At 40.0% G+C, this 115,343-nt stretch carries 84 protein-coding genes and 1 tRNA gene (1 of these 85 cut by a window edge); 40 read left to right on the forward strand and 45 right to left on the reverse strand.

The window, feature by feature from the left end; genetic code table 11:
- Positions 1-93: 93 nt before the first annotated feature.
- Positions 94-1,188 carry an SIR2 family protein gene (locus H3V00_RS05070; RefSeq protein ID WP_198206896.1) on the forward strand — a complete coding sequence of 365 codons (1,095 nt, stop codon included), beginning with the start codon at positions 94-96 and terminating at the stop codon, positions 1,186-1,188.
- 31 nt (positions 1,189-1,219) lie between these two features.
- On the opposite strand, the gene rimL is transcribed toward H3V00_RS05070, so the two are convergent.
- The gene (gene rimL, locus H3V00_RS05075) at positions 1,220-1,771 is read right to left on the reverse strand and encodes a 50S ribosomal protein L7/L12-serine acetyltransferase (protein ID WP_086309040.1); all 552 of its coding nucleotides are present in this window, start codon (positions 1,769-1,771) and stop codon (positions 1,220-1,222) included.
- Between the two features lie 138 nt (positions 1,772-1,909).
- On the opposite strand from rimL, the gene H3V00_RS05080 reads away from it, so the two are divergent.
- Entirely contained in the window at positions 1,910-2,068 is a 159-nt protein-coding gene (locus H3V00_RS05080; RefSeq protein WP_174833757.1) for a hypothetical protein, read from the forward strand.
- A 134-nt stretch (positions 2,069-2,202) separates the two neighbouring features.
- Here the strand turns inward: H3V00_RS05080 and H3V00_RS05085 are convergent, their stop codons facing one another.
- The 6 genes from H3V00_RS05085 to H3V00_RS05110 form a co-directional block, all read right to left on the reverse strand.
- A complete protein-coding gene (locus tag H3V00_RS05085) occupies positions 2,203-6,033 on the reverse strand; it encodes a DUF3683 domain-containing protein (protein WP_198206895.1) in 3,831 nt (1,276 codons plus the stop codon).
- Between the two features lie 295 nt (positions 6,034-6,328).
- Positions 6,329-7,015, reverse strand: a complete 687-nt coding sequence (locus tag H3V00_RS05090; protein ID WP_198206894.1) for a GNA1162 family protein — start codon at positions 7,013-7,015, stop codon at positions 6,329-6,331.
- Positions 7,015-7,371, reverse strand: coding sequence for a DUF4810 domain-containing protein (locus H3V00_RS05095; protein WP_037390975.1), 357 nt, complete (start codon positions 7,369-7,371; stop codon positions 7,015-7,017). Before H3V00_RS05095 ends, H3V00_RS05090 begins: the two co-directional genes overlap by 1 nt.
- 32 nt (positions 7,372-7,403) lie before the next feature.
- The gene (locus tag H3V00_RS05100; protein WP_198206893.1) at positions 7,404-8,066 is read right to left on the reverse strand and encodes a CsgG/HfaB family protein; all 663 of its coding nucleotides are present in this window, start codon (positions 8,064-8,066) and stop codon (positions 7,404-7,406) included.
- Positions 8,067-8,179: 113 nt separating this feature from the next.
- Positions 8,180-8,926 carry a pseudouridine synthase gene (locus H3V00_RS05105; RefSeq protein ID WP_198206892.1) on the reverse strand — a complete coding sequence of 249 codons (747 nt, stop codon included), beginning with the start codon at positions 8,924-8,926 and terminating at the stop codon, positions 8,180-8,182.
- On the reverse strand, positions 8,923-10,080 hold the full coding sequence (locus H3V00_RS05110) for a class I SAM-dependent RNA methyltransferase (protein ID WP_198206891.1): 1,158 nt from the start codon (positions 10,078-10,080) through the stop codon (positions 8,923-8,925). The genes H3V00_RS05105 and H3V00_RS05110 overlap by 4 nt, the downstream gene beginning before the upstream one ends.
- 202 nt (positions 10,081-10,282) lie before the next feature.
- On the opposite strand from H3V00_RS05110, the gene H3V00_RS05115 reads away from it, so the two are divergent.
- Positions 10,283-10,567, forward strand: coding sequence for a YciI family protein (locus H3V00_RS05115; RefSeq protein ID WP_037391720.1), 285 nt, complete (start codon positions 10,283-10,285; stop codon positions 10,565-10,567).
- A gap of 121 nt (positions 10,568-10,688) precedes the next feature.
- On the opposite strand, the gene H3V00_RS05120 is transcribed toward H3V00_RS05115, so the two are convergent.
- Positions 10,689-11,747 carry a bifunctional transcriptional activator/DNA repair enzyme AdaA gene (locus H3V00_RS05120; RefSeq protein ID WP_198206890.1) on the reverse strand — a complete coding sequence of 353 codons (1,059 nt, stop codon included), beginning with the start codon at positions 11,745-11,747 and terminating at the stop codon, positions 10,689-10,691.
- Positions 11,748-12,082: 335 nt separating this feature from the next.
- Between H3V00_RS05120 and H3V00_RS05125 the strand changes: the two genes are divergently transcribed.
- From H3V00_RS05125 to H3V00_RS05155, 7 genes are all read left to right on the forward strand, one after another.
- Positions 12,083-15,208 (forward strand): SEL1-like repeat protein, encoded by a 3,126-nt coding sequence (locus H3V00_RS05125; RefSeq protein ID WP_198231792.1) that lies wholly within the window; start codon positions 12,083-12,085, stop codon positions 15,206-15,208.
- A 340-nt stretch (positions 15,209-15,548) separates the two neighbouring features.
- Entirely contained in the window at positions 15,549-17,612 is a 2,064-nt protein-coding gene (locus H3V00_RS05130; RefSeq protein WP_198231793.1) for an SEL1-like repeat protein, read from the forward strand.
- Positions 17,613-17,779: 167 nt separating this feature from the next.
- Complete coding sequence (locus H3V00_RS05135; protein WP_198206888.1) at positions 17,780-18,979, forward strand: tetratricopeptide repeat protein; 1,200 nt, start codon at positions 17,780-17,782, stop codon at positions 18,977-18,979.
- A gap of 167 nt (positions 18,980-19,146) precedes the next feature.
- On the forward strand, positions 19,147-20,541 hold the full coding sequence (locus H3V00_RS05140) for a tetratricopeptide repeat protein (RefSeq protein WP_198206887.1): 1,395 nt from the start codon (positions 19,147-19,149) through the stop codon (positions 20,539-20,541).
- A gap of 270 nt (positions 20,542-20,811) precedes the next feature.
- Positions 20,812-21,885, forward strand: a complete 1,074-nt coding sequence (gene mutY / locus H3V00_RS05145; RefSeq protein ID WP_198206886.1) for an A/G-specific adenine glycosylase — start codon at positions 20,812-20,814, stop codon at positions 21,883-21,885.
- A 439-nt stretch (positions 21,886-22,324) separates the two neighbouring features.
- Positions 22,325-25,015, forward strand: a complete 2,691-nt coding sequence (mgtA, locus tag H3V00_RS05150; protein ID WP_232335928.1) for a magnesium-translocating P-type ATPase — start codon at positions 22,325-22,327, stop codon at positions 25,013-25,015.
- Between the two features lie 222 nt (positions 25,016-25,237).
- Positions 25,238-25,480, forward strand: coding sequence for a helix-hairpin-helix domain-containing protein (locus tag H3V00_RS05155; RefSeq protein ID WP_100125874.1), 243 nt, complete (start codon positions 25,238-25,240; stop codon positions 25,478-25,480).
- A 101-nt stretch (positions 25,481-25,581) separates the two neighbouring features.
- Here H3V00_RS05155 and H3V00_RS05160 read toward each other — a convergent pair whose 3' ends face one another.
- From H3V00_RS05160 to H3V00_RS05195, 8 genes are all read right to left on the reverse strand, one after another.
- Positions 25,582-26,850 carry a glycerate kinase gene (locus H3V00_RS05160; RefSeq protein ID WP_198206884.1) on the reverse strand — a complete coding sequence of 423 codons (1,269 nt, stop codon included), beginning with the start codon at positions 26,848-26,850 and terminating at the stop codon, positions 25,582-25,584.
- Positions 26,851-26,881: 31 nt separating this feature from the next.
- Complete coding sequence (locus H3V00_RS05165) at positions 26,882-27,739, reverse strand: LysR family transcriptional regulator (RefSeq protein WP_041880306.1); 858 nt, start codon at positions 27,737-27,739, stop codon at positions 26,882-26,884.
- Between the two features lie 571 nt (positions 27,740-28,310).
- Positions 28,311-28,763: a hypothetical protein gene (locus H3V00_RS05170; RefSeq protein ID WP_084547915.1), complete on the reverse strand. Its 453-nt coding sequence runs from the start codon at positions 28,761-28,763 to the stop codon at positions 28,311-28,313.
- Between the two features lie 582 nt (positions 28,764-29,345).
- Entirely contained in the window at positions 29,346-29,813 is a 468-nt protein-coding gene (locus H3V00_RS05175) for a DUF3592 domain-containing protein (RefSeq protein ID WP_198206883.1), read from the reverse strand.
- Between the two features lie 150 nt (positions 29,814-29,963).
- Positions 29,964-30,161: a hypothetical protein gene (locus tag H3V00_RS05180; protein ID WP_198206882.1), complete on the reverse strand. Its 198-nt coding sequence runs from the start codon at positions 30,159-30,161 to the stop codon at positions 29,964-29,966.
- 154 nt (positions 30,162-30,315) lie between these two features.
- The gene (locus H3V00_RS05185) at positions 30,316-30,765 is read right to left on the reverse strand and encodes a DUF3592 domain-containing protein (protein WP_198206881.1); all 450 of its coding nucleotides are present in this window, start codon (positions 30,763-30,765) and stop codon (positions 30,316-30,318) included.
- A gap of 149 nt (positions 30,766-30,914) precedes the next feature.
- Positions 30,915-34,808: a translocation/assembly module TamB domain-containing protein gene (locus H3V00_RS05190; protein ID WP_198206880.1), complete on the reverse strand. Its 3,894-nt coding sequence runs from the start codon at positions 34,806-34,808 to the stop codon at positions 30,915-30,917.
- On the reverse strand, positions 34,808-36,646 hold the full coding sequence (locus H3V00_RS05195) for an autotransporter assembly complex family protein (protein ID WP_370570099.1): 1,839 nt from the start codon (positions 36,644-36,646) through the stop codon (positions 34,808-34,810). The genes H3V00_RS05190 and H3V00_RS05195 overlap by 1 nt, the downstream gene beginning before the upstream one ends.
- Positions 36,647-36,984: 338 nt before the next feature.
- Here H3V00_RS05195 and kdsA point away from each other — a divergent pair, with 338 nt between their 5' ends.
- Positions 36,985-37,824 (forward strand): 3-deoxy-8-phosphooctulonate synthase, encoded by an 840-nt coding sequence (kdsA, locus tag H3V00_RS05200; protein WP_110414514.1) that lies wholly within the window; start codon positions 36,985-36,987, stop codon positions 37,822-37,824.
- A gap of 81 nt (positions 37,825-37,905) precedes the next feature.
- Here kdsA and H3V00_RS05205 read toward each other — a convergent pair whose 3' ends face one another.
- A complete protein-coding gene (locus H3V00_RS05205; RefSeq protein ID WP_198206879.1) occupies positions 37,906-38,472 on the reverse strand; it encodes an adenine phosphoribosyltransferase in 567 nt (188 codons plus the stop codon).
- Positions 38,473-38,667: 195 nt separating this feature from the next.
- On the opposite strand from H3V00_RS05205, the gene H3V00_RS05210 reads away from it, so the two are divergent.
- The gene (locus H3V00_RS05210) at positions 38,668-40,878 is read left to right on the forward strand and encodes a bifunctional (p)ppGpp synthetase/guanosine-3',5'-bis(diphosphate) 3'-pyrophosphohydrolase (protein ID WP_198206878.1); all 2,211 of its coding nucleotides are present in this window, start codon (positions 38,668-38,670) and stop codon (positions 40,876-40,878) included.
- 129 nt (positions 40,879-41,007) lie between these two features.
- Here H3V00_RS05210 and H3V00_RS05215 read toward each other — a convergent pair whose 3' ends face one another.
- A complete protein-coding gene (locus H3V00_RS05215) occupies positions 41,008-41,784 on the reverse strand; it encodes an N-acetylmuramoyl-L-alanine amidase (protein ID WP_198206877.1) in 777 nt (258 codons plus the stop codon).
- Positions 41,785-42,223: 439 nt separating this feature from the next.
- Between H3V00_RS05215 and H3V00_RS05220 the strand changes: the two genes are divergently transcribed.
- Positions 42,224-44,131, forward strand: a complete 1,908-nt coding sequence (locus H3V00_RS05220; protein WP_025331074.1) for a phosphoethanolamine transferase — start codon at positions 42,224-42,226, stop codon at positions 44,129-44,131.
- A gap of 1,892 nt (positions 44,132-46,023) precedes the next feature.
- Positions 46,024-46,197: a hypothetical protein gene (locus H3V00_RS11425; protein ID WP_198206876.1), complete on the forward strand. Its 174-nt coding sequence runs from the start codon at positions 46,024-46,026 to the stop codon at positions 46,195-46,197.
- A gap of 467 nt (positions 46,198-46,664) precedes the next feature.
- On the opposite strand, the gene uvrC is transcribed toward H3V00_RS11425, so the two are convergent.
- Positions 46,665-48,527, reverse strand: coding sequence for an excinuclease ABC subunit UvrC (uvrC, locus tag H3V00_RS05225; protein WP_198206875.1), 1,863 nt, complete (start codon positions 48,525-48,527; stop codon positions 46,665-46,667).
- A 104-nt stretch (positions 48,528-48,631) separates the two neighbouring features.
- Positions 48,632-49,078, reverse strand: coding sequence for a DUF4124 domain-containing protein (locus tag H3V00_RS05230; RefSeq protein WP_198206874.1), 447 nt, complete (start codon positions 49,076-49,078; stop codon positions 48,632-48,634).
- Positions 49,079-49,260: 182 nt separating this feature from the next.
- Between H3V00_RS05230 and guaB the strand changes: the two genes are divergently transcribed.
- From guaB to carB, 4 genes are all read left to right on the forward strand, one after another.
- Positions 49,261-50,721, forward strand: a complete 1,461-nt coding sequence (guaB, locus tag H3V00_RS05235) for an IMP dehydrogenase (RefSeq protein WP_198186235.1) — start codon at positions 49,261-49,263, stop codon at positions 50,719-50,721.
- 308 nt (positions 50,722-51,029) lie between these two features.
- Complete coding sequence (carA, locus tag H3V00_RS05240; protein WP_198206873.1) at positions 51,030-52,163, forward strand: glutamine-hydrolyzing carbamoyl-phosphate synthase small subunit; 1,134 nt, start codon at positions 51,030-51,032, stop codon at positions 52,161-52,163.
- 57 nt (positions 52,164-52,220) lie between these two features.
- A complete protein-coding gene (leuE, locus tag H3V00_RS05245; protein ID WP_198206872.1) occupies positions 52,221-52,901 on the forward strand; it encodes a leucine efflux protein LeuE in 681 nt (226 codons plus the stop codon).
- A gap of 73 nt (positions 52,902-52,974) precedes the next feature.
- Positions 52,975-56,196 (forward strand): carbamoyl-phosphate synthase large subunit, encoded by a 3,222-nt coding sequence (gene carB / locus H3V00_RS05250; protein WP_198206871.1) that lies wholly within the window; start codon positions 52,975-52,977, stop codon positions 56,194-56,196.
- Between the two features lie 142 nt (positions 56,197-56,338).
- Here the strand turns inward: carB and H3V00_RS05255 are convergent, their stop codons facing one another.
- On the reverse strand, positions 56,339-57,070 hold the full coding sequence (locus tag H3V00_RS05255) for a hypothetical protein (RefSeq protein ID WP_198206870.1): 732 nt from the start codon (positions 57,068-57,070) through the stop codon (positions 56,339-56,341).
- Between the two features lie 197 nt (positions 57,071-57,267).
- Complete coding sequence (locus tag H3V00_RS05260) at positions 57,268-57,987, reverse strand: hypothetical protein (RefSeq protein ID WP_198206869.1); 720 nt, start codon at positions 57,985-57,987, stop codon at positions 57,268-57,270.
- Between the two features lie 379 nt (positions 57,988-58,366).
- Here H3V00_RS05260 and H3V00_RS05265 point away from each other — a divergent pair, with 379 nt between their 5' ends.
- From H3V00_RS05265 to H3V00_RS05280, 4 genes are all read left to right on the forward strand, one after another.
- Positions 58,367-59,119, forward strand: coding sequence for a Nif3-like dinuclear metal center hexameric protein (locus tag H3V00_RS05265; RefSeq protein WP_198206868.1), 753 nt, complete (start codon positions 58,367-58,369; stop codon positions 59,117-59,119).
- Between the two features lie 158 nt (positions 59,120-59,277).
- The gene (locus tag H3V00_RS05270) at positions 59,278-59,883 is read left to right on the forward strand and encodes a glutathione S-transferase N-terminal domain-containing protein (protein WP_025331062.1); all 606 of its coding nucleotides are present in this window, start codon (positions 59,278-59,280) and stop codon (positions 59,881-59,883) included.
- 24 nt (positions 59,884-59,907) lie between these two features.
- Complete coding sequence (locus tag H3V00_RS05275) at positions 59,908-60,357, forward strand: ClpXP protease specificity-enhancing factor (protein ID WP_198206867.1); 450 nt, start codon at positions 59,908-59,910, stop codon at positions 60,355-60,357.
- 510 nt (positions 60,358-60,867) lie between these two features.
- Complete coding sequence (locus tag H3V00_RS05280; RefSeq protein ID WP_025331060.1) at positions 60,868-61,155, forward strand: hypothetical protein; 288 nt, start codon at positions 60,868-60,870, stop codon at positions 61,153-61,155.
- Between the two features lie 118 nt (positions 61,156-61,273).
- Here the strand turns inward: H3V00_RS05280 and H3V00_RS05285 are convergent, their stop codons facing one another.
- A complete protein-coding gene (locus H3V00_RS05285) occupies positions 61,274-61,873 on the reverse strand; it encodes a DUF2238 domain-containing protein (RefSeq protein ID WP_198206866.1) in 600 nt (199 codons plus the stop codon).
- Between the two features lie 435 nt (positions 61,874-62,308).
- On the opposite strand from H3V00_RS05285, the gene ahpC reads away from it, so the two are divergent.
- Both ahpC and ahpF read left to right on the forward strand, forming a co-directional pair.
- The gene (ahpC, locus tag H3V00_RS05290; RefSeq protein WP_084564464.1) at positions 62,309-62,875 is read left to right on the forward strand and encodes an alkyl hydroperoxide reductase subunit C; all 567 of its coding nucleotides are present in this window, start codon (positions 62,309-62,311) and stop codon (positions 62,873-62,875) included.
- A gap of 158 nt (positions 62,876-63,033) precedes the next feature.
- Positions 63,034-64,602 carry an alkyl hydroperoxide reductase subunit F gene (gene ahpF, locus H3V00_RS05295; protein ID WP_198206865.1) on the forward strand — a complete coding sequence of 523 codons (1,569 nt, stop codon included), beginning with the start codon at positions 63,034-63,036 and terminating at the stop codon, positions 64,600-64,602.
- A gap of 266 nt (positions 64,603-64,868) precedes the next feature.
- On the opposite strand, the gene cueO is transcribed toward ahpF, so the two are convergent.
- The 10 genes from cueO to gmk form a co-directional block, all read right to left on the reverse strand.
- Entirely contained in the window at positions 64,869-66,419 is a 1,551-nt protein-coding gene (gene cueO / locus H3V00_RS05300; RefSeq protein WP_198206864.1) for a multicopper oxidase CueO, read from the reverse strand.
- Between the two features lie 171 nt (positions 66,420-66,590).
- On the reverse strand, positions 66,591-72,503 hold the full coding sequence (locus H3V00_RS05305; RefSeq protein ID WP_198206863.1) for an autotransporter outer membrane beta-barrel domain-containing protein: 5,913 nt from the start codon (positions 72,501-72,503) through the stop codon (positions 66,591-66,593).
- A gap of 968 nt (positions 72,504-73,471) precedes the next feature.
- Positions 73,472-73,547 (reverse strand) — tRNA-Ile (locus H3V00_RS05310).
- Between the two features lie 101 nt (positions 73,548-73,648).
- Positions 73,649-75,604: an RNA polymerase sigma factor RpoD gene (gene rpoD / locus H3V00_RS05315; RefSeq protein ID WP_198206862.1), complete on the reverse strand. Its 1,956-nt coding sequence runs from the start codon at positions 75,602-75,604 to the stop codon at positions 73,649-73,651.
- Between the two features lie 60 nt (positions 75,605-75,664).
- Complete coding sequence (gene dnaG, locus H3V00_RS05320; RefSeq protein WP_025331053.1) at positions 75,665-77,449, reverse strand: DNA primase; 1,785 nt, start codon at positions 77,447-77,449, stop codon at positions 75,665-75,667.
- An 82-nt stretch (positions 77,450-77,531) separates the two neighbouring features.
- A complete protein-coding gene (locus H3V00_RS05325) occupies positions 77,532-77,975 on the reverse strand; it encodes a GatB/YqeY domain-containing protein (protein WP_198206861.1) in 444 nt (147 codons plus the stop codon).
- Between the two features lie 173 nt (positions 77,976-78,148).
- Complete coding sequence (gene rpsU, locus H3V00_RS05330; protein WP_025331051.1) at positions 78,149-78,361, reverse strand: 30S ribosomal protein S21; 213 nt, start codon at positions 78,359-78,361, stop codon at positions 78,149-78,151.
- Between the two features lie 276 nt (positions 78,362-78,637).
- Entirely contained in the window at positions 78,638-81,166 is a 2,529-nt protein-coding gene (locus H3V00_RS05335; protein WP_198206860.1) for a bifunctional (p)ppGpp synthetase/guanosine-3',5'-bis(diphosphate) 3'-pyrophosphohydrolase, read from the reverse strand.
- Positions 81,167-81,181: 15 nt separating this feature from the next.
- Complete coding sequence (gene rpoZ, locus H3V00_RS05340; RefSeq protein ID WP_025331049.1) at positions 81,182-81,385, reverse strand: DNA-directed RNA polymerase subunit omega; 204 nt, start codon at positions 81,383-81,385, stop codon at positions 81,182-81,184.
- A 50-nt stretch (positions 81,386-81,435) separates the two neighbouring features.
- Positions 81,436-82,047: a guanylate kinase gene (gene gmk, locus H3V00_RS05345; RefSeq protein ID WP_198206859.1), complete on the reverse strand. Its 612-nt coding sequence runs from the start codon at positions 82,045-82,047 to the stop codon at positions 81,436-81,438.
- A 157-nt stretch (positions 82,048-82,204) separates the two neighbouring features.
- On the opposite strand from gmk, the gene H3V00_RS05350 reads away from it, so the two are divergent.
- The 3 genes from H3V00_RS05350 (at position 82,205) to H3V00_RS05360 (ending at position 85,123) form a co-directional block, all read left to right on the forward strand.
- Positions 82,205-83,830 carry a CTP synthase gene (locus tag H3V00_RS05350; RefSeq protein WP_198206858.1) on the forward strand — a complete coding sequence of 542 codons (1,626 nt, stop codon included), beginning with the start codon at positions 82,205-82,207 and terminating at the stop codon, positions 83,828-83,830.
- Positions 83,831-83,977: 147 nt separating this feature from the next.
- Positions 83,978-84,475: a DUF3465 domain-containing protein gene (locus tag H3V00_RS05355; RefSeq protein ID WP_025331046.1), complete on the forward strand. Its 498-nt coding sequence runs from the start codon at positions 83,978-83,980 to the stop codon at positions 84,473-84,475.
- A gap of 72 nt (positions 84,476-84,547) precedes the next feature.
- Positions 84,548-85,123, forward strand: coding sequence for an HdeD family acid-resistance protein (locus tag H3V00_RS05360; RefSeq protein ID WP_025331045.1), 576 nt, complete (start codon positions 84,548-84,550; stop codon positions 85,121-85,123).
- 98 nt (positions 85,124-85,221) lie between these two features.
- Here H3V00_RS05360 and H3V00_RS05365 read toward each other — a convergent pair whose 3' ends face one another.
- From H3V00_RS05365 to pilM, 9 genes are all read right to left on the reverse strand, one after another.
- Positions 85,222-86,415 (reverse strand): amino acid aminotransferase, encoded by a 1,194-nt coding sequence (locus H3V00_RS05365; protein WP_198206857.1) that lies wholly within the window; start codon positions 86,413-86,415, stop codon positions 85,222-85,224.
- Positions 86,416-86,523: 108 nt separating this feature from the next.
- Positions 86,524-87,231 (reverse strand): tRNA (guanosine(46)-N7)-methyltransferase TrmB, encoded by a 708-nt coding sequence (gene trmB, locus H3V00_RS05370; RefSeq protein ID WP_198206856.1) that lies wholly within the window; start codon positions 87,229-87,231, stop codon positions 86,524-86,526.
- A gap of 61 nt (positions 87,232-87,292) precedes the next feature.
- A complete protein-coding gene (aroB, locus tag H3V00_RS05375; protein ID WP_198206855.1) occupies positions 87,293-88,375 on the reverse strand; it encodes a 3-dehydroquinate synthase in 1,083 nt (360 codons plus the stop codon).
- 6 nt (positions 88,376-88,381) lie between these two features.
- Entirely contained in the window at positions 88,382-88,933 is a 552-nt protein-coding gene (locus H3V00_RS05380) for a shikimate kinase (protein ID WP_025331041.1), read from the reverse strand.
- A 239-nt stretch (positions 88,934-89,172) separates the two neighbouring features.
- Positions 89,173-91,356, reverse strand: a complete 2,184-nt coding sequence (pilQ, locus tag H3V00_RS05385) for a type IV pilus secretin PilQ (protein ID WP_198206854.1) — start codon at positions 91,354-91,356, stop codon at positions 89,173-89,175.
- Positions 91,357-91,392: 36 nt separating this feature from the next.
- Entirely contained in the window at positions 91,393-91,932 is a 540-nt protein-coding gene (locus tag H3V00_RS05390) for a pilus assembly protein PilP (protein WP_110414359.1), read from the reverse strand.
- A gap of 51 nt (positions 91,933-91,983) precedes the next feature.
- A complete protein-coding gene (locus H3V00_RS05395; protein ID WP_025331038.1) occupies positions 91,984-92,634 on the reverse strand; it encodes a type 4a pilus biogenesis protein PilO in 651 nt (216 codons plus the stop codon).
- 14 nt (positions 92,635-92,648) lie between these two features.
- Positions 92,649-93,296: a PilN domain-containing protein gene (locus tag H3V00_RS05400; RefSeq protein ID WP_025331037.1), complete on the reverse strand. Its 648-nt coding sequence runs from the start codon at positions 93,294-93,296 to the stop codon at positions 92,649-92,651.
- A 1-nt stretch (position 93,297) separates the two neighbouring features.
- Complete coding sequence (pilM, locus tag H3V00_RS05405; protein ID WP_157785022.1) at positions 93,298-94,344, reverse strand: type IV pilus biogenesis protein PilM; 1,047 nt, start codon at positions 94,342-94,344, stop codon at positions 93,298-93,300.
- Between the two features lie 180 nt (positions 94,345-94,524).
- Here pilM and H3V00_RS05410 point away from each other — a divergent pair, with 180 nt between their 5' ends.
- The 13 genes from H3V00_RS05410 to H3V00_RS05470 all read left to right on the forward strand — a co-directional run bounded on the left by H3V00_RS05410 (position 94,525) and on the right by H3V00_RS05470 (position 112,450).
- Positions 94,525-96,873: a penicillin-binding protein 1A gene (locus H3V00_RS05410; RefSeq protein ID WP_025331035.1), complete on the forward strand. Its 2,349-nt coding sequence runs from the start codon at positions 94,525-94,527 to the stop codon at positions 96,871-96,873.
- Positions 96,874-97,211: 338 nt separating this feature from the next.
- Positions 97,212-98,138 carry a polyphosphate kinase 2 gene (gene ppk2 / locus H3V00_RS05415; protein WP_198206853.1) on the forward strand — a complete coding sequence of 309 codons (927 nt, stop codon included), beginning with the start codon at positions 97,212-97,214 and terminating at the stop codon, positions 98,136-98,138.
- 160 nt (positions 98,139-98,298) lie between these two features.
- A complete protein-coding gene (locus H3V00_RS05420) occupies positions 98,299-99,558 on the forward strand; it encodes a glutamate-5-semialdehyde dehydrogenase (protein ID WP_280522348.1) in 1,260 nt (419 codons plus the stop codon).
- Positions 99,559-99,779: 221 nt separating this feature from the next.
- The gene (htpX, locus tag H3V00_RS05425) at positions 99,780-100,634 is read left to right on the forward strand and encodes a protease HtpX (protein WP_096766095.1); all 855 of its coding nucleotides are present in this window, start codon (positions 99,780-99,782) and stop codon (positions 100,632-100,634) included.
- 346 nt (positions 100,635-100,980) lie between these two features.
- On the forward strand, positions 100,981-102,168 hold the full coding sequence (locus H3V00_RS05430; RefSeq protein ID WP_100125901.1) for an acetylornithine/succinyldiaminopimelate transaminase: 1,188 nt from the start codon (positions 100,981-100,983) through the stop codon (positions 102,166-102,168).
- 11 nt (positions 102,169-102,179) lie between these two features.
- Positions 102,180-102,896, forward strand: a complete 717-nt coding sequence (locus H3V00_RS05435) for an NAD-dependent deacylase (RefSeq protein ID WP_100125975.1) — start codon at positions 102,180-102,182, stop codon at positions 102,894-102,896.
- 78 nt (positions 102,897-102,974) lie between these two features.
- Positions 102,975-103,907, forward strand: coding sequence for a hydroxymethylbilane synthase (hemC, locus tag H3V00_RS05440; RefSeq protein ID WP_100125902.1), 933 nt, complete (start codon positions 102,975-102,977; stop codon positions 103,905-103,907).
- On the forward strand, positions 103,904-104,632 hold the full coding sequence (locus tag H3V00_RS05445; protein ID WP_198206852.1) for a uroporphyrinogen-III synthase: 729 nt from the start codon (positions 103,904-103,906) through the stop codon (positions 104,630-104,632). The genes hemC and H3V00_RS05445 overlap by 4 nt, the downstream gene beginning before the upstream one ends.
- Before the next feature lie 56 nt (positions 104,633-104,688).
- Positions 104,689-106,068 carry a uroporphyrinogen-III C-methyltransferase gene (locus tag H3V00_RS05450; RefSeq protein ID WP_232335926.1) on the forward strand — a complete coding sequence of 460 codons (1,380 nt, stop codon included), beginning with the start codon at positions 104,689-104,691 and terminating at the stop codon, positions 106,066-106,068.
- On the forward strand, positions 106,065-107,267 hold the full coding sequence (locus H3V00_RS05455; protein ID WP_198206851.1) for a heme biosynthesis HemY N-terminal domain-containing protein: 1,203 nt from the start codon (positions 106,065-106,067) through the stop codon (positions 107,265-107,267). Before H3V00_RS05450 ends, H3V00_RS05455 begins: the two co-directional genes overlap by 4 nt.
- Positions 107,268-107,327: 60 nt before the next feature.
- The gene (gene hemE / locus H3V00_RS05460) at positions 107,328-108,392 is read left to right on the forward strand and encodes a uroporphyrinogen decarboxylase (protein ID WP_198206850.1); all 1,065 of its coding nucleotides are present in this window, start codon (positions 107,328-107,330) and stop codon (positions 108,390-108,392) included.
- Between the two features lie 202 nt (positions 108,393-108,594).
- Complete coding sequence (gene cls / locus H3V00_RS05465) at positions 108,595-110,088, forward strand: cardiolipin synthase (protein WP_198206849.1); 1,494 nt, start codon at positions 108,595-108,597, stop codon at positions 110,086-110,088.
- Positions 110,089-110,353: 265 nt separating this feature from the next.
- Entirely contained in the window at positions 110,354-112,450 is a 2,097-nt protein-coding gene (locus H3V00_RS05470) for a TonB-dependent receptor (protein WP_198206848.1), read from the forward strand.
- Between the two features lie 76 nt (positions 112,451-112,526).
- Here the strand turns inward: H3V00_RS05470 and H3V00_RS05475 are convergent, their stop codons facing one another.
- From H3V00_RS05475 to H3V00_RS05485, 3 genes are all read right to left on the reverse strand, one after another.
- Complete coding sequence (locus H3V00_RS05475) at positions 112,527-113,642, reverse strand: Tim44 domain-containing protein (protein WP_198206847.1); 1,116 nt, start codon at positions 113,640-113,642, stop codon at positions 112,527-112,529.
- Positions 113,643-114,140: 498 nt separating this feature from the next.
- Positions 114,141-114,782, reverse strand: coding sequence for a trimeric intracellular cation channel family protein (locus tag H3V00_RS05480; protein WP_025331022.1), 642 nt, complete (start codon positions 114,780-114,782; stop codon positions 114,141-114,143).
- Position 114,783: 1 nt separating this feature from the next.
- On the reverse strand, positions 114,784-115,343 hold the 3' portion of the coding sequence (locus H3V00_RS05485; protein WP_198206846.1) for a 16S rRNA pseudouridine(516) synthase. 139 nt of this gene lie beyond the right edge of the window; the window shows 560 of its 699 coding nt (coding positions 140-699); its start codon lies beyond the right edge, outside the window; the stop codon is at positions 114,784-114,786.

Here is a 115,343-nt window from a genome sequence, read left to right on the forward strand (position 1 = left end):
CTATTTTGCTGAACTAGCAGTAAATTCACTTAACAGAAAATGTCCAACATGGTTTCTCAATGTATTAATTGATTTCTCAGGGGGAAGCAGACTATGACTAAAACAGAAATAACCAAAATAACAGAAATAACTGATTATCCCTTAATTCAAAAGCTGGCACAGGCATTGTGGCAGAGTGAAGATTATGGTCATGGGGTAGCCATTATGGTTGGGGCGGGCTTTAGCCGCAGTGCAGCTACAACACAGGATATCAATAAGAAAATGCCAGTTTGGGCAAATTTGGCTGAAAAAATTGTTCAAGAACTTGGAGAGGAGGAGCATACAGATGCTTTACGTCTGGCACAGATATATCAGGATTACTTTGGTAAGCAGACGCTATATGATTTATTGAAAAATGAAATTGATGATGAGATATGGCAGCCGGCAGAGCTTTATCAGCAGTTATTAACCTTACCCTGGACTGAAGTATTAACCACAAACTGGGATACATTGCTGGAGCGTGCGGCTAGAGATATACATGAACCTATCTATGATATTGTCAATAAACAGGAGGATTTAGCCTGTTGTTATTCTCCCCGGATTGTAAAATTACATGGCACAATTAATCTCAGTAGCGATTTGATTTTTACCCAGGAAGATTACCGTCATTATCCGCAGAAATACGGCATTTTTGTTAATTTTGTCCGGCAGGTGTTTTTAGAAAACGAATTATGTCTGATAGGCTTTTCTGGAGATGATCCGAATTTTCTCCAATGGATAGGCTGGGTAAGGGATAATCTTCAAAGCAATGCACGACGTATTTATCTGGTAGGAGCATTGAATTTATCTTTTGCTAAACGGAAGTATCTGGAAAGTTTAAATGTAGCTCCTATTGATTTATCTGAGCTTGTTGCCGATATCGATGATAGAGATTTAAAACATAAAACGGCAATTGAATTGTTTTTAACACAACTGTCAAACTTAGAGGTAAAGAAAGTCTGGGATTGGTTTCCTAAACAATTCGATGAAATTATTAAGCTTTATTCACGTAACCAAGGAGAAATAAAATTAGATGAAGCTCTTTCCGCTTTAAGAAAGGATAGAGAATCATATCCAGAATGGATTATTTGTCCTAATTTTTTAAGATTAAGTTTAATAGTACAAATATATAGATTCTGGTTTTTAATCCCTGATATTTATAGACAATGAGTAATCATTTTGTTACAGCTTGGTGAAAATTTTAAATATATGTTGAAATTAGACCATAAATATTTTGATCATGATAAATTCCATTTAAGTATTCAGCCTGTTTTAGAGTTCCTTCATAACTAAAACCGCATCGTTTAGCAACCGCATTACTTTTAGGATTATCCACTGAGCATTTAATAACAAATCGTTTAATTATTTTTTGTGATGCATAGTAATGAGTAAGTGCTTGAATTGCTTGTGTCATAACACCTTTACCTTCTGCTTGGCTATTGAGCCAATAACCAATATAGGCTGTCTTATTGTTTTTATCTATTCGATTGAAAGACAGTAAGCCGACAGGGTTATTATTTAGTAAAATTACATAAGTTTTGGTAATATCTTTTTGATGCTCGACTGAACAATTATCTAAAAAATTTGATGTGTCTGCTTCATTATTAACAAACTTAGGCCAAGCCATAAATTGACTAAAACTATCACGATTAACATCAATAATATTGTATAACTTAGTTGAGTATTGTCGATCTGATGGCACTAAATGAATATGTTCATTGACAAAGATACTTTGTTGATTGGTATTTGTCATTAATTATTCCTTTAAGAGAGTATAACCAATTCTGAGTTAATATAAATTGAAGTATATGTTAGAAACAAGTTACTTTATGAATTAGTGTGGAGATATGGAATAATTTTTTATTATGATATTCGTAAAAATATTCAAACCATGTTACTGGAAATATGTGACCCTGCTATGGATATTCTGAATCGAAGCCAGCAACCGATTACAGAGTTACAAAATATTCTGGAAGAAGCTAAAAATGATGCATTGCCAGAGGTACGTTTTGCCGAAACTGATGAATTTTATAAATTACGAATAAATTAATCTGCTAAACCATATTAATTAAAGTGCCAATGAATAAAATATTTAAATTTTAGTGCTTTATTTTCAGCTATAGAAATCAGACTTAATAAAAAAGGTTGCTATTTAGTAAAGTAGCAACCTTTTTTTAATCCTATTTACAGTAACACCCGCTCAATCCCTCCGTTACTGGCTTTCTGCACAAATTCATCCTGCCAGTTTTCGCCCAGTATATGTTTGGCCATTTCAATCACTACATAATCGGCCTTGATATTTGCATCATCAGTATAGCGACTCAAGCCTTGCAGGCAGGCGGGGCAGCTGGTAAGGATTTTTACCGGTTCGCCCTTAGGCAGCTTGGCTTTGCCTTTTTCGATTTCTTCCTGTTTGCGGAAGCGTACCTGTGTGGCGATATCCGGCCGGCTGACGGCAAACATGCCGGATTCACCGCAGCAGCGGTCTGACAGAGGTACGTTCTGCCCCATCAGCTCATTCACAACTTTTATCGGCTGTGTGGTTTTAATCGGGGTATGGCAGGGGTCGTGATACAGGTATTGCCGGCCTTTTACGCCGTTCAGTTTCAGGCCTTTTTCCAGCAGGTATTCATGAATATCGAGTATGCGGCAGCCGGGGAAAATTTTATCGAAGTGATAATCTTTGAGCTGGTCGTAACAGGTTCCGCAGCTTACAACTACGGTTTTGATATCCAGATAGTTCAGGGTATTGGCTACACGATGGAACAGTACGCGGTTGTCCATGGTGATTTTATCGCCTTTGTCTTTATTACCGTCGGCAGTTTGCGGGTAGCCGCAGCACAGATAGCCCGGCGGTAAGACGGTTTGGACGCCCACATGCCAGAGCATGGCCTGAGTAGCGAGACCTATCTGGCTGAACAGTCGCTCGGAGCCGCAGCCGGGAAAGTAGAAAACAGCTTCGGCTTCATCGCTGATCTGCGGATTGCGGATAATCGGTACGGTGGTGCTGTCTTCGATATTCAGCAGGGCACGGGCTGTTTTAATCGGTACGTGGCGCGGTAAAGGGCGGTTGATAAAATGTATTACCTGTTCGCGGATTTCCGGCTTGGCGGTGGTGGCACGCGGTGCGGTTTTCTGGCGCTTCAGCCAGCCAAGGCTAAAGTGCTTACCCATTTCATAGCCCCAGTTTTGCAGTCTGAAGCCGGCCTTAACGACGCCTGTACGCAGGGCTTTGATGGTTCTGGGGTCGGTGGCGTTAAGAAAGGCCATGCCCATGTAGACGGTGGGATTGAATTTCTTTTTACCGGCTTTGCGCAGGTAGTTGCGCATGGCTACGGTGACGTCGCCAAAGTCGATTTTTACCGGACAGGGTTTTATGCAGCGGTGGCACACGGTACAGTGATCGGCCACGCTGTTCAGTTCATCAAAATGTTTCAGGGAAACGCCGCGGCGGGTTTGCTCTTCGTACAGGAAGGCTTCGGTAAGCAGACCGACACCCAGAATTTTATTGCGCGGTGAGTACAGCAGGTTAGCGCGCGGTACATGGGTACTGCACACGGGTTTACATTTGCCGCAGCGCAGACAGTCTTTGATGGAGTGGGCAATTTTACCCAGCTCGGACTGTTCCATAATCAGGGATTCTACGCCCAGCAACTCAAAAGAGGGAGTATAGGCTTTGTCGAGGTTGGCACCGGGCATCAGTTTGCCGCGGTTAAAATGGCCGTGCGGGTCTACCTGCTGTTTGTAATCCCAGTAGGGCTGCATTTCTGCCTGTGTCAGGTAGTCGATTTTGGTAATGCCGATGCCGTGTTCACCGGAAATAACGCCATTAAGGCTGCGCGCCAGTGCCATGATGCGGTCTACGGCATGATGGGCAGTTTGCAGCATGTCGTAATCGTCGGAATTAACCGGTATGTTGGTATGGACATTGCCGTCACCGGCATGCATATGCAGGGCAACGAAGACACGGCCGCGGATGATATGGCGGTGAATTTCGTCGAGTTTTTCCAGTATCAGGGTATCGGTTTTGCCGCTGAATATTTCGGCCAGTGGCTGCATGATGTCGCGTTTAATGGATACGCGCAGATGAAAATCACGCATGGCGATAAAGCAGCTCTGGTCGCCAGCCGGTTCGTTGTCTTCAAGTTTTTGCGGAAACTGCTGCAGATAGTCGGCCAGTGGTGTGTCGAGATGGTTGAGCAGCCATGTCCAGCGGGTCTGAATGCCGGTGATGTAATCAAGGGCATGCTGTTTGCGAAAGCCGAGCAGCTCGGCGCTGGAAAGGTCGGTATCGAGTTTATCTACCGGCAATTTGGTTTGCAGATATTCGATGATGGCAGCGCACAGGGCAAGTTTGTTCTGAATCGACAGCTCAATGTTGATGCGTTCGATACCGTCGGAATAGCTGCCAAGCTGTTCAAGAGGGATAACAACGTCTTCATTGATTTTAAACGCATTGGTATGGCGGGCGATGGCGGCCGTACGTGAGCGGTCGAGCCAGAAAGTTTTGCGTGCTTCAGGGGTAACGGCGATAAAGCCTTCGCCGCAGCGGGCGTTGGCCAGCCGCACGATATGAGCTGCTGCTGCCTGTACTTCATTTTCATCATCTGAAACGATGTCGGCCAGTAATACCATTTTCGGGCGGCCTTTGCCAGCTGCTTTGGTGGCGTAGCCTACGGCGCGCACGTAGCGCCAGTCGAGATGCTCCAGTCCCGCCAGTTTGACGGTTTTATGGTTAAGCATGTAGTTGCGCACTTCGACGATAGACGGGGTGGCATTGGCTACGGTGCCGAAAAACTCCATACAGATGGTACGGGTGTATTTAGGCATGCGATGCAAAACGAAAGCAGCAGAGGTGATGATGCCATCCGTGCCTTCTTTCTGCACACCCGGTACGCCGGCAAGGAATTTATCGGTGACGTCTTTACCCAGACCCACTTTGCGGAAACGCTGCCCGGGTACTTCGAGACGCTCGGTTTTAAGGATGCTGTAGCCGTCGTTATCAAGGGTATGTATGTCAAATATGGCGGTGGTTTCGTCGTGGATTTTGCCGAAATTATGGCGTACACGTTCTATTTTCAGCCATTGCCCCTGAGGGTTGACCATTTTCCACCACGCCAGATTATCCAGAGTGGTGCCCCACAATACGGCTTTTTTACCGCCGGCATTCATGGCTACGTTGCCGCCGATACAGCAGGCATCGGCAGATGTCGGGTCTACGGCAAAAACCCAGCCGGCAGCACTGGCCGCTTCTTCTACACGGCGGGTAACTACTCCGGCACCGCAGGTAATTACCGGATAAGTGCCTTCCAGCCCGGGCAGTTGCTGTAAGGCAACCGGGCTGTACTGGTCGAGTTTTTCGGTATTGATTACGGCGCTCATGGCGTCCATCGGAATAGCACCACCGGTATAGCCGGTACCGCCGCCGCGCGGAATGATGGTGAGCTCCAGCTCAATTAAAGCGCGTACAAGCGGTGCAACTTCTTTTTCGTGATCCGGGTTGATAACTACAAAAGGGTATTCAACACGCCAGTCGGTAGCATCGGTAACGTGGCTGACGCGCGCCAGCCCGTCGAACATAATGTTGTCTTTGTGGGTGATTTTACGCAGGCGGTTGAATACCTGTTCGCGTTTGCTGCGGGTTTTGCCAAAGCTGCTGTCAAAATCGCTGATGGCCTGCTCTGTGCTTTTTATCAGCTGCCCGACCATCTGGTTGTTGTCGCGCCGTTTCTGAATTTCGCTGAGGCGGTGGCGCATTTCTTTAACCAGCGCCTGCTGGCGATGCTGGTGTTCGAGCAGGTCGTCAATCAGGTAAGGATTGCGGATAACTGCCCAGATATCTCCGAGTATTTCAAACAGCATTCGTGCTGAGCGGCCGGTTCGTCTTTGCTCGCGCAGCTGTTGCAATAAATCCCATGAATGGCTGCCGAGCAGACGTATGACTATTTCTCTGTCGGAATAAGAGGTGTAGTTATAGGGGATTTCGCGTATACGCTGACTGGCTTGTGTGCTCATTAAACGTGTTCCGTTCCGCTCTGCTGGCGTTAAATTGGTAAGGCTGTAAATTGGTTATTTTAACTGTTTACTTTACTTTTCGCAGTTTTGTCTGATAACAATTTAGGTGAAAACAGTGGTAATGGCAATGGAAAAATCTGCTGGTTTGATGGTATTTTGTTTCATGTACCCGTTTTTAAAGGTGCATTTTATTATTTGGCCGGATGCTTTCCGGCTTTTGGGTACTTACAGTTTAAATGCAGAATGATTGATTGGCATGTAAGTCTGTAAAGATGCTTTTATTGAGAGAGGTAAGTTAATTTACAGATTCAACGGGGATAACCGGTTTTTTATATCCGGGATTGTAAGGTCCGAAGACTATGCCATTAGTTTCCTCAGCTGACAGTAAACCGGTATCTACTGCACCGGCAACGATATAAGCTTTATCGGAGACTTTATTTGAAATCTGTGTAATCACGGCATTGACTATCAGTGAAAAAATATCATTGTTGCTATTATTACTGGAATCTATGGTGATATTTTTTTCTCCGCTCCAGATAATCGAACCGTTTTTAGCATCTATCAGTTTGGCTTCTACGGTAACTGTGGTAACGCTGCTGATTACTTTGTATTTTGTGCCATAGTCTTTTATGTTTAAGTACAGGATGGCATCAGGATTGTAAATCTGTCTGATTTTATTTATGTCTATTGCCTGAATTTCAGCTCCATCATTCAGGCCATTGTCTTTAAATGTTTCATTAACCAGAGCTACAGGAAAAACATAATAACCTGATTCAGCTAATGGTTGTGTTGTCTGAGCCAATACAGCATATGGTGCTTTTGTATCAACTGAGGAGCTGGTGGGCAGTAATACCAGAATAGAATGCGGATCACTTTGCCGGAATTTGCTGTAATCATGCGGCTGCGGCTGGTAATGAGAGGTGGTACAGGCGTAAAGTAAAGTAGTAACCGCCAGAGAAAGCAGTAATTTGAAAAAGCGCATTATGATTTATCTTTGTCAATATTTTTTAACAGGAAGTTCATATAAGTTGCTGATTCGGGAAAAGCGGCTTTTTCTTTTTCAAACTGAGCTTTAGCACCGGCGCGGTTGCCGGCCTGTGCATACAGCATCCCCAGATGTGCATGGGCTCCCGGTGCCGGCTTACTGTGATGATTGGCGGCATCAATAAAATATTTTTCCATACCGGCAATCTGTTCTTCCAGTGAGGTTTTACCGTCCAGTGCCTGATATTGCAGTTTGTGATAATCACCCCAGTAGTAAAGTGTGGCAGACTGACTCTGATGAGCGCATACAGCCAGTATCAGGGTCGCGATGGCGGTTGTTATTATTTTTTTCATTTCGGATTTGATGTGTGCAGAAAGGTTTTATGTTAAGGTTGAGGATTCCATTGTCCTGATTCAATGCCATTAACCAGATTGTTTACTGCTTCTCGAATGGCTAAATCAAGCACTTTTCCGTTAAGGGTTCCGTCATAGCTGGCATAGCCGCCGGTACCGAGTATTTCGCGTGTGGAAAGTTTGAATTCTCCGGCACCCTGACTTGAATAAACGATTTCTGCTGTTTGCACATCAATGATGTTAAGGGTAACTTTGGCATAGGCTACCTGAGTTTTTCCCTGACCAAGAATGCCGAATAATTGTTCATCACCTATAGTTTTACGTCCGAATTCTGAAATATCACCAGTTACAATGTAGCGCGCGCCCTTGAGCTTTTGTTGCATACCATTGATATTGGCTTCATTACGGATTTCATCCAGATTAGTACGATCCAGAACAATAAAACGACCTGTTTGCTGTAAATCAGTCATCAGAATGGTTTTCGCCTGACTGGTAAGCTGATTATTGCTGTTGCTGAAAATACCGCCGCCCAGATTACCACGGCTGTCAAACTTCCCTACAGCCAGCTGAGTTTTTATGCCGTTGTATGCTTGCTGATAAGTGGTTACTTTGGGAGTGTTGATTACTTGTGATGTTTCTGTTGCACAAGCGGATAGCAGGCTGGCACTCAGCAGGGTAAGATAAATTTTTTTCATATTGAGCTGCATATATTATTTCTTCAGCTTGTATCTGGGAAAATATTGATGTTAAAAGATATTATTAGTATTTTCAATTAAATATAATTTATATCCGTTCAGGATACAGAGTATCAGAATTTTTCCTGCGGGCTTAAATAACGCCATTGCCCCGGTGGCAGGGCACCCAGTTTGATTTTACCCATGCGTACCCGTTTCAGACCGGTTACACGTAAGCCTACCAGTTCACACATGCGCCTGATTTGGCGTTTTTTACCTTGTTTAAGTATAAAGCGCAGCTGATCCTGATTTTGCCAGCTGACTTTAGCCGGCCGCAGTTTTTCACCGTCAAGACTTAATCCGTGGTTCAGCAGCGCCAGACCGCTTTCACTCAGTTTGCCGGTTACGCGTACGAGATACTCTTTTTCGATACCACTGTGTTCACCGATCAGCTGTTTGGCAATACGCCCGTCCTGAGTAAGTACCAGCAAGCCTACTGAATCGATATCCAGACGGCCGGCCGGCGCCAGATGGCGTGTATGCTCCGGCTGAAACTGAATCCGGCTTTTGTCTTCCTGCCAGTGGTTGGCTTCGGTAATCAGCTCAACGGCCGCACGATAACCTTTTTCCGGTTGCGCGCTGACAAAGCCTACTGGTTTATTCAGTAGAATGGTAACGCGTTCGGCTTGCTGACGGTGCGCCTGCCGGTCGAGGTCGATGCGATCACTATTAAAAACTTTTTGTCCAAGTACGGCAGTTTTACCATTAACTTTTACCCAGCCCTTTTCAATATAGTTGTCTGCTTCACGGCGTGAGCATAAACCCAGTTGCGCCATGCGCTTTGACAGACGCTGAGCTTCGTTTTGTTCTGTAGTTGTCATGCTATATGCTCTTTTTGTCGATTAGAACCGGCTACCATATCCAGCAGGAACAGGCGGCAATCCAGATTACCGTTAAACAATGGGATTTTACGTTTTGGCGACAGACGCATCAGTTTGGGCATATCACGGTCGGCGCTGAACATACCGATCAGCCAGCCGGCAAAATGTTGTTTCAGCCAGCTGCCTAATTGGGGATATAAAGCATGTAAAAGCTGAATTTCAGAAAGGCGGACACCATAAGGCGGATTGCTTATCATGATGCCGTTTTTTCCGTTCGGACGGGTATCCAGAGCATCAGTTACCTGCCATTGAATATATTGCTCCATACCGGCATAGCGGGCGTTGTCCTGAGCCAGTCTGATTAGCCTGCTATCAATATCTGCTCCGAAAATCGGTGCAGATGGTTGGTGTATGGCTGCCTGAGCAGCGCGACGCAGCTGCTGCCATAAATTATCATTATAATTATTCAGCTTTTCAAAACCGAAAGCACGTTCTAGCCCGGGTGCTGTGCCGGTGGCAATCAGTGCGGCTTCAATGGCAAGGGTACCACTGCCGCAAAAAGGATCCATGAAGGGCTGGCTGCCGTTATAGCCGGCCAGTAACAGTAAACCGGCTGCCAGATTTTCACGTAATGGTGCTTCACCGGTGTCACTGCGGTAGCCTCGTTTAAATAAGGCTTCACCACTGCTGTCCAGATAAACAGATATTTCGTTTTTCTCAATAAAGACATGAATGCGGATATCCGGACGAAATTTTTCTATACTGGGGCGGCGGCCGGTTTTATCACGAAATACATCGCAGATAGCATCTTTTACTTTGAGGGCAGCAAAATTAAGGCTGTTGATTTGTGCCTGTTTGCCTTCAATATGAATTTTGAAATTTTTATCTATGTCAAACCATTCAGGCCAGCAGATTTTCCGGGCCAGTTGATAAATTTCGTTTTCGTTGCGAAAGTGGCCGGTAGTCAGACGGATAAGTACCCGGCTGGCTACACGGCTGTGCAGATTAATTTTGTATACGCTGGCTAAATCACCTGTAAGTGCGATACCGCCGTCACGATTATGAATCTGCTCACAGCCCAGGGTAACCAGTTCCTGATTTAATATGGTTTCCAGCCCGCGCGGACAGCTTACGAAAAGAGAATATGAATTCATGCAGTACTTTATTTAAAGAAGATAGGACATGCTAAATTGGTTTGCGCATGTATAAATAGTATGATTGTAATATTGAAGTTTATGTGCTGACTATTGTTTATGTTTTCGGGTTTGCAAATTTGAGTGATTAAGCGTGAAGATAACCTTAAGATGAAAAGGGACAAGAAGTCTGTATATGTCTAATTAATCGGGGATAAATACCATGTTTATTTTTAAGCTGCATTATTTGAAGTCGATAGAAGAAGTAGAAAAATATTTGCCTGCTCATCTGAATTATTTGCAGGAACACTATGATAGTGGTGATTTTATTGCTTCCGGCCGGCAGGTACCGCGCATCGGCGGAGTTATTCTGTGCCGGGCGGCCAGTAAAGAATCGGCGCAGTCTATTATGGTTAAAGATCCGTTTTACATTCATCAGATTGCCGAATATGAACTGATTGAATTTATACCAACAAAATATGCATCAGGTTTTGAAGCGTTTATTTAAAAAACATTTTCAGAATGATGTTTACTTGTTTTTTGTGTTACAGGCAGATAAACGGTAAATCATCATTATACTGACGCTCAAATAGTATTACTGGTTTTATTAACCTGATGTGTAAACAATTTTATGATTTAAGATTACTTTTTTCATGGTCAATCAGCCATTTTTTACGTTCCAGCCCACCGCCGTAGCCGGTTAATTTACCATTGGAGCCAATTACTCTGTGACAGGGGATAATAATAGCAATACGATTGAAACCATTGGCATTGGCTACAGCTCGGACTGCCTGAGGATTATGCATTTTTTCTGCCTGTTGTTTATAGGTAGTGAGTTCTCCGTAGGGGATCTGTTTGAGACAATTCCAGACAGCCTGTTGAAAATCAGTGCCGGGAGTATGTAGTGGAATAGAAAAATATTTTCGTTTTCCTTCAAAATATTCCTTAATTTGAATTCTGGTCTGAATGATATGTTCATTTTCACCAAAAATAATTGTGGCATTCAGTAATTGCTGTAATTGTTTAAACTCTGTTTCTAACATCCGCCGGTCGACAAATTCCAGCAAACAGACTCCCTGTTGCGTGGTGCAGACAAACATTGGACCTATAGGCGTGGTCAGCCGGTTAATAAGTATGATATTGTTGTTTAAATGGCTGGATGGTGAGTTTTTAGCAATTTTTTTATAGATATAGCCAAAGCCGCTTAATGATCCATAACCATTATCGAAAGCGACATCTATTATTTTTTTACCGGTTTTCAATTCCTGATATGCCTGATTAATCCGGTACATTCTCTGATATGCCTGAAAAGTAATTCCATAATTTTTTTTAAACCAGCGGCGAACAATTTCCGGACTGATTTCATGTTCTCTTAATACGGAATCAGAAATTTTTATCTTCGGATTCTGAGTAATCATTTTTATGGCATTAATAATCTGTTCGGGTGCCTCATTGGCATTTTCAGTCGGACGGCAAATTTTACATGGGCGGTAACCTGCATTCAGAGCTTCTTTGACTGTATAAAAAAATTCTGTGTTTTCTAATTTAGGCTTTTTTGCTCTGCATGTTGCGATACAAAATATTGAGGTGGTTTTCACACCTGCATAAAAAATACCAACATAACTTTGATCTTTTGTGAGTAAGGCCTGATAGTATTTTTTGATTTCATTTATCTCTGTAACTGGCATTTAAAATATACTTTCCTGTATTTTGTGAACACTGTAAACCAATTCATCTGCCTGCAATGGTGTAGTTAAATTACTTTTTTTGCATAATTTCATTAGGCTTATTTAAAGTTAAAAGATTATGTAATTAGGTTCTGGAATGAGCATAGCTAAATTTGCTCCGATGTAGTTTCTGTTGATGTAGCAGTAAATAAAAAGATATTAAAAATTAATGCTGACAATAACAACCGAAAAATGGATAACTATTTTTATAATTTGAATTATTAGATTGTATGATTTAATCTCTTTGTAATTTAAAATAAAAATATTGTGAAAATAATATAAATCGGTTTTGCAAAATGAGTAATGAAAAGATGGAAACAAAAAAATCAGATAAGTTTTTAAGTACTCTGGAAGCAGCTCAAAAAGGAGATGCGGATGCACAATTTGCTCTGGGTCTTATGTATGAGGATGGAAAAGGAACAGAGCAAAATTATGTAGCTGCCTATAAATACTATAAACTTGCTGCAGACCAGGGAAATATTGATGCACAAGTCAATTTAGGTCTTTTATATGCGTATGGTAATGGCGTAGAACAGAATTATGAAAAGGCAGCTGAATATTATGCAGCTGCAGCTGCGAAGGGAGATGCTATTGCCCAGTATAATTTAGGTCTATTGTATGAAAATGGTGATGGTGTAGAAAAGAATTATGCAAAAGCATTTGAATGTTATGCAGCTGCGGCTAAGCAGGGAGATGCTATTGCTCAGTATAACTTAGGTGATTTGTATTATTTCGGTAAAGGTACAGAACAGAATTACACTAAAAGCTTTGAATATTTTCAGTTAGCTGCGCAACAAGGTAATAGTGATGCACAATTTTCTCTTGGTCTTATGTATGAGGATGGAAAAGGAACGGAGCAAAATTATACAGAGGCATATAAATACTATAAGCTGGCTGCCGAACAGGGAAATATCGATGCACAAGTCAATTTAGGTAATTTATATTGCTTTGGAAAAGGAGTAGAGCAAAATTACACTAAAAGCTTTGAATACTATCAGTTAGCCGCGCAACAGGAAGATGCTACTGCTCAGCGTTATTTAGGTAATTTATATTACTTTGGAAAAGGAGTAGAACAAAATTACACTAAAAGCTTTGAATATTATAAATTAGCCGCGCAACAAGGTGATAGTGAAGCACTATACACTTTAGGATATATTTATGACGTTGGAGAGGTAATTGCTCAGGATTATGCAGAGGCACATAAATATTTTAAGCAGGCTGCCCGGCTCGGAAATATTAGTGCACTATTGAGTTTAGGTATTCTATATGAATATGGTCAAGGTGTAGAGCAGAATTATGAAAAGGCAGCAGAGTATTATTCAGCTGCAGCTGCACAGGGAGATGCTGCTGCCCAATTTAATTTGGGTGTATGCTATGAAAAGGGCGAGGGTGTAGATCAGAGCTATGAAAAGGCAGTTGAATATTATTCAGCTGCAGCTGAACAGGGAGATGCTGCTGCCCAATGTAATTTAGGTAGATTGTATGAAAATGGTGATGGTGTTGAGCAGAATTATGAAAAGGCGGTTGAGTATTATTTGGCTGCAGCTGCACAGGGAAATGCTGCTGCCCAATTTAATTTGGGTGTATGCTATGAAACGGTCGATAGTGTAGAGCAGAATTATGAAAAGGCAGCAGAGTATTATTCAGCTGCTGCAGCACAGGGACATGCAAATGCTCAGTGTAATTTAGGTGTATTGTATGAAAATGGCGAGGGTGTAGATCAGAGCTGTGAAAAGGCATTTGAATATTATTCAGCTGCAGCTGAACTGGGACATGCTGCTGCCCAGTGTAATTTAGGTAGATTGTATGAAAATGGCGAGGGTGTAGAGCAGAATTATGAAAAGGCGGTTGAATATTATGCAGCTGCAGCTGAACAGGGATATGCTAATGCCCAGTGTAATTTAGGTATATTGTATGAAAATGGTGATGGTGTAGAGCAGAATTATGAAAAGGCAGCAGAGTATTATTCAGCTGCAGCTGAACAGGGACATGCAAATGCTCAGTGTAATTTAGGTGTATTGTATGAAACGGGCGATGGTGTAGATCAGAGCTGTGAAAAGGCGGTTGAATATTATTCGGCTGCAGCTGAACAGGGAGATGCTGTTGCCCAGTGTAATTTAGGTAGATTATATGAAAATGGTTATGGTGTAGAGCAGAATTATGAAAAAGCGGCTGAGTATTATAAATTAGCTGCGCAACAGGGGGATAGTAATGCCCAATTTAATTTAGGTTTATACTATGAAAAGGGCGATGGTGTAGATCAGAGCTATGAAAGGGCGGCAGAATATTATTCAGCTGCAGCAGCACAGGGACATGCTGCTGCCCAATGTAATTTAGGATTTTTATATCACAACGGCGATGGTGTAGAGCAGAATTATGAAAAGGCAGCAGAGTATTATTCGGCCGCAGCAGAACAGGGAGATGCTGCTGCCCAGTGTAATTTAGGTATATTGTATGAAGATGGTTATGGTGTAGAACAGAATTATGAAAAGGCAGCAGAGTATTATTCAGCTTCAGCTGAACAGGGATGTGCTGCTGGTCAGAGTAATTTAGGCATATTGTATAAAGATGGCTATGGTGTAGAGCAGAATTATGAAAAGGCAGCAGAGTATTATTCAGCTGCAGCAGCACAGGGATATGCTTCTGCCCAATATAATTTAGGCATATTGTATGAAGATGGCTATGGTGGAGAGCAGAATTATGAAAAGGCAGCAGAGTATTATTCAGCTGCAGCAGCACAGGGAAATGCAAATGCTCAGTGTAATTTAGGTGTATTGTATGAAAATGGCGATGGTGTAGAGCAGAATTATGAAAAGGCAGCAGAGTATTATTTAGCAGCTGCTACACAGGGACATGCTGTTGCCCAGAGTAATTTAGGTAATTTATATTGCTATGGTAGAGGTGTAGAAAAAAATTACAACAAAAGTTTTGAATATCATCAGTTAGCTGCGCAACAAGACTATAGTGAATCACAATATCAACTAGGTTTGATGTATTGTAAAGATCTTGGAGTAAAACTGAGTAAGATTAATGCTTATAAATATTATTTACAAGCATCTACGCAAAAGCATGTTAATGCCGAGAATGAACTGGGATGCATGTATGCTGAAGGTAAGGGAATAAAACAAAATTTTAAAATAGCAAGGGATTATTTTTATTCAGCCGCCAGAAAAGGACATAGAGGAGCACTAAATAAGTTAGGACTTATGTTTCTCTCAGGAAATGGTGTACGGCAGAATTATATGAAAGCAGTATATTACTTTTGTTTGGCAGCAAAACGGGGTGAAACAGAGGCATGGCACAATTTAGGAATAATGTATGCCGATGGTCAGGGTGTGAAAAAAAATAAACGCTTTGGCCAGCAACTGATCAAAAGAAGCGCTGTATACAAAAAAACGGGGACACGTAGATTTTATCAGTGATTAATCTAAAACTGATGGAAGAAATAAAGCGTAGTATTCAGGCTGAATAAACATTACTGTATTAAAGTATGATTGAAAAATTAAATAGAATTAATTCGATGATTAATGATATTTAAAAAAAGTCTGAAATCCGATATTTTAAAAGCAGATTTTTTATATTCACTGTTTATACTCAATACAAATATTAAGAATATTAAGAATATTAAGAATGATTGCTAATGATATACAAAATGATGACTATTTTTGTTATTGGTATCAGCATTTAGGTTTATCTGTATTTTATAAATACAATAAATTGAGAATATTTTAAAAGCAACCTTGTAAAAGGAATAATAAGTATATGGAAACAAAAAAATCAGATAAATTTTTAAGTACTCTGGAAGCGGCTCAAAAAGGAGATGCGGATGCCCAATTTAACCTGGGTGCTATGTATGAGAACGGAGAAGAAACAGAGCAAAATTATGCAGAGGCATATAAATACTATAGGCTGGCTGCTGAACAGGGAAACATTGGAGCACAAGTCAATTTAGGTTTATTTTATAGCGAGGGTTATGGAGTAGAGCAGAATTATGAAAAGGCAGCTGAATATTATGCAGCTGCAGCTGCACAGGGAGATGCTATTGCTCAGTATAATTTAGGTCTATTGTATGAAAATGGTGATGGTGTAGAACAGGATTATGCAAAAGCATTTGAATGTTATGCAGCTGCGGCTAAGCAGGGAGATGCTATTGCTCAGTATAACTTAGGTGATTTGTATTATTTCGGTAAAGGCACAGAACAGAATTACACTAAAAGCTTTGAGTATTGTCAGTTGGCTGCGCAACAGGGTGACAGTGATGCTCAATTTACTCTGGGTATCATGTATGAGAAAGGTAAGGGAACAGAGCAAAATTATGCAGAAGCATATAAATACTATAAGCTGGCTGCCAAGCAGGGAAATAGTGATGCACAAGTTAATTTAGGTATTTTATATGAAAACGGTGATGGTGTAGAACAGAATTATGCAAAAGCATTTGAGTGTTATCAGGCTGCCGCTGAGCAAGGAAATCCTATCGCTCAATATTATGCAGGTAGTATGTATTATTATGGTAAAGGTGTAGAACAAAGCTTCATTAAAAGTCTTGAATATTATAAGCCAGCTGCGGAACAGGGAAATAGTGATGCCCAATTTACTCTGGGTATCATGTATGAGAAGGGTAAGGGAACAGAGCAAAATTATGCAGAAGCATATAAATACTTTAAGCTGGCTGCTGAACAAGGAAATATTAGGGCACAAATCAATTTAGGCACTTTGTATTATGAGGGTAAGGGTGTAGAACAGAATTATGCAAAAGCAATTAAGTATTATCGATTAGCTGTGCAACAAGGTGATAGTGATGTGCAATTTCATCTGGGTAATATGTACAGAGATGGAGAGGGGACAGCACAAGATTATACTGAAGCATATAAATACTATAGACTGGCTGCTGAACAGGGAAATATTGATGCACAAATTAATTTAGGTATTTTATATAAGTATGGTTTTGGTGTAGAACAGGATTATGCAAAAGCATTTGAGTATATTGCAGCAGCTGCTGAGCATGGAAATGCCACTGGACAGTGTAATTTAGGTGATTTGTATTATTTCGGTAAAGGTGTAGAACAGAATTACATTAAAAGTATTAAATATTATAAATTAGCTGCGCAACAGGGTAATAGCGATGCCCAAAATAAACTGGGTGTTATATATGAATGTGGACGGGGAATAGAACAAGATTTTGCAGAAGCATACAAATATTATAAGTTTGCAGCAGAACAGGGAAATATTGATGCACAAGTTAATTTAGGTGATTTGTATTATTTCGGTAAAGGTAGAGAACAGAATTACGCTAAAAGCTTTGAATATTTTCAGTTAGCTGCGCAACAAGGCAATAGCGATGCACAATTTTCTCTGGGTCTTATGTATGCAAAAGGAGAAGGAAAGGAGCAAAATTATACAGAGGCATGTAAATATTATAAGCTGGCTGCGGAACAGGGAAATAGTGATGCACAAATTAATTTAGGTATTTTATATGAAAACGGTAATGGTGTAGAAAAGAATTATAAAAAAGCATTTAGGTATTATCTGGCTGCCGCTGAGCAAGGAAATCCTATCGCTCAATATTATGCAGGTAGTATGTACTATTATGGTAGAGGTGTAGAACAAAGCTATATTAAAAGTATTGAATATTATAAGCTAGCTGCGGAACAGGGAGATAGTGATGCACAATTTTCTCTTGGTCTTATGTATGAGGATGGAGAAGGAACGGAGCAAAATTATACAAAGGCATATAAATACTATAAGCTGGCAGCAGAACAAGGACACTCTGGAGCTCAGCATAATCTGGAGCTTATGCAAGAAAATGGTTTTGGAATAAAGAAATAAAAGTATTTTCAGAAAATTTATAAAAAAGTAGTACAAAAATCTTTGATGATGTCTGAATGCTACATAACTTTTTTATTATTGATCTCTATGATTGAGGTTATTTATATTTGCAGATAAAAATATTCTGAAAAAGTTTAAAAGCTTACTGTAAAAGGAATAATAAGAAGATGGAAACTAAAAAATCAGATAAATTTTTAAGTACTCTGGAAGCGGCTCGAAAGGGGAATGCGGATGCACAATTTGCTCTGGGTGTTATGTATGAGGATGGAGAAGGAACAGAGCAAAATTATGTAGAAGCATATAAATACTATAGATTGGCTGCCGAACAGGGAAATATCGATGCACAATTCAATTTAGGTTTATTGTATAGCGAGGGCTATGGCGTAGAGCAGAATTATGAAAAGGCAGCTGAATATTATGCGGCTGCAGCTGCACAGGGGGATGCTTCCGCTCAATGTAATCTGGGTATATTGTATAGTGATGGTTATGGTATAGAGCAGAATTATGAAAAGGCAGCTAAGTATTATTCAGCTGCAGCTGCACAGGGAAATGCAAATGCTCAGAGTAATTTAGGTATATTGTATGAAGATGGTTATGGTGTAGAGCAGAATTATGAAAAGGCAGCTGAGTATTATTTGGCTGCAGCTGCACAGGGAGTTGATATTGCCCAAAGTAAATTAGGATTTTTATATTACAACGGCTATGGTGTAGAGCAAAATTATGAAAAGGCGGTTGAGTATTATTCAGCTGCAGCTGCGCAAGGAGATGTTACTGCCCAGTATAACTTAGCTAATTTATATTACTATGGAAAAGGCGTAGAACAAAATTATACTAAAAGTATTGAATACTATCAGTTAGCAGCGCAACAGGGTAATAGTAAGGCACAATTTACTTTAGGATATATTTATAAAACTGGTGAAGGTGTTGCTCAGGATTATGCGGAGGCATATAAATATTATAAGCTGGCTGCAGAACAGGGAAATAGTGATGCACAAATTAATTTAGGTATTTTATATGAAAACGGTGATGGTGTAGAACAGAATTATGCAAAAGCATTTGAGTATTATCTGGCTGCCGCTGAGCAAGGGAATCCTATTGCTCAATATTATGCGGGTAGTATGTATTATTATGGTAAAGGTGTAGAACAAAGCTTCATTAAAAGTCTTGAATATTATAAGCCAGCTGCGGAACAAGGAAATAGTGATGCACAATTTGCTCTGGGTTTTATGTATATAAATGGTGAAGGAGCAGAGCAAAATTATGCAGAGGCATATGAGTACTTTAATCTGGCGGCAGAACAAGGACACTCTGGAGCTCAGCATAATCTGGAGCTTATGCAAGAAAATGGTTTTGGAATAAAGAAATAGAAGTATTTTCAGAAAATTTATAAAAGAAGTAGTACAAAAATTTTTGATGATGTCTGAATGCTACATAACTTTTTTATTATTGATCTCTGTGATTGAGGTTATTTATATTTGCAGATAAAAATATTCTGAAAAATTTAAAAGCTTACTGTAAAAGGGATAATAAGAAGATGGAAACAAAAAGTTCAGATAATTTTTTATGTGTTCTGGAAGCGGCAAAAAAAGGAGATGTTAATGCCCAATTTACTATTGGATTAATGTATTACAAGGGTGCAGGCGTTGAGCAGAATTATATTAATGCTTTTAACTATTTTAAGTTAGCATCTGAACAAGGTGATAGTGGTGCTCAATATAATTTAGGCGTGATGTATTACTATGGAGAAGGAGTAAAACAGGATTTTACAAAGGCATTTTATTATTGCCGGTTATCTGCTGAACAAGGGAATGAAGATGCTTTGCTCAGTCTGGCAAACATGTATGAAAAAGGTAATAGTCTTCAGCAGGATTATGATAAAGCTATATATTATTATCAGCTAGCCTCTGATAGAGGAAATATAAATGCACAGTTTCATTTAGGATATGTTTACTATAATGGTATAGGGGTAGAACAAAATTTTGCGCAGGCATTTAAGTATTATCAACTGGCTGCTAAACAAGGACATGCCGATGCTCTGACTAATCTGGGTATGATGTATAGCGAAGGTTCAGGCGTCAAACAGAATCACAAGCAAGCCTTAAAGTATTTTCATCTTGCAGCATTAAAGAACAGTCCGGAATCACTATTTAATCTTGGTGCATATTACAGATATGGCTATGGTGGTATTGAACAAAATAATACCGAAGCTATTAAATATTATAAATTAGCGGCTGATCAGGGTAATGCAATTGCACAATATAATCTGGGTGTAATTTATGAGTTTGGTCAGATTGTCCCGGCTGATTATTCTAAATCAGTTAAATATTATAAACTGGCAGCCAAAAAAGGGTATTCTTACGCTATCTATAATTTAGGGCTGATGTTGTTTAATGGTAAGGGTATTGAACAAGATTATCAGAGAGCTGCTCAGTGTTATCGTCTTGCTGCTAAAAAGGGATTGGCAGCTGCACAATATAATATGGGATTAATGTATTTCAAAGGTACAGAGATAGAACAGAATTATGAAGAGGCTGTCAAATATTTTCAATTAGCGGCAGATCAGGGAAAAATTGGTGCTCAGGCTCATTTGGGGTATTTGTATCGTGAGGGAGAGGGTGTTAAACAAGATTATATAAAATCATTAAAATACTACCAATTGGCTGCCGACCAGGGAGATTCGTTCTCACAAAATAGCTTAGCTAATATGTATGAGAATGGTGAAGGAGTGAAACAGGACTTTGCAAAAGCAGCCAAATATTATCAGCTGGCGGCTAAACAGGAAAATGCAGATGCTCAGTATAATCTGGCCTATATGTTTTTGAATGGTACCGGTGTCAAACAAAATAAACGGATAGCTAAAGAATTATTCGGTAAGAGCTGTAAAAATGGTAATCAGGAAGCATGTGAAATATACAATCAATTGAAATAAAACCATATTGGTTATCATGGATATTATTTTTTCATTTTAAAACTATGAATGCTGAAATTTTTTAACAGTAGATTTTAATAAGTAGTCACTGTTATTTAAATTTTATATCATGAAATTTAATACTATTGATAATATTTCTCTGTTTATGATTATGAAATAATTTTGCTTTTCTAAAGCAGATTCTTGTTTTATGTCTATAATCACCCATATTAGTTTATTACCTGAATTATTCAGGCTGATCATGAATTTTTTATGTTAAATTAGGGTGTTATGAATAAACAAGCAGTGCAGGAGGCGGAGTTTGCTCCTCGCCTGGTAGTTTGGCAGCGTCAGCATGGCCGGCATGGTCTGCCATGGCAGTGTCGTGAACCATATAAGGTATGGTTATCGGAAATTATGTTGCAGCAAACGCAGGTGTCCACGGTACTTGATTATTATCCGCGCTTTCTGACTGCATTTCCTGATGTCCGGGTACTGGCGGCGGCTGATGAAGATGAAGTGCTGGGTTTGTGGCAAGGGCTGGGCTACTACAGTCGTGCACGCAATTTGCATAAGGCTGCCATGCAAGTTATATCTGAATTTTCAGGAAATTTTCCACACAGTCGTGTGGAATTACAATCTTTATGTGGTGTAGGTCGTAGTACGGCAGCAGCGATTGCTGCATTTTGCTTTGATGCACGCGAAACCATTCTGGATGGTAATGTAAAGCGGGTATTGTGCCGGGTTTTTGCTCTGGACGGTGATATTGCGAATAAAACTTTTGAAGATCAGCTCTGGCGCAAAGCAGAAGCTTTGCTGCCACTTAATGCAGCAGATATGCCGGCTTATATTCAGGGGTTGATGGATTTGGGAGCAACGGTATGTAAGCGCAGTAAGCCAATATGCTGTTCATGTCCGATGAACGATCTGTGTCAGGCATATGCCCAGAACCGTATTGCTGAATTACCGCGTAAGAAAAAAGCTGTAAGTGTAAAAAATTTATCGTTATATTGGCTGGTTTTACATAACTGCGATGGTGCGATATTTTTACATAAACGTCCTGCCAAAGGAATATGGGGTGGTTTATGGTGTGTACCATGTGCAGACAGTCTGGATGATTTGTATAAACTTGCTGCAAAGTTTGGTTGTACTGCTGAAGATTTAACTGAAGGTATTGAATTCAGTCATCGTTTAACTCATCGTCAATTGTATATTCTGCCTTTTGTTGCCCAGATAAATACCGGGCAGGATGCTGCATCTTGTGCAATAACTGGTGAATGGGTATCAGCCAATAATCTGAATGCATATGGTATCCCTAAACCGTTATATGATTATCTGAACGTAAAACAGAGCAGTCTTTTTTAATTTGATTATTATGTTAATAGCATATTTTTAACCGCTATTTTGCTGCGTATATTTATTTTTAAATTTGTCTGTTTTATGTGCGTATTATTGTTATTAATATTATATATTGTGAATAATATTGTTTTTTGTTTTGTATAGCGTAAATATAATTGACGCTGACATCACAAATATGTATAAACGCTATCTTGCTGAAATATTGCTGTCTTTCAGATGTTCTAGTTATTCAGACAGAATAAAGAAGGGAAGGCTGTTATTTCAGTAAGGTGTGCTTAATTCTTTGTATTAAGTATCTGATTATTTAACCGGGAATAAAACAATGGAAGAAGATTCGAGTCGACCGTTTATTTTATTAAAACAACAACTGCAACAAGGCCGTTGATGTTTCTTGGTTAACAGTATCTGCCGACCGGGAAACATCATGGTCGGTGAGGTACTGTTTATGAAAAAATTCAAAAAAATCATTTCTCAACCAGTAGTAATCAAGGCTGTGCTGGAGTCCCGCAATAGTCTTGACCGTACGCTGTCTAATTTACAGACCAGTTTAAATGGTCTGACTGAGCAGGATGTTAAAGAAAGACTGATCAGTTTTGGCAATAATGATGTAGTGCACGATAAAGCACCATCAGTCTGGCTGCAATTATTACTAGCCTTTAAAAATCCGTTTATTTTTGTTTTACTGGCGCTGGCTTTGGTAAGCTTTTTCACTGATTATCTGATTCCTTTGCATAATGGCGAAGAAACCAGTGTGAGCGGTATTACAATAATTCTGGTAATGGTTCTGCTCAGTGGTGTACTCAGTTTCTGGCAGGAATATCGTTCCAATAAGGCTGCACAGGCGCTGAAATCCATGATCAGCACCACTGCTACAGTAGTGCGCCGCAGTCATAGAGATATCAATGCAGAACAGCTTGAAGTACCGATTAAAGAAGTAGTACCGGGAGATATTATTTTGTTATCTGCCGGCGATATGGTACCGGCTGATGTGCGTCTGATTGAATCACGTGATTTGTTTATCAGTCAGGCCGTACTGACCGGTGAGTCTATTCCGGTAGAGAAATCTGATACTCTTGGCATGAATAGCTCGCTAGCTATTGAAGAGCAGCCATTATCAGCTGATCCGCTGGATGCAGAAAACATCTGCTTTATGGGTACTAATATTGTCAGTGGTACGGCTAAAGCTGTGGTTGTGGCAACAGGAAATGATACCTATTTTGGCTCTCTGGCCAAATCCATTGTCGGTACACGCAGCCAGACTGCGTTTGATCGCGGTGTAAACAGTGTAAGCCATCTGCTGATTCGTTTTATGCTGGTTCTGGTACCGGTGGTGTTGCTGATTAATGGCTTCACTAAGGGAGACTGGGGTGATGCTGCCCTGTTTGCACTTGCTGTTGCTGTCGGGCTGACTCCTGAGATGCTGCCCATGATTGTCAGTGCCAATCTGGCTAAAGGTGCTATGGCCATGGCACGGCGTAAGGTAGTGGTAAAACGCCTGAGTGCTATTCAGAATTTCGGTTCAATGGATATTTTATGTACAGATAAAACCGGTACATTAACTCAGGATAAAATTATTCTTGAGCATTACACGAATATTCATGGCAATAATGATAGTGAAGTTTTGCAACTGGCCTGGTTAAACAGTTCCTATCAGAGCGGTATGAAAAATCTGATGGATAAAGCCATTGTGCGTTTTGCACAGGAGCCTGAAAACAGGGCGGGTATCAGCGATGGTGGTTATCATAAAATTGATGAATTACCGTTTGATTTTATTCGCCGGCGTTTATCTGTGGTTTTACAGGATGAAGAACAGCGCCATGTGCTGATTTGTAAGGGCGCAGTGGAAGAAATGCTGTCTATTTCCAGCCGTGTTTATGAGCACGGAGAATATTTGCCATTAGATGCAGCGCGGCGGGAACAATTGCTGGCTTTAGCTGAAAGCTATAATAAGGAAGGCTTTCGGGTACTGGCGATTGGTAAAAAATACATTACTGCTGAAGCACAGAAAGCACAATATGCAGTTGCTGATGAAACTGAGCTTACTCTGTTCGGCTTTCTGACATTTCTTGATCCGCCGAAAGACAGTGCTGCACAGGCTATTGCTGCGCTGAGTGAAAATGGTGTGGCCGTTAAGGTTTTAACTGGTGATAATGCGATTGTTACCCGTAAGATTTGTTATGAAGTAGGAATTGAAGCCGGACAGCCTTTACTAGGTAGTGAAATTGAGGCTCTAAGTGATGAGGAACTGAAACCTCTGCTGGAAAAACACACTGTATTTGCTAAACTTACACCATTACAGAAATCACGCATTATTCGTCTGCTTCAGGAAAACGGACATACAGTCGGTTTTCTTGGTGACGGTATCAATGATGCTCCGGCTCTGCGCGATGCCGATGTCGGTATTTCTGTGGATACGGCTACTGATATTGCCAAAGAATCGGCTGATATTATTCTGCTGGAAAAAAGTCTGATGGTATTGGAAGAGGGCGTAATCAAAGGACGTGAAACTTTTGGCAATATTATTAAATATCTGAATATGACTGCCAGCTCTAATTTTGGCAATGTGTTTTCTGTATTGTTTGCCAGTGCGTTCCTGCCATTTCTGCCTATGCTGGCTATTCAGTTACTGATTCAGAATCTTCTGTATGATTTTTCTCAGCTATCACTGCCATGGGATAAAATGGATGAGGAATTTTTGCGTAAACCGCGTAAATGGGATGTATCCAATATCAGCCGTTTTATGCTGTTTATCGGTCCTATTTCCTCTATATTTGATATCAGTACTTTTGCGCTGATGTGGTTTGTGTTCCATGCTAATGCGCCAGAAGTGCAGAATCTGTTTCATTCCGGCTGGTTTGTAGAAGGTTTATTGTCACAGACTCTGGTAGTACATATGCTGCGTACCCGCAGAATACCGTTTGTACAAAGTACTGCTGCTTTACCGGTATTGCTGATGACAGGGTTAATTATGGCTATTGGTATTTATATTCCGTTTTCGCCGATTAGCAGCTGGATCGGGCTGGTAACGCTGCCATGGCAATATTTCCCCTGGCTGGTACTGACACTGGGTTGTTACTGTATTGTGACTCAGATAGTGAAACGCTGGTATATTCGCCGTTTCGGACAATGGTTCTGAATATTATGTAAAAAAGCGAGTTGAGTACTCGCTTTTTTCAGGTCTGAATCAGACAGGGACAAGCTAAATACTGATTTTATTGCCTGAATACTTTTATCAAAATGAGTATTAAGAACTGACTGTTTTAAGATTGAATCTGATTATTTTTCAGTTTGCTTTATGACTGATATTTATAGTATTTTAAATCATATTGAAGTTATTATATTCATAAAAGGGAAATAAATGGCATTTACTGAAACTGAAAAAGCGGCTTTGCTTACTGTAAAAGGGGTAGGAGAAAAGGTAATTATGCGTCTGGAGCAGATGGGTATTGATTCATTGGATAAGCTTGCCCTTGCAAACCCGCAGGATATCACTGAGCAGGCAGCCAGTCTGGTTGGCAGCAGCTGCTGGAAAAATAGTCCGCAAGCCAAAGCAGCTGTCACTATGGCAGTAGATTTTGCGCGCGGAAAAATTCAGAAATGAGTAAATCTGTATAGTTTAGAGCAATTAACTACTGTATGTCTGATAAAAATATATTATTTATTAACAACAATTTATCAGGTTAGTTTTTACTATTATTTAATTTACAGCACTAAGATCGCACGAAAGTCATTGATATTGGTTAATGTCGGGGTTGTCACCAGTAGTTGTCCGGTTGTGCTAAAAAAATCATATGCATTATGATTATTCAGCATGTCTTGTGCTGATATTCCGGCCTGTTCAGCACGGAGTAATGTATCAGGTGTTAGCCATGCTCCGGCATTATCTTCGCTGCCATCAATACCATCCGTATCGGCTGCCAGTGCATAAATATTGTTTGCTCCATTCAGAGCAATAGCCAGTGCTAGTAAAAATTCAGTGTTACGACCGCCGCGTCCTTGTTGCCGGTTCAGGGTAACAGTGGTTTCTCCACCGCTGAGAATCAGCAAAGGTTTACTGCGCTGATGCCGGTTTTGCTGAAACAGAGCGATTCCGGCCATCACCTGAGCCACTTCCCGTGCTTCGCCACCTATACGGTCTCCCAGATACAGTACTTCAATTTCCTGATTGATTGCCCAATTTTGCACGGCAGTAAATACCTGATCAGGGTTAATAATTATGTGAGCACTGCTGTTTGGAAGATTTTTAGGTGTTTCTGCATCAGCTTTGTTTAAATAGGCGATAACACTTGCGGGAAGGTCGATTTGGTATTGATTTACGATATGTTTAATATCAGCCAGCGTGGTAGGGTCGGGCACACCTGCGCCAGAGCCTATGGTACTGATATCATCACCAACTACATCTGAAATAGCCAGGGTGGTGATATGTGCTGGTGCTGCTGCGGCAGCCAGTCGACCGCCTTTGATGCGGGAAAGATGTTTCCGCAGTGTATTCATGGCGTCTATGGGAACACCATTACTAAGTAACTGGCGGTTAATATATTGCTTATCAGCCAGTGTGATGCTGCTAACAGGCAGTGTGGTCAGAGCGGAAGCACCGCCGGAAACGAGATAATATACCTGATCGTGCGGATTTAGTCCGCTAACAGCATTAAGTAAGGCCTGAGCAGCAGCCTGTCCGGCAGTGTCCGGCAGGGGATGACTGGCTTCGAGTACTTTGATGTGCTTTGTAGGGGTAGTGTGTCCGTAGCGGGTAACAACGACACCGGATAATGGCGGATAGTCTTGTGGCCAGATTCTTTCCCATTCAGCCGCCATGGCAGCAGCAGCTTTGCCTGCACCGACAACTATCACTCGTCCGCATGGATTGGTCTGTGGTAACCAGTTACTCATTTTATTCACCGGACTGGCTTCTTCGATAGTATAGCGAAATAATTGCTGTAAAAAGCTGATGGCATTATCGTGGCTGAGCATACTGTTCTCCCCTTAGATTTTTTACTGGATTTTAGCGGTTTTTAGCAGTTTCAAATTTTTCTGCCAGAAAATCAATAAAACTACGCACTTTAGCGCTGAGAAATTCACGATTCATATAGGCTGCATACAGTGTATGGCTTTCCGGACAAGCGATGTGTTCGATGATTTCTAAACGTTTTTGTTGTATATCTTCTCTCACCATCCATTCAGGCAAGTATGCCAGTCCCATATGATTAAGCGCCATCTTGTGTATTAGCAGAGCACTGTTACTGGTACAGGCAGGAATAAGCGGTAAATCAAGATGAACGTATTGTGGTAACAGACCATAATGCTGTTTCAGGTCTGCTACAGTATGTGGCATGCCGTATTTTTGCAGATATTTCGGGCTGGCTACCCATAAAAAATCAATGCGGGTAATGGGTTTAACAATGAGATTGGGTTCAGGGTTATTGGTGACACGTAAAGCAAGATCGATACCCTCTGCAACCAGATCGGTACGCCGGCTGTCCAGGTTGATGGATAAACTTACCTCCGGAAATTGCTGCCGGTATTCTGATAGAATTTCACCAAACTGGCGTGAAGCACACCAGTTAGGAGCGGTAATTTTAAGTAAGCCCTGCGGTTTGACCGTACCAGCCTGTGCAACACGTTTGGCTTCGGTAAGTGTATCCAGTGCTTCTACACAGCGATGATAGTATTCCTGTCCGGCTTCGGTAAGGCTGATGCGACGGCTGGTACGGTTGAGTAGTTTAGCCTGAATGTTTTTTTCCAGATGATGCAGGTGTTTACTGGCCATCGCAGTAGAAATATCCATAAATTCAGCTGCTTTAGTGAAGCTGCCTAACTCTACTACGTAACGGAAAACCCACATGCTTTGTAATGTGTCCATTCTGTTTCTTTTAAGGAAATAATTATTTAATAAAAATGATATCGTTTCTTTTTAGTAAATTCAATACACTATTTTCATGTTTTTTATGAATGAATGGCAGAAATTACTATGTTTGAGATAGATAAGATTCATACTATGGAGGCTGAGTTTGCTTTGGGGTTACTACGTATAGTCGTAGCATTTTTATACATACAGCATGCCACGGCAAAATTTTTATAGCGGCGATTTTCAATGACTGACGGGAATGGATCAATAGTGTTATTTTTGATAATAAGTGTTGCTGGTATGCAGGAATGATTGGGAAGTTTTCTGTTGCCGGCGGTGGTCATTTTTAAGACGGAAAATCGGTTTCAATAATTGCAGATTGTTACTTAAATGGCATTTTAAGCAGATGCCGGTGCTAGCGATAATTTTATGTATCTGCTGAAATAATTATTATAAACCTGGATTTATGTCTGATAAGAGTTATAAAGGTTTAATTGGAATGGATTGGATTTTTAGGAATATATGCCAATTTCATTAGAAAAAAGATTATTTATTTTGTACTGAATTTTTTTATTTAAAACTGATGCTAATATCTTTTTTTAGATTTCCAATAATCCAGAGTTGATTTAGATTTTCGATAATAATAAATTGCAGTAATAATAATCATAAAAGATAAAAATAAATAACAATAAAACTCAAATTTACGGCTATGATTGCCTTTGATATCTGCTACTTTAGGAAAAAATTTACTATAGATAATTTTAATTGTATTACCAGGAGATAAGTGATAATCGCTACGAATATTTGTAATATAAGTTTTATTGTGTTTGTCGGTATATATAACTGTCAGTATATAGACTTCCCCAGTTTTTCTTGAGGAAAAGATAGATTCTTTGGAATCTATTACCGTAGCGAATGTTTCTTCACTGTATCTGGAAAGTATGAAAAGTAATTTTGCATCATATAAAGTTGTACCTATAATCTTAAAGCTAAAAAATATGGCAACCACTAACAAGAGGATTTTTTCTATTTTACTCATAATATAAAGAATAATAATAAATATTTACATATTAAATTAATTAAATAATATAATTTATTTATTTTTACAATTCAAGCAATATATAAAATGTTCAGAGTATTTCAAACCATGTGTCGGTTGTGTGCTCTGAACATCTTTATCAGTGATGACTTAATCAAAACGGCGGATATAACGAATTTCATTCCGGCTGATTCGGTACCTATGCGCACAATATTCTGATAATGGCGATTTTTATAACTGACGAGACTGGATCAATAGCATTTCGATAATTGGTGTTGCTGATATGCTGGAATGATTAGGAAGTTTTCTGTTGCTGACGGGTCTGTTTGTGCGGGCTGAGTGGTTTACTGTTGTTGGTCGTTTTAAGACAGAAAATAGGTTTAAATAATTGCAGATTGTTACTTAATTGGCATTTTCAGTAGACACAGGTGTCAGTAATAAGTTTATGTATCTGCTGAAATAATTATTATAAACCTGGAATTATGTCTGATAAAAGTTAAATTGGAATAGATTGGATTTTTTTCAAGAATATAAGCTAATATCTTTAGAAAAAAGATTATTTATTTTGTATTAAATTTTTACTTAAAGCTTATGCTTATATTTTCTTTTGGATCTCCAAAAATTTGGACTGGATTTGAATTCCTGATACCCTTGAATTGTAAGAATAATAAAAATAAAGCAAATATATAAATTTATATTAAATTTCTTTTTGCGCAAACTGTTGTCTTTGCGATCGGCAACTTGAGGAGAAAATTTATTATAAATAATTGTAATTTTATCGCCAGGCTTCAAGCTATTTTCGGTTTTGATAGTATTTGTAATATAAGTTTTATTATATTTATCAGTAAATTCGGCTGTTACTAAATAATATTCACGATTTCTATAGACATAGGATTCGCTAGTTACTATCGTAGCTAATGTTTCTTCCCCATGTCTGGCAAGTCCGAAAATAATTTTCGCATCGGAGAAAGTTACAGCCATATATAGTGCGGTAAGAACTACAAGGCTGATATAGCAGGATATTATTATTATTTTGTTTATTTTTTTCATAATAAGGAGCTAATAACAGATATTTATATATAAAATTCATTGTACTAATATAATTTATTTATTTTTACAATTCAAGTAGTATATAAAATGTTCAGAGTATTTTAAACCATGTGCCGGTTGTGAACTCTGAACATTTTTATCAGTGATGACTTAATCGAAACGGCGGGTATAGCGGATTTCACCTCCGGCCGATCTGGTACCTATGCACACAATGCTTTGCAGTGCACTGCTAATCTGATAGATGATGCTGATGATCTGGGTCGCACTTTCAATTCCATACAGATAACAGATATAAAGATTATCAGACAGATGTTTGTCGATTGTGATGACCTGTTCTGCAGGATTCATTAGTAAAGCTGCTCTGTCTCTACTAGGTAACCAAAAACCTACACATTTTGTAATGTGTTCATTCTGTTTCTTTAAAGGAAATAATTATTCAGTAAAAAAGATATTGTTTCTCGTTAGTAAATTCAATACACTATTTTTTTATCTAAAACTGATACTAATATCTTTTTTTAAATTTCCAATAATTTGGATTGAATTTAAATTCCTGATAATAATAAATTGCAGCAATGATAATCATAAAGGAGGCGAATAGTTCTGCAGAAAAATTATTTTTACGGTTATGGTTGCCTTTGATATCGGCTACCTGAGGAGAAAATTTATTATAAATAATTGTAATTTTATCGCCAGGATTTAAGTTTTTATAGGTTTTAATATCATTTTTGATATAGGTGTTATTATAGTTGTCGGTGTATTCTACTGTCAGTATATGGAGGACTATCCCACGTCCTTCGTCTTGGGATTTGGTATCTATTACCGTAGCTAATGTTTCTTTTCCGTGTTTGGCAAGCCCGAAAATAAATTTCGCATCGGATAGAGTTAAACCTATAATCGAAACGCTAAAAACTATGGCAGCCACTGACAAGAGTATTTTTTCTATTTTTTCCATAATAAAATTATTATAACAAATATTTACATATAAAATTAATTAAATAATATAATTTATTTATTTTTATAATTAAAGCAATATATAAAATGTTCAGAGTATTTTAAACCATGTGCCGGTTGTATACTCTGAACATTTTTATCAGTGATGATTTAATCAAAACGGTGGGTATAGCGGATTTCACCTCCGGCCGATCCGGTACCTACGCGCACAATGCTTTGCAGTGCACGGCTAATCTGATAGGTAATGCTGACGGTCTGGGTCGCACTTTCAATCCCATACAGATAGCTGATATAAAGATTGTTAGATAGATGTTTACCGATTGTGATGGCCTGTTCTGCAGGATTCATTTCGCCAGTCTGACTATTTCGGGTTTGCTGGCTGGTAAGGCCGATTTCGTCAAGTAAACCAAGCTTGTCATTCAGGCCTCCGGCAAGCCAGGCACTGGCCGCAGCTGCAATGGCGGCTTCGTCACCGGCGCTGCCGCTGCTGGGACGATTGAGTATCAGCCACGATAGTTTGTCTTTTTCACTCATGGCTTCATTGGCTATCAGATTAATACGCGGGCTATCCAGCCGTCCGAGTGCTTCAACACCCGCACCAACCTGTGAATAACGGCGTTTGGCACGTATTTTCAAATTGGGATTATCCATCGGACCTACGAAAGAAATGGTACTCCCTTGCTGAATAACCAGATCCTGTCCGTAAGCTTTATATTGTCCGCGGACAACGTTTACTGTACCTACAATTTGAACTGTGCTGCCCGGATTGGCAGTAGCAGTAAGCTGACCGCCAAGCAGAACGTCAATCCCTTCAGCACTGAAACGGAAAGCATCATTCATGTCTAAATCAAGATTGAGCCGGATCGGTGTAGGACGTTGCTGTTCTGCTGTCTTTTCGCGACCCAGTACGACAACATCGTCATCTAACTGTGGCATTCCTGATTTTTGCATACCAAAGAGACCTTTATCGACTTTTAGTTTGCCGTTCAGAACAATTCCGTGTGCAATAGTATACAGTAGCTGAGTATTTCCGCTTATGGTAAGGCGACGGTTTATCTGATCAAATATATTGTAATGGTCAAAGTGGGCAGTAACGTTAATATCTGGAGTGAGTCTGGTCATATCTACTACGCCACTGAGTTTAATAGTTCCGTCACGGCGCGCAAAACTAAGATTGTCAATTAACCAGCGCCGCCCCTGAAAGTGGCTTTTAAGGTTGCCGTTTTCAAGAATAGTGCCGTTGGCCTGATCTCGGTAGTAAAGGTTATTACCGGTAAGCGTACCATTAAGCAGAGGTTCATTCAGATGTCCGCTGATGCCGGCTTCGGCATGCATATTGCCCTTAAGCTGCATACCAATGGGCAGAAGATTGCGAATAGTGCTCAGATCAGGGCTATCAAGCTTTATACGCCCGCTGATAGGGGCGGTACTGACTTTACCGTTATTGTCAGGAGTAATAACCAGTGTGGCATCTGTAGTTCCATAACGGGTAATACCACTCAGATGATTATTGATATGACCGTTCTGGAATTGTGCATCCAGACGTACATTTTGTAAGCCAAGTTTCTGCTGATGCTGTGGCAGGGTAATGTCACCACCCTGCTGGTATAGTTTAAGATAGCCCTGCATGTGGCGACTGTAACTGAAGTTCCAGTCGCCACCAATGATCATGTTTTGCTCTACGGGTAATTCTATGACGTTATGTAATTCGTGCAAAGCCAGATTGCTGGCTGAACCACGGGTAATCAGACCTTTATCTTTATCCCAGTTCAGATTATTCAGAGTTAAGTTACCGTTCAATGCAGCCCAGCGTGCATTTTGCATGCTGACATGCTCGGTCCCGGCCTCAAGCTGAATAGGATTGAGCAGTTTCAAATTAAGTGCGCCACTTATATCCAGAGCATTAACTCGCCCGCGCCACTGATAATGCTGGTCCAGACCTCCATGCGCATTGAGATTAAAATGGTAAGCTTTGCCATCCAGAGTCAGATTACTGCTACCCTGAAGCTGATGCTGGCTGCCGCGGCCATTGATTTTGATGTCGGTACTGTTAATGATCGTGGGTTTTTCGCTGGTGCTGCCAGCGATGCTAATATGATCTGCATTCAGGTTAACCAGTAATGGCTGATTAATATCAGGTGAACCAACAAGTTTAAAATCCAGCTGATTAATGTTAAGTAGTTGAGCAATTTGCAGGTTGCGTGCCGCACCAGTAAGATTTGCTGTAATTTTTTTGGGTTCTCCAGCGATAAAGCCTTTGGTGCTGAGCAAACCTTTCATGCCTAATCCAAATAATCCCAGATTGGGTGCATTGATATCAAGATTGAGCTTGTCACCTTTTTTACCAAAACTGCCATTGGTAACTATCCGGTTAGGGCCGGCATTGAGGTTAATATTGGCCTGTTCCAGATGCTGATTGCGATAGCGGATGACAGCTTTGCCAGAAAGAGGTGCACCGGAAAGAATGCTGTTATGCCAGAGCATGTCTGCCTGAATGGCAGGTTGTTGTGCCAATTGTCCGTTAACGTTGATATGTCCGTTGATACTGCCTGCCGGAAAATCTGAATTAACTTTGGCGGGATTAAAATTGTTGCTGTTGATGGCCAGCTGGATTGCTTTATTCTGATACAGTGCCAGACTGCCTTTGGCGTTAAAGCTACCCCCGCCATTGGGGGTGATGTTCAGTTTATCGAGTATCAGTGTTTGCTGATGTTTCTGTTCATCAGTAATAATCTGAATCGAACCTTCGCTGTTGCCTTTTTCACTGGACAGAAGCCATTGGGTAATCAGGCCGTTGAAACTGCCGGATACACGAATATGACCATTAAGTGAACCGGGTAGTGGTGTAGCCAGAGCATCGCTGGCGTAAATACGTAATAATTGGCTGTTGATATCGAGTTGTCTGGATGCACTATCGATATTTCCGCGGGTGATGATTTGTCCCTGCTGAAGCAGACGTGTGGTTAATGCCGGTAAGATAAGTTTGCCGTTATTATCGATGTTAATGTCACCTTCAATACTGCGTACAGGTAAACCGCCATGTTTGGCATCGTTGTAGGCCAGTGGCTGTTCATTCCCAAGCTTAATATGTCCGGCAAGCTGACCTTTGCCGTTGTTTACGGGTGCCAGATCTAAATTGAGATTCAAATCGGCAAATGGCAAGTTTGCATTAAAAGCAGCCGGATTAATATGGCGGCTTTGAAGATTCAGGCTGATGATTTTATGATTGAGTTGCAGTGCATACGGTCTGATGATGGCATGGGTACGGAAATGAATATTTCCGCCGTCCAGACGGGCAAATATATCTGGCTGTTGCAGACTGCCTTTGATGAGTGCAGCACTTTCAACCGCAGTTTTATCAAGAGTGCCGCTACCGTTCAGTTGTCCGCTCAGTATAAAGGGTGTCTGAGTAGTAATAGCTGCATTGCCGTGAATGTTTTGCCATGGTGTATTCAGCTCACTGAGAATAAGCTGATGTTTGTGATAGTCAAAAGTGTAGCTGGCCTGGCTGGCAAGTAAAACTGGCGTTTCTTTTTTACCCAGTGTGAATCCACCAAGCTGAATGTTATCAATAATAACTTGTAATGGCAGGCTGATGCTGTTGGGTAGGGTAGGAACGGGCTTGGGTTTGGGTACACTATGGTCTATATAATTAATTTTACCAACATCGAGCAGCCGTACGTGGAAGCGACGTCGCCATAATTCACGATTGTTCCAGTCAAGACGTACTTTATCTATGGATAAGTCAAAATCGCGATGGCTGACGTGAATATCTGTGCCGGAAAACCCGCGCCAGATACTACCAGTCAGATTTTTTGTCTGGATGTGCACACCAAACCATTTCGGGACAGTATGTACACCAAAACGTAGACCGGATTCTGTACCAATCAGCCAGCATAATAGTGCCACAATAATAATAAACAAAGCCAGAAGAGAATACAGACTGGTTTTCAGCCATGATTTCCAGCGTGGTTTACGCGGGGGTACGGAAGGCGGCGTGGCGGGAACTGGTGTTTCGCCTGAGTTGATAGTGGTTTCAGCCATTAGAATTTAGTTCCCAAACTGATAGACCAGCGCCATTTTTCATCATGATGGCCATAGGCTATATCAAAGGCAAACGGGGCAACCGGATTAAACCAGCGTACTCCGAATCCGCTGCCATGACGCCATTGCATGTCGCTGAAGTTTTTCGATACCGAACCGGCATCATGAAAAAGCGCCAGAGAAAAATCCTTATACACTGGAATCTGGTATTCAACACTGGCTACAGCCAGCGTACGGTTAGGTAACACTGAATTATGTGAGCTTTTAATACCGATACTGTCTATTTCATAACCACGTACGCTATTGGCGCCACCGGCACGGAACATCAGCACAGAAGGTACGTTTACTGCATCACCGGTATGTACATAGCCAATCTGGCTGCGTAAAAACCATGTTCCGTATTTTTTATTTTCAGGGGTGAAATAGTAGCCGCCACTAGCTGTAACTCTTTGCATGGATGCTGATGATATCAGTTTACCCAGAGTGGTACCTACCTTACCTTCCAGATAATAACCATTAGCCGGTCGCAGCTGGGTTTCTATGTTCTGCCGCTTCCATGAAGCTGTCACCATGGTGGCATAGCTGTGTCCGAGATCAGGTCCATTTTCAATTTTGCTGCTTTCAGTAACGTATTCAATCCCGATTCGCGAATCAATTCCGTCACGGTCTCGAACCTTCCACATCCCGCTGGATAAGGCGCGGCTTTCCAGATGCTGGACAGTAGAGTAGGTATAGTTAAGATTGCTGGTCCAGTAGTGACCGCGATTGTCACGCGGCTGGCTCAGACCTAAACCGAAAGTAGTCTCATAACGGTCTGTATCCAGCAAGGTTGAGCCGACAAACCCTTTATGAAAAACATTATAGTGGTCATACCCACCACGAAAACCCGGACCGTTTTTGGTGTCATAACGTAAACCAAAGGTCAGCTTCTGGCGGCGCATTTCACTGACTTTCACCAGAACCGGCACCTGATTATTTTCCATATGGTCGAAATCTGCACTGACTACGGCATTACCATAATGGCTGTCCTGTTCCAGTGCCTGCTGATAGTCCAGAAGTTTGTCCAGATCATAGGGAGAACCGGAAGCAAAACCGGCCATACCGGTGACGATTGAAACAGGATATCGTTCATTTCCGCTAACGTGAATATCACCAAAGTATACAGCCTGCTTACTGTCAATTGTGAGGGACAGATCCGCCTTATTTTTTTGCGGATCAATAGCCGCACGGCTGGCGCTAATGGTTGCCAGCGGGTATTTTTTGCGCACAATAGCGCTGAGGACAGAAGATTTACTTGCAGACCAGTTACTCTGAGTAAACGGGTCACCTACAGGCAGCACCCAGTTATCAATAGCAGTTTTGTAATAGTTGGTCAGATTATCATCACTGGTTACATCACCAATCAGAGAAACGTCGACATTTTCAATACGGGTCAGCGGGCCGGGCTTTATATGGATAATGTAACTATTACTTTGTTTCTCCAGATTAACTTCAGCATTAAAGTATCCCTGAGTTTCCAGCATGGTTTGCGTTTGCTGCGGTGCTTCTTCTGCCAGGAAACTGAGCTGCTCATCGTCCAGATCTTCAATCAATTGTTGAGTAATCAGGGGCAGGTGATCATTAATCAGTTTTTTTAAGGATGAATTGTTAATATCTATGGTTACAGGAACTCGAGGACTTTTTGGTGTCTGAGGCTGTTTTTTTTCCTCAGATTCCTGTCCGTGCAGTAATCTGTGCAGCAGGCCGGTTTTGGGTGGCGGAACATCATCATCAGTATCATCACTGTCTGCTGGCAGGCTCACAGCCCACACCATGGAGGTAATGGACGACAGTAACATACTTAAAAACAGCCATTGCAAGCGCTTCTGCGTGAAATATACCAAAATCAGTCCTGTTTCAGAAAGTTAAAACATATGTTAGTTTTTGCAGTCTGTTTATATCTGCTATTGTAGCGTGAAACTGAAATTTCATCCTATGCCTTGAATGACACAGATATTCTATATTAATGTACAAACAAATTTAAAGTCATGATAACAGGTTTAGTGAAATGTTAAATCATCAAAGCTGTTTACTGACTTGGACGAATGTCTGACATTTTTGTAGAATAAATGATTTAGGTTAATATGGATTGTGTTATCCATTCACCCGAATTTACTGAGGATTAATTGTGGCCGGAATTATTCATGTAGGCAATATTGAAGTAGCCAACCATTTACCGTTTGTACTGTTTGGTGGTCTGAATGTACTGGAAAATCTGGATTTAACAATGCGCACATGTGCACATTATGCAGAGGTTACCCGTAAACTGGGCATTCCGCTGGTTTTTAAGGCCTCATTCGATAAAGCCAATCGCTCTTCCATTCATTCCTATCGCGGAGTAGGGCTGGAAGAGGGAATGAAAATTTTTGCTGCGGTTAAACAGGAATTTGGTGTGCCGGTAATTACCGATGTACATGAACCCTATCAGGCTGCACCGGTAGCAGAGGTTGCCGATGTATTGCAGTTGCCGGCGTTTTTAGCCCGTCAGACTGATTTAGTGGTGGCATTGGCACAAACCGGTAAAGTAATTAATATCAAAAAACCTCAGTTCCTAAGCCCGCACCAGATGAAGAATATTGTTGAAAAGTTTTATGAAGCCGGCAATCAGCAGCTTATTCTGTGTGAGCGTGGCAGCAGCTTTGGTTATGATAATCTGGTAGTTGATATGCTGGGTTTTGGGGTGATGAAAAAAGTTTGTGCTGATTTGCCGGTTATTTTTGATGTAACCCATGCATTGCAGCAACGTCAGGCTGATGCTGCCGCTTCAGGCGGGCGTCGCAGTCAGGTACTGGATCTGGCATTAGCCGGTATGGCTACCCGGCTGGCCGGTTTATTCCTTGAATCACATCCTGAACCGGATAAGGCACGTTGCGATGGTCCTAGCGCTTTACCTTTGGATTTGCTCGAACCATTTCTTGCTCAGGTTAAAGCTGTGGATGAGCTGGTAAAAACCATGCCGGTACTGGATATTAACTAAATAAATATGTTCTTGCATAAAAAAGCAGAGCGTTTTGCTCTGCTTTTTTATTTATCAGGTAAAAATTCAACCAGAAGGATTTTATTGCTCAACAGAACCGGAATTCTGGTACAGCGTAAATAATGGTACTCCTTCATCTCGAATTTTTTTGCCGCCGGGCAAATCAGTAAATTCGATAATTGCAGCTGCCTCTACTACTTCAGCACACAGTTTACGAATCAATTTTACACCGGCATTCATCGTACCTCCGGTGGCAACCAGATCATCTACCAGCAGCACACGAGTACCTGGTTTTACCGCATCAGTGTGCATTTCGATGGTTGCATGTCCGTATTCCAGTTCGTAACTTTCCGCAATAGTAGTAAAAGGAAGCTTGCCTTTTTTACGGATGGGAACAAAACCGACATTCAGCTGATAGGCAAGAGCAGCACCGATAATAAAACCGCGTGCATCCAGACCGGCTACAACATCAATTTTCTGACCCATATACCGGTAAACCATTAAATCTACCAGCAGACGGAAGTACTGCGGGCTTTGTAATACCGGAGTAATGTCGTGAAATAAAATTCCTTCCTGCGGCCAGTTCGGAATTTTGCGAATTTTTTCGGCCAGCGCGTCAACACCTATGACTTCGGGATGAGTCTGCATTATAAATCCTTTAAAAATAAAGACTATATGCGAAAGCTATAAACGCGGGACGAGCGAAGTTATTTGCATATAGTGTATGCGAAAGTTGCGCATAATAGCACTATTCCTGTTTTTCTACAGCCTAATATGAAGCATAAAATGGTCTGTTTTGGTAAAATGGTCGCCATAATTTACACAAATCAACAGGTTGATAACATGGTTAGCACGCCTGATCAAGCTCTTGTCACCAATCCATGCTTACCGTGTGTCTGGTTAGATGATTATATTGCCACCTTACCAGCGGCGATGGGAGTAATGCTCCGGCATGCCCAGACTTTGGTAAATAACAGCTATCCAAAAGACGCGGTAACCTTTGCCGGTGAAGATCTGTATATCAATTTAATGGCTGCTGCTAAATCGGTAGCAGATATGGATTTGATGGCCGATGCTGTTGCCGCCACAATGCTGAGCTGTCTGCCCAATTATGTCACTGACTGGAAAAATATTGTCAAAGAAGAATGTGGTGACAGTGTAATGCAGCTGGTTGCAGGTTTGTATCAGGTACAGAAGCTTACTTATTTTGTCAGCATCAGCCCGCTGGCAACACAGGAGGAACGGCAGCAGCAGGCTGAAGCAATGCGACAGATGTTACTGGCGATGGTATCGGATATCCGGGTCGTACTGATTAAACTGGCTATGCGCGCCCAGACCATGAGCTACCTGAGTAAAGTCACCGACGAAAAATTAAAAAAGGACGTAGCTAAAGAAACCATGACAGTTTTTGCCCCTCTGGCCAATCGCCTGGGAGTATGGCAGCTGAAATGGCAGCTTGAGGATTTAAGTTTTCGTTATCAGAATCCGGATGAATATAAGAAAATTGCCCGTCTGCTGGATGAAAAGCGTACTGAGCGTCTGGACTATATTGAACATTTTGTTGATACCCTCAGACAGCAACTGAGCCGCCTGAATATGCATTTTGAAGTGGCCGGACGACCAAAGCATATCTATTCCATTTACCGTAAAATGGTAAAAAAGAAACTGAGCTTTGATGGTTTGTATGATATACGGGCAGTACGCATTCTGGTGGATACAGTAGCAGACTGTTATGCCACTCTGGGGATTGTACACAGCTTATGGCAACCTATACCGGGTGAGTTTGATGACTATATTGCTCATCCCAAGCCCAATGATTATCAAAGTTTGCATACTGTTGTCGTCGGACCTGAAGACAAAGGCGTGGAAATCCAGATTCGAACTTTTGATATGCATCGTTATGCAGAGTTTGGTGTGGCCGCGCACTGGCGCTATAAAGAGGGTGGCAAGGGTAATGAAGCCTATGAACATAAAATAGCATGGTTACGTCAGTTGCTCGACTGGCGCGAAAATATCGCCGAAAACGATAGTAGCCGTGAAGATCTGTCACGTGCTTTCCAGACAGAACTGTTTAACGACACTATTTATGTTCTGTCTCCGCATGGCAAAGTATTCTCTTTACCGGCTGGTGCCACTCCGATTGATTTTGCCTATGCATTACATACAGATATAGGTAACCGTTGTCGCGGTGCCAAAGTAGACGGGCAGATTGTCCCGTTATCCACACCATTGGAGAATGGTCAGCGGGTTGAAATTATTACTGCACGTGAAGGTAAACCATCGGTTAACTGGCTGCATGACGGTTGGGTGAAAAGTAATAAAGCCATTAGTAAGATTCGTGCGTTTATCCGGCAGCAGAACGGTGAATCCATACGGGAATCGGGACGTGCTGCACTGGAAAAACAGTTAGTAAAAATGCAGGTGCAGCCAAATATTCATAAACTGGCTGAAGCTCTGGGATTTTCCAGTGCAGATGATTTTTATCTGTCTATGGGGCATGGTGAAGTTTCCGGCCGCATGATTCAGAAAGCAGTCGATATTTTACTGGAAAAACCGGAAGCACCGGTAACAGAAAACCATTTAGTCAAACGCAGTAAAATCAAGAAAAATTTTGGTGGTGTTCTCGTTGATGGTGAGGCTGGTTTATTTACGACACTGGCTAAATGCTGCAAACCGGCATTCGGAGACAAAATTATTGGTTTTGTAACACGGGAACGTGGTATCTCAATCCATCGCAGCAATTGTTCTTCGTTTCAATATCTGGCTCAGATTTCTCCGGATAAAGTATTACCTGCATCCTGGGCAAGTGATTCAGCCGGGCAGGTTTTTGCTATTGATATCGAAATTCGTGCCAGAGACCGCAGTGGATTATTACGCGATATTTCTGAAACACTGGCACGCAACCGGCTTAATGTTACTGCGGTACAGACGTTATCACGTGATATGGAAGCTCAGTTGCGATTTACTGTTGAAGTACAACAGGTAAATGATTTACCCCGGGTACTTAGCCACCTGAGCGATGTTAAAGGTGTACTCTCAGTAACCCGTTTATAAGCAATTGGTATCCGCTGCGGATAAATTATCAGCTTATTTATCATTTATCTGAACAAGCCACGGACTTTGTACCTATGTTCGTGGCTTGTTCAAACTGCTTAATATCTATTTCTTTTAAGTAAGAGAGTTTTATGCCTCCGGAAAATATTTTTCAATTAAAGCGTATAAGATAGCAACCGTTTCGCAATCCACTCTTCCGCTATAGTCTGTCGGACGGAAATGCAGTTGAAAAGCACGTATCAGTTTGTTGAATTGTTCAGCATCAGCGTCAGCACCGGTGATATCGTAACCATAACGATTTAATTGTTTTAAAATGGTTGCATTATCAGGTATCCCTTGCTTTGTGAATTGGATTAGATAATTTAATTTGGTTTTTGTATCAAACCAGGCGCCAATTCCAGCTTTGTACAGTTCTTTCCATGGAAAGGCCGCACCCGGATCACTTTTGCGTTGTGGTGCGATATCTGAATGGCCGATAACATGAGTTGGCGTAATGTCCGGATAACGCTGGAGAATATTCAGAGCTAGTTGGTTGAGCGCTTTAATCTGATTTACTCCATAGGATGGAAAAGTAAATATACCGTTATTATCGGTAGCCAGATTAACAACTTCTATACCTATGGAAGTATCATTCAGATTACTACGACCTTGCCAGCTACTGACACCTGCATGCCAAGCCCGGTCTGTTTCTGCCACCAGATTAAAAATACGCAGCTCTTTAAAGCCGGCTGCCTGATAGCTTGCTTCTGCTTCATCCGGAATCAGATAATGAATACTCGTATTTGGACCGGTGAGTGATTTGATCGAATCAGCAAAATTTTCAGCAGTATAATGCAATATTAAAAAGCGTACGCGCTGATTAAAACCGTTTATAGAGCGATAGCTATTGTAGTCAATATTATACATATTTTTTTTCCTTTATATTATAATGATAATTTGTTTAATTTTATATGAATAAGATATTGGTAATTGAAAATTTGTTATTTACTAATCTAAATTTATAGATAATGCTAATAAAATTTTTTAAATTAAATATTTATTAAGATCTTAAGTATAGATAATTATAACATTATTAATATAAAAAGTAAATGTTAATTTATTAATATGTTAATTATATAGTTTTTATATGTAAAGGATATTGAATGATATGCTATCTTTACCATATATCTTCAGGTATAATTATCCTAGTCAAATTTTATTTAAGAAAAGATTTATTTGATTGATTATTTTGAAAGTTTTTATTGATTGTTATTTCAATAAATTATTTTATTACAAAATAAAAAATTTAAAGTTTATATGAAAGTAAAGATTAATCTTTCTTTGTTCAAAAGGTAAAGTTTTTATTATGTTACGAAAGAATATATTATTATATTTTTTATATATTGTATCATCTATCATTTTATTATTCGGGCTTGGTTATACAAAAAATTGGGAAAATAAAGATATAATTGTTGGTTTGATATTTTTGGGTTGTTATATCTTTGGTACTAAATACAGATTTACATCAATAATTTTATTGGTTACTTTTTCTGTTTTATCTTTTTATTTTCCAACTGGAATTATTTATGGCAAGCCGACAGAAGCAATTTTAATATCCTTAATACAAACCAATAAATTAGAAGTTATTGGCTATTTAATGGCTATTAAATATGAAATATTTTTATCTGTTTTATATATAATTATCCAATTTTTTATATATCAAATAACAAAAAAAGAAAAATATAAATTTAAATACTTTACTATCATCGCATTTATATTTTTATATATAGTCAGTTTATTTGGTATCTCAGTTAATCATCATGGTATAAATAGAAACGCCTTTTTAAAAAATTCAATAGATTCATGGAAAGTTATTCGTAAACAAAAAGAAGAACAACGAATAAATTTAGGTGATAGTAGAGCAATTAAAATAGAAGGTAAAATAGATAATAATGATGATACAGAAATAAGGGTAGTTATTATTGGAGAGTCGGTACGTAGAGATTATATGTCAGTATATGGTTATCCCAATAACACAACTCCGTTTCTTAATTCAGCAAAAGGTATTTTTATTAATGGATTTGTATCACCTGGGCCAAATACAGTTTCCTCATTATCACGGATGTTGTTTAAAGCTAATCCAAATGAAAATCAAATTTTATGGGGTATTAATGTCATTTCTCTTGCAAATAAATCTGGATATGAAACATACTGGATTAGTAATCAAGGAGTAAATGGATGGGGTGATGATTTACTTTTTAACTTATCCAAATTAGCAAGTTCGGCACATTTTTTAAAAAAAGGCGATTTTGATTCTGGTGCAAATGATGATATTGAAATGTTACCCGTATTTTCACAAATAATAAATAAAAATCAGAATTCGAAAGTTATATTTATTCATATGATGGGTTCTCATGAACCAGTATGTAAAAGATTAGGAGAATTTAAACCTAGTTTTAATATAAATAGTGAAGCTGGTTGTTATGCAGCTACAATAGAAAAGCTTGATTCATTTATTAAACTCATAACTGAAAATTTAAAAGGGAAAAAATATAAATTGATGTATTTTTCTGATCATGGACTGTCTGTTGAAAAAAAACATTCTTTTCATGATGTAGATTTATATGAAGAGTATCAGGTTCCTTTATTTTATTTAGATTCAAAAGAAGAAAAACATATTAATTTTAATAAAACGATAAGTGGTTTAAATTTACTAGATATATATTCATCATTTATCAATGTAAAAACAAATGTTACCAATAGTGATTATAGTTTTAAATTATTAGATCAGATACAAAATGATCCAGACCCAATTATATACTGGGAAAAATACAAACATATTTCGAGTATACAAAAGAAGCAACCTGCTATAACTGATATTGATGCGGATTTAATTTTGAAAAATGTTAAAAAATTAGACCAAAATCTTCAACTTTCAGATAAGTGTTTTGGGTCTATTGAGGATGTTGAGATTGCTTATCCATCAAATCAAAGGATTTATAGAATATCTGGATGGGCTGCTTCTGATAAAGAAATAAAGCCATTATCTGGAACAGTTGGAAGTTTTATTATAAATAATAATAAAATAATTTTTATAGAAGGAGAGCCAGAATCTAGAATTGATATCCACAAACATTTTGAAGTTCCGAAAGAAATAAGTAGTTTTTATGGGATATCAAGTTATTTAGATAAGAAATATATTAATCCACAAAATAAAATCTATTTTGGTTACAAAAATCAATACGGTAATTATATTATTTGTAGATCTTATTGATAAATATAAATTTAAACAAAATAACCTACAAAAGTAGGTTATTTTGTTTTAAAAAAAGCCAAAGCTATTTACTAATCAAAATAAATGAAATATTCCTAATATCTCTGGCTCTATACACTAAATAGTTAAAGAAAAGACAGAATTTTTCTATAAACTTCCTTTTTAAAAAGTAGAATTGACAGATGTTTAAATTAATTTTGGCATTGAAGAAAATATGTTTGCTAGTAGAATAGAAAATTATTTTCTGATAATTCGACTATTCTTATACTTAATATTTAGATTATTGACTTTAAAAATTATTTACTAATTAATTTTATTATATTTGCGGAATAAAACAAAAGTAATTTGAATATTTTGGCAAGAAGTAAAATAAAAAAACGAATAAAGATACACAAGCAGAAAATTTCACCTGAAATGAAAACAAGTTGTATAAGTTGTGAAGATTCTATAAAAAATAATATACCGTTAATAAAAAACAAAAAGAGGCAGTTTATCAGAGATAATCCGGAGCTGCTAAGTAAAGAAATAAATGAAAAGGATTCACTATTTTCAATATTAAAAAAAATATATTTTACAGGTTTAATAGTAGAAACAGATATAATCAATATAAAAGTTAAAAAATTAATTCCGAGCAGAATTAAGTTTAATTTTCCGATTCCAAGCAAAAGCTTGAATTGGTAAGTATAATCACCAATAGAATAGTAAAATCCAATCATGCAGATTATAACTAATGAGTAACTAGTTAAAAACATAAATAAATCTTCGGATACAAGTCTATAAGAAGAAATCTGAACATTTTTTTCTGCCCGTAAAAAATATTTTATGATTTTTATATTTATTAGTATAAAAAAACTGACTGCCCAGCAATATAAAATGATATATATCATTAAACCATAAATAGTGTACGCTAAATCTCTGTCGATACCTAATAAATAAACAACAAAGTGAAATAGCAAAATCAAACCAATGTTAAGTGCTAATTTAAAAAATAAAGATTTAAAAGAAGATAATTGATTTTTGCTGTTGCGAATGAAAATAGTTTTAGTCGTTTTGAACAAAAAAAAGAAGTATAAAAAGAGAATGAAAGTTATTTCCATCAGAGCCAAAACTGACTCTCGTGTAAAAAATTCATTTATATCTCTAAAACCAGTAAGGAGTTGGAGTATAATGAAAAAAACTATTGTAAATATTAAATAGTTAATTAAAAATCTGATCAATTTTCTGCGATTTAAGTAATGCTGAATCATATTTAAATTTTATTGTAAATAAAAATTATTTTATTATATATAAATCTTTTTTAAATTAAATATATTTAAATGTTGAGGTTTGATTTAAATCATATATATAATTGATCATTATATTGATGAGTCAGTTATCTTAATTGCCTTAAATTACAGCGACTGGAAAATAATATTATCTACTGCTGAACTCATTAAAATGTTTAGATTTATCACTAGCTGTTTGTATATTATGAATGACTGTTTAAAAATTAATTCTGGCTCGGGCTATTACATTTCTAATTAAAATGCTGCATTTGGTGCTGATGTTATAAATAATTGAACACGGAATAAGTATATTGATTCTTAATTAAATATATAACGATACAAGTCATCATATTTATTTTGCAGTAAGTATTGAGTGAATTTCATCTGCTTTTTTCCGGAATTAATTAGTTAAAATTTTTATCATTAAGCTGAACGTAAGAAAAGCCATTTGATTATTTTGGCGAAAAATAAAATTAAAAAACAGATAAAGATACAAAAAGAACAGCAGAGAATATTTAACTAAAACAATATCTGTTTGATTATAATAGGCACTTAATAATCTATAACCCAAAATACTGATAAAAAAGGTAATAAGAAATAGTGTGAAATTAAACAGTAAAAATTTAAATGAAAGTGATTGTTTATTTTCAGTTCGGAAAAATTGCTTTTAAAGCTCTAATAACTATAGAAAATAAAAAATTAATCAGTGCTATTAAACCTAAAAAAAACTTGCGCCTGATCGTTCACATTCATCATAAAAATAAAATTACTCCAACTGAACACAGTATAAATATAAAATAGCTGACAAATAATATTAAATAATTTCTAGATAATTTTTTATGCAAAGAAATTTGAATTATTTCCGTTTTTTTATTATTTCATTTAACAAATTCAAAGATAATTATATTTATGTATTCTTTTTAATGTAAAGAAAAAAATATTTTAGTTGGATTCTGGGTAAAATTTTCTGCCTTCTGTACGCTGTCTGTAAGCTGGTAACACTGGTAACATTACCGGAAATTATTAATAATATCCGGTATCTCTGGTTTCCAGTCATCAGTATGTAGTTTAATGAAGAGATAAATATTATTTTGACAAATTTCTGAAAATACCCGGTATTATCTAAAGATGATATTTAACACAGGCAGCAATGTTTCAGGCATTCCATAATTGTATATTCAGTATTGTAAATAAAATTTCTGGATATTCCGGTATTGTTTATTGGTAATATTAATAAATCTTATAATAATCAGATTGATATATTTGTACTAATGTAAAGCATCATATATCTTTTCGGCCAGAGCAAGGCTAATACCTTCCGTCTGACTCAGATCATGCACACTGGCAGCAACCACGCCGCGCAAACCGCCAAAACGAGTTAATAGTGCCTGACGCCTTTTGCTGCCAATACCCGGTATGTCGTTGAGTGAAGAAGTGACTCTTGCTTTCGCACGTTTCTGCCGATGGCCGGTAATGGCAAAGCGGTGAGATTCATCCCGGACAGTCTGTAACAAATGCAGAGCTGGATTGTGCGGTTCTACCCTGATATTGCGCTGCTGATGCGGAATAATCAGCTCTTCCAGTCCGGCTTTACGTTCCGGACCTTTGGCAATGCCGACTATCGGAATATGAATACCCAGTTCCTGCCATACATCCAGAGCCATATGTACCTGACCTTTGCCTCCGTCTATGAGCACCAGATCCGGCCACGCACCGATACTGTTATCATTATCTGCCAGTCGTCCGTAGCGACGGGTTAATACTTCGCGCATGGCGGCATAATCATCACCAGCCTTTGCGGTTGTAATGTTGTAGCGACGATATTTGGCAGGCTGCATAGCTTCATCTTCATATACTACACATGAAGCAATAGTAGCTTCGCCCTGAGTATGGCTGATATCAAAACATTCAATCCGGTTGAGATTTTCTGCATCCATATCCAGCAGTTGAGCCAGCGCTTCAATACGGTGTTGCTGGCTATGCTGCTGTAAACGATGCTGTTCAATAGCCATATGTGCATTGCGTTCCGCCATATTCAGCCACACGCGCCGTTCACCTACAGTTTTATGGATAAACTGAATCTGTTTACCGTTTTCGTTGTTCAGTGCTTCACACAGGCTTTTGGGCAGCTGAAAATTACTGATAATGATATCCGGCTTATTTTTACCCAGATAGTGTTGTGCAGCAAATGCCTCTCCATAGTGATTGAGTTTTTCGGCAACACGGTAGCGAGTATCTGGAAAAAAGTTTTTATCCCCGACATGCCGGCCGCCGCGAATGCTAACCCAGTGAATACATACAATATCATTTTCTTCAGCCAGCGCAAGAATATCAATGTCATTGTGACGAGCCTGTTTGCTGTCTATAAATTGCTGAGACTGCATTAGCCCCAGTGCCTGAATCTGATCTCGCACCTGTGCTGCCGTTTCAAAATCCAGCTGTTCAGCAGCATGTTGCATTTTGGTATGCAAAGAAGCAGTCAGCTCACTGGTTTTTCCCTGCAGAAAGCTGATCGCAGCTTTAACACTGCTCTGATAATCTTCAACTGTGATATGCCCTGTACATGGACCGGAACAACGCTTAATCTGATAAAGCAGACAGGCACGGTCGCGATGCTCAAACACACTATCTTCACAAGTACGCAGTCTGAATACTTTCTGTAATGTCTGGATGCTGTTACGTACCGCATAGCCATTAGGATAAGGACCGAAATACTGGTTATTTTTTTTCAGACTGCCGCGGTAATACGCCATTTGCGGGAACTGATGTCCGCTCAGCATCAGATAAGGATAGCTTTTATCATCCCGGAACAGAATATTGTATTTCGGCGATAATGCCTTAATAAAGTTATTTTCCAGAATCAATGCTTCTGTTTCTGAATGAGTGGCTGTAATTTCAATTCGCGCCACTTGTTTCACCATAAGCTGAATCCGGGGCGATAAATCGGTTTTCTGAAAGTAGCTGCTGACACGGCGTTTCAGATTCACTGCTTTGCCCACATATAATACTTTATCATTTGCATCGAGCATGCGGTATACACCCGGCACTAAAGGCAGGTTTTTAAGAAACAGAGCTATATCAAATTTATTACTGTCAGCATTGCTGGATGATGTGGCTGTGGTATTGGTCATAGTAATGGTATATCTGGTTAACAACTATGTATGCAGCCATAAAAAAATCCATAAGCTGCGTAAACAACTTATGGATAAGGAGTAAAATAGTCAAGAGTAAAAATTTATTTACAATTCAGTCGTACATCTTCATCATAACGTTTAATCAGCGCATCGCGATTATTGGTGCGCAGACTGTCAGCCATTTGACGGTTCATCTGCGAAGTTTTGCAGGCGGCTTCACGGTTTTTCTTGTTTTGTTCTTCAATTTTTTTGTTCCGCTCATCTGTCAGCTTGTTCTGTTCTTCAATTTTACGGTTAAGTTTTGCCTGCTGTTCTGCTATTGAATCAGAACTGGCTTCAGCATTAGGCTGAGGTGCTGCTACAGGCGTGGCAACCTGTGTGCGCACGTTAAAACGCTGAGTTTTAGCAGGTGAAAGATTAACCGGGGTGTCTGAGTATTCATTTACGCCTTTGTTATCACGCCATGTATATACCTCCACAGCACCTGCTATTAATGTGCTGCCCATCAGTACCATTGCCAGTGACATTTTCAGTATTTTGTGACGCATGTTTACTTTTCCTTGGGTTTGAAATATATGTTTTGACTATTATACGATAAAAAAAACCAATGTTTGCCAATTGACCGGTTTATGTAAAAGTATATTTTGCGAGTGTGTCGTATATTTGTTAAAATTGCCCGCCAATTCCCTTACTCTGAATTTCTTCTCATCCTCTAAAAAGAAGCCCTAAAATGCGTATAGTCGAAAAAGCTTACACTTTTGACGACGTGCTGCTCGTACCTGCTCATTCTGAAGTACTGCCGCGCGACGTTATTCTGAAAACTCCGCTTACCCGCCGGATTAATCTGAATTTACCCCTGGTTTCAGCGGCGATGGATACGGTTACTGAGGCTAAGCTGGCTATTTCCATGGCTCAGGAAGGCGGTATTGGCATTATTCACAAAAACATGAGCGTTGAACGACAGGCACGTGCCGTAGCCAATGTTAAACGATATGAAAGCGGAGTGGTCAAGGATCCGGTAACCATTACACCTGATACGCTGATTGGCGATTTAATCGGTCCCGGGCGTAAATACAAAGTTTCCAGCTTACCGGTACTGGAAAATGGCAAAGTTGTTGGTCTGGTTACTAACCGGGATTTACGTTTTGAACGTAATCTGCAGCAAAAAGTATCCAGTATTATGACCCCGCGTGAGCGTCTGGTTACAGTAAGTGAAACTACCAGTATCGATGATGCCCGTGAATTAATGCATACACATAAAATTGAGCGTGTGCTGGTAGTGAATGAAGACTGGGTGCTGAAAGGTCTGATTACAGTAAAAGACATATTAAAAAACACAGCTTTTCCTAATGCCAATAAAGACAGTGAAGGACGGCTGAGAGTAGGCGCAGCAGTAGGAGTCGGAAAAGACACAGACGAGCGGGTAGCTGCTCTGGTACAGGCCGGAGTAGATGTACTGGTGGTGGATACAGCACATGGACATAGTCAGGGCGTAATAGAACGTGTACGCTGGGTAAAACAGCATTATCCGGATGTAGATGTCATTGGCGGTAATATAGCAACAGCCGCTGCTGCGCGTGATCTGGTTGCAGCCGGAGCGGATGCAGTTAAAGTCGGCATCGGGCCGGGTTCTATCTGTACAACCCGTATAGTAGCCGGTGTAGGTGTGCCGCAGTTAACCGCGATTCATAATGTGGCTGCAGAACTTGCCGGTACCGGTGTGCCGCTGATTGCTGACGGTGGTATACGCTTTTCAGGTGATCTGGCTAAAGCACTGGCAGCCGGCGCCTCTGCGGTAATGCTGGGCGGTATGTTCGCCGGTACTGAAGAAGCACCGGGCGAAATCGAGCTTTATCAGGGACGCTCTTATAAATCCTATCGTGGTATGGGTTCAATGGGAGCCATGAGCCAGGGTTCATCTGACCGTTATTTTCAGGATAATGTCTCCAGCGCTGATAAGTATGTGCCGGAGGGCATTGAGGGACGGGTACCTTATAAAGGACCAATCAGCCAGATTATCCATCAGCTCGTAGGCGGATTACGCTCCAGTATGGGCTATCTGGGCTGTAAAACCATTCATGATATGCATGATAAGGCAGAATTTGTTGAAATTACCGCAGCGGGTATGAGTGAGTCGCATGTACACGATGTGCAAATCACCAAAGAAGCACCGAATTATCATGTACGCTAAAATATTGTTGTAAAATTTGCAGTCAGTCTAAAGGGCAGCCGGCGGGCTGCTCAGCAAATTAATAAAAATTTTCTTTTTTATTTAGTAATATCTGCATTGCCAAAGCAGAGAAGATTAGCTAAAATGCATTGCTTTCATGGCAGTGTCAGATATTATGTCTCTGCCATAATCAAGCACGTAGCTCACGCTTTCTGCGTGAAGTGGCGTGTTTTTTTTTGCCTGCAACTGGTAACTGGAAGCACGATTATTAATCCATAAAAAAACAGATTGTCGTTATTGACGGTCTATTAAATACACAGGACTCATCCATGACTACAAGTGCAATTCTGGTGTTGGCTGACGGTTCCGTATTTCATGGTGTCAGCATTGGTGCAGCCGGGCAGGCAGTTGGTGAAGTAGTCTTCAATACCAGCATGACTGGCTATCAGGAAATCCTCACTGATCCGTCTTACACTCAGCAGATGGTAACTCTTACTTATCCGCATATCGGCAATACCGGTATCAATAGTGAAGACACTGAGAGTAAACAAATTTATGCTTCCGGGTTAATTATTCGCGACTTACCTTTATTGCACAGTAATTTTCGTGCGCAAGAAAGCCTGTCCGATTATTTGCAACGTCAGCATACTGTGGCAATCGCAGATATTGATACCCGACGCCTTACCCGTTTGCTGCGGGATAAAGGTTCACAGGCCGGCTGTATTCTGACTGGCGCCGATGCAAATAAAGAACAGGCTCTGGAAATGGCACGTGCTTTTGGCAGCATGGCCGGAAAAGATTTGGCACGGGAAGTAAGCTGTTCTGCAAAATATGAATTTACTCAGGATGAATGGCAGCTGGGGCAGGGTTATGTTCAACCGCAACAAGCCAGATATCATGTGGTTGCCTACGATTTCGGGGTAAAAACCAATATTTTGCGTATGCTGAGTGAACGGGGCTGCCGTCTGACTGTGGTTCCTGCTACTACACCGGCAGCTGAAGTACTGGCATTGCATCCTGACGGCGTATTTTTGTCTAACGGACCGGGTGATCCGGAACCCTGTGATTATGCCATTAAAGCTGTACAGGAAATTCTGGCACATAAACTGCCACTATTCGGTATTTGTCTGGGACATCAGCTGCTTGGTCTGGCTTTAGGGGCGAAAACCCGCAAAATGCCTTTTGGTCATCACGGAGCCAATCATCCGGTACAGGATATGGATACCGGCCGGGTTGTGATTACCAGTCAGAATCATGGTTTTGAAGTAGATGCAGATACTTTACCGGAAAATGTTCGTATTACTCATAAATCGCTGTTTGACGGTTCACTACAAGGTATTAGCATGAACAGTCAGCCGGCTTTTTCATTTCAGGGACATCCGGAAGCCAGTCCGGGCCCGCACGACGTTGCCTACCTTTTTGACCGCTTTATCGAACATATGCAGGCGGCAAATAAAAATTAATTGCGTGATATTACGAACTACATTTATTGAGAATAGTAAAAAAGTACAGGAACCCCCATGTTTGGTATTACTGATCTGGGAACGTATATTGTCGGTGCCATAGCAATTGTTCTGCTGCCGGGACCAAATTCAATGTATTGTCTGGCCATGGCCGGAAAATATGGAGCACGGGCTGCTTATTGTGCGGTTGCCGGAATATTTCTGGGTGACAGTATTTTGATGTTGCTTTCAGCTTCAGGTGCAACATCAATCATCAAAACCATACCTGCATTGTTTTTAATACTGAAACTGGTCGGTGGTTTGTATTTGTTTTATCTGGGCTGGCAGTTGCTGCGTTCAGCTCTTAAGCAATGGAACAGACGTCAGCAGGCTGCTGCAGATGTTTTCAGACAATCATTGTGTGAGCCGGCTGCAGCCAGTAAACCGCTTCCGGCACGTCATTTCTTTCAGCATGCTTTGCTGCTCAGTTTGTTAAACCCGAAAGCAATTTTGTTTTTTCTGGCTTTTTTTGTTCAGTTTGTTGATCCGCATTACGCACATCCGGCATATAGTTTTCTACTGCTGGCTATTATTTTGCAAATTTTCAGCCTGACTTATCTAAGCGTACTGATATTCAGTGGTTTATCGCTGGTCAAGTGGTTTCGTCACTATCAGCGTCTGGCTGCCGGGGCAGTAGCCACAATCGGGCTGATGTTTATCGCGTTTGCACTGAAATTATGGACGGCAAGTATCGACTGACCGATTGACTGTCAGAAAATCAATCCTGCCGTACCGCTAAATTAACAGATAATTTTTTGATAAAGGTATCAGTATGCCTAAGCGCACAGACTTAAAATCTATCCTAATTATTGGTGCCGGTCCTATTGTAATTGGTCAGGCATGCGAGTTTGACTACTCCGGAGCTCAGGCATGCAAGGCATTGCGTGAAGAGGGCTATAAAGTCATTCTGGTTAATTCCAATCCGGCTACGATTATGACAGATCCGGATATGGCTGATGTTACTTACATTGAGCCGATTATGTGGCAGACAGTGGCAAAAATTATTGAAAAAGAACGTCCCGATGCAATTTTGCCAACGATGGGCGGGCAAACGGCACTCAACTGTGCTCTTGATCTGGCGCATAACGGTATTCTGAAAAAATATCAGGTAGAGCTGATTGGTGCATCCGAAGATGCAATTGATAAAGCAGAAGACCGCGGCCGTTTTAAAGAGGCAATGAATAAAATCGGCCTGCATACCCCGAAATCCTTTATTTGCCATAGCATGGAGCAGGCTATGGATGCACAGGCACAGGTTGGATTTCCTGCATTAATTCGCCCGTCTTTCACCATGGGCGGTAGTGGCGGTGGTATTGCCTACAATAAAGATGAATTTATTACTATTTGTGAACGTGGTTTTGATGCTTCACCTACTCATGAATTACTGGTTGAACAGTCTGTACTGGGTTGGAAAGAATATGAAATGGAAGTGGTGCGTGACCGTGCCGACAATTGCATTATTATCTGTTCAATAGAAAATTTTGATCCGTGCGGCGTACATACCGGTGATTCGATTACAGTAGCTCCGGCACAAACACTGACGGATAAAGAATATCAGCTGATGCGCGATGCCTCTCTGGCAGTACTGCGTGAAATCGGTGTGGATACCGGTGGCTCTAATGTACAGTTTGCCGTTAATCCGCAAAACGGCGAAATGATTGTGATTGAAATGAATCCGCGTGTCAGCCGTTCTTCTGCTCTGGCTTCTAAAGCTACCGGTTTTCCGATTGCTAAAATCGCAGCTAAGCTGGCAATAGGCTATACACTGAATGAATTGCAAAATGATATAACCGGCGGACGCACACCGGCTTCCTTTGAGCCTTCCATTGATTATGTGGTAACCAAAGTTCCCCGTTTTGCCTTTGAAAAATTTCCGTCCGCAGATGATCGTCTGACGACACAGATGAAATCAGTTGGGGAAGTAATGGCTATCGGCCGTACATTTCAGGAGTCTGTACATAAAGCTCTGCGCGGTCTGGAGGTTGGTCTGAGCGGCTTTGATTGCCGCAGCAGTGACCGTGCAGCCATTCAGCGTGAACTGGCTAATCCCGGTCCGGAACGGATACTGTATGTCGCTGATGCATTTCGTGCCGGCTTTTCATTAGAGGAAATCTATACAATTTGTGCTATTGATCCGTGGTTCCTGGCACAGATTGCTGATCTGGTTGGCGAAGAACAGAAACTGACAGCGGTCAGACTGGAAGATATCGATTACAGTTATCTGCGTAAACTCAAACGCAAAGGTTTTGCTGATAAACGGCTGGCGCAATTGCTTAATCAGGATGAAGCCAGTGTTAGACAGCATCGTTATGCCATGAATCTGCATCCGGTTTTTAAACGCGTAGATACCTGTGCAGCTGAATTTGCTACCGATACTGCCTATTTGTACTCAACTTATGAAGAAGAATGCGAAGCGGAACCGACACAGCGTAAAAAAATTATGATTCTTGGCGGCGGACCAAATCGTATCGGTCAGGGTATTGAGTTTGATTATTGCTGTGTACATGCTGCATTAGCATTGCGCGAATCCGGTTTTGAAACCATTATGGTGAACTGTAATCCTGAAACAGTTTCGACAGATTATGACACTTCTGACAGATTGTATTTCGAGCCGCTAACCCTTGAAGACGTACTGGAAATCTGTCATACCGAACAACCTGACGGTCTCATTGTGCATTATGGCGGTCAGACGCCTTTAAAACTGGCTAATGAACTGGTAGCTAATGGTGTCAATATTATCGGTACCTCAGCCGATGCCATTGATGCAGCAGAAGACCGTGAGCGTTTTCAGCAGATTCTGCATAAACTGGGATTGCGTCAGCCGGAAAACCGTACAGCACGTACTGAAGCAGAGGCACTGCAACTGGCTGAAGAAGTTGGTTATCCGCTGGTAGTACGGCCATCTTATGTACTTGGCGGACGAGCTATGCAGGTAGTGCATTCATCTAATGAATTACAAACCTATATGCGCGAAGCTGTACAAGTATCCAATGATAGCCCGGTATTACTTGATTACTTTCTCAGCCACGCTATTGAAGTAGATGTAGATTGTGTATGTGATGGTAAACAGGTGGTTATCGGCGGCATCATGCAGCATGTTGAACAGGCAGGTGTCCATAGTGGCGATTCAGCATGTTCCATTCCGCCTTATTCGCTAAGTGAAGCTATTCAGAATGAAATTCGTCGTCAGACAGCAGCCATGGCAATGGCTTTAGATGTAGTTGGTCTGATGAATGTGCAGTTTGCCGTACAGGATGATATCGTTTACGTACTTGAAGTTAATCCGCGTGCTTCACGTACTGTTCCATTTGTATCTAAAGCCACAAGTGTGTCTCTTGCTAAAATCGGAGCAAGGGTTATGGCCGGTATCTCATTGGCCGAACAGGGCTACACACAAGAAGTTATTCCTGAATTTTTTGCAGTTAAGGAAGCCGTATTTCCTTTTATTAAATTTCCCGGCGTAGATACCATTCTCGGCCCCGAAATGCGCTCTACCGGTGAAGTAATGGGTGTCGGTGAAACATTTGCCGAAGCATATTTAAAAGCCCAGCTCGGAGCGGGTGAGCGTATGCCGACTATTGGTAAAGTGTTTCTGGCTGTACGTAATGAAGACAAACCTGCTGTTGTTCAGGTGGCAACCAATTTTCAGTCGCTCGGTTACGGACTGTGTGCCACCCGCGGGACAGCAGCTTTTCTGGCTGAGCACGGAATCAATGTGCAAGTGGTGAATAAGGTAACTGAAGGGCGCCCGCATATTGTTGATGCCATTAAAAACGGTGAGATTGCTCTGGTTGTTAATACTGTCAGCAGTGATGTACAGTCTATTAAAGACAGCCATTCAATCCGCCGTAGTGCACTGAATATGCGTATTCCACTATATACCACCATCGCAGGTGCTTTAGCGATGAGCGAGGGTGTAAGCCGTTTATCCCGTACTGATGTTTACAGTATTCAGAATTTACATCAGCGCATAAAGACAGCTCTGCAAAACTAATTATTTCAAGGTAAAAAGCTGCCGGTTGCATAATTAGCAACCGGCAGCTTAATATATTGAAAAATTAATTTTAAATGGTGAGAAATTAATAGTTTTAGTTTTTTCTGTAATCAAATATCAGCAAGATTAAATATGGCTATTCTTAATGATTTTGGTCTGTAACTACCTTACTATGCTGATGGATATAATCCAGAATACGGTTATTATTTTGAATGAAACCCAGTTGAATTTCCGGATGATCAAGTAAGCTTTCATTGTGCTTATATATTTGAATTAATCCATCAACAAAATAGTTCTGGCTTACTGGTGGTTTATATTTCCCATGTAGAAATCTCGAGGAATATACAGTGTAAGCAACACTAAACTCTTTATCTAAAACAGAATAAATATCAATTTGATGCGGAAAAGCATCGTATTCATCCTTAACATCAAATGGCCAGAAATCAATTCTTAAATCTTGTTGATTGGTTTCGGATTTATTAATAAACATAGTTTGTTTTCCTGAAATACCAATATAATACAATTCCTGATTATTTTTCTTTTCTTTTAATCGGAATCGGTAATTTTCCCGTTTGAACCAATGATTTCCATATTCCAGTTTTTCTGCTTTTATATTGCGATATAACGGTGCAAAACTGAGGCCTACAACAGGCTTAGAAAAATCAGGACATCGATGAATTGCTTCTTCATCATTGGGAAAACCTGATAAAGTAGGTAAGGCAAATATAACTGCTGCTGCCTTTTGCTCGACTATACCATCAATAATTTTATTTTTTATACTAAAACCAAACATGCAGCGCGGCAGGGTAATCTCCAGTTTTTTACCTGATACTTTTGATGGAATGCGCACAGTAATCTCTGTGGTGTCTGTCATTATCCGTTGTTCCTCCATTTTTTTAATTTTGTCCTGTTCACTGCTGCCATTAAAGCAGCCGGTTAAGCATAAAAGCAGTATACAAAGCCAATATTTCATATTTTTATCCGTAATAATATAATTTGATTAATTTATTTTGCTTTAAGACGTTTGAAATAAAATCTGAAAATTTTAAAAATTTTTAGCTAATGCACTAGCTAATCAACGACTTTACTGTGCTGATGGATATAATCCAGAATACGGTTATTATTCTGAATGAAACCAAGTTGAATTTCCGGGTGATCAAGTAAGCTTTCATTGTGCATATATATTTGAATTAATCCATCAGCAAAATAGTTCTGGCTTACTAGTGGTTTATTCTTCCCATGTAAATATCTTGAAGAATATATCGTATAACTTAAACCAAACTCTTCGTATAATACAGAATGTATATCAGTCTGATGTGGATATGAATCATCTTTATTATTCGAGTCAAAAGGCCAAAATTCAATGCTAATATCTTGTTGACTACGATCAGATTGATTAGCAAATATGGCTAATTTCCTATCAATGCCAGCACGATATAGTGCCAAATTATTTTTTTGTTCTTTAATAGAAAATCTAAAGTATTGCTGTTTTAACCAGTAATTTCCATATTCCAATTCAGTTTTGCCTACTATGGGAAACAATGGGAAAATACCTAATGTTGTAATTGGTTTAGAAAAATCAGGACATTGATAAATTGCTTCTTCATTATTAGGGAAATCGGAAAATGTAGGTAACTGGTACATAATGCTAACAGCAATTTCTTCAACCTTTCCATCAATAATTTGATGTTTCAGATTTGTACCAAAGAAACAGCGAGGAAGTGTAATTTCTAACTTTTTATCCGATACTTTTGACGGAATACGGACAGTAATCTCTGTGGTGTCTGTCATTATTCGTTGTTCCTCCAATTTTTTAATTTTGTCCTGTGCACGATCATTGTTGCTGTTAAGATATCCGCATAAACTTAAAATTAATAACAAAAACAATGTCTTCATTTTGATATTCCAAAAAATCTGCGAGCTTTTAAATTTAGTGCTACATTATTTTAATAAATATTAACATAAAATAACATTTATTTGGTTAATCACAAAGCATATAAATATTTTATTTAAAGATAATGATTTTTTATAATTTCATATTCAGTCAGCTGTATTCAGACATTTTCAGCTTTCTCCCTGTGCTTGTTAGTATAATGACTTTATTGAAATAAGAATAAAGCTATGTATTAACAAAGCAGACTGCAATGTTTTGCACGATTAAAGGAAATTTATGGCTTTCAGAAAAGAAATTTTAGGCTGGTGCGCTCAGGAGCTGGCGGTTGCTCAGTTTCGAGATTACAGCCCGAATGGGTTACAGATAGAGGGCAGGGATGAAGTTAGCACTATTGTTTGTGCTGTCACTGCCAGCCAGGCTGCTATTGATTTTGCCGTAAAACAGCAGGCAGATATGCTGCTGGTTCATCATGGTATGTTCTGGAAAAATGAAGCGGCTGTAATTACAGGCTGGAAAAAACGCCGTATTCAGACATTATTAGCCAATAATATTAATCTGGTTGGCTATCATTTACCGCTGGATGCGCATCCGCGCTTAGGGAATAATGTGCAGCTGGCTCAGCGTTTAGGCTGGCAGATTACCGGCTGTGGCGGTGAACAGAATTTAATTCAGTACGGAGCTTTAACCTATGAGCAAACTGCAGAACAGCTGGCTCAGGAGATTGAGCTAGGCCTGAATCACAAACCCATATTGCTATGTGCCGATAAACAACAACCAGTACGCAGGCTGGCTTGGTGTACTGGCGGCGGCCAGAGTTTTTTTCAGCAGGCTATTGATGCCGGGGTTGATGCATTTATCACAGGTGAAATATCCGAACCTCAATACCATCTGGCGCAGGAATGCGGAGTGGTATTCATCGCGGCAGGGCATCATGCTACCGAAAGATATGGTATTCAGGCACTTGCCTGTGCATTAGCCAGTGAATTCGGGATTACTCAGCAGTTTTTTGATGAGCCTAATCCGGCTTAAATGAATTTTGTGTGATTGGTGGTAATTTGTATAATAAAAATTTTAATAAACATAAACTTAAGCTATTTTTCTGGTAAAAATAGAGTCATTTGTCTATAATTGAATAATTTTTAAACACCACACTGTATTGATTATACATTAATTCTGGGAAACTTATTATGATGACATTATATGCGGGTATCACTTGCCCGTTTAGTCAGCGTTGCAGCTTTGTGCTGTATGAAAAAGGCATGGATTTTGAAATTAAAGATGTAGACGTTTTCAATAAGCCGGAAGATCTGGCTGTGATGAATCCCTATAATCAGGTTCCTGTTCTGGTTGAACGTGACCTGATTTTGTATGAATCCAATATTATTAATGAATATATTGATGAGCGGTTTCCGCATCCGCAGCTAATGCCGGCAGACCCGATTATGCGTGGTCGTGGTCGTCTTGTTTTATATCGTCTGGAAAAAGAACTGTTCAGTCATGTACTGGTGCTGGAAAATCCTGAATCAAGTAATAAGGAAATGAACAAAGCCCGCGAAGCCATTACTCAGGGCTTAACAATGCTGGCTCCTGCATTCACTAAAAACAAATATATTATCGGCGATGATTTCTCCATGATTGATGTGGCGCTGGCTCCGCTTTTGTGGCGTCTGGATCACTATGATATTAAGCTGCCAAAATCAGCTGCGCCATTGCTTAAATATGCGGAACGTATTTTTCAGCGTGAAGCGTTTATTGATGCCTTAACACCTGCCGAGAAAGCGATGCGTCGTTAAATTATCCTGACAAAGGGGAGGACAATGAGCAAGCTGAACACCAAACCGTATATTCTGCGAGCACTGTATGATTGGGCGCTGGATAGTGGTTATACACCGCATATTGCAGTATGGGTAAATGATAAAACTCAGGTACCGCTTCAGTATGTAAAAGACAATGAAATTGTGCTTAATATCGGGCCTGTAGCCGCACATAATCTGAATATAGATAATGAATGGGTTAGTTTTTCTGCCCGTTTTGGTGGCGTTTCCCATGATATATGGATTCCGGTTGGTCATATAATCAGTCTTTTTGCCAGAGAAACTGGTGACGGCATGGGGTTTGATGTAGAACCTCTTACTGAAAACAGTGAACACCCGACAGCAGGCGAGAATAACACCGTATCTGAAAGCCAGCCTTCTGTATCAGAGAGTTTACCTGCAGATGACAGTAATAAATCTGGTGCGAAAAAAGGTTTAAAGATAGTTAAATAACGATTGTTATTAATAGAATATCTTCTAAGCAAATAAGAAGTAATTTGTTTATCAATAAACAAGGCTGAAACTGACTGATGGTTTCAGCCTTTTTAATTTTTTAAGATTCAGACTGATAACATTTTATTCTATTTATACCTAATAAAGTGTGGCAAATAAATCAGTTCTTATAGCTAATAAGTATATATAAATTTGATGAAAAGTTAGCCGTAATCTGAACAGACAGTAAATAAAATTTTTGAAGCTATGCAGTTTTAAAACTATATATATATTTGAATATTAGTTATAAATTAAAAATATTTAGAATATGTCATATAAATAAATTTATAATTTTGCGGATGTATATCTGATTAAATATGCGTTAACAAAATTTTTTCAGAGTTATTCTCTTATATCAATTTGTTAAAATAGTACTTCATTACGAGTGTAATACCGGTTAAAATAGCCTTGTCTTGAAATTTGACATTACAATAATATTCATTAGCTTTACATTTACTGGAGTTTGAACACATGAACCAAACTGCTGAATTTGCAACAAACAGTAATGAACTAAGTGTACAGCTTGCACACAAAGAGCAAAAATTTAAAAGAGTAAAGTTCTATTTTAACGTCATATTTGCTTTGTGTTTTCTGGTATTTGCTGTGGGTCTGGTCTGGATGAATACCATGGCAATTGCCAGCTCATTCATTACGGCTATGATGTTTGGTATGGCCTATCTGGGCGTAATTATGATATTTGAAGAAGATATCAAAGAATTGAAAATCAAACTGGAAAAAACACAATCTGTTTCCGCCTGATTACCTGAGCTTTAAGAGATGGCAGCTTTAGTCAAAGCTGCCATGCAAGACTAATCAGATACTTTGCTGTTGTCAGTTGGATCCGATCTGATTTTTACTTGTAATGGTAACTGCGGTTTTAACGTGATGGTCTCCGTAAGTGCCGTTTACTAAAATAAAGATAGATAAGCATGGTGCTGCAACCTATCAGACACCAAAGCATGTCTTTCTGTGTATCCCATACATCGCCCTGTGTACCAAGAAAAGTAACTGCTTCTTGATTACTCAGTATTGCTACCAGCCACTCAAACAATTCGTATATGGCGCTAATCGTCATGCAGACACAACCACTCAAAAATACCACCCAGCCGCGATAGCGTATAATTTGTAATCTCCATAGTAATTCACTGGCTATAATAGCTGGTGAAAAGCCCTGAAAAAAATGTCCAAGCTTATCGTAATTATTACGTGACCAGCCAAATACACCGCGCAGATAATTAAATACCGGCTCTTCGGCATAAGTATAATGTCCGCCAATCAGTAATATAATTGCATGAACTAAAACTACCCAGTACATAAGCTGACTGAAACGAAAGCGGGAATAGGTGAATACAAGAAGTATCAATCCTAGCAATGCCGGAAAAACTTCAAGCCACCAGGTAGGGTAGTCATGTGGCTGATAAGCAGACCATATGAGTACCAGTATAAATATTATCAATTGCAGAATATGCGTTTTCATACCATACATCACCTGCAAATATTCAGTAGCAGAATTAAACTGAAACTAAAAATTGAAAAAATTTTTGCCGATATCAATCTTAATTTGACTTCTTTTTTTATAATAATCTGTATATTAATCTTGATAAATGCATAGGGCAAATATCAGTAATGTGCAGCATACAAGCTGTGATCGTTTTAGTTATAGCTATTTTAGATTTATTTGCAGAGTAACTCCCATACAGCTAATGGCTATTTATAATAGTTTTTATATATGAATTTAGTGTATTTATCTGGTCTGTAAGTTATTTTTATAAATTTGAAAATATAATACATTGTTTTTTATGAAAAATAAAAACTATCGATTACATAAAATCATTTGATTATATTTATTGAGTAAATTTGTGTACTATACATCCATCGATTAATTCAACCTGTACATTCAAGGAGATATTTCATGGTTGCTAATGTTAACACTGAAATCAAACCGTTCAATACCACTGCCTTTCATAATGGTAAATTTGTAGACATCAGTGATGCTGACGTAAAAGGTAAATGGTCTGTATTCTTTTTCTATCCGGCAGATTTTACTTTTGTTTGTCCTACTGAATTAGGTGATCTGGCTGACCACTATGAAGAATTGCAGAAACTGGGCGTAGAAGTTTACTCTGTTTCTACCGATACTCATTTTACTCATAAAGCATGGCACGATGCTTCTGATACAATTGCCAAAATTAAATACTTTATGCTGGGTGACCGCAATGCTACCCTGGCAACTAATTTTGGTGTATTGCGTGAAGGTCAGGGTTCCGCCGACCGCGCTACATTCCTGGTTGATCCGCAGGGTATTATCCAGTGTGTGGAAGTAACTGCTGAAGGTATCGGTCGTGAAGCTTCAGATCTGGTACGTAAAGTTAAAGCTGCACAATATGTTGCTTCTCATCCGGGTGAAGTTTGTCCTGCTAAATGGAAGGAAGGCGAAAAAACTCTGGCTCCTTCTCTGGAACTGGTTGGTAAAATCTAACACACTTAAATACACACATCAAAAACTTACTGTTAAATAAACAGTCATTCAGCCCGAATACCGGCTGCGGTATCCGGGCTTTTTACTAAAACAAAAATGTAGGCTATCAAAAACAGAATATCTATAGTTTATTTTTATTAATGTAATGGAGCAGTAAAATGTTAGACGACACTTTGAAAAACCAACTAAAAGCTTATCTTGAATATGTAACCAGACCGGTTGAAATTATTGCTACGCTGGACGAAAGTAAAGGTGCTCGCGACATGCTGGCACTGTTACAGGAAGTAGAGGCGTTAAGCGATAAAGTCAGTCTGCGTACCGATGGTCAGTCTGAACGTAAGCCATCTTTTGAAATCACTAATCCGGGTGTGCATACAGGACTGGTTTTTGCCGGTAATCCGATGGGGCATGAATTCAGTTCACTGGTACTGGCTTTATTGCAGGTAGGCGGTCATCCATCTAAAGAAGCAGAATCATTACAGCAACAAATTAAAAATTTGCAGGGCAGTTATCACTTCGAAACCTATTATTCTATTACTTGTCACAATTGTCCGGATGTTATACAGGCATTGAATCTGATGTCTATTCTCAATCCTAATATCAGCCATACAGCTATTGACGGAGCATTGTTTCAGGAAGAAATTGAAGCAAAACAGATTATGGGTGTGCCGGCAGTTTTTCTGAATGGTGAACCATTTGGTCAGGGCAGAATGGAACTGGCAGAAATTGTTGCTAAACTGGACAGCAATGCTGCAAGTGCGGCAGTTGATGAACTGAATGCAAAAGCACCGTTTGACGTGCTGATTGTGGGCGGGGGACCTGCCGGTGCTGCTGCCGCTGTATATGCAGCACGTAAAGGTATTCGTACCGGTATTGTGGCCGAACGTTTTGGTGGTCAGGTTCTCGACACGCTGGATATTGAAAATTACATATCTGTTTTGCGTACCGACGGTCCGCGTTTTGCCCATGATCTGGAAAGCCACGTACGCAGTTATGATGTCGATATTATGAATTTGCAAAGAGTCAGTGCGCTGGTACCGGCTAAAACTACAGGCGGACTGATTGAGGTACATACAGAAAGTGGTGCTGTTTTAAAATCGCGTACCGTTATCCTGTCTACAGGTGCACACTGGCGCTCAATGAATGTGCCCGGTGAGCAGGAATATCGTACGAAAGGTGTGACTTATTGTCCGCATTGTGATGGTCCGTTATTTAAAGGCAAAGATGTAGCCGTAATTGGTGGTGGTAATTCCGGTGCAGAAGCTGCCATTGATCTGGCTGGCGTTGTAAAGCATGTTACTTTGCTGGAATTTTCCGACAAAATGCGTGCTGATGAAGTATTACAGCAAAAATTGCATAGTCTGCCTAATGTTCAGATTATTATGAATGCTCAAACTACCGAGGTAACCGGCGAAAACGGCAAAGTTAATGGTCTGAATTATCTGGACCGGGTAAGCAATACAGAGCATCATCTGGCATTGGAAGGTATTTTTGTTCAGATTGGTTTATTACCAAATACCGGATTTTTGCAAGGTGCAGTAGACTTAACTGAGCCAATGCACGAGATTGTAATCGATGCTTTTGGTAAAACCAGTGTGCCGGGTGTTTTTGCCGCCGGTGACTGTACAAACGTACCTTATAAGCAGATTATTATTGCTGCCGGTGAAGGTGCTAAAGCAGCATTAAGTGCTTTTGATTATCTGATTCGTACCAGTGCAGCTAATTAATAACTGACATAAGAAACCACTCAAAACCAATCGTTTTGAGTGGTTTATATTTTTATCGGGATATTTACAGACCTGATACGATGACACTTATGGAATATTTTTGAAAAAATTATATATTTTCATGCCAGAATTTCATTGTTTATGCTAATTCGGCTTATGGAAAAATATTTATTGGCGCAGCTAATTTAACGTTTTATTAATCCATAAGTATTATTAGCTTCAGTTTTTAAATATCTGAAAAAATTCAACTTATAACGAGCGTATATTCAGACAGTAAACCCCAGCATCATCCCCGTATCTTCATGTTCCAGTATGTGGCAATGAGCCATGTAAGGAAAACTGGCTGGCGCACTGTGGTTGAATTTAACCAATACTTTACTTACACCACCTTCTACCCGTACCGTATCTTTCCAGCCTGAGCGATAAGCAGCAGGCGATTGTCCGTTTTCATTAAGAATGCGAAACTGAGTACCATGAATATGAAATGGGTGCAGCATCATATCGCCTAAACCGGATATTTCCCAGCACTCATATTTCCCTTTACTGGCGGCAAATGCCGGCTTATTCATATCAAAAGTCTGTCCGTTAATCATGTTGGCATGCATTAAATCTAATGCGTTTTTATCCGTGTGCATATTATGCATCATTTCCATATGAGACTGATGCATAGACATATGCTCCATTGGCATAGCTGATTTTCCCGACAGTTGCTGTAAAGCCTGCATACCCATACTGTCCAGCTCAGGATCCATAGACAGCTGAAAATGGCGGTGTACAAGCTGAGACAGAGCCGGTAATACAGGCAGAGAGCTGGTAAGCTGATCGGGTAAAGATGCATCATTACGCGAAGAAAGTACAGACACACGAACTATCGGGCAGGGCTGATCAAAAGGCGGCAGATTCATGCCCATCTGTTTTACCGGTAAAGTAAGCAAATCAAAAGCTTTACCGTTACTGGTGTCAATCATTACTTCAAAACGTTCACCGGGCAATACCGACAGGCTGGACACTGTTACTGGCTGAGGCAGAAAGCCACCGTCACTGGCAATAACATATAAAGGGCGGCCATCACTACAGGCAAAATTCAGAGTTCTGGCATTACAGCCATTAAGCAGACGTAATCGCAACCAGCCACGCGGCGCGTTATGCTGCGGATATATCTGACCATTACACAGCAGAGTATCTCCAAACCAGCCTATGGCTGCACTCATAACATCAAGCTGATAATCAATCTGTCCGGCTGTATTAAATTTTTTATCCTGTACGATCAGAGGAATATCATCTAATCCCCAGTTTTTGGGGATAGGCAGCCCAGTACTGACAGTATCTTCCAGCAACAGCAAACCAGCCAGCCCCATTGCTACCTGACGGCCGGTCTGCCCATGCTGGTGCGGATGAAACCAACATGTTGCAGCAGGCTGGCTTGAGGTAAATTCAATTACTCGTGCTTGTCCGGCTGGGATGCAGGCCTGAGGTCCGCCATCTGCTTCACCCGGTACTTCCAGGCCATGCCAGTGTACTGTTGTGGCTTCAGTTAATCGGTTTTGCAATTTTATCTGTACCGGTTTGCCCCGGTAAATACGTATAGCAGGACCAAGCAAAGCACCATTATAGCCACATGTCTGCGTCTGATATTTGCCAAAACGGCTGGTGCCCTGCTGAATAGTGAGCTGAATCCTGTTATCTTTACCGGTATCTAATAATGGCGGAATGGCCAGTACCGGTAAATCCAAAGTATTCAGAGCATAAGCAGAAAGCGGTAGCGTAGCTGCGGCGCTTACCATGGCCGAATATCTGAGGAAGTCTCTTCTGTGCATAATGATTCTTATGAAGAAAAAGAACAGCTTAAACCTTCACCTAAGTTGAATGTCAAGCCTGTTTTGCCGAAAAGAAAACCAAAGAATATTTAAACAGAAACAGGGCACAGCATTAAATGCTGTGCCCTGCAGAAAGCAGCAGTAACCATATGGCTACTGCCGGATAATGCATTATAACCAGGTATATTTATAACCCATAGTACCTTTAAAGCCTTTGCGTTTATCACTGCCAAAATTTTTCTCGTAACGGATATCGCTGTAGAAATCACTTTGACGGGTGATTGGCAACTGAATACCCAGACCGAGTTCGCCCCAGGTTTTCGCATACTCTTCTTTCAGACTGTCACGACCAATATCAACTGATTTCGGATTAACAAAATCATGCCAGATATTCGCGATACCATAGAAAGAGGATGACGGCAGGTTATCACGGGTATCACCATTATAGCCGAAACGCATACCTACACGACCGCGCAGTGCAGACGGATCATGCTGGTCAACATGGCGGATTCTGTCATTAAAATCATCCAGAGACAGATACTGGTATACCAGCTGAGCTTGCGGCTCTACAAACCAGTTATTTCCATATACAATAAATGATTTACCTGTTTCAGCTGATAAAGCTGCGCCCCAGCCGTTCTGATGTACAGATTCGTTCGAACGGGCATTGTATTTATTGCGCAGATAAGTTACCTGACCAACAAGATCTACATAACCGCCATTATTGCCGTAGAAGGTACCATAACCACCAACACTTACTGCATCAGTACGGCCTTTGCCCGTGTAATGGTCATCAACGATGTAACCATTCTTAGCTCGGTACTGATCGCGGAAATCATTTTCATTATGGCCATAAGCTACATAGCCGCCAATATGCCGCCGTATTCCGGTTTTCTCATTTTCATCCAGAATAAAATCATGACCAATCTGTAATACAGATTGATTACCGGCGGTATCCAAACGTTTTTTACCATCTTTATCCAGATGTTTAACCAGAACTCTGCCCCATGTCTGCTGCTGATCATCACCAAGAGCAGTATTATTTGAGCCGGTGATATTGTAAGTCTGGTTTTCACCGCGGCGCTCATGTAATGTACCAACCGTGGTAAAGCCAAGTTCCATATCTGCTGTAGGCATCTGCACATAACCGGAAACCGGTTCTGCATAAATTGGTACTTCTTTTATGGGTGGTGCTGGCGGAACAGGCTTATCAGAAACAGTAGGTCCGGGCGGAACAGGCACAACAGGATCAGGTGTTTTAGGTTGTGCAGTTAAAGTCCATGCATAATCAGTTCCTGAAGTAGTATCTATTTTTTTAAGCTGAGCTTCGCCGGCATTAGTAGTCGGAGCGGAACCGGTAAAATCATTGCCGCTACTCTTACCGGCTACATGTACCACTACTGCAGAATGAATAGGAATCTCTTTCAGAGTTACATCGCCATAGATACCTTTTTCGTTTAATGTACGCACTGTTGTAGCGGCACCGTCTACATCGCCATGAATATCAACGCGGTCGCTATAAGAAGTGCCATCCTTATTCCATACAGTATTAACACGCATCAAACCGCCACCGGTATAGTTACCATTAACAGTGATAGTATGGTACTGGTCTTTGTCTCCGGCATTAACTTCAGATACTTGCGGAAATATAATTGTCCCAGTTTTGTTTTCCAGCTTTGTTAATACAGAGTTTCCGGTATTGTTCCAGATACCCTGATTATCCAGATCTAATATCCCCGAACCGGAATTTGTTGTCACGCCGGTAAAGGTTCCGGTATTTGTGGCAGAAATAGATCCTGAGTTAGCGTTAATCAGCTTACCTTTGAATTCCTGTTTATTTTTAAATGTAATTCCGCCTTCACTGCTTTCAGTATTATTGGTTATATCCGTTTCCATACTACTGTTATTGGTTATATCAATAATACCACCACTAGTATTGCTGATTGGTCTGTTCAAAGTTTTATTATTGATAATAGTAATTTTGCCATTACCAGTATTCTGAATTTGTCTCAGACTAGTATCGTTAATCCTTACACTGGGATTATTATTAACTACATTAGCATCTACATCACCATTGTTAGTAAATATAATGGATCCGGAACCATCATTATTAATATTGCTGTTTAATACAGCTTCATCCTGATTCGTAATGGTGATATTACCAGCACCATTATTAGTAATATCACCATTAATAAAGCCGTCTTTATTGTTTTTAATCAATATATTAGCAGTGGTATCATTTATTTTATCACCGGTATTGGTGATAGAACCGTTAAGTGTACCGTTATTGGCAATATTAATGGCACCAGCACCTCCATTAAGAATAGCGTTGGCTATCTCACCATCATTGTCCAAGATGATAGTACCGGTATTGTTATTAGTAATCTCACCGGTAATACGGCCAATACGGCTTATTATAGAACTGGTATCTTTGGTATTTTTAATATGGATATCGCCTGTTCCCTCATTTTTGATAGAGCCGTTTAACTCCTTATTGTTGGTGATCTCAATATTATAGCCATCAGTACGCTTATCACCGGTATTGGTGATAGTGCTGTTTAAGGTTGTGTCATTAGTAATACTAATATTACCAGTATTCTGATTGGTAATAGAGCCGTCAAAGTTCTTTCCTCTATTGGCAATATCAATGGTACCTGTATTCTGATTGGTAATAGAGCCTTTAAAGGTATTTCCATTATTGTAAATACCAATGCGGCCGGTACCAGTTGCATCATTATCATTATCAATGTTACCTAGAAAATCGCCGTCATTATCATTCTTAATGGTAATACTACCACCGGAATTAGTAATTTTTAGAAAGGTATCAGCTTCACCAGGTTTACCAATTTTACCAACTTTACCGCTGTTTTCGATAGTAACCCGGCCGTGATTTTTGTTAGTAATATCGCCCTCAATAGTAGAACTGTATGCCTTGTTGTTAATAGTAATATCACCATTATCATTGGTAATATGGCTATTAATTTTAGTATTTTCTTCATTATTGTTAACAGTAATCTTACCTGTGTTAAAACCACTGTTATTATGAATATTGCCGGTAAAAGAAGAGCCTTCTTTATTGTTGTTAACAACAATACTACCATTGAGATTTTCAATATTGCTCTTTAACTCTTTATTGTTATCAATCCAGATATTATCAACATTATTTTTAGTACCGGTATTGGTGATAGAGCCACTAATGATACCGTTATTGGTTAAAGAGATACTGCCTGTACCATTATTTTCGATATAACCGCCAAAGGTACCAAAGGTATTGTTATCGATGATATTGTTGGTTAAAGAGATACTGCCTGTACCCTTATTTTTGATATAGCCGCCAATGGTACCGGTATTGGTAATCTTAATAGCACCAGTATTCTGATTAGTAATAGTACTATTAACAGTACCCGCCTCCTTATTATCCAGAGCAATAGTACCATTGCCATCATTATTAATAGTGCTGTTTAAATCATTATTGTTTTCAATCAATATATTAGCAGTAGTATCATTTATTTGATCACCGGTATTTGTGATAGAACCGCCAAGGGTACCTTTATCGTTATTGATAATATGAATAGTACCGGCATTACCAGTATTTGTGATAGAGCCGCCAAGGTTACCGTTATCGTTATTGGTAATATTAATAGCACCAGTATTCCGATTAGTAATAGTACTATTAACAGTACCCTTATTATCCAGAGTAATTATGCCGGTACTGGTTGCATCGTTATCAATGGCACTTTGAAAATCGCCGACCGCTGTATTGGTAATGTTAATCTTACCATCTTTGGAATTAGTAATTTTTTTAGAGGAATCAGTCTTACCGCTGTTATTGATAGCGATATTACCATTGTCTTTATTATTAATATCGCTGTTTAAAACACCATTGTTGGTGATATCAATATTGTTGGCGGCGACAGTACTTGCATTACCGGTATTGGTGATAGAGCCACTAATGGTACCATCATTGGTAATCTTAATAGCACCAGTATTCTCATTGGTAATTTCACTATTAACATTACCGTCCTTGTTATTGGTAATGTCAATCTTACCAGCATTGGAATTAGTAATTTTAGAGGAATTAGCCTTACCGCTGTTATTAATAGCGATATTACCATCCTTAGCATTAGTAATATTACCGTTTATAACAGAGCTGGCTGTATTATTGTTAACAACAATACTACCATTGCCTTCATTATTAATATTGCCGTTTAAATTTTTCTTGTTATCAATAAATATATTAGCAGGAATCTCTGCATTGGGATCATTTACTTTTATTTCATCACCGGTATTTGTGATAGAGCCATTAAGGGTACCGTTATCGTTATTGGTAATGCTAATGGTACCAGTATTTGTATTAAGAATATCGTTGTCTATAGTACCGGTATTAGTAATATTTATCAAACCTGTACCGGAATTTTCAATCTTTTTCGGCGGGGTATTATCGGAAATTTCAGTCTTGCTCTGGGTATTATCGGAATTTTCAATCTTTTTCTTCTTGATATCACCGCTGTTCTTGATAATAACTTTACCGTTATCTTTATTAAGAATATCGCTGTCTATAGTACCGGTATCCGTATTAGTAATATCTATCAAACCTGTACCGGAATTTTCAATCTTGTTCGGTTCAGTATTGCTCTGGGTATTATCAGAAGTTTCAGTCTTGCTCTGGGTATTATCGGAAGTTTCAATCTTCTTCTGTATATTACCGCTGTTATTGATAATAACTGTACCGTTATCTATATTAGTAATGTTACCGGCAATAGTACCAGTACCATCGTTATCAACATTGATAATACCATTTTTATTATTTTTTAAAACTGAATTTTTATCAGATTCAGAAATTAATTTCCCAGAATTAGTTACTTTTAATATTCCAGATGAATTATGAACAATGGTATCAACGTTACTCGTTGTAGTCCCGGCTGCTTCGTTTGTAAAAGTTGCGTTTTCACCTAATTTTGTATCAGTTGAAATTACAGTATTTTGACCATTATTTACCGTTAGAGTACCATTATTTTCAAAAATTCCTTCGTTTCCAATGATGACTCCTGTAGCATCTTTAAAGTTATCTTCATCATCATCTTTAATTTTAATATCAGCTCCACCGTTAGCTGTATATTTTCCGTTTGTGATAGAAATAGCAGATACGTTTTCAGGTTCTTCGATAGTTTCTGAATCAACATGAGTTGTAATATCAGTTTTACCTTTGACTTCTATAGATCCGCCTTCGATTGTAATCGCAGAATTTCCCTCAGGAATATTTCCGGATGTAATGGTTAAATTATTCTTAACAGTTATAGATGAATTTTTTGACGTTTGATGAATTGCATAATTTTTACCTCCTTGATCTATAGTTATGTTATCGGCTGTAATACTACCACCGTTTATATTATCTATTGATGAGTTTGAATTACTAGCTTCAGTTTTGGATGTAATCGTAATGTCTCCATTAACATATATCTCACCATTATCATTTTTTATACCGTTAGTGAAACCATTGTTACTTGTATCAGTAATTTTTATACTACCTTTATAATCTTTACCTTTAGCAACATTTAATACAGACCCGTCTGAATTCGCAATAACATTCGCTGAATTACCGGAACTATTTGCTTCCAGGTTTCTATCAATTGTTACTTTTGAGTTGCCTGCAATAGCTAAAGCGCTGGCGTCTGATGAATTACCTTTACTTGTAGTCTTTATATTTGTAGCTTCTAGTGTAGATTCTCCATTTACATTAATTACTTTTTTGACTTTATTTTTTCCAATGGCTTCAATTTTTTTATCTTCTTCACCTGGTAACTTTTCTAACTTTGCGCCATCTGATGCAGAAATTTCGGTATAAGTTGTTCCGTCTGGTAACGAAGGTAACGAACATGTAGAAGGTCCTGAAACTACAACACTTCCTGCGTTATTGTCACAGGGAACAGTATCAGCAGCATATGAGCCTAAACTGGTTAAAGCAAGGGCAACAGCTGCAGCAATTTTGACACAGTTATTTTTAGTTTTACCACGTACCAGTTCCGAGCAGGCTACCCATGTCTGTGTTGCTTCACTCCATTTGGATTTATAAATGTTATTCATCGGTTTTCCTTGATTATGCAGGTATTTAAAAATAAACAGTAGCTGTAAATTTACAAATTTGTTTATTTGGACACTAATTGCTAATTAACAAATAAAAATAATCCTATACGAAATAATTATAGAAGATATGTTATATCCTATTCAAATAAGGTTAACTTTATGATAACAACATTAGCGGATAGCAGTGTCGGAAAGTTGATCAAAATATTTTAGAAAAATAAGTGTTTTCATAAAAATACAAAGCAAATATGCTATATGATATTTTGATGTGTAAAAGAGCAGGTTTTATATTTCATAAACTAACATTCTCCAGATTAATAACGCTGGATGTTACGGGTAGAATTATAAATGTTAATAAAAGTTTTTGTTATTTATTAGTTTTTGTGTTTTATGCTTAAGTAATATTACCAGTTTTAAAGCCAGTACTGACGTGAGATTTACGGATAATTAAAAAAAATATAAAAATCAGAAATAAGTGTATTAATTGTGCAACTATATGCATGTAAAAATGAATTTATTCTAATATTTATTATATTTATGTTAATTTTTAAAATATGATTAGTTGATTTGCCAAAGCTAAATTCGGAGAAATGTATCTGTTATAAAGTAAAATTAACCAATTGCTTTTTTATGATGAACAAATGTTAAATAAAAGTTACTGTTTTAATGTAAATATCATTCGGACTGAGATATATTCAGCTAGACAGATGATAAAAATCATAATTAAACAATTATTTGGTAGCCATAGTTTAAAATATTGTTTGTAGAATATTATAAATATAATTTTTAGCTCAGAGTTTTTACAGGATATGTTTTCAGTGAGTATTGAATGAAAATTCGTGCCTGTATAATAAAATTTATAGTATTTATTATTTATGCAGATTATTTTAATAAGCTATAAAAAAGCCGCTGAAAGCGGCTTTTTTGATAAAAACTCTGTTTTCTGATACAGAATTTTATGGGTTATTTGGTGGGTCCAGTGGGGTTCGAACCCACGACCAAGGGATTATGAGTCCCCTGCTCTAACCCCTGAGCTACAGACCCGTAAGCTGCATATTGTAACCAATACAGATGGGTATTGCAAGGTTTTACATAAAAAATCATCCGCTCTTGGCGGATGATTCTGGTTTTAAACTAAAAAATGTTTATTGCTTGTTTTCGTCACTATCAAGAAAGCTTTTCAGCCGGTCAGAGCGGGTAGGGTGGCGCAATTTGCGCAGGGCTTTTGCTTCAATCTGACGGATGCGCTCACGGGTAACATCAAACTGTTTACCCACTTCCTCAAGTGTATGATCGGTATTCATGTCGATACCGAAACGCATGCGCAGTACTTTGGCTTCGCGCGGAGTCAGGCTTTCAAGTACATCTTTGGTTACTTCGCGCAGACTGGAGTACATGGCCGCATCTGCCGGTGCAACATTGTTGGCGTCTTCGATAAAGTCGCCCAGATGAGAATCATCATCATCACCAATCGGAGTTTCCATTGAAATAGGCTCTTTGGCAATTTTCATGATTTTGCGGATTTTGTCTTCCGGCATTTCCATCAGCTCAGCCAGTTTGGCAGAATCAGCTTCTTCGCCGTTTTCCTGCAGATACTGGCGGGAGATACGGTTCATTTTGTTGATGGTTTCAATCATGTGTACCGGAATGCGAATGGTACGCGCCTGATCGGCGATAGAGCGGGTAATTGCCTGACGGATCCACCATGTGGCATAGGTGGAAAATTTATAGCCGCGGCGATATTCAAATTTATCTACGGCTTTCATCAGGCCGATATTACCTTCCTGAATCAGGTCGAGAAATTGCAGACCGCGGTTGGTGTATTTTTTGGCAATGGAAATCACCAGACGCAGGTTGGCCTGAATCATTTCCTGTTTGGCTGCGGCAGTTTCCTGCTCGCTTTTCACCATATTTTTGTTAATCTGTTTAAGCTCATCCAGTGAGATCTGGGCAGACTGCTCCAGATTGGCCAGTTCGGTCTGTTTTTCGATGATGGCATACTGAAAACGGCGCAATGCTTCATTCCATACGCGGTTCAGGGAGAGTTCTTCATCTACCCAGCCCAGGTCGGTAGTACGATTGGTAAAGCTTTTAATAAAATAGTCGCGTTCCATGTGGACGCGGTTCAGGGCAATATCGCGAATCTCGCGTTCAAGCTGTCTTACCTGATTAACGCGCATACGCAGATTGTCGCACAGGCTTTCAATCTGACGGGTAGCGAAACGCACCTGTAGCAGTTGTTCGGCGATTTCCTGCTGTAATTTCAGGTAATCGTCATGGTGACTGCCTTTTTCCTGTAAGGTGGCAACCATGGTATCGTACAGGCTTTGAATACCATCGAAATGTTCGAGTGTTTTCTGGCGCAGTTCTTCAAGGTTGGCTGAAGCGGCCAGTGCTGCACTCTCTTCATCATTTTCTTCATCATCAACGTCTACACTGTTATCACTGTCATCAGTAATTTCGGTGTCTTCGTTTTTGGTATCCAGACCAATGCCCAGTTCATCCAGCAGCTCTTCATGCGGGTCGACAATGGCTTCGACTATTTCGTCTACTTTGATTTCATCTTTGCGCACTGCATCAATCAGAGCAAGTATTTCTGCTACTGATCCCGGACATGCTGAAATGGCCTGAATCATGTTACGCAAGGCATTTTCGATTTTTTTGGCGATGATGATTTCATCTTCACGGGTCAGCAGGTCTACCTGTCCCATTTCACGCATATACATGCGTACCGGATCGGTGGTTCGTCCGAATTCGTTGTCGGCATTGGATAGTGCTGCTTCTGCTTCTGCTACTGCATCGTCGTCGGTCATGTTGGCAGTGTTGTCGCCCATGAGCAGACTTTCGGCATCAGGAGCTTCTTCTGTAACCTGAATACCCAGACCGGAGATCATCGATACAATGTTGTCAATCTGATCGGCGTCAGACATTTCGTCGGGCAGGGCATCATTGATTTCGGCGTAGGTAATATAACCGCGCTCTTTACCCTGAATAATCAGCTGGCGCAGGCGGGCACGCTGTTCTTCTGCGGTTAACGGGCGAGTATCATCCTGTTCCTGACTGGTATCAATAGTGGATTTCTTAGGTGTGGAGTTTGCCATATTTTACTCGATGTATTCACAACGACTTTGTCGCTGCAAGCGTTTACAATAACCGCCGGTTTATACTGACGGCATTTTGGACGGACTTAAAAGTAGCAGTAGTAACTGTTTTTCGTCGGCACTTAGTCGCTCATGCTGGAGTTTGCGCTTCAACGCATCAATCTGCTGTGTTTTAAGGTTGTCCAGTAATTTTTGCATGCCCTGTCTGAATGTGGTGCAGTCATCTTCATTGCCTGGCTGCATGACATCCGGTGAGTCCATGTAATCATGAATAATCTGCCGGATAACGGGTTCAAATTCAGTATTACGCATCAGTTCCAGCACGGCACCACTGTTTAACGGGGTAACGGAGGCTTGAATACGTTCAGCCAGCGCGGCGAGGCATGCATAATCGCCGTGCAGGTCCAGATATTCTGGTAATTCTATATATACGGCCCATTGCGGATTTATCAATAGCGCGCGTATCTGCTTTTGCACTAATGACATGACTGGCGGCTGCCGGAAAGTATTGCGGGGTAATTGATAACTTTTCTGTCTGATAGTCTGAGGTCTGGGCAGTTCCTGCCCGAGCAGTTGTGCCAGATTATGTTCATCAATACCTACTTTCCGGCTAAGTTCCTGACGCAGCAGAAAAGAAAGTGCCGGTGCTTTGATTTGCGCCAGTAAAGGACTGGCAGTTTTAATTAGCTCCGCTTTGCCTTCCTGTGTATCCATATCAATATTTTCTGTCAGTACCTGCCAGAAATAGGCTGATAGTGGCAAACTCTGATTGAGTAATGCATCTTCAAATGGTTTTAATCCATAGCTGCGTACGTAACTGTCAGGATCGTGTTCGGCCGGTAAGAACAGAAAGTGTAAAATTTTGTCGTCTTTTAACTGCGGTAAGGCATTTTCTAAAGCCCGCCAGGCTGCTTTTTTACCTGCGCTGTCGCCGTCAAAGCAAAAATAGATATGATCGCTTTGCCGCATCAGTAAGCGCACATGTTCGGCGGTGGTAGCTGTACCAAGTGCGGCTACTGCATAGCCCAGACCAAACTGCGCCAGAGCAACTACGTCCATATAACCTTCTACTACCAGTACACGCTGTGCTTCTTTAATGGCAGCACGTGCTTCATACAGTCCATACAGATTACGCCCTTTATCAAACAAGGGAGTTTCAGGTGAATTAAGATATTTAGGTTCGCCTGAATCCAGAATGCGCGCACCAAACCCGATAATCTGACCGCGGGTACTGCGGATTGGAAACATAATACGGTTACGGAACCGGTCGTAATGGCGGTCGTCTTTGGTGATGACCATACCGCTGTTTACCAGTGCATTGCTTGGATAGGGCTGGAATACTTTTGCCAGTGCCTGCCAGTCATCAGGTGCATATCCCAAACCATAATGAAGAATGATTTCATCGCTCAGCCCGCGCTGCTGTAAGTAATTCTGAGCACTTGGCGAGGTTTTAAGTTGTTGCTGGTAAAAGGTGGCGGCATCAGCTGTGGTTTGTTCCAGTGTCTGCTGTTGCTGTTTAAGGGCTTTATGTGCCTGTGAGTTGTTGTTGCCGATCTGTCTGGGTACGGTCATTCCGATCCGGTCGGCCAGAAACTGCACAGCTTCCTGAAAGCTTAATCCTTGATATTCCATGATAAAGCCAATGGCTGAACCATGTACGCCGCAGCCAAAGCAATGATAGAACTGTTTGCTGGGGCTGACAGAAAAGGAAGGAGATTTTTCTTTGTGAAAAGGGCAGCAGGCCATGTAGTTGGCACCGCTTTTTTTTAACGGTACAAACTCTTCAATTACATCGACGACATCAATTTTATTTAATAATTCGTCAATAAATTCACTGGGAATCATGCCAACTATGCCTGCTATCTTCAATATGAAAGATTGGAAAACGGTCTTTCTGATCTGCTGTTATGGTTAATGCAGATAACTTTTAGTTCAAAAGCTGTTTGATTTTTTTGCTGACTTCACTCATGTCAGCTTTACCGGCCAGTGTTTTTTTCAGTACACCCATAACTTTACCCATATCACTTGGCTGCGCAGCGCCTGTGCTGGTTATGGCTTCTTTAATTGCTGCGTCAATTTCAGCTTCGTCGAGCATTTTCGGCAGATAATTCTGCAGCAGATCGATTTCTGACTGTTCTTTTTCTGCCAGATCAGTTCTGCGAGCCTCGGTATACATGCGTACAGACTCTTTGCGCTGTTTAACCATTTTGCTGATAATAGCTGTGAAGCGTGTATCGTCTACTTCGATTCGTTCATCTACTTCGATCTGTTTTATTGCAGCCAGTGCCATTCGAATGGTGGACAGGGTAGCTGAATCATGATTGCGCAAGGCAGTTTTCATATCTTCTTGCAGTTGTTGTTTCAGGCTCATAATATTGCTCGCAATAAATAAAAATTAAATTAGTTTAGTATGATACTGCTAAAATTGCGGTGCTTCAGATAGTTATTTCTGTAAAATGCAAATACCGCAAGCAATAGCCTGCGGTATTGTTTTCAATTGTATTTATTTCCGGTTACCAGAAAATGATAAACCGGAGCTACCAATTAATAGAATTTTGGTGGCAATTGCTGGCTGCGCAAGCGTTTCTGTAAACGTTTTACGGCTGCTGCTTTTTTACGCTTACGTTCAGTAGTTGGTTTTTCGTAAGCTTCACGAGCACGCAGTTCGGTCATTAGACCGGTTTTTTCAACAGAGCGTTTAAAGCGACGCATCGCAACTTCAAAAGGTTCATTTTCTTTTACACGTACAGAAGGCATGTTTTTTCCTGAATAAATGAGTTCTGATGCTGATTACTATATTAATCAGCTAAATATTTAAATGTTGCCACTTAGGGCTAGGGCGGTGTTTACGGTACCGCACAACCGTTTACAACATCACCTCCTAAGGTGTAAATGATGGCTATATCTGTAATAAACAAAGTAATAACAGACATAGGTTTATTTTAAAAATAAGGCAGAATTATGTCTGATTAAATATCGTTCGTCAAGATGATATTTAACGGATATATATGAATATTTATCAGGAAAGATTGTTCAGACGCGGTTTACGCGGCGAATCTGAGGTACAGAGTGCAGATCCCGGGTAATCTGGTTCAGCTGGTCTAGATCTTTTACCTGTAAAACAAAGCGAAATTCGATAAATCCCTCAATGCCTTCAAGTTTTTTCGATGTTGTTTCAACCGACTTGATATCTCCGCCATTGGAGGAAATCGCCTGAGCAATAGTGGCCAGTAAGCCATGACTGTCGATTGCATTCAGACACAGTGTTGTTTGATAGTTGCTTGCCTGCATAATATCCCAGTTAGCATCAAGCTGAAGCTCAGGATCTGTTTTCAGAATGGTGTTGCAAGTGTCACGATGAATAATGATTCCCTGATCTTTGATTAATAGGGCTTTAATAGTATCGCCGGGAATAGGGTGGCAGCATTTGGCCAGATGAATATGGGTAGATTCATTGCCGGTAAGATTAATGGGTGCCAGTTTAATAGTGTTGTTAAAGTGTTCTCCGGCCAGCTCTGCGATGTGCATGGCTATGGAAACCGGTTGCAACAATCCCATACCAACTTCGCACAGGATATTTTCAAAGGAAGTATTTTTCTGTTGTAAATCGGCCAGATATTTATCTTTCAGGCTGTCTGAAAGTAAAACGTTTTCCGGTAACAGGCTGGAGAGTGCTTTTTGTAATAATTTCTCACCCAGACGGATAGCATCTGAGCGATTCATTTTTTTAATCTGGCTGCGAATGGCACTGCGTGCATGGCTGGAAACGGCAAAATCAAGCCATGCCGGGGTAGGATGACCATTGCTGGAGGTAATGATTTCTACTGTATCACCAGTGTGCAGTCGGGTGCGTAATGGCATAAGATTGTGATTAATACGTGCTGAAACAGTGCGATTACCAATGCCGGTGTGGACTGCATAAGCAAAATCCACTGGTGTGGCACCTTCCGGTAAGGTAATGATTTTGCCTTTAGGGGTGAAAACGTATACCTCGTTTGGAAACAGATCAGTTTTTACATGTTCAAAGAATTCAATGGCATTGGCACTATGCGCCTGAATATCAAGTATGCTTTGCAGCCATTGATTAGTACGCATCTGAGCCTGATCAAAGCTATTCTGCTCACCATCTTTGTGCATCCAGTAACTGGCTATACCGCGTTCGGCAATGGTATCCATTTCATGTGTACGAATCTGTACTTCAATTGGCAGACCATACGGGCCTACCAGTATGGTGTGCAGACTTTGGTAACCATTATTTTTAGGAATGGCAATATAATCTTTAATTCTTCCCGGCTTAGGCTTGTAAAGATTATGCAATACACCTAAAGCAGTATAGCAGGCTGGTATATTATTAACGATAACTCTGAATGCATATATATCCATTACGTCGGCAAAGTGGAGATTTTTCCGGCGCATTTTTTCATATATGCTATAAAGATTTTTTTCTCGACCTCTTACCTGTGCCTCGATATTGGCACTAACCAGACGCTGACTGAATGCGCGCAGTACTTTTCCTACCACGTCACGCCGGTTACGCCGGGATGACTGAATAGCTTTGGCAAGAACTTCATAGCGATGCGGATACAAATGCTTGAATGCCAGGTCCTGTAATTCGCGATAAACATGGTTTAATCCGATGCGATTGGCCAGCTGCGCATAGATTTCCATGGTTTCCTGAGCAATACGTCTTCGGCTAGCTGGTTTTTTTGCTGACAGTGTGCGCATATTGTGCAGCCGGTCTGACAGCTTGACAATGATCACCCGTACGTCCTGTGTCATTGCCATAATAAGCTTGCGGAAACTTTCAGCCTGTGCTTCCTGTTGGCTGTTATATTCCAGCTTTTCCAGTTTCGATAGACCGTCAACCATATTGGCTATGGTTTCTCCGAATACGGCTATAATTTCTTCTTTGGTGGTACCGGTATCTTCCAGCACATCGTGTAATACGCCTGCACATAAAGCCTGAATGTCTACATGCCATTCAGCCAGTTGTGTCGCCACCGCTATAGGGTGGGTAATATAGGGCAGGCCGCTATTGCGAAACTGTCCCTGATGTGCAGTTGCACCGAATTCGCAGGCTTTGCCAAGTAATCGCAGATCATCTTTTCCGAGGTAGGATGCGGTGTGCAATAATTTATTCTGTGCCTCGGCAATAATGGCATGATAGCTGTTTTCTATTTGCTGCTCACAGCATTTAAGTTGTGAGGCAATATCGGTATATGCTGAGATATTAATTTCGTTTAAAATTTTCATCCCCACCTGTCCTAATGCATGGCTTGGCAGGTGAGAATCTGAAGTACCTAAATCTTCAAAAGCAATTTTGATTAAAACGGCAGCAAGAGCCTGTACTCTGTGCAGATTTTGTGCAAGAGATGTAGTAATGGCAAAACTGCGTTCTAGTAATGCAGTTTTGCCAGTTTTGTCTGCAAGAGAATATATATAGGCGCATGCCTGTTCCAGCAATTCCCAGCGTTCTTGTTTATTCAGATATTCTGTATGTGCGAAAAGATTATCTCGCCATTGGTTTACTGGTGGTTTATAAGGCACGCTGGGGGGGTACATGGCTGTTTGCCTGTATTATTTTTGCTGGTTAAGTAATTCTGTTCCGATTTGTCCGCCGGCAATTTCGCGCAAGGCAATGACAGTCGGTTTATCATGATCTTCTTCGACCAGTGCAGTAGCGCCGTTGGCAAGCTGACGGGCGCGTAAAGCAGCTATCATGGTCAGGTCAAAATGATTCGGAATACGTCCGATACAATCTTCTACAGTGATACGAGCCATAATCTGAGTTCCATTCCTGATATCAGGATAAGTAATAAAAGGTAAATAAATTATTTTTCGGATAAAATTTGTATAATTGTCTGGCTTTGTGCTTTGGCACGCAAGCCAACTGAGCGAATAATCGCCAGCAGGTCATTTTCTGCTTGAGTAATCTCTTCATTAACAATCACATAATCGAATAACAGGCTTTGCTCTATTTCTTCACGTGATTTTTCCAACCGGTAGGCTATTACATCTTCACTATCCGTGCCTCTGTTTCGCAGACGTTCGTTCAGCTCAGCCATTGAAGGAGGCAAAATAAAAATGCTGGTGGCTTCCGGTAATAAACGGCGGATCTGTTCAGCACCCTGCACATCTATTTCCAGAATAACGTTATAGCCCTGTTTTGATAATGACTCAACAGCTTTTAAACTGGTGCCGTAATAATTACCATAGACATTTGCATATTCTATGAAAGCATTGGCAGCAATCATTTGCTCAAATTCATCACGGCTGACAAAATGGTAATGAATGCCATTTTGCTCTCCATCTCGCGGCATTCTGGTGGTGTGAGAGATAGAAATACGGATATCAGGCTGACAGGCACTCAGACGTGAAACCAGAGTGGTTTTGCCTGTTCCGGAAGCGGCGGAAACAATGAAAATATGTCCAGATTGCAACATAATAAAAATTTAGCGGTTACGGTGATTAATTATGCCACAACCGTGATTATTGCGCCAATCTGGAGATAATATTCTTACTCTTTATGCGACTGGGCAGTATCTTTCATTTCATGCTATTTTCGGCTAAAATGCTTAATTCAATTTCCTGCTGATTGTCATGACCAAGTTTATTTTTGTAACTGGCGGTGTGGTCTCTTCACTGGGTAAAGGCATTGCCGCTGCGTCTACTGCTGCTATTTTAGAATCCCGTGGTTTAAAAGTAACCATGCTTAAACTGGATCCATATATTAATGTTGATCCGGGTACAATGAGTCCTTTTCAGCATGGGGAAGTATTTGTTACTGATGATGGTGCTGAAACAGATCTGGATCTCGGGCATTACGAGCGCTTTATTGATGCTACGATGCAAAAGCGCAATAATTTTACATCCGGCCAGGTGTATGAAAGTGTAATTCATAAAGAACGCCGTGGTGATTATCTGGGGGGTACGGTTCAGGTTATTCCCCACATTACTGATGAAATCAAACGCAAAATTCATGAAGGTGCTGCCGGTTTCGATGTGGCGATTGTCGAAATTGGAGGTACGGTAGGTGATATCGAGTCTTTGCCTTTTCTGGAAGCCATCAGACAAATGCGCAGCCAGCAAGGGCGAACCAATACTCTTTTTGTTCATCTTTCCTATGTACCGTATATTGCGGCTGCAGGTGAGATAAAAACCAAACCGACCCAGCATTCCGTTAAAGAATTACGTGAAATCGGCATTCAGCCGGATGTACTTATCTGCCGTATGGACCGGCCGATGCCGGAAGAAGAAAAACGTAAGATCGCTTTGTTCTGTAATGTTGAAGAGCGTGCGGTTATAAGCTGTTATGATGTTAACAGCATTTATGAAGTGCCGGCAATGCTTCATGATCAGGGTATTGACAATATTATCTGTGAGCAGCTGCAACTGAATGTTCAGCAGGCCGATCTGACTGCATGGAATAAGATTGTTTATTTAGTACAACATCCGAAACACAAAGTAAAAATTGCCATGGTCGGCAAATATGTCGATTTAACTGAGTCATATAAATCTTTGTCGGAAGCTTTAAAGCATGCTGGTATTCAGACCGAAACTGAAGTAGATATTCATTATATTGATAGTGAAGCTCTGGAAACGGAAGGAACAGGCTGCTTAGAAAATATGGACGCCATACTGGTTCCCGGTGGTTTCGGTACGCGTGGTGTTGAAGGAAAAATCGCTGCTGTTCGTTATGCTCGTGAAAAGCAAATTCCTTATCTGGGTATCTGTCTGGGTATGCAAATCGCGCTGATTGAATATGCACGTGATGTGGCTAATCTGGATGGAGCCAATTCAACTGAATTTGATCTGAAAACCCAGCATCCTGTTGTTGCTTTGATTAGTGAGTGGCAAGACAGGGACGGGCAGATTGAAAAGCGTGATGTTAATACTAATCTTGGCGGTACGATGCGTTTAGGCGCACAAGAAGTTAAACTGGCTGACGGCTCATTGGCGAGAAACATTTATGGTAATGAGTTGATTCGCGAGCGTCATCGTCATCGTTATGAAGTTAATAACTATTATGTGCCACAGTTAGAACAGGCTGGTTTGGTTATTGGCGGTGTATCTACCGGACATGAGCGTTTGGTTGAAACAATTGAATTACCGAATCACCCTTGGTTTTTCGCTTGTCAGTTTCATCCTGAGTTTACTTCAACACCAAAAAATGGCCATCCTTTGTTTACAGCCTTTATTAAAGCAGCATTAGCTTATAAAAAATAAATTATTATAGTTTTTATTAGAATCAGGCTATCCGAGTGCTCGGATAGCCTGATTTTTTTATTTATATCAACATTAATTTTGCTAACGCTGATTACATTTTGTATGATGAAATAAATTGTTACTAATTGCACATCAAAATTTTTACTTATGAAGAAAGTAATTTTGCTGGTTATTGTGGCGCTGGGATTATGGTTGTGGTTGCAAAGCACAACAGACGAACGGCCAAAAAGTCAGGCACAGGAACAGGTAATTAATTCTTTTAAATCTATGCGGCATAGTTTTACTGCTGCACCTGCTGCAAGTAATCCAAAGGAAAGTGTGTCGATTGAGCAAGCTCAAAAAGAAAATCTTGATAAAGTACAGGTATATGGAGAAGGTAAAGTTATTAAAACATTACCTGATGATAATAAAGGCAGTCGTCATCAGCGTTTTATACTGCGTACAGGTACAGATAGTACGGTTTTAATAGTGCATAATATTGATATAGCGCCGAGGCTGAATGATTTGCAGCGTGATGACACAGTTGGCTTTTCAGGTGAATATATCAGTAACAACCGTGGCGGATTAGTCCATTGGACACACCATGATCCAAAGCATCGGCATTATGATGGCTGGCTGTTATATAAAAATAAGCGTTATCAATAGCAATCGTTTATTGATATCTTATCCATTAATATTTTATCATTTAGAAATGGACATTTAATTAAAGGAAATATTGTGAATAATTTTACATTTCGCAGTCCGTTAGCTAATTTACTTTCAAAAAATTGGTGGATAGTACTTTTACGTGGGATTGCTGCATTGATTTTTGGGTTGCTAACGTGGTTCTATCCATTCATAACTATAATGGTCATGGTTATATTCTTCGGTGTTTATGCTTTAATAGATGGTGTAATGGGCGTAATCATTTCTATTAATGGTCGAAAAAGTCATCAGGATTGGTGGTTAATGCTGATTTGGGGTATTGTAAGTATTCTGGCCGGTATCCTGACATTTTTTGTTCCGGGAATTACCTGGCTGGTTTTAATTACATTTATTGCTGCTTGGGCTTTGATATCCGGTATATTCCAAATTATAACTGCAATACGTCTTCGCAAAACTCTTCAGGGTGAATGGTGGATGATTATTGCCGGTATCTTATCGGTTTTGGTGGGTGTTATTCTGTTAATTGATCCAGTGCAGGGCGGTATAGCATTAACCTGGGTAATTGGTGTTTATGCAGCATTATTCGGTGTCATGAATATTGCATTGGCTTTCCGGTTACGCCGGTTTGCTATTCATCAAGTCAATTAAGAAATTTACTTTGTAATTGAATTTATTGTGTTGGTAATACAAATAATGAAACTGGCTGACTAGTTAATAATCAGCCAGTTTCAATGTTCAGACACTAATTACTTTAATACAGCAACCATTGCATTGGCTACGTATTCTATATTACTGCTATTTAATCCAGCCATGCACATACGACCATTTTCAACCATATATACACCAAATTCGCTTTTCAGACGTTCAACTTGCTGCGGATTCAGACCAGTGAAGCTGAACATACCCCGTTGTTTTACAAAATAGCTGAAATCGCGCTCTGGGAATTTTGCTTGTAAGACTTCATGCAAACGGCTGCGCATAGCGCGAATACGATCGCGCATCATATAGACTTCCTGTTCCCACTGCTTGAATAATTGACTATTGTTCATTACACGGTCAACGACATGACCGCCGTGAGCAGGAGGGCTTGAATATAAACGGCGTACAGTAAATTTAAGCTGACTTTGTACAAGACGGGCTTCTTCAGCTGTCGGGCAGACAATACTCAGACCACCCACTCGCTCGCCGTACATTGAAAGATTTTTAGAAAAAGAGTTGCTGATATAAACGCATAAGCCTAAATCAACAGCTTTACGGATAGCATAGGTATCGGTTTCTATATCGTCACCAAAGCCTTGATATGCTATATCCATAAAAGGGATAAGTTGTTTTTGTTTGATAATCTCAAGCAGCTCATCCCATTGTTCTTGGCTTGGGTCTACACCGGTGGGATTATGGCAGCATGGATGTAACAAAATAATATTGCCTGCATCCAGTTGCTGAAGGAATTGTTTTAATTCTGTGAATTTAATGCCAATTGTTTCAGGATCATAGTAGGGGTATTTTAGTACTTCTATGCCTGCACCCTCAAAAATACTGATGTGGTTACCCCAGGTAGGATTGCTGACATAAACTTTTGCCTGAGGAAACCAACGGTGAATAAATTCAGCACCGACGCGCAGGGCACCAGAACCACCAAGGCTGGCAATGGTAGCAACTCGTGCACTTTTAATAGCTTCATGTTCACTGCCAAGTAATAATTTCTGGCAGGCCTGGCGATAACCGGGCAGTCCGTCCATAGGCAGGTAATCATGTGGTAAATTTTCTTTAACCAGTTCCGATTCTACGGTGCTAACGCATTCCAGTACCGGGACATGGCCGGTATCATCACAATAAACGCCAACACCCAAATTTACTTTCTGATTACGTGAATCTTGTTTGTATTGATCCATCAGACCCAGAATGGGATCGCCCGGATAGTATTCGACATTCTGAAACATCTCAGTTCCTTAGAAGACAGCAATATTATTTAACAGAAAAAAGAATTGCCGCAATGCAATCAGGTTGATTGTACCTTAAATGTCTTTACTTTTTATTAATTCTTGATGTTATTTTTTTACAAAAATCAAATCCCACACACCGTGTCCCAGACGTTTTCCGCGTGCTTCAAATTTAGTTTCCGGCCGGTAGGCAGGAGTGGCAGCAAAATCTTCAGCAGTATTTTGTAATTCAGGGAAGCCAGATAGCACTTCAAGCATCTGATCGGCATATTCCTGCCAGTCGGTAGCCAAATGGATATAGCCGATTGGCTTCAGTTTGGGAAGTAATTGGGCAATAAAAGGTATTTGAATCAGGCGTCGTTTATTATGGCGTTTTTTATGCCATGGATCAGGAAAGAAAATATGAATTCCATGCAAACTATTATCATGGAGCATGTAATTGATGACTTCCACCGCATCGTGGCGCATCACCCTTATATTCTGAATATTCTGCTCCTGAATCAGTTTTAGCAGATTACCTACGCCCGGGCCGTGTACATCAATAGCCAGAAAATCACACTCAGGCAGGTTTTGGGCAATTGCAGCTGTTGCTACTCCCATCCCAAAGCCAATTTCCAGAATTTTCGGTGAAGGACGATTGAAAATGGTATCTAAATCAATTTGATTTTGGTCAAAATCAATACCAAATAGTGGCCATTGAGTATCAATGGCGCGTTGCTGGGCAGCTGTCATATGGCCTTGACGAAGAACAAAACTGCGGATGCTGCGTTTATGATCGTGATTATTTTCCGCCTGGAGATCGGATTGATTAGTCATACTTTATCTTGTGTTTAATGTAAAAGTCGATGATAGAATTAGGCGCAGATTCTAACATGCTTCACAAGATATAGGGTTTCAGAGTTGTGGCTAGTGTTTCGGTTACAATATCATCAGCTATCATTGCCTGCCCAAGTTGTTTAAGTGCAACAAAACGTAATTTTCCATCAATTACTTTTTTATCATGGCTCATATGTCCAAGCCATGCCTTAAGTGACATCGCCGGAGGGAGAACGGGTAGCTTGGCCTGATTTAATAATGCAATCACACGCTCCGTATCTTTTTTGTTCAAATAACCCAGTTGCTCAGATAAACGGCAGGCAAGTACTGTACCGGCAGCCACAGCTTCTCCATGCAGCCAGTTACCATAACCCATTTCTGCTTCGATGGCATGACCGAATGTATGTCCCAGATTTAAATAAGCACGGATACCGGCTTCTTTTTCATCGGCACCAACAATTTCAGCTTTCATCTGACAGCAACGATAAACGGCCTCAGCCAGTATTGTTGGACTCTGTGCCATTAATGCGGTGATGTTATTTTCCAGCCATTGAAGAAATTCGATATCACCTAATACGGCATATTTGATTACTTCTGCTAAACCGGCAGAAAATTCACGTGCAGGCAATGTTTGCAAACTGTTTAAGTCAATAAATACGGCTTGGGGCTGATAAAACGCTCCAATCATATTTTTTCCTAAAGGATGATTGATTGCTGTTTTACCGCCAACTGATGAATCTACCTGACTGAGCAGTGTTGTAGGAATCTGGATAAAAGGTGCTCCGCGCTGATAGGTAGCAGCGGCAAAACCTACCATATCGCCAATTACACCTCCTCCTAAGGCCAGTAAGGTGGTTTGACGTTCCGCACGGTTTTGCATCAGACCATCATAAATTAAATTGAGAGTCTCCCAATTTTTATACCGTTCTCCGTCTGGCAGAATAATACTGAAATATTCATGGCCTGCCTGATTCATGATTTGCTGCCATTGAGGTAGATACAATTCAGCAACGGTTACATTGGTAACAATGGCAATTTTATGATTTAAATAAGGAGCAAGAATATTTTGTGCAGATTTCAGCAGATTACTGCCAATAAATATCGGGTACTGGTGTGAAGCAGTTGCAACAGAAAGGGTATACATGATGGGTTATAAAAGAGAGAGTTGTTGAGAGGGGTATCGTAATAATCGAATTAATCGATTAATCGTCCTGGAGCTATAAGGACTGTCTACATCTATTATGGTATGGGCTGTTGCACGATAGATAGGATCACGTACAGTATATAATTCTTGCAATTTTGCCAGAGGATCAGAAACTTGAAGTAGTGGTCGGTTTTTGTCGTGCTGAATTCTGCTTAACAGTATTTCCGGTTGGGCATGCAGATAAACAACGTGACCATTTTGTTGCAGTTTAAGTCGGTTTTCGATTTGTAAAATAGTACCGCCACCAGTGGCAATAACAATATTTTTTTGCTGCACCAGCTCGCTGATAATCGCAGCTTCTCGAAAACGAAAACCGGCTTCTCCTTCAACTTCAAAAATAGTGGGAATAGATACGCCAGTACGTTCACATATTACTTGATCGCTATCATAAAAATCGCGATGTAATTTTGTTGCCAGTTGTTTACCAAGAGTAGTTTTACCTGCTCCCATCAAACCGATCAGAATCAGATTGCCAGCTATATTATCCATGTCTGTCATTGTAACTGAGAGCCGTAGTTTATGCATTAGTAAACTGATGTAGATACTTGATGAATAGCATAATCTGTAAATGAGTATATTTCTGTTTTTCTAACTTTAAAAAATAATAGCGAGAAAAGTAGTTATATTTGATAAATAGAAAATATAACTTTAATAAATGTTTTTTTCCTTGTAGATATTTAATAATTAAAAAGCCAGCCTGTTTTACAGGCTGGCTAAGTTTTTGGTGAAAAGGTTAATTAATATTTCAAAGGTGCGCTAGAAGAATCAACTACCCGAGGTGTAATGAAAACAAGTAATTCATTACGTTGCTGGGTATTCTTTCTGTGTTTAAACAAATTACCAATGCCCGGAATATCACCTAATAAAGGTATTTTATCTATACTATTTTCATTATTTTCATTGTAAATGCCACCAATGATTAATGTTCCACCATTTTCAATCATGGTCTGGGTAACAACATTGCGTTTTTGCATACAGATATCGCCTGAACGAAGTACATCCGGTGCGACATTTGAACAGGCAATCGGACGATCATTCTGTACATTCAATGTCATAATGATATTGCCGTCAGGAGTAATCTGTGGTGTTACTTTCAACCCCAAGACAGCATCTTTGAAACTGGTTGAGGTAGCGCCACTTGAAGTAGCTTCCTGGTACGGAACTTCATAACCTGATTCAATTTTGGCTTCTTTACGGTCCTGAGTTAATACACGGGGTGAAGAAATAATTTTGGTTTTACCTTGAGCCTGCGATGCTGAAAGTTCCAAAGCTAACGCACCTGAAGCAAATTTATGTACCCAGGATACAACGGAAGTAGGATTAGTTACACCCAGATTAATATTTGGAAATCCAAGTTCAAAATTCGGATTACGGGTCGTACCTTTACTATCATCCTGAAGAGAAACTGTACCGCCAATATCAGTATGGGTAGTTCCTCTAGTATAACCGAACTTGGTACCTAATTCACGCGCGAAACTATCTGTAGTTTCAACAATTCTTGCTTCAATTAATACTTGCTGAGAAGAAATATCAACCTGAGCTATCAGTTTTTCAAATTTTTTAATTACACTACTAATATCAGTGATAATTAAAGTGTTAGTTGCCGGATCGAGTAAGGCACTACCACGAGGGCTCAGAATACTTTTACTATCGCTTGAGCTACCGTCATCTGACAAATGCAATATTTTCTTAAAATCCTCTACACTGCGGTATTTAAGCTGGAATGTCTGAGAAATTAACGGACCTAAATCATCCAGTTTCCTTTGTTGTTCAAGAGAGGCAGTATCTCTGGACATGAATTCATCACGCGGAGCAATATTGATAACATTTCCTTCACGACGCATATCAAGATTTCGTGTTTCCATAACCAGATTCAGAGCCTGATCCCAGGGAACATCTTTCAATGAAATGGTCATTTTGCCTTGAACGCTGTCACTGGCGACGATGTTCATGCCAGATTCTTTTGCCAGAATTTGTAAAATAGTGCGGACATCAATATCCTGAAAATCCAGAGATACGCGTTTACCTTTAAATGATTTATTATTAGCTTGTATTCCCTTATTTTCTACATCAAATTTGCGTGAAATCTGCAGGACAAGATTATTGCCACTTGTCATTTGAGTATAGTCCCAGTCACCCTGCATCTGAATGCTAACTTCAGTGTCGTTACCGATTCTGCGTAAACGTATGGCTCGTACCGGTGTACTGAAATCGGTAACATCTAAGTTACGTTGCTGTTCAGTTAATAAGGGAACATTTTTATAGGTTAAAGTAAGAGTCGCAGCGTTACTTTTAATGGTTGGCTGTGCTTTGCCATTCAATCCGATAATGGAAACCACACCATTACCGTTTTTACCTTTTTGAAAATCTACATTAACCGGAACCGGATCAGCAACATTGTAAGCATTATCAGCTATACTGGAAGTCTGACGGTTAACTACTTGTTCAGTTATATTAGGTGCCGGATAAGGTGCATTGAATACCGGAGCAGAATCGGTAGGAACAGAAGCTTGTTTATTTTTTGCTTTGTTTTTAACCGGAAGCGGGTCTTGTACATAAACCCAGACTTCATTACCTTTTATGGTTGCATTATATTGTGCTGCTTTTGATAGTGAAAGCATGATGCGTGTTCGGTCAGCTGTCTGACCAGCTTCAATCTGCTGTAATACAGGATCATCAAATTTAAGCAGATTCTGTGGTACGGTTAAACCGGTACTCGCAAAATCCAGTGCAATACGTGCAGGATTTTCGGTTGTAAAACCACGTGGTAGAGCCGGGTCTTTATCAAAATGAATTTTAATCAATCGTTGTTGATTTTGCAGTGCACCAACATTAATAGCAGTAATATTTCCTGCCATTATACTCTGACTCAGTAAACCCAGACCCAGAGTGGATAAAATAGATATGGTTTTAATTTTCATATTTGGTACCTTTTATTCTTAAATGGGTTACTTGTATCAGTCGTCTTGCTCGGTTGTTTCCGTGGAGGTGCTGTCTGCAGCCTGTAAAGGTAAGCTGGCACGATGTGTTGTCCAGTTACCGTACGAGTCTTCAACTAATTCTGAAATTACAATTTCATCTTGCGTTATTGCCGTAATACGTCCGAAACTTTGTCCGAGATAATTTCCCACATTAACGGTATATACATGTCCGTTTACAGAAATAAATGCAGAAGGAGCTTTACCTGCACCCTTTATCAATCCAACGTAATGTAATTCATCTAATGAAAAATTTTCCAGAATTTGTTTAGGCCGGTTTAAATCTGGTGCATTCGAACCCTGAACCCCGGCCTTAAATCTTGCCGGATCAAAAATATTCAGTTTTGGTTGTACAGGTGGCGTATAAGTAGGCTGAATATTTAACTTGGTTTCATTGGGTTTAACATTCTGAGTTTTTACCTGCTGTCTGGTGTTTTGCATCCATTCATCTAAATCTTCATTTGCTGAAGAACAGGCACCTAATGCAAAAAGACCAAGAAAAAGTAAATATTTATTCATAATTTATCCGTTGCATATATGTTATAAAGTACTGTTTTACAGAAACTAGGCTTATTTTTTATCATTGTTCTGTGCTTTTATTTCTGCATCGGTTAGTGCTTTATAGGTATTGGCAACCGCGTTCAAAGTAAGCGTATTATCTTTTTCATTCCGTTTGATAACAATTGAGTTCAACGTTACGATTCGTGATAATTTTCCTACATCGCGGAGAAACTGGCTAATCTGATTGTAATTGCCTGTCAGGGTAATGTTGTAAGGTAATGTTTGAATTACCTGCAGTTCAGACTTTTTGTCAGTTTGATTATCTGATTCAGTATTTTGGACCTGAGCAGGTGTTACACTGTCCATATTTAGTCCGTTTTTGGTTGCGCATTCATGTAATTCCTGAATCAGATTCGGAATTTCAGCCTGTGTTGGCAACTGCTTTAATAATATATTAAATGAGCCATTAATAGAATCCAGTTCTGCTTTTAAAGCATCCAGATGAGCTGCCTGTCTGCTTTTTTCCGTATATGTCTGTTTCAGTGTTTCTTCTTCCTGCCGCAGCTGACTGATTTGTTCATTTAAACCACTGTAAACAAAGAAGTAGGCGAGAATTAGAATAATAACAATGATTGCTCCGGCAATACCTAATTGTATAGGCTTACTTTGCTGAGGTAGGGAGTTTAAATTAATTGCTTTCAAATCAATATTTTTTGCCATGTTCAACTGCTCCTTCAGTTTGATGCGGCTGCTGCATCAGACGCTGCCTCATTTTGATCTGCAGTATCTCTTGGGATTGGATTAGTATTCTGATTTGCCTGAGTAATGTCATATGGTTGCCCAATATTGCTATTCAGAGAAATACGAATGCTGAATTCTTGTACATTATTTACCCGTTTAATATTGAGTAATTCTGGAGTGCTGAATAATTGTCCTGGTATTGCATTCATAAATGCAGCAGTTTTAGCGTCACTGAATGCTTTACCATTGACTATGTAGGTAGAGGAATTCTGAGCTTCAATACTGGTTATGTACAATCCCATAGGTGCTACGGTATTTAATGTATCCAGTATACGCGCGGCTTCAAATCGTTTGTTTGATAGTTCTTCAACTTTTTCCTGTCGCGCGATAAAGTTCTTACGTTCTTCCTGCAGCTTGGAAATTTCTGCTATTTCTGAATCCAGTTTTTTAATACCGTTCTCTAAAACCAGATTACGGCTTTCCTGGCTGCTTACTCTGCTTTCAACAGCCAGATAGCCGAGGAAAGCCAGACCGAACCCAATTAGAGCAGCTCCGGCTAATAATGTCTGAAATTGCTTTTTTTGCTTGGCTTGTAATGCTTCGCGGTAAGGCAGCAGGTTAATTTTTAATAAAGGTAACATCTTATAATCCTCTTATAGCCAGACCAAATGGAACGGTTAATAAACTGCTGTCTTGAAGTAATTTCGTCTGTGGGATGTTATCACTTGGCTGTGCCAGTAATACAGGGTTGATTTGCTGTGCAGGTATACGTGTTTGCTGAGTAATATTTTCAGTAAATTCATTAGCACCTTTATTGCCATAGCCGAAAATCAGGATTTCATCAATTTCATTTTCCTGACTGGCTGAAGTAAAGTAAAACTGCAATACCCTCTGTATTTCCTGAATAAACTGTTGCTGGAACGGCTGTGCCACAGCTGTATTGTAATCTTCAGGTTTGGATGGATTATAAAGCATGTCCCATGCTTCTTCTTCGGTAAACTGATAATTGCGTCTTAAAGACTGCATCAAATGATCATAGCCAAGATTAATTTCCTGTTTGTAGAGTAACTTACCGTGGCACATGATAATTGCCTGAGTTTCACTATAATCAATGTTGAAGACAGCAACACATTTATTGGTAAGTTCCGGTTGTCTAAAATTAATCCATGTGATGGCACTATTCATTATCGCCATTAAATCTACATCCATCTGGCTGGGTATTATTCCGGCATCAGTATAGACATCCATCAGTATATTTACATCATCCCGCTTACCATTAACCAGCAAAAGACATTCTTTTCCCTGATCGTTTGTATCAATCTTCTGATAATCATAACTGACTTCATCCAGAGAGTCATATTGACTCAGTTCAGCCATAATTTGTTCTTCTTCGGTATACTCTGTATCCAGATCACGGTCGAGGAATTGGACTGACACCTGCTTTTGTGAAATTGCCGCTGTAATGTTCCGGCAATTACTTTGTAGTTTTTGTTTTGCCTGTTGTAGGTAAGCAACAAGTTCTTCATGATTTTCTATACTGCCATTACCTACAATATTTTTTGGTAGAGGGACAACAACGTATTTTTCGAGACGAAATTGATTTAAACTGCGTGCATTTAATAGCACCATATTAATGCTTTTATCAGTAATACTGATACCAAGACTTTGTCTCGAGGATGTTGTGGCCACCTTCTTATTCTTTGAATTTATTTTGAAATTATTCAGTTTCATGAAAGGGCTTTCTGTCTGTTTATCAAACGGGTAATGTCGGGTGTTGAAAATTACTGTTCTGTGTTGCTAACAAAATTAAGACCAAAGTTTACTTTATTTTGGATATATTTCGCAGCCTTAAATGAAAATTAGTTGATTATGATTAGAAAATTATTACTTTCAACCGTAGGTTTGCTTGCCGGGCTGGCGCTTTTTGCTGTCGGTTTGCTGGCAGTAGCGATTATGGTTACCTATCCGAAGCTGCCTTCTCTGGAAGCAGTGACGCATTATCAACCCAAACTGCCGCTTACAATTTATTCGGCAGATAATAAACTGCTGGGGCAGTTTGGAGAGGAAAAACGTGCTTTTACAAGAATCAATGACTTTCCTCAGGTGCTGAAAGATGCAGTGGTAGCCGCTGAAGATAAACGTTTTTATGATCATGGCGGAGTCGATTTTATTGGTGTAACCCGTGCTTTGATTACAAATCTAACTGGTGGTGTGCAATCTGGTGCCAGTACGATTACTCAGCAGGTAGCACGTAATTTTTATCTGACTAATGAGCGCACCTATACGCGTAAATTTAATGAAGCGCTTCTTGCTTACAAGATTGAACAGAAATTAAGTAAAGATCAGATTCTTGAGCTTTATTTTAATCAGATTTATCTGGGGCAGCGTGCTTATGGGTTTGCTGCCGCTTCTCTTGTTTATTTTAATAAGCCGGTACAAAAACTGGACTTGGCAGAAGCAACGATTTTGGCTGGTTTACCTAAGGCTCCTTCCACCTTTAATCCTGTTGTAAATCCGCAACGGGCTAAAATGCGCCAGCGTTATATTCTCAATAATATGGTGGAAATGGGCAAAATTACACAAGCTCAGGCTGATGCTGCTTTTGCAGAACCATTAAATTACGTTCATTATCAACAACCTATAGATCAGAATGCGCTCTATGTTGCTGAAATGGTTCGCCAGCAAATGTATGAAAAATATGGTGATGCAGCCTATACACAGGGGTTTCGCGTTTATACAACAGTCAATTCACAGGATCAGGCTGTAGCAACTGAAGCATTGCGTAAAACATTGAATAATTTTGATAGAGGTTCGGCTTACCGTGGAGCGGAAGGATTTTTTGACCTGAGTAAAATCCCGGAAGATATTCGTGATGAGCAGATAGAACAGTATCTGGCAAATCGTTCTGCTGTAGACGGTATGTTGCCGGCTGTAGTAACTGAACTTGGTTCAAATTCAATTGTGGTGTACATAGGTGGTGTAGGTGAAAGCAGAATTAGCGGTAGTAGTTATAACTGGATTAAACGAACCATTAATAATGCGAAACTGGATGACGCTGCCGTACGTGTGGGCTCAGTAGTACATGTACGAGGTGATGGTAAGAGTTATCGAATTGTACAGCAGCCGGAGCTTCAGGGGGCGATTGTTGCTCTGGATGCTCAGACTGGAGCTGTAAAAGCTTTGGTAGGTGGTTATGATTTTTATCGTCGAAGTTTTAACCGTGTGACTCAGGCCAAACGTCAGCCTGGTTCTTCTTTTAAGCCTTTTATTTATTCAGCAGCTATTGCTAAAGGCTTCACGCCGGCGACGGTGGTAAATGATGCTCCGATTGTTATGCCGGGAATGGGTGCAGGCGGGCGTGCTTGGACACCTAAAAACTCAGACGGTCGTTATGCTGGGTTTATCACGTTACGTCAAGCCTTAACTGCATCCAAAAATATGGTTTCAATCCGTATACTGATGGCTATGGGTGTTGACTATGCCAGACAATATGTCCAGCATTTTGGTTTTCGTCTGGATCAGATTCCGAATAGTCTATCCATGGCACTTGGCAGTGGTGAGGTAACGCCAATGCAGATGGCTGAAGGTTATGCTATTTTTGCTAATGGTGGTTTTAAAGTTTCCAATTATGTGATTGACCGGATTTATGACAGTCGTGGTAACCTGCGTGCGCAAATGCAACCATTAGTTGCTAAGCAAAATGCGCCACAGGCTATTGATCCGCGCAATGCATTCATTTTATATCACATGATGATGGATGTAGTTAATCATGGTACTGCTTATAGTGCACACGCACTTGGGCGTAGCGATATTGCAGGTAAAACGGGTACAACTAATGATAATAAGGATGCTTGGTTCGTAGGCTTTAATCCGAACATCGTTAGCGCAGTTTATATAGGATATGATCGTCCGCGCAGTATGGGGCGTTCAGCTTTTGGGGGTACAATTGCTGTACCGGTATGGCTGGAATATATGCGTTATGCATTAAAAGGTAAACCTATAGTTAATACACCTGTTCCAGCTGGTATTATTCAGAAATCCGGAGAATATTTTCTTAAAGAACATCAGACAACTAATCCTGATTTGCCATTGGATAATCGTGCTGACGGACCGGTAACGGCCAAAACGAATGGTAAAAGTGGTGATGTTGATGATGCTGGAGAAGTACCAGTTGTCCCCAAATCTGGTACTAATAGTCAGTTAGACTCATTATTTTAAAATTTTATATTAATAAAATTGTAATTTACTAAAATGGGCAATCATTCGGATTGTCCATTTTTATTAACTGTTGAAATATAAATATATTAAATCATTAATATTTAATTAATTAATAATGTTCTTAAAATTCAATGTGTAAAATATATTTTTAAATATATAAATTTGAATTTGGGAATAGTATATCTATAAATATATAAAAATTATATCAATAGTTTGTTTTAAATTTGTCATATTGTTTGGTGTAATTGCATAACATTGAGTTACAATGTTTAAACAAATTATCACAATTTTTAAAATAAATTTTATGCCTGATTTTGGTTTAAAAAGAAAGGAACAATATGAGTGAGCAACAATCTCAGACTGAGCAGTCTGATGAAATTAGTACGAATGATAAAGAAGCAAGATTGAAAGTTTTTGAGAGAAGTGTATTGGAAGGCAGGCATACTGATGAAGATTCATCTACAGCACCTTTACCTTCAAATTATCCTTATCGTACCCGAATGAGACGTTCAACATATGAACGAGAAAAAGCTAAATTGCAAATTGAACTCTTGAAAGTGCAAAACTGGGTTAAGGAGTCGGGTCAGAAAATTGTATCCTTATTCGAAGGAAGAGACGCAGCGGGTAAGGGAGGAACGATTAAACGCTTTATGGAGCATCTTAATCCTCGTGGCGCACGAATAGTGGCTCTTGAAAAGCCTACTGAGACTGAAAAAGGTCAATGGTATTTTCAGCGTTATATTGAACGCTTGCCTACAAGTGGTGAAATGGTATTTTTCGACCGCTCCTGGTATAACCGTGCCGGTGTGGAACGTGTAATGGGCTTTTGTCAGCCTCATGAATATTTGCAGTTTATGCGTCAGACTCCGGAATTGGAGCGTATGCTGGTAAATAGTGGTATATATTTGTTTAAATTTTGGTTTTCTGTATCCCGTGAAGAGCAGTTACGTCGTTTTATTTCACGGCGCGATGATCCTTTAAAGCACTGGAAACTTTCTCCGGTTGATATTCAGTCTCTGGATCGCTGGGATGATTATACCGAAGCTAAAAACGATATGTTTTTCCATACTCATACCGGCGATGCGCCATGGACAGTAATTAAATCTGACGATAAAAAACGCGCACGACTCAATTGTATACGTCATTTCCTTACTGAACTTGATTATCCGGGCAAAGATATTGCTGCAATAGGTGCTGTAGATAATTTGATTGTATTAAAACCTCAGACCCAGTTTAAAGATTCAACAGATACGCATATTGATTAATTGTGTCGCTTAAGACAATTTTGAAAGAGGATTTAATTAACATATCATATAATTTTTAATGGGTATGCAAGGGTTATTTTAGTTGGGTAAATGTATCTTGTGTGATTTTATATGAGAATACGAATGATTTTTGTGTTGTCTTTGTAGAAAGTAGATTTGTGTGGAATTAACCAAGTATATTACTGAAATGGCTAAAGCAGCCAAAGATGCTTGTTATGCTCTTAATATGGCATCTACTGCACAGAAAAATCAGTTATTGTCATTTATTGCATTGGGTCTGTCTGCTGAACGAAATAAGATTCTTGCTGCCAATGAAACTGATATAAGTGCAGCACGAAAACAGGGAATAGATACTGCTTTACTTGATCGGTTGCAACTTAATGAAAGCAGGATAGCGGCAATGATTGATGGTGTACATCAGGTTGCTGCATTAGCGAACCCTGTGGGTGAAATGGATGAGTTTCGTGTACTGCCTAATGGCATTACGCTCGGTAAAATGCGTGTGCCGTTAGGTGTAATAGGTATGATTTATGAATCTCGCCCGAATGTGACTTTGGATGCAGCCATATTATGCCTGAAAACAGGCAACAGCTGTGTGTTACGGGGTGGCAGCGAAGCAATCAATACTAATAAGGCAATCGCTTCGGTCATTACATCATCATTAAAGCAAGCCGGTTTACCAGAAAATGCTGTTAATCTGCTGACTAATACTGATCGTGCCGGTGTGGATATACTGGTGGGTTTATCTGAATATATTGATGTAATTATTCCGCGGGGCGGTAAAGGTCTGGTGCAGCGGGTAAATGAAAAAGCACGTATACCGGTTATCAAACATTTGGACGGTATATGTCATGTGTATATTGATGCTTCTGCAGAGGCAGAAATGGCGATTAATATTGCTGTAAATGCAAAAACATCGCGTTACGGAACATGTAATACTATGGAAACTTTGCTGGTTCATGTTAGCCGTGCAGCAGAGTTATTACCTGTACTTCAACAAAAATATGCAGAAAAAGGTGTTGAGTTACGAGGCTGTAAACTTACTCAGAAAATTTTGCATAATGATATTATTCCAGCTTCAGAAATTGATTGGTCAACTGAGTATCTGGCTCCGATTCTTTCAATAAAAGTAGTCAATGATGTCAGTGAAGCCATCAGTCATATTAATTACTATGGTAGCCATCATACAGACAGTATTATTACAAATGATTTATCTCATGCGCAGTTATTCTTACGTATGGTAGATTCATCTAGTGTCATGGTGAATGCGTCAACTCGTTTCGCTGATGGATATGAATATGGCTTAGGCGCAGAAATTGGAATTTCTACTGACAAAGTCCATGTACGCGGTCCGGTGGGTTTATATGGTTTAACCAGTCAGAAATGGATCGTTATGGGGCAGGGGCAAGTACGTCTTTGAAATTTCAGCGCTATAATATTATTCAAGCATATATTTATATATCATTATATGCTTATTATTATAATTTTAGGTTTTGATTTCGAAAACTTTTAAATAATTGATTTATGAACTTATAAATAAAATATCAGTTTTCAGATTAAATGAAAACTGAATATTATTATTTTTTATGTCACTGATATTATTGTACTGATGAATTTTTACAGAAATTAAAAGGGCATAATGTGAAACGTATTGTATTGTTTATTGCTACCAATCTTGCAGTCATCATTGTTATTAATGTTGTTCTGAATATTCTTTGTGCACTTTTAGGTATTAATATTTATAGTAATGGCAATGGTATTTTGTTATTACTGGCTGCTGTTGTTGGTTTTACCGGTTCTATTATTTCTTTGATAATGTCCAAAACGCTGGCACTTAATTCCGTTAATGGACAGATTATCGGTCAGCCGCAAACAGCTGCAGAGGCCTGGCTGTTAAATACAGTTGCCAGTCTGGCCAGTCAGTGGAATATTGCTATGCCCGAGGTGGCTATTTATGATTCTCCTGAACCTAATGCTTTTGCTACCGGAGCTACACGTAACAGCTCACTGGTGGCGGTAAGTACTGGTCTGCTGCATAGTATGTCGCAGGATGAAGTAGAAGCCGTGCTTGCTCATGAAATGGCTCATATTGGCAATGGAGATATGGTGACAATGACCTTGTTACAGGGAGTGGTTAATACTTTTGTTTTTTTCTGGGCTAACCGTATTGCTGATGTTGTAGCCAGAAAAGAAAATGGTGAGGTGTCTCATGGTACTTATTATATGGTAAGTATGATTTTGCAGACAGTGTTCGGTTTTCTGGCAAGTTTAATTGTTATGTGGTTTAGTCGCCAGCGCGAATATCGTGCAGATGCCGGAGCAGCGCGTCTGGTGGGTGCGCCTAAAATGATAGCAGCGCTGCAAAGATTAAAAGGTGAAACCAGTCATTTACCTGCTGGTATGCAGGCTTTTGGAATTGCCAGTGAAACTGCTGATGCTCTTTTTAGTACTCATCCGACACTGGATAACCGGATTAATCGCTTACGTCAGATGTGATATTAATATGATAGAAGTAGTTTTTGTTTATATCAATCTGACAAATCTGAATTTAATCAGGACTGTTTTTTAAACACCTAGTTTAATCCATGGCTTGTACTTGTATCTGTTTTAGTGAAAAGAATTTCAAATTTAATTATTAAGCGGCAAAAGATATTGATATATTTTGGTTAAATAGCATACATATTTAAATTTATTATTATCTAAGTGGTAATCTTGTATTGTTTATACAAAATTTAGTTGTTTTGTGGCTATATTTTAATTCATTAGACTTTAATTCATGATTGCTGTAACAATATATAATTTTACAAATCAAATTATGTTTTTATAATAAATAGAGAGAAAAATGCACAACTACTTAACCCCGAATTTTACTTTTGCACCTATCCTGCCGGATCATGCACAGGGCAGTCGGGTATGGGATGATAATGGTCAGGAATATATAGATTTAGCCGGCGGTATTGCTGTTAATGCACTGGGGCATTGCCATCCTGCATTAATTCAGGCACTGACTGCACAGGCACACAAGCTTTGGCATATTTCTAATATTTATACAACACAGCCGGCACAGGATTTGGCAAAAAGACTCGTAGAAAATACCTTTGCCGAGCAAGTATTTTTCTGTAATTCCGGAGCTGAAGCAAATGAAGCTGCTTTCAAGCTGGCCCGCAAGTATGCACGAGAACATTTTGCCGGAACTGAAAAACATGAAATTATAGCTTGTGTAAACGGATTTCATGGACGTACTTTGTTTACGGTATCAGTAGGCGGGCAACCTAAATACAGTAATGATTTTGCACCTTTACCTACCGGAATTAAACATATTCCGTTTAATGATTCCTCAGCCATTGTGGCAGCTGTAAATGATAAAACCTGTGCAGTTGTTATTGAACCTATTCAGGGGGAAAGCGGAGTATTACCGGCAACTGAAGAATTTTTGCAGGTAGCCAGAGAGGCTTGTGACCGGCATCAGGCTTTACTGATTTTTGATGAAGTACAAACAGGTATGGGGCGAACAGGAAAACTGTTTGCCCATCAATATTATGATGTTCAGCCAGATATAGTTTCCAGCGCCAAAGCTTTGGGTTGTGGTATTCCTATTGGTGCAATGCTGACCACAGCTCAGATAGGAAACAGCTTTACACCGGGCAGCCATGGCAGTACTTTTGGTGGTAATCCGTTGGCCTGTGCCGTCGGCTGTGCTGCATTTGATATTATTAATACACCGGAAACGATGCAGAATGTGCTTCAGCAAGGAAAAAAATTACAGGCAGGGTTGCAGGAACTAGCTGAATCAACTGGTGTATTTTCTCAGGTTAGAGGGCAGGGATTACTACTTGGCTGTGTTATGTCTGAGGCATATACCGGAAAGGCTGCTCAGTTAATGCAATTGGCTTTACAACATGGTTTGCTGGTTTTGGTTGCCGGTAATAATGTTTTGCGTCTGGCTCCGAGTCTGTTATTGAATGATGCTGATTTACAGGTAGGATTACAACGACTGAAAGCAGCGATTACAGCTTTTATACATATCTGATGATGGAATTTATGTCCAACTCAAACAGACAGCATATTGTTGTATTAACCGGATCCGGTATTAGTGCTGAAAGCGGTTTACAGACTTTTCGTAATCAGGGAGGTTTGTGGGAAGGTGAGCGTGTAGAGGATGTGGCAACACCGGAGGCATTTAAGCGTCAGCCATTATATGTGCTTAATTTTTATAATCAATTGAGACGTCAGCTGCTAAAAACCGAACCCAATTCTGCTCATGTTGCTCTGAAACGTCTGGAAGATGGTTATTATGTAGATATAATTACTCAAAATATAGATGATTTGCATGAGCGAGCCGGAAGTACTCATGTTTTACATTTACATGGTGAGTTGTTAAAAGCCAGAAGCTGTGTTGATGAAAATTATATTGTGGATTGCCCGGGGGATCAGAACGTAACAGATGTAGATGTTAATGGTTTTCCGATGAGGCCGCATATTGTCTGGTTTGGTGAGGCAGTGCCTATGATTGAGCAGGCTATACAAGTGATGCGTTCAGCTGATATTGCAATTATCATTGGCACTTCCTTGCAGGTTTATCCGGCCGCTGGTCTAATCCGGTATATACCACCGAACGCTGAAATTTACCTTGTTGATCCCCAGCCGATTGATGGCTTGCAAAATGTACAGATTATTCGCGCCTCGGCTCAGACTGGTGTATCTGGTCTTGTTAATGAATTACTGCAACGTCCTGAAGCACATTCTTTATCCTACTGATACGGGTGGTATATCAAAATCAAATTTTAGTTAGTGCTAAAATTTCTGTTCTGATTTTTTTGATTCTTGTAAATTAATATGACAAAAAATGATTTAGTCATTGCCAGCCGCGAAAGCACTTTGGCTATGTGGCAGGCTCATTATGTACAGCAATGTCTTCAGACTGCATATCCGGGGTTATCTGTTGAAATTCAGGGTATGACAACCCGAGGTGATCAGATATTGCATCAGTCTTTATCCAAAATAGGTGGTAAGGGATTATTTATAAAAGAGCTTGAGTTAGCCTTGCAAAAGGGAACAGCAGATATTGCTGTGCACTCTCTTAAAGATGTTCCTATGCAACTGCCTGATGGCTTTATCTTGGCAGCAATAACTGAGCGGGCTAATCCGTTTGATGCATTTGTTTCTCATCAGTTTAGCTGTTTGGCTGATTTACCGGCTAATGCCATAGTCGGAACTTCAAGTCTGCGTCGGGAAGCTCAGATTAGGTTGCTGTATCCTGATTTGCAGGTAAAGCCTCTGCGGGGTAATGTGCAAACACGTCTGGATAAACTTGACAGACAGGAATATGCTGCAATTATTCTTGCTGCAGCTGGTCTTGAGCGACTGGGTTTAGAGCAGCGAATTCAGTGTATATTATCTCCAGAAATATTGCTGCCAGCTGCCGGTCAGGGGGCGCTGGCTATAGAGGTTGCCGCTCATCGTGAGGACTTACTGACTTTATTGCAACCATTACACCATCCTGTTACAGCAGCGTGTGTTACTGCAGAACGCACTCTGGCACGTGTACTTGGTGGTAGCTGTCAGGTACCGCTGGCAGCGTATTGTACTGAAAAATCCGGCATGCTTGAGTTACGTGGTTTAGTGGCATCTGTAGATGGTGTAACAGTGTTGCGAGCGAGTGAAAAGGCAAATATTAGTGAAGCAGAGCAGCTGGGTTTGATGGTTGCACAGCAGTTAGCTGATCAAGGTGCGCACCAGTTAATTAATGATGTTTTATCTATCCGATGAATACTTTACCATGTCTGGTGCTAATGCGTCCGCAGCTGGCAGCCACTGCCGATATAGACTGTTGCATTCATTATGGCTGGCAACCTATTTTACTTGAATATCTGCAATTACAGACACAATCAGCGGCTTTAAACCGGCTATCTGGTCAAAGCCAGAGTCAGAATATTATTTTCTGGGTTAGCCCGAGTGCCGTACATATTGCTGCAAATTATGTTTCACGTTCTGATAAATTAATACATGTGGCAGTGGGGGCTGCTACGGCATCAGCATTATCCGGTTACGGATTTAAACAGATTGTTTATCCGGAAAACGGACATGATAGTGAAGCAGTTTTACATTTGCCTGTATGGCAGCAGCGTAAAGGTAAATTGCTATTTATAAGAGGTATAGGTGGCCGCGACTGGCTGATTAAGCAACTGCATCAACTAGGATGGCAAATTGAGGTAGCAGAAGTATATCAGCGAAATCCGGTACCTATAAACTGGTCAGTTATTTCAACACAGGCTGAACAGGGAAATTTGAAGGCAGTGTATATGACGACAACTGCCGCAGTCCGGGCGTGGTTTACTCAATTACCTCCGGATTTGTACGCAGTTAGCAAAAGCTTGTTATACTTAGTTCACCATCCGCGCATAGATGCCGCGTTAACCGGATATGGAGTTCAGACACTTCATGTTCCGGACTTATGTCGCGGACTGGCACTTTTGCATTCACGCAGCACCTGATGATATTTTCCTCAGTAGTGCTGTTAACCTATTATATAAAGTAGGGAGTATACCGAATGAGTGAACAACAGAATGCACAGGCTGACCAGCCTCCTGAACAGGAAAAGCAGCCATTGCTGGTGAATAAACAAGGCGAAGTCAGTGCTCCGCCCGAATCGGCTACTTCTGCGGTTACTGAAGCTACCAATAAAGATCTAAACACGACACATCAAACTATGAATTCCCAAAAAAACAACACAGTATCAGATGCTTCTGCATCTAGTATTCCTGTTCAGCCATCTCCGGTAAAACAGTCACAATCCGGCTCAGGTAAGGGAATTGCTCTGGGTGCACTGGTATTATCATTACTGGCTCTGGGAGCCAGTGGTTTTTTATTTGTTGAAGGACAGAATCAGCTTAAAAACCAGCAGCTACAATTTGATCAGAAAATTGACAATGCCGGGATTAGTGCCAGCAAAACTGCTGTTTCGATAGAAACCAGCCTGACACGCATTGATGAGTTAAGCCGTCAGTTGCAGGAAATTCAAACCCAACAGAAAACTCAGGGTGATAATGTAGACCGTCTTACCCGTGCCTATCAGGAGCTGGTAAAAAATCGCACTGACTGGCTGGTTGATGAAATAGAAGCTACATTGAATCTTGCCTCTCAGCAGTTGCTGATTTCCGGTAATGTTCCTGTTGCAGTTAATGTACTTGAAAGTCTGGATGGCCGGCTGTCCCGCTTTGACCAGCCGCAATTGCTGCCTATCAAAAAGGCTATAAGCAGTGATTTGGAAAATCTGAAAAACCGTCCTTATCTGGATGTTGCCAGTGTTTCATTGCGTCTGAATCGTCTTGAGTCTGCTATAGCAGGTCTGCCGTTAGTAGTTGAAAGTCAGTTACAGCCCGGAGTGACAAGTAATACACCGGTGAATCCAAATGCTTCATGGTGGCAGCGTACATGGCAAAATACTTTGCACTCTTTACGCAGTATGGTAGAAGTGCGTCACATTAATCACAATGATTCAATGCTAATGTCGCCTGAACAGATATATTTTGTACGTGAAAATCTGCGGCTGCGATTGCTGGATGCACGTATTGCTCTGATTCAGCGCCGCGGAGAAGTGTATGTTGCTGATTTAAATGGTGCAGAAACTGCTGTTAAGCAATATTTTGACGGTGGTTCAGCAGCAACGCAGTCGTGGCTGAAAGAATTAACTCAGTTAAAGACACTTAACGTGCAAACTAGTCAGGACAATAGTTTGTCAGCCAGCCTGGCTGCTGTACGTGAATACCAGAATCAGTCTGGAATGGATATGTCAACGGCGTTGCCGGATTTAAGTGCATCATCTGCCAGCAATGTACCGGTACATACCGAACAACAACAGGCTAGCCCTGTAAACAGTAATAATGCTTCTGCAGCGTCATCTTCCAGACAAGGAGACCATTCATTATGAGATCTCTATTATGGTTGATTGTTCTGTTTATTGTTGCAGTGGGTGTCGTACTGGGTGCGAAATATTACAGTGGTGATGTGTATATTGTAGTTGAGCAAACTCTGATACGTATCAATCTGCAGCTGTTTATTGGTCTTGTGCTGCTAACGGTAGTGCTGTTGTATATATTTTTACGCATTATTATGGGTTTTGTGCATTTACCCGGTCACTGGCATCACTGGCGTATCAATCATCAGCGCCATCAGGTTGAAACAGCATTAAATCATGCCGGTTTAGCCTATTTCGAAGGTCGCTATCAGTTTGCTGAGCGTGAGGCTGAGCGGGTCTTACGTAATAAACAGGGGCAACACAGTCGTGCTCTGGCCTTATTACTGGCTGCGCATAGTGCTGATCAGATGGATGACAGTACAACACGGGACCGTTATTTAGATGAAATTGCAAAGTTGCCGGAAAAACAGCAGCTTTCCCGTTATTTGCTTCTGGCTCAATCAGCTTTATCACAACACAATGATCAGCAAGCCAGAAGTGCACTGGAAGCAGCAGTCAAAATCAATCCGAATTTAACCCAGCTTGTTAAGCTGCAGTTACGATATGACTGGGAAAAGCATGATGCTCAGGGTGTTTTGGAAGCGGTTGATAAATTAAGCCGCGCAGGGGCGTTAAGCGAAAGCGAACAGAATAATTACCAATACTGGGCTTATCGGCAGTTACTGGCAAATGTTAAAGAGCCGGGTGAGCTGAAAAGCAGTCTTAATTTGATTCCGGTAGATGAACGTGAAAGTACACTTAGTACAAATATTGCTGAAAAATATCTTCAGCTAGGTATGTATACTCAGGCATTGAAATGGGTAAAAAAATATTATCCGCGCTCTCATGATGCTTCACTATTACCTGCATTTAATCAGGCCAATCAATATCTAAGCAGTAAAGAACAGCAAAAAAATATGGTAACCGTTGATAAGTGGTTACAACAGAATCCGCAAGACCCGGACTTACTATTGTTGATGGGTGAGTTAAGTTATCAGCAACAACTGTGGGGAAAGGCAAAGACTTATCTCGAAGCCAGTTTGCAGGCCAGTAATAATAATGTAACCAGATTGTTATTAGCTAAAGTACTGGAGCAATCCGGTCAGAGCGAGGCTGCCGAGCAGCAGCGTAATGAAATTCTGGCCACAATTGGTAATAATGATGAGTTGTAATTTTTAGTTTTTATTTAACAGGCAGTTGGTACTGTATGTACTAACTGCCTGAGGTTAATTATGGCAGTTTTACATAACGATACTTTTTTACGTGCTTTACTAAAGCAGCCGGTTGAATATACGCCGGTGTGGTTAATGAGACAGGCTGGACGCTATTTACCGGAGTACAGAGAAACAAGAGCGAAAGCCGGCAGTTTTCTTGAACTTTGTCATAATCCAGAGCTGGCTACAGAGGTGACTCTTCAGCCATTGGAGCGTTTTGCACTGGATGCGGCTATCTTGTTTTCCGATATTCTCACTGTACCGGATGCAATGGGGCTCGGTTTGCATTTTGTCGAAGGTGAAGGACCTAAATTTACTCATCCGTTGCAGCATGAAAACGATGTGACACGTTTACAGGTTCCTGATATGAACCGTTTGCGCTATGTGTTCGATGCTGTTCATAGTATACGTAATGCTTTGAACGGTCGTGTACCGTTAATTGGTTTTTCTGGCAGTCCGTTTACACTAGCCTGTTATATGGTTGAAGGAGAAGGCAGTCGGGATTTTCGTTTATTAAAAACCATGCTTTATCAGCGACCGCAATTGTTACACCGGATACTGGATATTAATGCGCAGACTGTAACTGCTTATTTGAATGAACAGATAGCTGCAGGTGCACAGGCCGTACAGATTTTTGATACATGGGGCGGAATTCTCAGCGATAAAGCTTTTCAGGAGTTTGATTTACGCTATTTGCAACAGGTCGTTTCAGGCTTACAGCGTGAAGCAGATGGTCGTCGGGTACCAATCATTATATTTACTAAAGGCGGTGGCCAGTGGCTGGAACAATTAGCTGCACTGGGTGCTGATGCGTTAGGTGTGGACTGGACTGTCAATTTACAGCAGGCACGTCAGTTGGTCGGACAGCAGGTGGCGTTACAGGGAAATCTTGACCCGCTGGCTCTATTTGGTGATTCAAAAAGTATTACAGACGAAGTTAAGCGTTTACTTGCTGCTTACGGAGCTGGCAGCGGACATGTATTTAATCTGGGTCATGGTATCAATCAATATACTAATCCGGAAATGGTGAAATGTGCAGTAGATGCGGTACATCGCATTTCTGCAGAATATCATCAGAATTAATTATTTGTATTTCAGAGAATATCAATCAATTCTGAAACAAATAATTGATGTGAATAATTACTTGCTATTTCTGGCAGTCACAGACTTAGTTTTCTGTACCTGCCAGAATTTTTTATCTGATATTTATCTCAATTCATTATATAGATTATTTATCCATTTATAATCTACTATATTCTAGACATTAAATAATTGGTTTACTTATATGTTACATGATATACCCTGGGCTGAAATTCTTGTTGTATTACATGTGATTGTGGTTACTGTTCTGGTAGTGAGAGTATTATACCATCAGCGTAATACGGGAGTTTCCGTTGCTTGGATTCTGATGTTAATGGCTTTTCCTTTAGTAGGGGCTGTAGGCTACTTGTTAATTGGCGAACCCAGGCTGGGTTCACGCCGGCTACGTCGTCAGAATGAACTGGTGAAATTTTATCAGGGCTTCAGTAATAAATATCTGCATAATTTCAATCAGCATGCTTGTAGTGGTCTGAATGAACGTTATCATGGTATAAGTTTGATTGCAGCCGATAAAACCGGATTTGAGGCTACCGAATACAATCACTTAAACCTTCTTACCAATGATGAAGAAATCATTGCTGCCATTCGGTATGATATTCAGCATGCGAAAACAAGCTGTTTACTGGCTTTTTATATTGTTGATCCGCAGGGAGAAATTATTGAACTGCTGAATGATGTCATTGCAGCAGCACAACGAGGTGTGGTTACCAGTATGCTGGTTGACAGTATTGGTAGTGTAAAATTCTGGCGTAGTGACTGGCCTCAGCGTTTACGCAATGCAGGTATTACATTGACTGAAGCTTTACCCGTTCAATTATGGCGTACTTTTCTTGTACGCGCAGATTTGCGGAATCATCGTAAAATTGCGGTTATAGATCAGAAAATTGGCTATACCGGCAGTTTTAATCTGGTCGACCCGCGTTTTTTCAAAAAAAATGCCGGTGTCGGAGAATGGGTTGATGTGATGATGCGTTGTGAAGGAAGTCTAGTACAACCTCTGGCCGCAGTATTTGCCGGTGATATGGCAGTAGAAACTGAATCTAATTTAATGCAGGTACAGCAATGGGTAGACAGTTACGGTAAACAGGCGCTCATGCATAATCTGCAAGTTGCACAACAGGAACAAAGTGGTGTAGTGGTACAAGTGATTCCTTCAGCACCTGAGCAAGGCAGTCCGGTTATTTACGACACTATTGTTAATGCAATTCATGCCGCTACAAGACGTATTATTATTACGACGCCTTATTTTGTTCCGGATGATGCTTTGCTGCTGGCTTTAACTACGGCTGCTACCAGGGGAGTGGATGTAACTCTGATAGTACCGGAAGCAGTGGATTCAATGCTGGTGAAATATGCTTCACGTGCATATTATCCAAGACTATTACAGGCTGGGGTGAAAATTGCTTTGTTTAAGGGTGGGCTGTTACATGCTAAAACTTTAACTGTAGATAGTGATTACACTTTGTTTGGCACTGTAAATATGGATATGCGCAGTTTTTATCTCAATATGGAAATTAGTCTGGCTATTTATGATGAAAGTATGACTGAAACAGTAGTGGCGTTACAGAGCACTTATTTGAAAGCTTGTGAATATATCGAACTGAAAACATGGCAGGCTCGTTCAAAGTGGTGGGGGCTGGTGGAGAATACAGTGCGTTTGGTTGGTCCATTGTTATAAATTTTAATAATGAAAAAGCTGCCGGCTGAAAACCGGCAGTTTTTTTACCTGATTATTTTTCTATCAGCGTTGAAAAAAGTATTTTCAGAATGTGATGTTTTAAAATATTAATAAGATAATATTATGTTTAGGAAAATATAAATTAATCTACAAGCCATATATTTAATAATTTATTGACAGTAAATATTCATAAGTGTTATCTGTCACGATTGGTTAATTTTATAATAATTTTATATTAATATTTTTAATTTTAAGAATAGTAGTTATGATACACACACATCTGAAAATATTAGTTCTGTCACTGACAGCGCTGCCATTTATGGCTTATGCCAATGATAAAAAAGATGAAGCAGATTTGCCGGATATCGAAGTTACTGCTTTACGCACTAATTCAAAATGGCTAAATACTACAGCTTCTGTTTATACTGTAAATGCAAATACACTCAAAAATACGCCTAAAACTAATATCTCTGACGCTTTGAAAGCTATTCCGGGTTTACAAGCTCTCGAAAGAGAAAATTATGCTCAGGATATGCAAATATCCATGAGAGGTTTTGGTGCCCGTTCGACATTCGGTGTTCGCGGAATCAGGATTTATGTTGATGGAATTCCATCTTCTATGCCTGATGGACAGGGGCAGACATCCAATATTGATTTAAATTCTCTGGAGAAAATTGAGGTACTTGGCGGACCTTTTTCTTCTTTATATGGTAACTCTTCTGGAGGAACTATTCTCGCTACAACTCGTGAGGGTACAGGTAATCCGAGTGTCAGTGTTGGTTTTAACACGGCGCGTTTTGCTAAGCAGCAAACTTCATTTCAGTTACAAGGCGGAAGTAAAGCGGCGAGTTTACCTGCATATAATATAAGTTCAAGTTACTTTGATACCAATGGTTACAGGGAACATAGCGACGCAAGAAAAGTCCTCAATAACGCAAAATTTACTTGGGATTTAAATGATGGCAGTACATTGAATTGGGTACTTAATCAGGTTCGTATCCGTGCTGCTGATCCCGGAGGACTGACACGTAAACAGTGGCAAGACAATCCGCGTCAGGTAGCTCAGAATGTCAGAGATTATAATATGCGTAAAGAAATTGACCAGAGTCAGACCGGTCTGACGTGGGATAAATCAATTAATGAGCATAACAGTTTATATGCTATGGCGTATGCCGGCCGGCGTCACGTTGTGCAGTACCAGTCAATTCCGGCCAAAGCTCAGACAGCTCCTAAACATGCCGGAGGTGTTATCGATTTTACCCGTTATTATTATGGAACCGATATTCGCTGGCTGAATACAAATACAATACCTAATCTAACTTTGATTGGAGGTGTGGCGTTTGATAAGGAAAATGAGGACCGGCAGGGCTATAATAATTTTAATGGTGCGCATTTAGGGATTAAAGGAAAATTACGCCGTGATGAGGATAATACCTTATGGAATTTAGATCCTTACATTCAGTTTTCATGGAAATTTTTACCTGAATGGCATTTGGATGGCGGGTTACGCTATAGCAATGTGCATTTCAGAACACGTGATCATTATCTGGCTAATGGTGATGATAGTAGTACTATGCGATACCATAAACTGTTGCCCGGTATTTCACTAGGCTGGAACTTTAGTAATCAGGCAGCAGCCTATGTTGCTTATGGTAAAGGTTTTGAAACACCGACATTTACTGAAATGGCATACAGACCGGATGGACAGGCTGGTTTTAATCGTAATCTTAAGCCTTCTAGCAATGATACAGTTGAAGCAGGACTAAAATTTGAACAGCTGTGGGGCCAACTGATAGCTACAATTTTTCATACTGAAACTCACAATGATATTGTTTCTGCGGTTTCATCTGGCGGCAGAAGTACGTTTCGTAATGCTGACCGGACGAAAAGATATGGTAGTGAATTAGCTTGGCAAAAGAAGTTGTGGCAGGATTTACAAGTGCAGGCGAGTTATTCCTATGTGAATGCGAAGTTTGATAGTGAAATAGCAGCACAAGGTAAAGCAGCCGCTGTTAGCAAAGGTAATAAAATTCCGGGAGTTGCTCAAAACCAGTTTTATTTAGGATTTCAATGGCAACCTAAGCAAGGATGGCAGGGGGGTATGGATATCCGCTATATGGATAAAATATATGTTAATGACAGTAACAGTGATTATGCACCTGCTTATGCTCTTGCTTCAGCGAATATCGGCTATGAATGGGTTCATCGTGGCTGGATGGTAAGCAGCTATGCACGTATAGATAATATATTTAATCGCCATTATGCTGGATCTGTGATTGTCAATGATAGTAATGAGCGATATTTTGAACCATCACCTAAACGTACATTCAGTACCGGAATTAATATTCGTAAAATGTTCTGATTGAAAAAAAGCACTGATATTTCAGTGCTTTTTAATATTTAAATATAATTGCTAGTTAAATATGTGCAAGTGAGAATTAATCCTGTTGTATACCGGCAATCAGCCAATCCTGCTGACTACCCATAGGTTTAACAAAATGCCATACTTCACTGAATGGTTGCTGTGCACTACCCAGCTCTTCACTCACTAAACCACTAAAACGTACACTGGCAATATACTGACCATTTTCCTGAGTGCTGTCTACCAGTTCGGCATTAAGATTACTGAATTCAGCAGTTTCATGATTATTTATAATATCATTACGGATAGCTGCGAACATATCTGAAGTAAAGTAACGGCGGATTTCTTCCAGATTTGAGGCATTGTTCATTGACTGAACATGATTAAAACGTTGGCGTGCGAAACGCAGAAATGCGTCTGGATTACTTCCGTCTGCCATGCCAGATAAATTGTTTGTCATTAAATTATTATTGCTTCCAATATTTTGTCCGAAAATATTGGTACTACTACTGTTGCTATTATTGTTTAATGAAGTGAAATTATTAGGCTTGGTATTTCCGGCATAAGGTATATTTGACTGATTATTCCTTTTAGCGGCAAAACGACGGTAAAGATAAACACCACCAAATACAATAATAAGTAACCATAACCAGCTAAAGCCACTTTTAGGTTCCGGTTGTGATTGTTGCTGTACCTGTGGCTGATCAGAATTGGTAGATTGAGTAGCGGCTGCATTATTACTATCAGTAGCATTCTCACTATAATTACCATCAGCATTTGTCACAGGTGCATTGGTTTGTTGCTGGTTATGATTAGCCATTGCATGACCTGCAAGTGCCCCAATAGCGGCACCAGCTACACCTGCACCAATTACCCGACCGGTATTGCTACCGCGCGGCTGTGTCTGACCAGAATAATTGTTCTGATTATCAGAGCGATAATCATTACGTCCGGAGTTAGAGTAAGAACGTGACATACCTGCATTATTGCCACCGCCAAGTCGGCTGGAAGAAGAGTTTGCATAGTTGCCGCGATTGGATTGGTAGGATGAGCCAGAATAAGAGCTGGAGTAACTTGAGCGGGACATTCCACGGTTACCGCCACCGCCAACTCTTTTGGCTTCAGCCAGTGGACTCAGTGTCAGGCTGAGAATAACTGCAGAAGCAATATAACGTAATTTTCTATTTTCCATCACTTGGATACTTTCTTATCTATAATATTAAAACTAACTTTACCGTACATAGCGCTGAAAAATAAGATTTCAAGCAAAGAAATAGTTATTATTTAATCTCTTTTACGGTTTTATGGTTGCTTTTGCAAATAAAAGACAGCATTGTAGCGCATGAAAGAATGATAGTCATATTGGGTTATCAAAATATTTATCATTAAATCATAGTATGAGTTCAGAAGAAGATTAATAAAATAGTGATAATTTATCAGAACTAATATTTTGTTTGTATTTATCAAAATACAAAATAGCTTCTTCTATCGGTAGAAATGACTGATAAAAATTGCAGATAAAAAGAACCCTCTGTGCCAAGGGGAGAAGCAGCAGAGGGCCAAAATAATGTTTCGACAAGAGAATACTGAAAAACCATTTTAAATCTTTAATTTATACGCTTGTAGCTGCGTATGAACATCATCTTAATGACTTAGACTGTTTTTTGCAGCGAAAGTTCTTGTAGTTTTGTTATATTTTGTAATTTTTCTTCTTTTGAAATCCCGGCAGGGTAATGTTGTAATGATAAGCGAGTAAACGGCTGAGTACACCACCAATAAACAGCAAATTAATACTTAATGGTGTAACCATTTTCCAGTGATCCAGCAGGCACAGAAGTAAGCCAAGTAAAATAGCAATGGTACCGTAAATATCACTACGTAAAATAATGGGTACTTCGTTTACCAGTATGTCGCGCAGTATCCCACCGCCTACAGCTGTTACAAATGCCAGTGTAATTACACCAAACCAGTTTAATTCAAGATCCAGACCAACTTGTGCACCTGTCAGACTGAATGCTGCCAGCCCAAGAGCATCAGCAACAACAAACCATACCGCAAGTACACGATGACGATGATATTGTAAATGGCACACCCATGAAATTAATAATGTAATAAAAATAGTCCACAATGCTGTATTACTTTTAAAAATCATAGGAATATGACCGACCAATGCATCACGCATCATGCCGCCGCCTACCGCAGTAAGTAAAGCTACAATGACCACCCCGAGAATATCAAGTCTTTTGCGAAAACCAACCAGATAACCTGATACGGCAAAAGCGACTGTTCCGATAATATTGATTAGTTGGAAAATAATATCTGTATTAAGCATGTTACATTAAGCCGGACTCAGGTTGAAAAAAACGCCATTCGCCAGCAGGTAAATCTTCAGTCTGCCATAGTCCGAAAGCACTGCGATGCAAGGCAGTAACACGATTGCCGGCTGCAGCTATCATCCGTTTTACCTGGTGGTATTTACCTGAAGTAATGGTAAGCTGTAAGGTATGCGGATCAATTAACTCAGCGGCCTGTGCAGTTACCGTTTCGTTATCATCGTGTAACAAGACCCCGTTTTTTAAAATAATACATAGTTTTTCGTCTGCAGCATGCTTCAAACTAACACGATAAATTTTTGGAAGTTTATGTTTTGGTGACGTGCAACGGTGATTAAACTGACCATCGTTAGTCAGGATTAATACGCCGGTTGTATCTGCATCTAACCTGCCTACAGCCTGCATGTCCAGATGACGCAATGGCTCTGGTAATAAACTAAAAACACTCGGATAAAATTGTGGTTTATGCGAAGTTTCATAATCAGCGGGTTTATTGAGCAGAATATAAAAATAAGGAAGAGGTACTGGAATCAGACTCACGTCATCAATATATAAACTGC

It is taken from the genome of Snodgrassella sp. W6238H11 (assembly GCF_016100525.1).
Taxonomy (GTDB): Bacteria; Pseudomonadota; Gammaproteobacteria; order Burkholderiales; family Neisseriaceae; genus Snodgrassella; species Snodgrassella alvi.

What these genes read in the sequence shown, in the direction of transcription:
- H3V00_RS05070 (WP_198206896.1), top strand. Translation starts at nt 94, where the DNA reads ATGACTAAAACAGAAATAACCAAAATAACAGAAATAACTGATTATCCC.
- rimL (WP_086309040.1), bottom strand. Translation starts at nt 1,771, where the DNA reads ATGACAAATACCAATCAACAAAGTATCTTTGTCAATGAACATATTCAT.
- H3V00_RS05080 (WP_174833757.1), top strand. Translation starts at nt 1,910, where the DNA reads ATGTTACTGGAAATATGTGACCCTGCTATGGATATTCTGAATCGAAGC.
- H3V00_RS05085 (WP_198206895.1), bottom strand. Translation starts at nt 6,033, where the DNA reads ATGAGCACACAAGCCAGTCAGCGTATACGCGAAATCCCCTATAACTAC.
- H3V00_RS05090 (WP_198206894.1), bottom strand. Translation starts at nt 7,015, where the DNA reads ATGCGCTTTTTCAAATTACTGCTTTCTCTGGCGGTTACTACTTTACTT.
- H3V00_RS05095 (WP_037390975.1), bottom strand. Translation starts at nt 7,371, where the DNA reads ATGAAAAAAATAATAACAACCGCCATCGCGACCCTGATACTGGCTGTA.
- H3V00_RS05100 (WP_198206893.1), bottom strand. Translation starts at nt 8,066, where the DNA reads ATGAAAAAAATTTATCTTACCCTGCTGAGTGCCAGCCTGCTATCCGCT.
- H3V00_RS05105 (WP_198206892.1), bottom strand. Translation starts at nt 8,926, where the DNA reads ATGACAACTACAGAACAAAACGAAGCTCAGCGTCTGTCAAAGCGCATG.
- H3V00_RS05110 (WP_198206891.1), bottom strand. Translation starts at nt 10,080, where the DNA reads ATGAATTCATATTCTCTTTTCGTAAGCTGTCCGCGCGGGCTGGAAACC.
- H3V00_RS05115 (WP_037391720.1), top strand. Translation starts at nt 10,283, where the DNA reads ATGTTTATTTTTAAGCTGCATTATTTGAAGTCGATAGAAGAAGTAGAA.
- H3V00_RS05120 (WP_198206890.1), bottom strand. Translation starts at nt 11,747, where the DNA reads ATGCCAGTTACAGAGATAAATGAAATCAAAAAATACTATCAGGCCTTA.
- H3V00_RS05125 (WP_198231792.1), top strand. Translation starts at nt 12,083, where the DNA reads ATGAGTAATGAAAAGATGGAAACAAAAAAATCAGATAAGTTTTTAAGT.
- H3V00_RS05130 (WP_198231793.1), top strand. Translation starts at nt 15,549, where the DNA reads ATGGAAACAAAAAAATCAGATAAATTTTTAAGTACTCTGGAAGCGGCT.
- H3V00_RS05135 (WP_198206888.1), top strand. Translation starts at nt 17,780, where the DNA reads ATGGAAACTAAAAAATCAGATAAATTTTTAAGTACTCTGGAAGCGGCT.
- H3V00_RS05140 (WP_198206887.1), top strand. Translation starts at nt 19,147, where the DNA reads ATGGAAACAAAAAGTTCAGATAATTTTTTATGTGTTCTGGAAGCGGCA.
- mutY (WP_198206886.1), top strand. Translation starts at nt 20,812, where the DNA reads ATGAATAAACAAGCAGTGCAGGAGGCGGAGTTTGCTCCTCGCCTGGTA.
- mgtA (WP_232335928.1), top strand. Translation starts at nt 22,325, where the DNA reads ATGAAAAAATTCAAAAAAATCATTTCTCAACCAGTAGTAATCAAGGCT.
- H3V00_RS05155 (WP_100125874.1), top strand. Translation starts at nt 25,238, where the DNA reads ATGGCATTTACTGAAACTGAAAAAGCGGCTTTGCTTACTGTAAAAGGG.
- H3V00_RS05160 (WP_198206884.1), bottom strand. Translation starts at nt 26,850, where the DNA reads ATGCTCAGCCACGATAATGCCATCAGCTTTTTACAGCAATTATTTCGC.
- H3V00_RS05165 (WP_041880306.1), bottom strand. Translation starts at nt 27,739, where the DNA reads ATGGACACATTACAAAGCATGTGGGTTTTCCGTTACGTAGTAGAGTTA.
- H3V00_RS05170 (WP_084547915.1), bottom strand. Translation starts at nt 28,763, where the DNA reads ATGAGTAAAATAGAAAAAATCCTCTTGTTAGTGGTTGCCATATTTTTT.
- H3V00_RS05175 (WP_198206883.1), bottom strand. Translation starts at nt 29,813, where the DNA reads ATGAAAAAAATAAACAAAATAATAATAATATCCTGCTATATCAGCCTT.
- H3V00_RS05180 (WP_198206882.1), bottom strand. Translation starts at nt 30,161, where the DNA reads ATGAATCCTGCAGAACAGGTCATCACAATCGACAAACATCTGTCTGAT.
- H3V00_RS05185 (WP_198206881.1), bottom strand. Translation starts at nt 30,765, where the DNA reads ATGGAAAAAATAGAAAAAATACTCTTGTCAGTGGCTGCCATAGTTTTT.
- H3V00_RS05190 (WP_198206880.1), bottom strand. Translation starts at nt 34,808, where the DNA reads ATGGCTGAAACCACTATCAACTCAGGCGAAACACCAGTTCCCGCCACG.
- H3V00_RS05195 (WP_370570099.1), bottom strand. Translation starts at nt 36,646, where the DNA reads ATGTTACTGTCGTCCATTACCTCCATGGTGTGGGCTGTGAGCCTGCCA.
- H3V00_RS05205 (WP_198206879.1), bottom strand. Translation starts at nt 38,472, where the DNA reads ATGCAGACTCATCCCGAAGTCATAGGTGTTGACGCGCTGGCCGAAAAA.
- H3V00_RS05210 (WP_198206878.1), top strand. Translation starts at nt 38,668, where the DNA reads ATGGTTAGCACGCCTGATCAAGCTCTTGTCACCAATCCATGCTTACCG.
- H3V00_RS05215 (WP_198206877.1), bottom strand. Translation starts at nt 41,784, where the DNA reads ATGTATAATATTGACTACAATAGCTATCGCTCTATAAACGGTTTTAAT.
- H3V00_RS05220 (WP_025331074.1), top strand. Translation starts at nt 42,224, where the DNA reads ATGTTACGAAAGAATATATTATTATATTTTTTATATATTGTATCATCT.
- H3V00_RS11425 (WP_198206876.1), top strand. Translation starts at nt 46,024, where the DNA reads ATGAAAGTGATTGTTTATTTTCAGTTCGGAAAAATTGCTTTTAAAGCT.
- uvrC (WP_198206875.1), bottom strand. Translation starts at nt 48,527, where the DNA reads ATGACCAATACCACAGCCACATCATCCAGCAATGCTGACAGTAATAAA.
- H3V00_RS05230 (WP_198206874.1), bottom strand. Translation starts at nt 49,078, where the DNA reads ATGCGTCACAAAATACTGAAAATGTCACTGGCAATGGTACTGATGGGC.
- guaB (WP_198186235.1), top strand. Translation starts at nt 49,261, where the DNA reads ATGCGTATAGTCGAAAAAGCTTACACTTTTGACGACGTGCTGCTCGTA.
- carA (WP_198206873.1), top strand. Translation starts at nt 51,030, where the DNA reads ATGACTACAAGTGCAATTCTGGTGTTGGCTGACGGTTCCGTATTTCAT.
- leuE (WP_198206872.1), top strand. Translation starts at nt 52,221, where the DNA reads ATGTTTGGTATTACTGATCTGGGAACGTATATTGTCGGTGCCATAGCA.
- carB (WP_198206871.1), top strand. Translation starts at nt 52,975, where the DNA reads ATGCCTAAGCGCACAGACTTAAAATCTATCCTAATTATTGGTGCCGGT.
- H3V00_RS05255 (WP_198206870.1), bottom strand. Translation starts at nt 57,070, where the DNA reads ATGACAGACACCACAGAGATTACTGTGCGCATTCCATCAAAAGTATCA.
- H3V00_RS05260 (WP_198206869.1), bottom strand. Translation starts at nt 57,987, where the DNA reads ATGACAGACACCACAGAGATTACTGTCCGTATTCCGTCAAAAGTATCG.
- H3V00_RS05265 (WP_198206868.1), top strand. Translation starts at nt 58,367, where the DNA reads ATGGCTTTCAGAAAAGAAATTTTAGGCTGGTGCGCTCAGGAGCTGGCG.
- H3V00_RS05270 (WP_025331062.1), top strand. Translation starts at nt 59,278, where the DNA reads ATGATGACATTATATGCGGGTATCACTTGCCCGTTTAGTCAGCGTTGC.
- H3V00_RS05275 (WP_198206867.1), top strand. Translation starts at nt 59,908, where the DNA reads ATGAGCAAGCTGAACACCAAACCGTATATTCTGCGAGCACTGTATGAT.
- H3V00_RS05280 (WP_025331060.1), top strand. Translation starts at nt 60,868, where the DNA reads ATGAACCAAACTGCTGAATTTGCAACAAACAGTAATGAACTAAGTGTA.
- H3V00_RS05285 (WP_198206866.1), bottom strand. Translation starts at nt 61,873, where the DNA reads ATGAAAACGCATATTCTGCAATTGATAATATTTATACTGGTACTCATA.
- ahpC (WP_084564464.1), top strand. Translation starts at nt 62,309, where the DNA reads ATGGTTGCTAATGTTAACACTGAAATCAAACCGTTCAATACCACTGCC.
- ahpF (WP_198206865.1), top strand. Translation starts at nt 63,034, where the DNA reads ATGTTAGACGACACTTTGAAAAACCAACTAAAAGCTTATCTTGAATAT.
- cueO (WP_198206864.1), bottom strand. Translation starts at nt 66,419, where the DNA reads ATGCACAGAAGAGACTTCCTCAGATATTCGGCCATGGTAAGCGCCGCA.
- H3V00_RS05305 (WP_198206863.1), bottom strand. Translation starts at nt 72,503, where the DNA reads ATGAATAACATTTATAAATCCAAATGGAGTGAAGCAACACAGACATGG.
- rpoD (WP_198206862.1), bottom strand. Translation starts at nt 75,604, where the DNA reads ATGGCAAACTCCACACCTAAGAAATCCACTATTGATACCAGTCAGGAA.
- dnaG (WP_025331053.1), bottom strand. Translation starts at nt 77,449, where the DNA reads ATGATTCCCAGTGAATTTATTGACGAATTATTAAATAAAATTGATGTC.
- H3V00_RS05325 (WP_198206861.1), bottom strand. Translation starts at nt 77,975, where the DNA reads ATGAGCCTGAAACAACAACTGCAAGAAGATATGAAAACTGCCTTGCGC.
- rpsU (WP_025331051.1), bottom strand. Translation starts at nt 78,361, where the DNA reads ATGCCTTCTGTACGTGTAAAAGAAAATGAACCTTTTGAAGTTGCGATG.
- H3V00_RS05335 (WP_198206860.1), bottom strand. Translation starts at nt 81,166, where the DNA reads ATGTACCCCCCCAGCGTGCCTTATAAACCACCAGTAAACCAATGGCGA.
- rpoZ (WP_025331049.1), bottom strand. Translation starts at nt 81,385, where the DNA reads ATGGCTCGTATCACTGTAGAAGATTGTATCGGACGTATTCCGAATCAT.
- gmk (WP_198206859.1), bottom strand. Translation starts at nt 82,047, where the DNA reads ATGTTGCAATCTGGACATATTTTCATTGTTTCCGCCGCTTCCGGAACA.
- H3V00_RS05350 (WP_198206858.1), top strand. Translation starts at nt 82,205, where the DNA reads ATGACCAAGTTTATTTTTGTAACTGGCGGTGTGGTCTCTTCACTGGGT.
- H3V00_RS05355 (WP_025331046.1), top strand. Translation starts at nt 83,978, where the DNA reads ATGAAGAAAGTAATTTTGCTGGTTATTGTGGCGCTGGGATTATGGTTG.
- H3V00_RS05365 (WP_198206857.1), bottom strand. Translation starts at nt 86,415, where the DNA reads ATGTTTCAGAATGTCGAATACTATCCGGGCGATCCCATTCTGGGTCTG.
- trmB (WP_198206856.1), bottom strand. Translation starts at nt 87,231, where the DNA reads ATGACTAATCAATCCGATCTCCAGGCGGAAAATAATCACGATCATAAA.
- aroB (WP_198206855.1), bottom strand. Translation starts at nt 88,375, where the DNA reads ATGTATACCCTTTCTGTTGCAACTGCTTCACACCAGTACCCGATATTT.
- H3V00_RS05380 (WP_025331041.1), bottom strand. Translation starts at nt 88,933, where the DNA reads ATGACAGACATGGATAATATAGCTGGCAATCTGATTCTGATCGGTTTG.
- pilQ (WP_198206854.1), bottom strand. Translation starts at nt 91,356, where the DNA reads ATGAAAATTAAAACCATATCTATTTTATCCACTCTGGGTCTGGGTTTA.
- H3V00_RS05390 (WP_110414359.1), bottom strand. Translation starts at nt 91,932, where the DNA reads ATGAATAAATATTTACTTTTTCTTGGTCTTTTTGCATTAGGTGCCTGT.
- H3V00_RS05395 (WP_025331038.1), bottom strand. Translation starts at nt 92,634, where the DNA reads ATGGCAAAAAATATTGATTTGAAAGCAATTAATTTAAACTCCCTACCT.
- H3V00_RS05400 (WP_025331037.1), bottom strand. Translation starts at nt 93,296, where the DNA reads ATGTTACCTTTATTAAAAATTAACCTGCTGCCTTACCGCGAAGCATTA.
- H3V00_RS05410 (WP_025331035.1), top strand. Translation starts at nt 94,525, where the DNA reads ATGATTAGAAAATTATTACTTTCAACCGTAGGTTTGCTTGCCGGGCTG.
- ppk2 (WP_198206853.1), top strand. Translation starts at nt 97,212, where the DNA reads ATGAGTGAGCAACAATCTCAGACTGAGCAGTCTGATGAAATTAGTACG.
- H3V00_RS05430 (WP_100125901.1), top strand. Translation starts at nt 100,981, where the DNA reads ATGCACAACTACTTAACCCCGAATTTTACTTTTGCACCTATCCTGCCG.
- H3V00_RS05435 (WP_100125975.1), top strand. Translation starts at nt 102,180, where the DNA reads ATGTCCAACTCAAACAGACAGCATATTGTTGTATTAACCGGATCCGGT.
- hemC (WP_100125902.1), top strand. Translation starts at nt 102,975, where the DNA reads ATGACAAAAAATGATTTAGTCATTGCCAGCCGCGAAAGCACTTTGGCT.
- H3V00_RS05445 (WP_198206852.1), top strand. Translation starts at nt 103,904, where the DNA reads ATGAATACTTTACCATGTCTGGTGCTAATGCGTCCGCAGCTGGCAGCC.
- H3V00_RS05450 (WP_232335926.1), top strand. Translation starts at nt 104,689, where the DNA reads ATGAGTGAACAACAGAATGCACAGGCTGACCAGCCTCCTGAACAGGAA.
- H3V00_RS05455 (WP_198206851.1), top strand. Translation starts at nt 106,065, where the DNA reads ATGAGATCTCTATTATGGTTGATTGTTCTGTTTATTGTTGCAGTGGGT.
- hemE (WP_198206850.1), top strand. Translation starts at nt 107,328, where the DNA reads ATGGCAGTTTTACATAACGATACTTTTTTACGTGCTTTACTAAAGCAG.
- cls (WP_198206849.1), top strand. Translation starts at nt 108,595, where the DNA reads ATGTTACATGATATACCCTGGGCTGAAATTCTTGTTGTATTACATGTG.
- H3V00_RS05470 (WP_198206848.1), top strand. Translation starts at nt 110,354, where the DNA reads ATGATACACACACATCTGAAAATATTAGTTCTGTCACTGACAGCGCTG.
- H3V00_RS05475 (WP_198206847.1), bottom strand. Translation starts at nt 113,642, where the DNA reads ATGGAAAATAGAAAATTACGTTATATTGCTTCTGCAGTTATTCTCAGC.
- H3V00_RS05480 (WP_025331022.1), bottom strand. Translation starts at nt 114,782, where the DNA reads ATGCTTAATACAGATATTATTTTCCAACTAATCAATATTATCGGAACA.